Source organism: Nocardia sp. NPDC058244 (assembly GCF_042882065.1).
In the GTDB taxonomy this organism is placed as follows: Bacteria; Actinomycetota; Actinomycetes; order Mycobacteriales; family Mycobacteriaceae; genus Nocardia.
Map to the genome: position 1 here is coordinate 337,387 of NZ_JBHVWX010000005.1, position 109,717 is coordinate 447,103.

General features: G+C 69.0%; 125 protein-coding genes, 4 pseudogenes and 1 riboswitch (2 of these 130 running past the window's edge). Of the genes and pseudogenes, 49 read left to right on the forward strand and 80 right to left on the reverse strand.

The genetic code is table 11. The features are described 5' to 3' along the window. Positions 1-278 carry the end of an SDR family NAD(P)-dependent oxidoreductase gene (locus tag ACFVW6_RS17915; RefSeq protein ID WP_378828828.1) on the forward strand. The gene continues 655 nt to the left of window position 1, outside the view, so 278 of the gene's 933 nt are visible here — the last part of the coding sequence; its start codon lies beyond the left edge, outside the window; it ends in the stop codon at positions 276-278. Positions 279-337: 59 nt separating this feature from the next. After that, positions 338-1,345: a helix-turn-helix transcriptional regulator gene (locus ACFVW6_RS17920; RefSeq protein WP_378828830.1), complete on the forward strand. Its 1,008-nt coding sequence runs from the start codon at positions 338-340 to the stop codon at positions 1,343-1,345. On the opposite strand, the gene ACFVW6_RS17925 is transcribed toward ACFVW6_RS17920, so the two are convergent. After that, positions 1,335-1,778 carry an RDD family protein gene (locus tag ACFVW6_RS17925; RefSeq protein ID WP_378828832.1) on the reverse strand — a complete coding sequence of 148 codons (444 nt, stop codon included), beginning with the start codon at positions 1,776-1,778 and terminating at the stop codon, positions 1,335-1,337. The two genes, ACFVW6_RS17920 and ACFVW6_RS17925, sit on opposite strands and share 11 nt — an antisense overlap. 441 nt (positions 1,779-2,219) lie before the next feature. Between ACFVW6_RS17925 and ACFVW6_RS17930 the strand changes: the two genes are divergently transcribed. Further along, a complete protein-coding gene (locus ACFVW6_RS17930) occupies positions 2,220-2,639 on the forward strand; it encodes a CYTH domain-containing protein (protein WP_378828835.1) in 420 nt (139 codons plus the stop codon). Here ACFVW6_RS17930 and ACFVW6_RS17935 read toward each other — a convergent pair whose 3' ends face one another. Beyond that, on the reverse strand, positions 2,640-3,770 hold the full coding sequence (locus tag ACFVW6_RS17935) for an epoxide hydrolase family protein (RefSeq protein ID WP_378828837.1): 1,131 nt from the start codon (positions 3,768-3,770) through the stop codon (positions 2,640-2,642). It lies immediately after the preceding gene. 63 nt (positions 3,771-3,833) lie between these two features. Between ACFVW6_RS17935 and ACFVW6_RS17940 the strand changes: the two genes are divergently transcribed. Next, positions 3,834-4,796: a helix-turn-helix transcriptional regulator gene (locus ACFVW6_RS17940; protein ID WP_378828841.1), complete on the forward strand. Its 963-nt coding sequence runs from the start codon at positions 3,834-3,836 to the stop codon at positions 4,794-4,796. 799 nt (positions 4,797-5,595) lie between these two features. Next, positions 5,596-6,207: a flavodoxin family protein gene (locus ACFVW6_RS17945; RefSeq protein ID WP_378828843.1), complete on the forward strand. Its 612-nt coding sequence runs from the start codon at positions 5,596-5,598 to the stop codon at positions 6,205-6,207. On the opposite strand, the gene ACFVW6_RS17950 is transcribed toward ACFVW6_RS17945, so the two are convergent. From ACFVW6_RS17950 to ACFVW6_RS17995, 10 genes and pseudogenes are all read right to left on the reverse strand, one after another. After that, a complete protein-coding gene (locus ACFVW6_RS17950) occupies positions 6,192-6,698 on the reverse strand; it encodes a DUF6328 family protein (RefSeq protein ID WP_378828845.1) in 507 nt (168 codons plus the stop codon). The two genes, ACFVW6_RS17945 and ACFVW6_RS17950, sit on opposite strands and share 16 nt — an antisense overlap. A gap of 212 nt (positions 6,699-6,910) precedes the next feature. Beyond that, positions 6,911-8,359 (reverse strand): annotated as a pseudogene (locus ACFVW6_RS17955) (aminotransferase class I/II-fold pyridoxal phosphate-dependent enzyme); the annotation flags it as partial. A gap of 16 nt (positions 8,360-8,375) precedes the next feature. Beyond that, a pseudogene (locus ACFVW6_RS17960) lies at positions 8,376-10,158 on the reverse strand (thiamine pyrophosphate-requiring protein). 109 nt (positions 10,159-10,267) lie between these two features. Further along, complete coding sequence (locus ACFVW6_RS17965) at positions 10,268-12,418, reverse strand: catalase (RefSeq protein WP_378828847.1); 2,151 nt, start codon at positions 12,416-12,418, stop codon at positions 10,268-10,270. Between the two features lie 51 nt (positions 12,419-12,469). After that, the gene (locus ACFVW6_RS17970) at positions 12,470-13,483 is read right to left on the reverse strand and encodes an iron-containing redox enzyme family protein (protein ID WP_378828849.1); all 1,014 of its coding nucleotides are present in this window, start codon (positions 13,481-13,483) and stop codon (positions 12,470-12,472) included. Next, positions 13,480-13,701, reverse strand: coding sequence for a CDGSH iron-sulfur domain-containing protein (locus ACFVW6_RS17975; protein WP_378828851.1), 222 nt, complete (start codon positions 13,699-13,701; stop codon positions 13,480-13,482). Before ACFVW6_RS17975 ends, ACFVW6_RS17970 begins: the two co-directional genes overlap by 4 nt. Then, positions 13,682-14,356, reverse strand: a complete 675-nt coding sequence (locus ACFVW6_RS17980) for a HemK2/MTQ2 family protein methyltransferase (RefSeq protein ID WP_378828853.1) — start codon at positions 14,354-14,356, stop codon at positions 13,682-13,684. Before ACFVW6_RS17980 ends, ACFVW6_RS17975 begins: the two co-directional genes overlap by 20 nt. A 1-nt stretch (position 14,357) precedes the next feature. Next, the gene (locus ACFVW6_RS17985; RefSeq protein WP_378828854.1) at positions 14,358-14,660 is read right to left on the reverse strand and encodes a hypothetical protein; all 303 of its coding nucleotides are present in this window, start codon (positions 14,658-14,660) and stop codon (positions 14,358-14,360) included. A 146-nt stretch (positions 14,661-14,806) separates the two neighbouring features. After that, positions 14,807-15,124: pseudogene (locus ACFVW6_RS17990) on the reverse strand (LLM class flavin-dependent oxidoreductase); the annotation flags it as partial. A gap of 11 nt (positions 15,125-15,135) precedes the next feature. Beyond that, on the reverse strand, positions 15,136-15,453 hold the full coding sequence (locus tag ACFVW6_RS17995; RefSeq protein WP_378828856.1) for a plasmid stabilization protein: 318 nt from the start codon (positions 15,451-15,453) through the stop codon (positions 15,136-15,138). 154 nt (positions 15,454-15,607) lie between these two features. On the opposite strand from ACFVW6_RS17995, the gene ACFVW6_RS18000 reads away from it, so the two are divergent. Continuing rightward, complete coding sequence (locus ACFVW6_RS18000; protein ID WP_378828858.1) at positions 15,608-15,940, forward strand: hypothetical protein; 333 nt, start codon at positions 15,608-15,610, stop codon at positions 15,938-15,940. Positions 15,941-15,953: 13 nt separating this feature from the next. Here ACFVW6_RS18000 and ACFVW6_RS18005 read toward each other — a convergent pair whose 3' ends face one another. Both ACFVW6_RS18005 and ACFVW6_RS18010 read right to left on the reverse strand, forming a co-directional pair. Next, entirely contained in the window at positions 15,954-16,583 is a 630-nt protein-coding gene (locus ACFVW6_RS18005) for a PAS and ANTAR domain-containing protein (protein WP_378828861.1), read from the reverse strand. Positions 16,584-17,147: 564 nt separating this feature from the next. Beyond that, entirely contained in the window at positions 17,148-17,615 is a 468-nt protein-coding gene (locus ACFVW6_RS18010; RefSeq protein WP_378828863.1) for an STAS domain-containing protein, read from the reverse strand. A gap of 178 nt (positions 17,616-17,793) precedes the next feature. Here ACFVW6_RS18010 and ACFVW6_RS18015 point away from each other — a divergent pair, with 178 nt between their 5' ends. Continuing rightward, positions 17,794-18,156, forward strand: coding sequence for a hypothetical protein (locus ACFVW6_RS18015; protein WP_378828865.1), 363 nt, complete (start codon positions 17,794-17,796; stop codon positions 18,154-18,156). Between the two features lie 341 nt (positions 18,157-18,497). Here ACFVW6_RS18015 and ACFVW6_RS18020 read toward each other — a convergent pair whose 3' ends face one another. From ACFVW6_RS18020 to ACFVW6_RS18030, 3 genes are all read right to left on the reverse strand, one after another. Then, positions 18,498-19,862 carry an NtaA/DmoA family FMN-dependent monooxygenase gene (locus ACFVW6_RS18020; protein ID WP_378828867.1) on the reverse strand — a complete coding sequence of 455 codons (1,365 nt, stop codon included), beginning with the start codon at positions 19,860-19,862 and terminating at the stop codon, positions 18,498-18,500. Between the two features lie 10 nt (positions 19,863-19,872). Next, complete coding sequence (locus ACFVW6_RS18025; protein WP_378828871.1) at positions 19,873-21,078, reverse strand: LLM class flavin-dependent oxidoreductase; 1,206 nt, start codon at positions 21,076-21,078, stop codon at positions 19,873-19,875. Between the two features lie 230 nt (positions 21,079-21,308). Next, complete coding sequence (locus tag ACFVW6_RS18030) at positions 21,309-22,106, reverse strand: SDR family NAD(P)-dependent oxidoreductase (protein ID WP_365012331.1); 798 nt, start codon at positions 22,104-22,106, stop codon at positions 21,309-21,311. Positions 22,107-22,309: 203 nt separating this feature from the next. Here ACFVW6_RS18030 and ACFVW6_RS18035 point away from each other — a divergent pair, with 203 nt between their 5' ends. After that, positions 22,310-23,302 carry an AraC family transcriptional regulator ligand-binding domain-containing protein gene (locus ACFVW6_RS18035; protein WP_378828873.1) on the forward strand — a complete coding sequence of 331 codons (993 nt, stop codon included), beginning with the start codon at positions 22,310-22,312 and terminating at the stop codon, positions 23,300-23,302. Here ACFVW6_RS18035 and ACFVW6_RS18040 read toward each other — a convergent pair. Together ACFVW6_RS18040 and ACFVW6_RS18045 are read right to left on the reverse strand one after the other, a co-directional pair. Continuing rightward, entirely contained in the window at positions 23,292-23,477 is a 186-nt protein-coding gene (locus ACFVW6_RS18040) for a hypothetical protein (RefSeq protein WP_355272635.1), read from the reverse strand. The two genes, ACFVW6_RS18035 and ACFVW6_RS18040, sit on opposite strands and share 11 nt — an antisense overlap. Positions 23,478-23,618: 141 nt before the next feature. Then, entirely contained in the window at positions 23,619-24,746 is a 1,128-nt protein-coding gene (locus ACFVW6_RS18045; protein WP_378828876.1) for an NADH:flavin oxidoreductase, read from the reverse strand. Between the two features lie 113 nt (positions 24,747-24,859). Here ACFVW6_RS18045 and ACFVW6_RS18050 point away from each other — a divergent pair, with 113 nt between their 5' ends. Both ACFVW6_RS18050 and ACFVW6_RS18055 read left to right on the forward strand, forming a co-directional pair. Next, complete coding sequence (locus tag ACFVW6_RS18050) at positions 24,860-25,303, forward strand: MarR family winged helix-turn-helix transcriptional regulator (RefSeq protein ID WP_378828878.1); 444 nt, start codon at positions 24,860-24,862, stop codon at positions 25,301-25,303. Positions 25,304-25,563: 260 nt separating this feature from the next. After that, positions 25,564-26,748 (forward strand): alanine--tRNA ligase-related protein, encoded by a 1,185-nt coding sequence (locus ACFVW6_RS18055; RefSeq protein ID WP_378828880.1) that lies wholly within the window; start codon positions 25,564-25,566, stop codon positions 26,746-26,748. A gap of 235 nt (positions 26,749-26,983) precedes the next feature. Here ACFVW6_RS18055 and ACFVW6_RS18060 read toward each other — a convergent pair whose 3' ends face one another. Beyond that, positions 26,984-28,612: an FAD-dependent oxidoreductase gene (locus ACFVW6_RS18060; protein ID WP_378828883.1), complete on the reverse strand. Its 1,629-nt coding sequence runs from the start codon at positions 28,610-28,612 to the stop codon at positions 26,984-26,986. Between the two features lie 160 nt (positions 28,613-28,772). Here ACFVW6_RS18060 and ACFVW6_RS18065 point away from each other — a divergent pair, with 160 nt between their 5' ends. From ACFVW6_RS18065 to ACFVW6_RS18085, 5 genes are all read left to right on the forward strand, one after another. Continuing rightward, positions 28,773-29,042, forward strand: coding sequence for a metal-sensitive transcriptional regulator (locus tag ACFVW6_RS18065; protein ID WP_355272644.1), 270 nt, complete (start codon positions 28,773-28,775; stop codon positions 29,040-29,042). Positions 29,043-29,218: 176 nt separating this feature from the next. After that, complete coding sequence (locus ACFVW6_RS18070; protein WP_378828885.1) at positions 29,219-29,626, forward strand: hypothetical protein; 408 nt, start codon at positions 29,219-29,221, stop codon at positions 29,624-29,626. 166 nt (positions 29,627-29,792) lie between these two features. After that, positions 29,793-30,419: a TetR/AcrR family transcriptional regulator gene (locus ACFVW6_RS18075; protein WP_357346683.1), complete on the forward strand. Its 627-nt coding sequence runs from the start codon at positions 29,793-29,795 to the stop codon at positions 30,417-30,419. 158 nt (positions 30,420-30,577) lie between these two features. Further along, positions 30,578-31,936, forward strand: coding sequence for a flavin monoamine oxidase family protein (locus tag ACFVW6_RS18080; RefSeq protein WP_378828889.1), 1,359 nt, complete (start codon positions 30,578-30,580; stop codon positions 31,934-31,936). 209 nt (positions 31,937-32,145) lie between these two features. Beyond that, on the forward strand, positions 32,146-32,532 hold the full coding sequence (locus ACFVW6_RS18085; protein WP_378829420.1) for a hypothetical protein: 387 nt from the start codon (positions 32,146-32,148) through the stop codon (positions 32,530-32,532). A 7-nt stretch (positions 32,533-32,539) separates the two neighbouring features. On the opposite strand, the gene ACFVW6_RS18090 is transcribed toward ACFVW6_RS18085, so the two are convergent. Next, positions 32,540-32,908 (reverse strand): VOC family protein, encoded by a 369-nt coding sequence (locus ACFVW6_RS18090; RefSeq protein WP_378828891.1) that lies wholly within the window; start codon positions 32,906-32,908, stop codon positions 32,540-32,542. Positions 32,909-32,970: 62 nt separating this feature from the next. Here ACFVW6_RS18090 and ACFVW6_RS18095 point away from each other — a divergent pair, with 62 nt between their 5' ends. From ACFVW6_RS18095 to ACFVW6_RS18115, 5 genes are all read left to right on the forward strand, one after another. Continuing rightward, the gene (locus ACFVW6_RS18095) at positions 32,971-33,417 is read left to right on the forward strand and encodes a MarR family winged helix-turn-helix transcriptional regulator (RefSeq protein ID WP_378828894.1); all 447 of its coding nucleotides are present in this window, start codon (positions 32,971-32,973) and stop codon (positions 33,415-33,417) included. 141 nt (positions 33,418-33,558) lie between these two features. Continuing rightward, a complete protein-coding gene (locus tag ACFVW6_RS18100) occupies positions 33,559-34,923 on the forward strand; it encodes an MFS transporter (protein ID WP_378828896.1) in 1,365 nt (454 codons plus the stop codon). Between the two features lie 46 nt (positions 34,924-34,969). After that, positions 34,970-35,629 carry a response regulator transcription factor gene (locus ACFVW6_RS18105; RefSeq protein ID WP_378828899.1) on the forward strand — a complete coding sequence of 220 codons (660 nt, stop codon included), beginning with the start codon at positions 34,970-34,972 and terminating at the stop codon, positions 35,627-35,629. Positions 35,630-35,645: 16 nt separating this feature from the next. Further along, entirely contained in the window at positions 35,646-37,073 is a 1,428-nt protein-coding gene (locus ACFVW6_RS18110; protein WP_378828902.1) for a sensor histidine kinase, read from the forward strand. Continuing rightward, positions 37,070-37,990 (forward strand): TAXI family TRAP transporter solute-binding subunit, encoded by a 921-nt coding sequence (locus ACFVW6_RS18115; protein WP_378828904.1) that lies wholly within the window; start codon positions 37,070-37,072, stop codon positions 37,988-37,990. Before ACFVW6_RS18110 ends, ACFVW6_RS18115 begins: the two co-directional genes overlap by 4 nt. A gap of 3 nt (positions 37,991-37,993) precedes the next feature. Here the strand turns inward: ACFVW6_RS18115 and ACFVW6_RS18120 are convergent, their stop codons facing one another. Together ACFVW6_RS18120 and ACFVW6_RS18125 are read right to left on the reverse strand one after the other, a co-directional pair. Next, complete coding sequence (locus ACFVW6_RS18120; RefSeq protein ID WP_378828908.1) at positions 37,994-38,929, reverse strand: alpha/beta hydrolase; 936 nt, start codon at positions 38,927-38,929, stop codon at positions 37,994-37,996. Positions 38,930-39,072: 143 nt separating this feature from the next. Continuing rightward, the gene (locus ACFVW6_RS18125) at positions 39,073-39,888 is read right to left on the reverse strand and encodes an N-acyl homoserine lactonase family protein (RefSeq protein WP_378828910.1); all 816 of its coding nucleotides are present in this window, start codon (positions 39,886-39,888) and stop codon (positions 39,073-39,075) included. Between the two features lie 227 nt (positions 39,889-40,115). On the opposite strand from ACFVW6_RS18125, the gene ACFVW6_RS18130 reads away from it, so the two are divergent. From ACFVW6_RS18130 to ACFVW6_RS18160, 7 genes are all read left to right on the forward strand, one after another. Next, entirely contained in the window at positions 40,116-41,237 is a 1,122-nt protein-coding gene (locus ACFVW6_RS18130; protein ID WP_378828912.1) for an NDMA-dependent alcohol dehydrogenase, read from the forward strand. Between the two features lie 76 nt (positions 41,238-41,313). Then, a complete protein-coding gene (locus tag ACFVW6_RS18135) occupies positions 41,314-42,435 on the forward strand; it encodes an NDMA-dependent alcohol dehydrogenase (RefSeq protein WP_378828915.1) in 1,122 nt (373 codons plus the stop codon). A 205-nt stretch (positions 42,436-42,640) separates the two neighbouring features. Next, positions 42,641-43,162, forward strand: coding sequence for an OmpA family protein (locus tag ACFVW6_RS18140; protein WP_355272677.1), 522 nt, complete (start codon positions 42,641-42,643; stop codon positions 43,160-43,162). A gap of 27 nt (positions 43,163-43,189) precedes the next feature. Further along, positions 43,190-44,086, forward strand: a complete 897-nt coding sequence (locus tag ACFVW6_RS18145) for an NAD(P)H-binding protein (protein WP_378828918.1) — start codon at positions 43,190-43,192, stop codon at positions 44,084-44,086. Then, a complete protein-coding gene (locus ACFVW6_RS18150) occupies positions 44,083-44,757 on the forward strand; it encodes a CPBP family intramembrane glutamic endopeptidase (RefSeq protein ID WP_378828920.1) in 675 nt (224 codons plus the stop codon). The genes ACFVW6_RS18145 and ACFVW6_RS18150 overlap by 4 nt, the downstream gene beginning before the upstream one ends. 4 nt (positions 44,758-44,761) lie before the next feature. After that, positions 44,762-45,199 (forward strand): VOC family protein, encoded by a 438-nt coding sequence (locus tag ACFVW6_RS18155; protein WP_378828922.1) that lies wholly within the window; start codon positions 44,762-44,764, stop codon positions 45,197-45,199. Between the two features lie 197 nt (positions 45,200-45,396). Then, complete coding sequence (locus tag ACFVW6_RS18160; protein ID WP_355272687.1) at positions 45,397-45,843, forward strand: NUDIX hydrolase; 447 nt, start codon at positions 45,397-45,399, stop codon at positions 45,841-45,843. A gap of 21 nt (positions 45,844-45,864) precedes the next feature. Here ACFVW6_RS18160 and ACFVW6_RS18165 read toward each other — a convergent pair whose 3' ends face one another. The 20 genes and pseudogenes from ACFVW6_RS18165 to ACFVW6_RS18260 form a co-directional block, all read right to left on the reverse strand. Next, a complete protein-coding gene (locus ACFVW6_RS18165) occupies positions 45,865-46,587 on the reverse strand; it encodes a DUF6390 family protein (protein ID WP_378828925.1) in 723 nt (240 codons plus the stop codon). 29 nt (positions 46,588-46,616) lie between these two features. Beyond that, positions 46,617-47,687: a hydrogenase expression/formation protein HypE gene (gene hypE, locus ACFVW6_RS18170; RefSeq protein ID WP_378828928.1), complete on the reverse strand. Its 1,071-nt coding sequence runs from the start codon at positions 47,685-47,687 to the stop codon at positions 46,617-46,619. After that, positions 47,680-48,792 (reverse strand): hydrogenase formation protein HypD, encoded by a 1,113-nt coding sequence (gene hypD, locus ACFVW6_RS18175; RefSeq protein WP_355272695.1) that lies wholly within the window; start codon positions 48,790-48,792, stop codon positions 47,680-47,682. Before hypD ends, hypE begins: the two co-directional genes overlap by 8 nt. Then, positions 48,789-49,133 (reverse strand): HypC/HybG/HupF family hydrogenase formation chaperone, encoded by a 345-nt coding sequence (locus ACFVW6_RS18180; protein ID WP_355272698.1) that lies wholly within the window; start codon positions 49,131-49,133, stop codon positions 48,789-48,791. The genes hypD and ACFVW6_RS18180 overlap by 4 nt, the downstream gene beginning before the upstream one ends. A 17-nt stretch (positions 49,134-49,150) precedes the next feature. After that, complete coding sequence (gene hypF / locus ACFVW6_RS18185) at positions 49,151-51,418, reverse strand: carbamoyltransferase HypF (RefSeq protein ID WP_378828932.1); 2,268 nt, start codon at positions 51,416-51,418, stop codon at positions 49,151-49,153. After that, positions 51,415-51,657 carry a HypC/HybG/HupF family hydrogenase formation chaperone gene (locus tag ACFVW6_RS18190; RefSeq protein ID WP_355272704.1) on the reverse strand — a complete coding sequence of 81 codons (243 nt, stop codon included), beginning with the start codon at positions 51,655-51,657 and terminating at the stop codon, positions 51,415-51,417. Before ACFVW6_RS18190 ends, hypF begins: the two co-directional genes overlap by 4 nt. Before the next feature lie 3 nt (positions 51,658-51,660). Then, positions 51,661-52,155, reverse strand: a complete 495-nt coding sequence (locus ACFVW6_RS18195; protein ID WP_357346663.1) for a hydrogenase maturation protease — start codon at positions 52,153-52,155, stop codon at positions 51,661-51,663. 1 nt (position 52,156) lies between these two features. Beyond that, positions 52,157-52,276, reverse strand: a complete 120-nt coding sequence (locus ACFVW6_RS18200; protein ID WP_378828935.1) for a DUF6893 family small protein — start codon at positions 52,274-52,276, stop codon at positions 52,157-52,159. 15 nt (positions 52,277-52,291) lie between these two features. Then, positions 52,292-53,626 carry a hypothetical protein gene (locus ACFVW6_RS18205; RefSeq protein WP_378828937.1) on the reverse strand — a complete coding sequence of 445 codons (1,335 nt, stop codon included), beginning with the start codon at positions 53,624-53,626 and terminating at the stop codon, positions 52,292-52,294. After that, positions 53,623-54,270, reverse strand: coding sequence for a DUF6084 family protein (locus ACFVW6_RS18210; RefSeq protein ID WP_378828940.1), 648 nt, complete (start codon positions 54,268-54,270; stop codon positions 53,623-53,625). The genes ACFVW6_RS18205 and ACFVW6_RS18210 overlap by 4 nt, the downstream gene beginning before the upstream one ends. Further along, positions 54,270-54,902 (reverse strand): DUF5947 family protein, encoded by a 633-nt coding sequence (locus ACFVW6_RS18215; protein ID WP_378828942.1) that lies wholly within the window; start codon positions 54,900-54,902, stop codon positions 54,270-54,272. The genes ACFVW6_RS18210 and ACFVW6_RS18215 overlap by 1 nt, the downstream gene beginning before the upstream one ends. After that, positions 54,899-55,831, reverse strand: a complete 933-nt coding sequence (locus ACFVW6_RS18220; RefSeq protein ID WP_378828944.1) for a NifU family protein — start codon at positions 55,829-55,831, stop codon at positions 54,899-54,901. Before ACFVW6_RS18220 ends, ACFVW6_RS18215 begins: the two co-directional genes overlap by 4 nt. 2 nt (positions 55,832-55,833) lie before the next feature. After that, positions 55,834-57,630 carry a nickel-dependent hydrogenase large subunit gene (locus ACFVW6_RS18225; protein WP_378828946.1) on the reverse strand — a complete coding sequence of 599 codons (1,797 nt, stop codon included), beginning with the start codon at positions 57,628-57,630 and terminating at the stop codon, positions 55,834-55,836. A 12-nt stretch (positions 57,631-57,642) separates the two neighbouring features. Continuing rightward, entirely contained in the window at positions 57,643-58,698 is a 1,056-nt protein-coding gene (locus tag ACFVW6_RS18230) for a hydrogenase expression protein HypE (protein WP_355272721.1), read from the reverse strand. Positions 58,699-58,771: 73 nt separating this feature from the next. Continuing rightward, positions 58,772-59,569 (reverse strand): hydrogenase nickel incorporation protein HypB, encoded by a 798-nt coding sequence (gene hypB, locus ACFVW6_RS18235; protein WP_378828949.1) that lies wholly within the window; start codon positions 59,567-59,569, stop codon positions 58,772-58,774. Further along, positions 59,527-59,901 (reverse strand): hydrogenase maturation nickel metallochaperone HypA, encoded by a 375-nt coding sequence (locus ACFVW6_RS18240; RefSeq protein WP_378828951.1) that lies wholly within the window; start codon positions 59,899-59,901, stop codon positions 59,527-59,529. Before ACFVW6_RS18240 ends, hypB begins: the two co-directional genes overlap by 43 nt. Before the next feature lie 77 nt (positions 59,902-59,978). After that, a complete protein-coding gene (locus tag ACFVW6_RS18245) occupies positions 59,979-60,698 on the reverse strand; it encodes an energy-coupling factor ABC transporter ATP-binding protein (RefSeq protein WP_378828954.1) in 720 nt (239 codons plus the stop codon). Continuing rightward, entirely contained in the window at positions 60,695-61,456 is a 762-nt protein-coding gene (gene cbiQ / locus ACFVW6_RS18250; RefSeq protein WP_378828956.1) for a cobalt ECF transporter T component CbiQ, read from the reverse strand. The genes ACFVW6_RS18245 and cbiQ overlap by 4 nt, the downstream gene beginning before the upstream one ends. After that, positions 61,457-61,900, reverse strand: a complete 444-nt coding sequence (locus ACFVW6_RS18255; RefSeq protein ID WP_378829422.1) for a PDGLE domain-containing protein — start codon at positions 61,898-61,900, stop codon at positions 61,457-61,459. Then, positions 61,874-62,554 (reverse strand): annotated as a pseudogene (locus ACFVW6_RS18260) (energy-coupling factor ABC transporter permease); the annotation flags it as partial. The gene ACFVW6_RS18255 and the pseudogene ACFVW6_RS18260, both read right to left, overlap by 27 nt. A 107-nt stretch (positions 62,555-62,661) precedes the next feature. Here ACFVW6_RS18260 and ACFVW6_RS18265 point away from each other — a divergent pair. Continuing rightward, positions 62,662-63,060, forward strand: coding sequence for a low affinity iron permease family protein (locus ACFVW6_RS18265; RefSeq protein WP_378828958.1), 399 nt, complete (start codon positions 62,662-62,664; stop codon positions 63,058-63,060). 149 nt (positions 63,061-63,209) lie between these two features. Here ACFVW6_RS18265 and ACFVW6_RS18270 read toward each other — a convergent pair whose 3' ends face one another. Further along, positions 63,210-63,815: a TetR/AcrR family transcriptional regulator gene (locus tag ACFVW6_RS18270; protein ID WP_378828961.1), complete on the reverse strand. Its 606-nt coding sequence runs from the start codon at positions 63,813-63,815 to the stop codon at positions 63,210-63,212. A 49-nt stretch (positions 63,816-63,864) separates the two neighbouring features. Between ACFVW6_RS18270 and ACFVW6_RS18275 the strand changes: the two genes are divergently transcribed. Further along, on the forward strand, positions 63,865-64,638 hold the full coding sequence (locus ACFVW6_RS18275; RefSeq protein WP_378828963.1) for a nuclear transport factor 2 family protein: 774 nt from the start codon (positions 63,865-63,867) through the stop codon (positions 64,636-64,638). Between the two features lie 93 nt (positions 64,639-64,731). Here ACFVW6_RS18275 and gndA read toward each other — a convergent pair whose 3' ends face one another. After that, positions 64,732-66,177, reverse strand: coding sequence for an NADP-dependent phosphogluconate dehydrogenase (gene gndA, locus ACFVW6_RS18280; RefSeq protein ID WP_378828965.1), 1,446 nt, complete (start codon positions 66,175-66,177; stop codon positions 64,732-64,734). A 166-nt stretch (positions 66,178-66,343) separates the two neighbouring features. Beyond that, a riboswitch (TPP riboswitch) is annotated at positions 66,344-66,440 on the forward strand. Between gndA and ACFVW6_RS18285 the strand changes: the two genes are divergently transcribed. The 4 genes from ACFVW6_RS18285 to ACFVW6_RS18300 all read left to right on the forward strand — a co-directional run bounded on the left by ACFVW6_RS18285 (position 66,431) and on the right by ACFVW6_RS18300 (position 69,782). Next, complete coding sequence (locus ACFVW6_RS18285) at positions 66,431-67,138, forward strand: TenA family protein (RefSeq protein WP_378828967.1); 708 nt, start codon at positions 66,431-66,433, stop codon at positions 67,136-67,138. Its footprint overlaps the riboswitch before it by 10 nt. Next, positions 67,135-68,157 (forward strand): ABC transporter substrate-binding protein, encoded by a 1,023-nt coding sequence (locus ACFVW6_RS18290; protein WP_378828969.1) that lies wholly within the window; start codon positions 67,135-67,137, stop codon positions 68,155-68,157. Before ACFVW6_RS18285 ends, ACFVW6_RS18290 begins: the two co-directional genes overlap by 4 nt. Beyond that, complete coding sequence (locus ACFVW6_RS18295) at positions 68,135-68,986, forward strand: ABC transporter permease (protein WP_357346646.1); 852 nt, start codon at positions 68,135-68,137, stop codon at positions 68,984-68,986. Before ACFVW6_RS18290 ends, ACFVW6_RS18295 begins: the two co-directional genes overlap by 23 nt. Further along, positions 68,979-69,782, forward strand: coding sequence for an ABC transporter ATP-binding protein (locus ACFVW6_RS18300; protein ID WP_378828973.1), 804 nt, complete (start codon positions 68,979-68,981; stop codon positions 69,780-69,782). The genes ACFVW6_RS18295 and ACFVW6_RS18300 overlap by 8 nt, the downstream gene beginning before the upstream one ends. Positions 69,783-69,803: 21 nt before the next feature. On the opposite strand, the gene ACFVW6_RS18305 is transcribed toward ACFVW6_RS18300, so the two are convergent. Beyond that, complete coding sequence (locus tag ACFVW6_RS18305) at positions 69,804-70,286, reverse strand: nuclear transport factor 2 family protein (protein WP_378828975.1); 483 nt, start codon at positions 70,284-70,286, stop codon at positions 69,804-69,806. An 83-nt stretch (positions 70,287-70,369) separates the two neighbouring features. On the opposite strand from ACFVW6_RS18305, the gene ACFVW6_RS18310 reads away from it, so the two are divergent. After that, complete coding sequence (locus tag ACFVW6_RS18310; protein WP_378828977.1) at positions 70,370-70,543, forward strand: hypothetical protein; 174 nt, start codon at positions 70,370-70,372, stop codon at positions 70,541-70,543. A gap of 228 nt (positions 70,544-70,771) precedes the next feature. After that, the gene (locus ACFVW6_RS18315) at positions 70,772-71,263 is read left to right on the forward strand and encodes a beta-class carbonic anhydrase (protein WP_378828980.1); all 492 of its coding nucleotides are present in this window, start codon (positions 70,772-70,774) and stop codon (positions 71,261-71,263) included. 10 nt (positions 71,264-71,273) lie between these two features. Here the strand turns inward: ACFVW6_RS18315 and ACFVW6_RS18320 are convergent, their stop codons facing one another. From ACFVW6_RS18320 to ACFVW6_RS18330, 3 genes are all read right to left on the reverse strand, one after another. Next, positions 71,274-72,263 (reverse strand): hypothetical protein, encoded by a 990-nt coding sequence (locus tag ACFVW6_RS18320; RefSeq protein ID WP_378828982.1) that lies wholly within the window; start codon positions 72,261-72,263, stop codon positions 71,274-71,276. A gap of 30 nt (positions 72,264-72,293) precedes the next feature. Further along, a complete protein-coding gene (locus ACFVW6_RS18325) occupies positions 72,294-72,692 on the reverse strand; it encodes a PPOX class F420-dependent oxidoreductase (protein ID WP_378828984.1) in 399 nt (132 codons plus the stop codon). A gap of 139 nt (positions 72,693-72,831) precedes the next feature. Next, positions 72,832-74,283, reverse strand: a complete 1,452-nt coding sequence (locus ACFVW6_RS18330; protein ID WP_378828986.1) for an FAD/NAD(P)-binding protein — start codon at positions 74,281-74,283, stop codon at positions 72,832-72,834. Between the two features lie 152 nt (positions 74,284-74,435). Between ACFVW6_RS18330 and ACFVW6_RS18335 the strand changes: the two genes are divergently transcribed. Continuing rightward, complete coding sequence (locus ACFVW6_RS18335; RefSeq protein WP_378828988.1) at positions 74,436-75,539, forward strand: LuxR C-terminal-related transcriptional regulator; 1,104 nt, start codon at positions 74,436-74,438, stop codon at positions 75,537-75,539. Positions 75,540-75,562: 23 nt separating this feature from the next. Here ACFVW6_RS18335 and ACFVW6_RS18340 read toward each other — a convergent pair whose 3' ends face one another. Next, positions 75,563-75,943, reverse strand: a complete 381-nt coding sequence (locus ACFVW6_RS18340) for a nuclear transport factor 2 family protein (RefSeq protein WP_378828990.1) — start codon at positions 75,941-75,943, stop codon at positions 75,563-75,565. 86 nt (positions 75,944-76,029) lie between these two features. Between ACFVW6_RS18340 and ACFVW6_RS18345 the strand changes: the two genes are divergently transcribed. Beyond that, entirely contained in the window at positions 76,030-76,839 is an 810-nt protein-coding gene (locus tag ACFVW6_RS18345) for a helix-turn-helix domain-containing protein (RefSeq protein ID WP_378828992.1), read from the forward strand. On the opposite strand, the gene ACFVW6_RS18350 is transcribed toward ACFVW6_RS18345, so the two are convergent. Both ACFVW6_RS18350 and ACFVW6_RS18355 read right to left on the reverse strand, forming a co-directional pair. Continuing rightward, a complete protein-coding gene (locus tag ACFVW6_RS18350) occupies positions 76,803-77,723 on the reverse strand; it encodes an NAD-dependent epimerase/dehydratase family protein (protein ID WP_378828994.1) in 921 nt (306 codons plus the stop codon). The two genes, ACFVW6_RS18345 and ACFVW6_RS18350, sit on opposite strands and share 37 nt — an antisense overlap. Before the next feature lie 202 nt (positions 77,724-77,925). Continuing rightward, positions 77,926-78,426, reverse strand: coding sequence for a hypothetical protein (locus tag ACFVW6_RS18355; protein ID WP_378828997.1), 501 nt, complete (start codon positions 78,424-78,426; stop codon positions 77,926-77,928). Positions 78,427-78,523: 97 nt separating this feature from the next. Between ACFVW6_RS18355 and ACFVW6_RS18360 the strand changes: the two genes are divergently transcribed. After that, positions 78,524-78,889 carry a VOC family protein gene (locus ACFVW6_RS18360; protein ID WP_378828999.1) on the forward strand — a complete coding sequence of 122 codons (366 nt, stop codon included), beginning with the start codon at positions 78,524-78,526 and terminating at the stop codon, positions 78,887-78,889. Positions 78,890-78,989: 100 nt separating this feature from the next. Here ACFVW6_RS18360 and ACFVW6_RS18365 read toward each other — a convergent pair whose 3' ends face one another. The 9 genes from ACFVW6_RS18365 to ACFVW6_RS18405 form a co-directional block, all read right to left on the reverse strand. Further along, positions 78,990-79,901, reverse strand: a complete 912-nt coding sequence (locus ACFVW6_RS18365; protein ID WP_378829001.1) for an acyl-CoA thioesterase — start codon at positions 79,899-79,901, stop codon at positions 78,990-78,992. Between the two features lie 86 nt (positions 79,902-79,987). Next, the gene (locus ACFVW6_RS18370) at positions 79,988-81,067 is read right to left on the reverse strand and encodes an alkaline phosphatase family protein (protein ID WP_378829003.1); all 1,080 of its coding nucleotides are present in this window, start codon (positions 81,065-81,067) and stop codon (positions 79,988-79,990) included. 75 nt (positions 81,068-81,142) lie between these two features. Beyond that, complete coding sequence (locus ACFVW6_RS18375) at positions 81,143-81,529, reverse strand: low affinity iron permease family protein (RefSeq protein WP_378829005.1); 387 nt, start codon at positions 81,527-81,529, stop codon at positions 81,143-81,145. A gap of 128 nt (positions 81,530-81,657) precedes the next feature. Then, complete coding sequence (locus ACFVW6_RS18380; RefSeq protein WP_378829007.1) at positions 81,658-82,512, reverse strand: hypothetical protein; 855 nt, start codon at positions 82,510-82,512, stop codon at positions 81,658-81,660. A gap of 70 nt (positions 82,513-82,582) precedes the next feature. Then, positions 82,583-83,383 (reverse strand): DUF4239 domain-containing protein, encoded by an 801-nt coding sequence (locus ACFVW6_RS18385; protein ID WP_378829009.1) that lies wholly within the window; start codon positions 83,381-83,383, stop codon positions 82,583-82,585. 161 nt (positions 83,384-83,544) lie between these two features. Next, on the reverse strand, positions 83,545-85,632 hold the full coding sequence (locus tag ACFVW6_RS18390; RefSeq protein ID WP_378829011.1) for a xanthine dehydrogenase family protein molybdopterin-binding subunit: 2,088 nt from the start codon (positions 85,630-85,632) through the stop codon (positions 83,545-83,547). Then, positions 85,632-86,621, reverse strand: coding sequence for an FAD binding domain-containing protein (locus tag ACFVW6_RS18395; protein ID WP_378829013.1), 990 nt, complete (start codon positions 86,619-86,621; stop codon positions 85,632-85,634). Before ACFVW6_RS18395 ends, ACFVW6_RS18390 begins: the two co-directional genes overlap by 1 nt. Continuing rightward, positions 86,618-87,118 carry a 2Fe-2S iron-sulfur cluster-binding protein gene (locus ACFVW6_RS18400; RefSeq protein WP_378829015.1) on the reverse strand — a complete coding sequence of 167 codons (501 nt, stop codon included), beginning with the start codon at positions 87,116-87,118 and terminating at the stop codon, positions 86,618-86,620. Before ACFVW6_RS18400 ends, ACFVW6_RS18395 begins: the two co-directional genes overlap by 4 nt. A gap of 124 nt (positions 87,119-87,242) precedes the next feature. After that, on the reverse strand, positions 87,243-88,298 hold the full coding sequence (locus tag ACFVW6_RS18405; protein ID WP_378829018.1) for a mechanosensitive ion channel family protein: 1,056 nt from the start codon (positions 88,296-88,298) through the stop codon (positions 87,243-87,245). A 162-nt stretch (positions 88,299-88,460) separates the two neighbouring features. Here ACFVW6_RS18405 and ACFVW6_RS18410 point away from each other — a divergent pair, with 162 nt between their 5' ends. From ACFVW6_RS18410 to ACFVW6_RS18430, 5 genes are all read left to right on the forward strand, one after another. Then, on the forward strand, positions 88,461-88,859 hold the full coding sequence (locus tag ACFVW6_RS18410; protein WP_378829020.1) for a hypothetical protein: 399 nt from the start codon (positions 88,461-88,463) through the stop codon (positions 88,857-88,859). 141 nt (positions 88,860-89,000) lie between these two features. Continuing rightward, positions 89,001-89,468 (forward strand): SRPBCC family protein, encoded by a 468-nt coding sequence (locus tag ACFVW6_RS18415; RefSeq protein WP_378829022.1) that lies wholly within the window; start codon positions 89,001-89,003, stop codon positions 89,466-89,468. A gap of 94 nt (positions 89,469-89,562) precedes the next feature. Beyond that, positions 89,563-90,093 carry a CinA family protein gene (locus ACFVW6_RS18420; RefSeq protein WP_378829024.1) on the forward strand — a complete coding sequence of 177 codons (531 nt, stop codon included), beginning with the start codon at positions 89,563-89,565 and terminating at the stop codon, positions 90,091-90,093. Between the two features lie 2 nt (positions 90,094-90,095). Beyond that, entirely contained in the window at positions 90,096-90,302 is a 207-nt protein-coding gene (locus tag ACFVW6_RS18425) for a cold-shock protein (protein ID WP_378829026.1), read from the forward strand. Then, a complete protein-coding gene (locus ACFVW6_RS18430; RefSeq protein ID WP_378829028.1) occupies positions 90,283-90,810 on the forward strand; it encodes a flavin reductase family protein in 528 nt (175 codons plus the stop codon). The genes ACFVW6_RS18425 and ACFVW6_RS18430 overlap by 20 nt, the downstream gene beginning before the upstream one ends. Positions 90,811-90,952: 142 nt before the next feature. On the opposite strand, the gene ACFVW6_RS18435 is transcribed toward ACFVW6_RS18430, so the two are convergent. The 3 genes from ACFVW6_RS18435 to ACFVW6_RS18445 form a co-directional block, all read right to left on the reverse strand. After that, positions 90,953-91,078, reverse strand: a complete 126-nt coding sequence (locus tag ACFVW6_RS18435; protein ID WP_378829030.1) for a hypothetical protein — start codon at positions 91,076-91,078, stop codon at positions 90,953-90,955. Positions 91,079-91,178: 100 nt separating this feature from the next. Further along, positions 91,179-91,361 (reverse strand): hypothetical protein, encoded by a 183-nt coding sequence (locus ACFVW6_RS18440; protein ID WP_378829033.1) that lies wholly within the window; start codon positions 91,359-91,361, stop codon positions 91,179-91,181. 109 nt (positions 91,362-91,470) lie between these two features. Further along, positions 91,471-91,644: a hypothetical protein gene (locus ACFVW6_RS18445; protein ID WP_378829035.1), complete on the reverse strand. Its 174-nt coding sequence runs from the start codon at positions 91,642-91,644 to the stop codon at positions 91,471-91,473. Between the two features lie 62 nt (positions 91,645-91,706). Between ACFVW6_RS18445 and ACFVW6_RS18450 the strand changes: the two genes are divergently transcribed. Beyond that, the gene (locus ACFVW6_RS18450; protein ID WP_378829037.1) at positions 91,707-92,081 is read left to right on the forward strand and encodes a VOC family protein; all 375 of its coding nucleotides are present in this window, start codon (positions 91,707-91,709) and stop codon (positions 92,079-92,081) included. Between the two features lie 422 nt (positions 92,082-92,503). Here the strand turns inward: ACFVW6_RS18450 and ACFVW6_RS18455 are convergent, their stop codons facing one another. From ACFVW6_RS18455 to ACFVW6_RS18485, 7 genes are all read right to left on the reverse strand, one after another. Further along, positions 92,504-93,514, reverse strand: a complete 1,011-nt coding sequence (locus ACFVW6_RS18455; protein ID WP_378829039.1) for an isopenicillin N synthase family dioxygenase — start codon at positions 93,512-93,514, stop codon at positions 92,504-92,506. A 117-nt stretch (positions 93,515-93,631) separates the two neighbouring features. Then, entirely contained in the window at positions 93,632-93,844 is a 213-nt protein-coding gene (locus ACFVW6_RS18460; RefSeq protein ID WP_355272810.1) for a helix-turn-helix transcriptional regulator, read from the reverse strand. Between the two features lie 199 nt (positions 93,845-94,043). Continuing rightward, complete coding sequence (locus tag ACFVW6_RS18465) at positions 94,044-95,018, reverse strand: helix-turn-helix transcriptional regulator (RefSeq protein ID WP_378829041.1); 975 nt, start codon at positions 95,016-95,018, stop codon at positions 94,044-94,046. Between the two features lie 174 nt (positions 95,019-95,192). Further along, a complete protein-coding gene (locus tag ACFVW6_RS18470) occupies positions 95,193-95,825 on the reverse strand; it encodes a GNAT family N-acetyltransferase (RefSeq protein WP_378829043.1) in 633 nt (210 codons plus the stop codon). After that, entirely contained in the window at positions 95,822-96,853 is a 1,032-nt protein-coding gene (locus tag ACFVW6_RS18475; protein ID WP_378829045.1) for a ThiF family adenylyltransferase, read from the reverse strand. Before ACFVW6_RS18475 ends, ACFVW6_RS18470 begins: the two co-directional genes overlap by 4 nt. 384 nt (positions 96,854-97,237) lie before the next feature. Then, on the reverse strand, positions 97,238-98,143 hold the full coding sequence (locus ACFVW6_RS18480) for a universal stress protein (protein ID WP_378829048.1): 906 nt from the start codon (positions 98,141-98,143) through the stop codon (positions 97,238-97,240). Between the two features lie 94 nt (positions 98,144-98,237). Continuing rightward, positions 98,238-99,176: a CHAD domain-containing protein gene (locus tag ACFVW6_RS18485; protein WP_378829050.1), complete on the reverse strand. Its 939-nt coding sequence runs from the start codon at positions 99,174-99,176 to the stop codon at positions 98,238-98,240. A 204-nt stretch (positions 99,177-99,380) separates the two neighbouring features. On the opposite strand from ACFVW6_RS18485, the gene ACFVW6_RS18490 reads away from it, so the two are divergent. Then, positions 99,381-100,256: a universal stress protein gene (locus ACFVW6_RS18490; protein WP_378829052.1), complete on the forward strand. Its 876-nt coding sequence runs from the start codon at positions 99,381-99,383 to the stop codon at positions 100,254-100,256. A gap of 22 nt (positions 100,257-100,278) precedes the next feature. Here the strand turns inward: ACFVW6_RS18490 and ACFVW6_RS18495 are convergent, their stop codons facing one another. Both ACFVW6_RS18495 and ACFVW6_RS18500 read right to left on the reverse strand, forming a co-directional pair. Continuing rightward, positions 100,279-101,277, reverse strand: coding sequence for a zinc-binding alcohol dehydrogenase family protein (locus ACFVW6_RS18495; RefSeq protein ID WP_378829054.1), 999 nt, complete (start codon positions 101,275-101,277; stop codon positions 100,279-100,281). 160 nt (positions 101,278-101,437) lie between these two features. After that, positions 101,438-101,809: a DoxX family protein gene (locus tag ACFVW6_RS18500; protein ID WP_378829056.1), complete on the reverse strand. Its 372-nt coding sequence runs from the start codon at positions 101,807-101,809 to the stop codon at positions 101,438-101,440. Between the two features lie 49 nt (positions 101,810-101,858). Between ACFVW6_RS18500 and ACFVW6_RS18505 the strand changes: the two genes are divergently transcribed. Next, positions 101,859-102,236 carry a winged helix-turn-helix transcriptional regulator gene (locus tag ACFVW6_RS18505; protein WP_378829059.1) on the forward strand — a complete coding sequence of 126 codons (378 nt, stop codon included), beginning with the start codon at positions 101,859-101,861 and terminating at the stop codon, positions 102,234-102,236. On the opposite strand, the gene ACFVW6_RS18510 is transcribed toward ACFVW6_RS18505, so the two are convergent. Together ACFVW6_RS18510 and ACFVW6_RS18515 are read right to left on the reverse strand one after the other, a co-directional pair. After that, positions 102,233-102,784: a hypothetical protein gene (locus ACFVW6_RS18510; protein ID WP_387792187.1), complete on the reverse strand. Its 552-nt coding sequence runs from the start codon at positions 102,782-102,784 to the stop codon at positions 102,233-102,235. The two genes, ACFVW6_RS18505 and ACFVW6_RS18510, sit on opposite strands and share 4 nt — an antisense overlap. A 212-nt stretch (positions 102,785-102,996) precedes the next feature. Beyond that, positions 102,997-103,557, reverse strand: coding sequence for a hypothetical protein (locus ACFVW6_RS18515; protein WP_378829063.1), 561 nt, complete (start codon positions 103,555-103,557; stop codon positions 102,997-102,999). Between ACFVW6_RS18515 and ACFVW6_RS18520 the strand changes: the two genes are divergently transcribed. Both ACFVW6_RS18520 and ACFVW6_RS18525 read left to right on the forward strand, forming a co-directional pair. Continuing rightward, positions 103,550-103,726 carry a hypothetical protein gene (locus ACFVW6_RS18520; RefSeq protein WP_355272822.1) on the forward strand — a complete coding sequence of 59 codons (177 nt, stop codon included), beginning with the start codon at positions 103,550-103,552 and terminating at the stop codon, positions 103,724-103,726. The two genes, ACFVW6_RS18515 and ACFVW6_RS18520, sit on opposite strands and share 8 nt — an antisense overlap. A 494-nt stretch (positions 103,727-104,220) precedes the next feature. Continuing rightward, positions 104,221-104,631 carry a MarR family winged helix-turn-helix transcriptional regulator gene (locus ACFVW6_RS18525; RefSeq protein ID WP_378829066.1) on the forward strand — a complete coding sequence of 137 codons (411 nt, stop codon included), beginning with the start codon at positions 104,221-104,223 and terminating at the stop codon, positions 104,629-104,631. Between the two features lie 135 nt (positions 104,632-104,766). On the opposite strand, the gene ACFVW6_RS18530 is transcribed toward ACFVW6_RS18525, so the two are convergent. The 3 genes from ACFVW6_RS18530 to ACFVW6_RS18540 form a co-directional block, all read right to left on the reverse strand. Continuing rightward, positions 104,767-105,546, reverse strand: coding sequence for a hypothetical protein (locus ACFVW6_RS18530; protein WP_378829068.1), 780 nt, complete (start codon positions 105,544-105,546; stop codon positions 104,767-104,769). Positions 105,547-105,620: 74 nt separating this feature from the next. Then, the gene (locus tag ACFVW6_RS18535; protein WP_378829071.1) at positions 105,621-105,917 is read right to left on the reverse strand and encodes a hypothetical protein; all 297 of its coding nucleotides are present in this window, start codon (positions 105,915-105,917) and stop codon (positions 105,621-105,623) included. A 50-nt stretch (positions 105,918-105,967) separates the two neighbouring features. Beyond that, positions 105,968-107,209: an oxygenase MpaB family protein gene (locus ACFVW6_RS18540; protein ID WP_378829073.1), complete on the reverse strand. Its 1,242-nt coding sequence runs from the start codon at positions 107,207-107,209 to the stop codon at positions 105,968-105,970. Positions 107,210-107,662: 453 nt separating this feature from the next. Between ACFVW6_RS18540 and ACFVW6_RS18545 the strand changes: the two genes are divergently transcribed. Next, positions 107,663-108,562 carry an SDR family NAD(P)-dependent oxidoreductase gene (locus ACFVW6_RS18545; RefSeq protein WP_378829075.1) on the forward strand — a complete coding sequence of 300 codons (900 nt, stop codon included), beginning with the start codon at positions 107,663-107,665 and terminating at the stop codon, positions 108,560-108,562. A gap of 53 nt (positions 108,563-108,615) precedes the next feature. Here ACFVW6_RS18545 and ACFVW6_RS18550 read toward each other — a convergent pair whose 3' ends face one another. Next, the gene (locus tag ACFVW6_RS18550; protein ID WP_378829076.1) at positions 108,616-108,900 is read right to left on the reverse strand and encodes a hypothetical protein; all 285 of its coding nucleotides are present in this window, start codon (positions 108,898-108,900) and stop codon (positions 108,616-108,618) included. A 12-nt stretch (positions 108,901-108,912) separates the two neighbouring features. Beyond that, positions 108,913-109,717, reverse strand: the 3' end of a protein-coding gene (locus ACFVW6_RS18555; protein WP_378829078.1) for an acyl-CoA dehydrogenase. The gene runs 1,028 nt beyond the window's last position; 805 of the gene's 1,833 nt are visible here — the last part of the coding sequence; the start codon falls outside the window, past its right edge; it ends in the stop codon at positions 108,913-108,915.

Here is a 109,717-nt window from a genome sequence, read left to right on the forward strand (position 1 = left end):
GCGTGCCGGTCACCTGGCTCGCGCCGCTGCTCACCCAGAAGCCCGAGATGGGCGCCCTGCCCACCCTGCGCGCCGCCACCGATCCGGCCGTCGTCGGCGGCCAGTACTACGGGCCCGGCGGACTGGGTGAGATCCGTGGCTATCCGAAACTGGTCACCTCCAGCGCGGATTCCCACGATCAGGCCGTCCAGCAGCGCCTGTGGAGCGTCTCCGAGGAGCTCACCGGGGTGACGTTTCCCTGCGGTGAGGCAGTGACTCCACTCCGCAGCGATTCCTGAGGTCGTCGAGCCACCAGCTAGGACAAATATCGTCCTAGCTGTGCGGAAGAATGTGCGGGGTGTTGGAAACTTCGGCTCGCCTCCTCGAACTGCTTTCGCTCCTGCAAACACCCCGGGTGTGGACCGGCGCCGACCTGGCCGAGCGCCTCGACGTCGATACCCGAACCGTCCGCCGCGACATCGACAAGCTCCGCAACCTCGGCTATCCCGTCCACGCGGTCTCCGGTGCGGCCGGATATCGCCTGGGCGCTGGAACCAAACTGCCACCGCTGCTCCTGAACGACGAGGAGGCGGTTGCCGTCGTCGTCGGATTGCGCACCGCGGCAAGCGGAACGATCACCGGCATCGAGGAGAGCTCGCTGCGCGCCCTGGCCAAACTGGAGCAGATCCTCCCGGCCCGGTTACGTCACCGAGTCTCGGCGCTCCAGGCGGCGACAGTCAGCATGCCGGCGGGCACGCCGTCGGTGGACGCGGATGTCCTCACCGCGATCGCCGCCGCGATCCGCGACCACGAACAGCTCCGCTTCGACTACCGCACTCATGACGGTGCCGAGATCCGGCGGGCGGCCGAACCGCATCGGCTCGTGCACACCGGACGGCACTGGTATCTGGTCGGCTGGGACGTCGAGAAACAGGACTGGCGCACCTACCGCGTCGACCGCCTCCGCCTCCGCGTCCCCAACGGGCCTCGATTCACCCCGCGCGAGGCACCCGAGGTCGACCTGACCGGCTGGGTGTCCCGCGGGGTCAGCACCGCCCCCTATCGCTACCAGGCGCGCATCACCCTCGAGGTGTCCGCCGCAGTAGCGGCGGACCGAATCCCGCCGACCGTCGGCGTCATCGAGGCGATCGACGACGGACACTGCCTCCTGCACACCGGCTCGAACTCGCTCGATGAAATAGCCGTCTACACCGGACTTTTCGGCTTCGGGTTCCAGGTTCACGAACCGCCCGAACTCATCGACCACCTGCGTGCCCTGGCGGAACGCGTCACCGCGGCCATCACTCCCCGCGACAGCGCCGGCGAACGCGACACACGACCGCACACCGTGGGCATCAATCCTTGACGACTTGGGTACCGCCCGCGAAGTTGTCGTGCCAGCCCTGCTTGGTCGAACTCGAACTCACCGTCACCGCGATACCGATCGCCGCGACGAACCACAGCAGGCCGCCGACCCAGGGAATCAGGTTCAGCAGCATGTACGCGTTGCGCTTGGCGGACTCGGCCAGGTCCGGTTTGCTCGCGCCACCGCCACCGTTGACACGCAACCCGAGGATCTTCTTGCCCGGCGTCGACCCCGTCGCTACTTCGAAGGCCACGAAATACAGGAACCCGAATCCGGCACCCGGCAGGATCGCGATCCAGCTGGGGAGATCGGCGACCCGCTCCAGTATCCAGAACAAGACCGCGCCGATCAGCCCGGCGATGATCCAGTCGATGAACCTAGCTGCGGCCCGACGGCCGATTCCGGCGGGTGTGATGCCGACTGTGTTGGTCATGGTGTCCTCCTCGACGCGATCACACGTCACCGTCCTCGACGCAGAAACCGCCAGTCACGGTGGCACACCGAGTATCTCACCGCTTCGCACGGCAGGGACACGGTCAGGCAGATCGAGACACTCGACCGCAAAGGGACAGCGGTCCCTGATCGGTGGCAGGCTCTGCCGCGCCGGAATGGTCTGCGGAACGCGGGCGAGGCCGGTCAACTGTCGCGCGATTGATCTGTTCTCCGATAGCTTCCCGTTGTGGGTGGCGCTGTTGATATCGAGAGGGCCAGGTCGATCGCCCGTGCCCGGTGAGACGTGGGAAGTGTTGCTCACCTTGAGAACGGATCCGTTCATCGAACGGCCGCACGTCGGGCAACTCCACGACCACACGCACCGCATGGGTGTACTTTTCGCGGCACAGTCCGAACTCCTCGACGAAGGGTCGCGAGCTCGATGAAGCACGAATACGAAGCCACCTTCTTGGCGATCGACGTCGAGGTGATCAGGGCGAAGCTCGGGGCGCTCGGCGCCGCTCAGCGATTCCCTCGAACCCTGTTGACCCGCAAGATCTTCGACGGCGAGACGGTGCCCGAAGGAGCCTGGGTCCGGCTCCGGGACGAAGGCACTCGAACAACATTGACGCTCAAGCGCGTCACCGACTCCACAACCATCGACGGCACCACCGAGGTCGAGACCACAGTCGGCGACCTGGACTCGATGGCCGAGATCCTCGCCGCGATCGGGCTCACAGAGACCCGATATCAGGAGAACTACCGAGAAGAATGGAGCCTCGGCGACGTCGTCTTCGACCTCGACACATGGCCGGGCCTGCCAACGTGGGTTTCTCCCCGGCCCGCCGGCCTAGCGTTGTGATCAGGAAATGCTGCGGAAGAAGGTGCGGATGTCTTCCGCGAGTAGCTCCGGCTCCTCCATCGCGGGGAAATGGCCGCCTTCGGTGAACTCGCTCCAGTGGGTGATCGCCTTCCATGGGTCCACCGCGCGGCGCATGAGCGGGTGGGTGTCGAAGACGGCCCATGCGGACGGCACATCGGCGGCCATGATCCAGTCGAGTCCAGAGTGCTCGCCCTCGTAATAGAACTGGGCGCTGGACGCGCCGCTGCGGGTGAACCAGTACAGGCTGATGTTGGTGAGGAGCTGGTCGCGGTCGACCGGTGGCCGGGAGGCACCGGACCAGGTCGTGAATTTCTCGGCGATCCACGCGAGCTGACCGACCGGTGAGTCGGTGAGCGCCGCGCCGATCGTGTCGGGGCGGTGGTTCTGGATCTCGAGATATCCCCGCTCGGCGGCGACCTCGGCGCGCACCGCCTCGATCTGGGCGATCTCGTCCTCGGACAGACCATCTGGGAGCGGGAGCTTGTCGCCGACGAACGCGAGCAACCGGGAGTCGGCGCCGGTGTGCGTGCCGATGACCCGTTCGGGGTGCAGCGCCGCGAGGCGGCCGATGACGCCCGATCCGATGTCGGTGCCGTGGGCCGCGAACCGCTCGTAGCCCAGCCGCGTCATGATCTCGGCGTAGGCCTCCGTGGTCCGTGCCAGCTCCCAGCCGGTCCCCGACAGCGGGGTGGAGAACCCGAAGCCGGGCAGCGACGGGACGACGAGGTGGAACTCGTCGGTCAACAGCGGGATGAGGCGCTGGTACTCGATGAACGATCCGGGCCAGCCGTGGCTGAGGAGCAGCGGCGTGGCCTGCGGGTTCGCCGATCGCACGTGGACGATGTGGAAGATCTGGCCGTCGACAACCGTCGTGAACTGTTCGTGCTCATCGAGTTTCGCCTCCTGCGCACGCCAGTCGAACCCGTCGCGCCAGTACTCGGCGAGTTCCTTCAGGTACGGCAGCGGGATGCCCCGGCTGAAGTCCGTGCGGTCGTCTCGGCCCGGCACGGGGATCGGCCAGCGCGCGTGGGTCAGCCGGGCGCGAAGGTCCTCGATCTCTGCCTGCGGGATGTCGATGCGGAAGGGGGTGAGTGCGGTGGTCTCGTTCATGACGCCCAGGCTCCCGGGTAATGCGGCAGGATAGCTTCCGCAAGTGCTGGAATGATCGAGAATATGTTGGAAACCTCGGCCCGCCTGCTCGAACTGCTGTCGTTGCTGCAGCTCAAACGGGACTGGACGAGCGCCGAGCTCGCCGGCCGGCTCGCGGTGAGCACGCGGACGGTGCGCGCCGACATCGGCAAGTTGCGGTCGCTCGGCTATCCCGTGGACGCGCGCCCCGGCGTCGCGGGTGGGTACCGGCTGGTCGCCGGGACGGCGATGCCACCGCTGCTGCTCGACGACGACGAGGCCGTCGCCGTCGCGGTCGGACTGGGTGCGGTCGCGACCCAGCGGCTCGGTGTCGAGGAGACATCGCTGACCGCGCTCGCGAAGCTGGAGCAGGTGCTGCCGTCGCGCCTGCGTCGGCGGGTCGAGGCGGTGCGCGAGGCGACGAGCGTCGTTCCAGGAACCGAGCCGCCGCTCGATCTCTCGGTGCTCGCGGCGGTCGCTACCGCGATTCGCGGTCACGAGCGGCTCCGGTTCGGCTACACCAAGCCCGGGGGCAGCGAAAGCGCCCGCCACACCGAGCCACAGCGGCTGGTGAGCTGGGGTTCGCTCTGGTACCTGCTCGCCTGGGATCTCGATCGTGGCGACTGGCGGATCTTTCGGGTCGACCGCATGGTCGCCCACACGCCGACGGGCGCACGATTCCCGCCGCGCGTGATCCCGGCGGACGAGGCCGTCGACTACGTCGTCCGACGCGTCAGCAAGGCCGCCTGGCAGTACCGCGCCCGCGTCCTCGTGCATGCGCCCGCCGCCGAGGTCGCCGCGAAGATCCGGATCCCGGTCGATATCGAGGTGGTCGACGAATCCACCTGCCGGGTCGAGCTGGGTTCCACCGACCCGGACCGGCTCGCGCTGTGGGTCACCCAGCTCGACCTCGATATCGAGGTGATCGACGGCGACGAGCTCGCCGAGGCGTTCGATCGCCTCGCGACGAGGTTCCGCCGCGCGGCGAGCGGCCCACCCGCGAGGTGATCAACCGGCGAGGTCGACGATGCCGCGGACGGCGAACACCGTGCCGAAACCGAACAAGCACCGTCCCGCACGTACTGCGGCGGAGAGCTCATTTCGGGTCGTTGCCGGTCGACTCGGGCTGATCCGGCGGCTTCTCCCCGCGTTTGCGGGTCAACACAACCACTGCGACGACGACTACCAGAGCTGCGATAACCAGGAGTTCCATGCGGCGCGCGTACCCACCGTTGCCGCAGCCAATCGCTGTTTACCGACCCGATTCCGGCTGACCCGCCCGGCCGAGCGGCACGTCGTCGCCGAATTCGGCCACCTTCTCCGGCGGCATCGTCGGCCTGGACGAGACTCGCGGCCGACGAAGGAAGTTACATCTCCGGTGCTCGGCTCGCGGTCACCGGTGGCAGGCCCATCCTGTGATCGCGTAGCGCCTGCCCGGCCGTTTCGAGACCGGAAGTGCGGGCATCACCACCATGTGAGCCTCCGGTGGGCCGGATGCATACGGCACCGACAGCTCACGTATTCGGTAGACGGTGTCGACACCGAGCGACGTTGTCGCGGCCGCTGCGCTCAGCTCGCACCGCGACCAGGTAACCACTCCCAGGAGGCGATCATGACGCCACTCGAACTCACTCAACCCCCGCCGCCGGCACCCTTCCCACCCGGTCCCGACCCCGATCCCCTGCCGCCCGACCCCGGCGACCCGGTACCGTCCCGGCCGCATCCCGGCGAACCGATACCCCCGATCCCCACTCCGGAGCCCACGCTGCCCGACCCGTCGGCGCCGCGATAGCCGAAAGGAACTGCGATGACCGCCAGTTTGCGAGCGCTTGCGCTGGTCTGCACGCTCAAATCCGGACCTGCCCCGTCGAGCAGCGCGCACATCGCCGACCAGGTGCTGGCCGAGCTGGCCATCCTCGGCGTCGACGGCGAATCGGTGCGCATCGCCGATTTCGACGTCCGGGCGGGCGTAAGCGCCGACGAAGGGGACGGCGACGAATGGCCGCAGATCCGCCGCCGCGTCGTCGCGGCCGACATCGTCCTGCTCGCCACCCCCACCTGGCTCGGCCACCCGTCCTCGGTCGCGCAGCGGACCCTGGAGCGGCTCGACGCCGAACTGTCCAGCACCGACGACCTCGGCCGACCCGCCATGTTCGGCAAGGTCGGTATCGCCGCGATCGTCGGCAACGAGGATGGCGCGCACAAGATCGCCGCCGACACCTTCCAAGCACTCGACGACATCGGCTTCACCATCCCCGCCCAGGGCTGCACCTACTGGAACGGCGAGGCGATGGGCAGCGTCGACTACAACGACCTCCCCGACACTCCCGAGGCGGTACGCGCGGCCACCGCCACCATGGCGCGCAACGCTGCCCATCTCGCCGGGCTCCTGCGCGCGCAGAACTACCCGGCCGACTGATCGGTGCCGTCGCGGTGCCTGGCCCGCTCGGCCAGCGGCCGGACCAGCCAGGTGACCAAGAACAGCGCACCGAACAGCGACCCCGCCGTCACCGCCGCGACCGGGCCGACCACCACATCGAACAACAGGACGGCCACGCCGACCAGCGCGATCCCCAGCAGCATCACCCCACCCAACGCGAGCTGGTTGGTGGTGGCCACCAGCCAGTCCTTGCGATGTCGGCGGAACAGCAGGCGGTGGCCCGCGACGGGGGCGACCAGCAGGACCGTGGCACTGATCGACGCCGTCACGATGACCAGGTAGAGCACGCGGGCCGGCGTGCCGATCGCGTCGAACCGGGGCTGGAACGGCAGCACGATCAGGAAGCCGGTCAGCAACTGGACACCGGTCTGCACCACGCGGAGCTCCTGCAGCAACGACGACCAATTCCGGTCGAGCCGTTGTGTTTCGGTCTCGCCGCGCGCACCGTGATTCCAGGAAGTGTCGTCCATCGGATGGTCCTCCTGTCCGCGCGGTCGGATCCGTTCACTCGGGCCATACCCCGTTGACCTGCAAGCAATCACTCGACCCTCTCGTCGGGTCTTTGCCGGTCGAGTCGGGCTGGTCCGGTGGCTTCGCTGTGCGGTCACCAGGTGTTCCACGCATCGCGCGCACCCACACCTGCCGCGGCCGATCGCTGTGCGCCGGCGTGATCAGAGCGGACGACACGAAGGGTATCGAGCTGGGGGTCGGCCGCATCGGGCACGTTCAAGCCCGCCGCGACGCCGGTCCGCAGGTAGTCGACGACCGCCGCGCCGAGGCGTTCGCCCGGGACGACCGCGGGAATGCCGGGCGGATACGGAGTGAGCTGTTCGGCGGCGATCCGGCCCGCGGCCTGTTCGGCCGGAACGGGCTCCGCGGGCGCGAAGAACGCGTCACGCGGCAGCATCACCGTCTCCAGTTCCAGCTCGTCGGGTGCGGGCAGACGGATCCGCGGTGGCTGGGGGTGGTTCAGCCCGGCCCGCCACAGGGCGAGCCCGTCGACGAGCGCGTCGACGGTGGCGGCGTCGTCGGCCGACGACAGGGTGGCCAGGACTCGGCGGTGATCGCTGAGGCCGAGGTCGATTCGGCGGTGCGCGCGTAACCAGTCGGCGGCGACGTAGCCGCTCGCGCCGGTGTCCGCGACGTCGACGAGGACCTGCAGCAGGTCCAGATCGTGCGAGGCCTCGGCCCCGAGCAACTCGTCGCGCATCACGGTGAGCCCGCTGATCTCGGCTAGCTCGGTACGCGCCCGGCGGGCCGAGGTCAGGGCCCGGTCGAGCAGGTCGTGGCCGAATTCGACCATCTGCCTGCGCCATCCGTCCAGCGCGGCGTAGATCAGGACGTTGGGGCTGGTGGTCATCAGCAGGTCGGCGCACGCGCGCAGCCGCACCGGATCGACCAGGTCGCCTTGCAGGTGGAACACCGAACCCTGCTCGAACCCCATGCCCATCTTGTGCACGCTCACCACGCATACATCCGCGCCGACATCCATCGCCCAGGTCGGCAGGTCGGGGTGGAAGGGCAGGTGCGCGCCCCATGCCTCGTCGACGATCAGCGGCTTGCCACGCGCGTGACACACCTGGGCGATGCCCCGGATGTCGGCACAGGTGCCGTACGGGCTGGGGCTGACGATCAACGCGCCCGCCGCGTCGGGATGCTCACGCCAGGTCTGTTCGACCTGCTCGGGTGAGGGTGGATGCGAGAGGTGCCGCTCGGCGTCCCAGCGCGGGGTGATCCAGTGTGGTTGCACGCCGGAGAAGATCAGCCCGGCGACGATGGATTTATGGCTGTCGCGGGCCACCAGCAGACCGCCGTCGCGGCCGCCTGCCACAGCCATCATGGCCGCCTTCACTGACAGCGAGCTCCCGCAGGTGGAGAAGAACGCGGCGTCGGCGCCGACCGCGTCGGCCATGAGTTCCTCGGCCTCGGCCAGCACACCGTGCCTGGCCAGCCGGTCGTCGAGCCCCGGCGAGGCGAGGATGTCGCTGTGGAAGGCATCGGTGCCGAGCGCGGCCAGCACCCGGTCGTCGACCCCGCGACCTTGCCGATGCCCCGGCGGGGTGAAGCCGTAGCGGCCCAGGCCGTGGTAGTCGGCGACGGCGGCGAGCAGCGGGGCGGTGGTGTGGTCCATCGCGAGTACCTCCCTATCAGCGCAGGAACTCCTGCGCTTTGGTTCGCACCCCCTTGGCCATCACACGCCAGGCGTCGGGATCACCGTGTAGCAGTGCCTGCGCGGTGTGGCCGAGCTGTTCGCGGGTGACATGAGGCGGGATGGGCGCGACATCAGGATCGCAGTGCACGTCGAGCAGGACCGGGCCGTCGGCGTGCAACGCCGCGTCCCAGGCCGGACCGAGCCGGGCCGGGTCGACCACGGTTTCGGCGCCCAGGCCGGCTTCCCGGGCGATCGCGGCATAGGAAACATCCGGAAGTTGTTGTGAGTCAGGAAATTTGGGTGCGCCCGACAGCGCACGTAGCTCCCAGGTGACCTGGTTGAGGTCGTTGTTGTGGAACACGCAGACGACCAGGCGCCGATCGGTCCAGCGCGGAGCGTAGCGCCGGATGGTGAGCAGTTCGGCCAGTCCGTTCATCTGCATCGCGCCGTCGCCTGCCAGGGCGATCACGGGCCGATCGGGGTGGGCGAACTTGGCGCCGATCGCGTACGGCACCGCCGACCCCATCGACGCCAGCGTCCCCGACAGCGACGCCCGCATTCCACGGCGCAACTGGAGGCAGCGGGCGTACCAGGTGGTCGACGACCCCGAATCGGCGGTCACGATCGCGCCTTCCGGGAGTCTGCTCGACAGCTCCCACACCACCCGTAGCGGATTGACCGGATCGGCGTCGAGCATGGCCTGGCGGCGCACGGTGTCCCACCAGGCGGCGACATTCGTTTCGATCTGCTGCCGCCAGCCGGGCTCGCGCTGGTCGGAGACCCGCGCGGTGAGTGCCGCGACGGTGCCGGCGGCATCGCCGACCAGGTTGACCTCGGTGGGGTATCGCATGCCGATCCGGGTGCCGTCGCTATCGATCTGCACGGCGCGCGCCGATCCGGGCTCCGGGAGGAACTGGGCGTAGGGGAAGTTCGATCCCACGATCAGCAGGGCGTCGCAGTCACGCATCATCTCGTAGCTCGGTCTGGTGCCGAGCAGGCCGACCGCGCCGGTGACGAAGGGCAGATCGTCGGGCAGCACATCCTTGCCGAGCAGTGCCTTGGCGACGCCGGCGCCCAGCCGATCGGCGAGCGCGACGACCTCGTCGGCCGCCCCGCGTGCGCCCTGGCCGATCAGGATCGCGGGCCGGTGCGCCGAGTCGAGGACGTCGGCGGCTCTGTCGATCAGGTCGTCGTCGGGCAGCAGCCGCGAGGTGGACTCGGGGCTCGGTGGGCTGGAGACCACCTGCCCCGGCGCCGCCTCGGGCGGCCGGAACTGTTCGTGCTGGATGTCGGCCGGGATGATCACCGCGGCGGGCCCGCGCCGGGCCAGTGCCGCCCGGATCGCGCGATCCAGCGCGGCGGGCAGCTGCTCGACGACGTCGACCTCGACCAGATACGCCGAGGCGACGTCCTTGTAGAGGCTCTGCAGGTCGACCTCCTGCTGGTAGTGCCAGCCCACGCGCCGAACGCGCGGTCTGCCCGACCAGCGCCAGTACCGGCACATGGTCGAGTTTCGCGTCGTACAAACCGTTGAGCAGGTGGATGGCCCCGGGACCGGAGGTCGCCGCGCAGACGCCGAGACGGTCGCCGAATTTCGCGTAGCCGGTGGCGGCGAAGGCCGCCATCTCCTCGTGTCTGGTCTGGATGAACGCCGGTGCCTCGGCGCGGCCGAACGCGGCGATCAGGCCGCTGATCCCGTCGCCCGGATAGCCGAATACCTGCTCGACACCCCACTCCCGTAATCGGGCGAGGACGTGGTCGCCTATTTCTGTGCCCATCTGGGCCTCCCGAGATCGGACGGTGGCGGCGACCTGGTCGATCGATCGCCACAGTCGGGTGATGCCCGCGCCGGTGCCGCCGAAACGAGCGCGACGCGGAGCGCACCGGTCAGTCGTGCGGGTCGATCCGAGCCCACGCCCGATGCTCGCCCAGATCGGCCAGCAGGGCTTCGGTGGCCGGGGCCGCCTCGGCCACGGTCACGCCGGGGGCGTCGGGGTCGACACCGGTGCGCGACAGTATCGACGCCGCCGTCCCGACGGCCGCGATCGCCTTGCCGTGGCGCCACATCTCCTCGACGAGCAGGTCGACTCTCGGATCCAACGGGCCTGCCAGCAGGACGGCGCCGTCGAATTCGACCGATCGCATCGTCGCGAACGTGCGCGCCACCCGCACGCCGTCGACGTCACCACCGTGTTCGGCGACCACGAACGGTCTGACCCCGGCCCGGGTGAACGCGGCGCGGACCTCCTCGATCGCGGCGGCGCTGGCCGTATCGTCGACCAGCACGGCGACGGTGCGGCCGTCGACCGGGAACGGGCCGCGCCGCTGCGACAGTGCGGGACTCGGCGGGAGGTCGACCTGGTCGTCGGCGCTCGGTGCGGGGGTATCCAGCCCGAGTTGGGCCGCGACGTAGCCGGCCAGCTCGCCGTCGACGTTCACCAGCAGCTGAAGCCCACGCCGCTGGATGGTGGTGGAGGTGCATTTGCCGAGCTCGAAGGCGAAGGCGTCGGCCAGGTGCCGCCGCTCCCCCGCCGTGAGGCTGCGGTAGAACATCCGCGGCTGCGAGTAGTGGTCGGCGAAGGAGATCGCGCCCGCGGTCGTCGCCGAGGTCCGCAGTTTCGCGGTGGGCGGCGGGATCGGGGTCGGTGACTCGCGGTACGCCCGATCGGCGGAACTCGCCGCGTACGGGCACCCGCCGCCGAGCGAATTCGGTTTGTACGGCGCGATTCCGGGGTGCACCGCATTCTGGTGCATGCCGTCGCGGAACAGATCGTCGACCCCGGTGTGCGGGGTGTTGATCGGCAACTGCGCGAAATTCGGTCCGCCGAGTCTGCTGATCTGGGTGTCGAGGTAGGAGAACAACCGGCCTTGCAGCAGCGGGTCGTCGGTGACTTCGATCCCGGGCACCAGATGACTGGGGCAGAACGCGACCTGTTCGGTCTCGGCGAAGAAGTTCACCGGGTTCGCGGTGAGCCGCAGCGTCCCGATCACCTGCACCGGCGCCACCTCCTCCGGCACGATCTTGGTCGGATCGAGCAGATCGATGCCGTCGAAGAGATGGTCCGGCGTATCGGGGAAGACCTGAACCCCGAAATCCCACTCGGGAGCCGCTCCCGAGGCGATCGCGTCGGCCAGGTCCCTGCGGTGGAAATCGGGATCGAATCCCGCCGTGAGCTGCGTTTCCTCCCACAGCATCGAGTGCACGCCCAGTCGCGGCTTCCAGTGGAACTTCACCAGGCTCGTCGTGCCGTCGGCGGCCACCAGCCGGAACGTGTGGATCCCGAAGCCCTCCATCATTCGCAGCGAGCGCGGCAGCGCCCGGTCGGACATGTTCCAGAAGGCGTGCGCGGTCGCCTCGGTGTGCAGGGTGACGAAGTCCCAGAAGGTGTCGTGCGCGGACTGTGCTTGCGGGATCTCCCGGTCCGGCTGGGGTTTTCCGGCGTGGATGACATCGGGGAACTTGATCGCCTCCTGGATGAAGAACACCGGGATGTTGTTGCCGACCAGGTCGTAGATCCCTTCGTCGGTGTAGAACTTCACCGCGAAACCCCGGGTATCGCGCACCGTGTCGGCCGATCCGCGCGAACCGAGCACCGTGGAGAACCGGACGAATACCGGGGTGCGCACGTCGGCGGCGAGGAACCGGGCGCGGGTCAGCGACTCGGCGGCGCCGTTGGCCACGAACACACCGTGGGCACCGACACCGCGGGCGTGGACGACCCGTTCGGGAATGCGTTCGTGATCGAAGTGGGTGATCTTCTCCCGCAGGTGGATGTCCTGTAGCAGCACCGGTCCGCGCGGTCCTGCTTTCAGCGCGTGGTCGGTATCGGCGACACCGAGGCCCTGGGCGGTCGTCAGGGCACCGCCGTGCTGGGCGCGCACGTCGGCGGCACCGGGGATCGGCACGCCGGTGGGTCCGCGCAGCGCGGGCCCCTGCTGGTCGGCCGCGGGTCCTGGCTCGTCGCACAGCCGGTCCGGGTCCTCGTCCGGTGGGGCCGGTGGACAGGTGTACTCGGCGGGAATGTCCTGCTCGGTCATGGATCGTCCCTTCGTCGACCTCGGGGAAGCTCGATTGCCCTCTCCGGGCGGTTACCGCGTCATCGGCTCGGCAAACAGCGGCGGCGCGACCGGCTCGATCAGCGACGTCGTCCCGTCCCGCCAGCAGCCGAGGACGTGCTCGGCGAAACGGCTCTCCAGCAGGTTCGTCGCCTGGATCCCGAATACGATCGAGGTCGCGGCGGCGGGTTCGGCGTCGAGCAGCCCGGCGATCACGTCGCGGCGCATCACCTGTTCGTGAACGGCGTCGGCCTCGACGTGCTCGCGGTAGAAATGGGCGCACGCGGGATGCGGAAGCAGCGCATCGGCGAGTTCGGCGAAGCGGCGCGACGCCGGTGACGAGGTGATCTCCGCCGTGGCGAAGTGCCCGATCGAGGCCGCGCGCAGGCCGCGGTGCAGGCCGAACAGCGACATCATGTCGACCAGGGCCAGCATCGACGCAGGCACGATGTCGAGGTAGTGCAGGTAGCGCGGGTCGAGCCCAGCGCCGGCCAGCAGGTCGGCGAAGAGCTGGGCGTGGATCCGATCGCCGCGCCCGCCACCGAATTCGTCGAACTCGACGGCGACGAGCGCCGCCTTCGGCTCCCCGCGCAGCCGCGGGATCACCCAGGCATAGGGATCGGCTTCGATATGGTGGTAGATCGAGCGATGGACGAAGTACTCCCGCAGCTGATCGGCGGTGCCGCGCTCCGCGAGGAAACCGGGGATACCCTCGTCGTCGCGCGTCGGTTCGAGCAGGCGATCGAGCTCTCCGCCCACGTCGTCGCCGCCCGCCACCTCGGCGTGCAGGGCCGCGAGGAATCGCTGTTCCAGTACCGCGCGCAAGCCCAGCAGTCCGGGGTCCCATTCCCAGCCGTCGTCGACCCCGGCGAATCCCTGATAGTGCAGTTCGTAGCAGGTGTGCAGGGCCAACTGCAGATCGTCACCGTACGGGTCGGCGTCACCGGCCACCGGTGTCGTGGCACCGGGTGGGCGCGTGAGCACTTCGACGACCGCCGCGGAGAGGTCTCCGCGCGGGGCAGGCAGCGCCCGGCGCGCGACGGTCATCGCGATCGCCCGGATTGCTCGCCGTGGCGCCTGCGCCGGTGGCTGGTGTCGCAGAGCGGATAGGTCGTCGAGCGACGGCACAGGCACAGCGCGACCCGGAAGCGGTCGCAGTGCAGGACCGTTCCGTCCGGGGTAACCAGGTCGACGGGGCCGTCGATGAGGGCGGGGCCGCCCTCGACGAGGACGACGCGACGCAGCTCACCCGCGGTCGGCGACAACGGCGCTGGGTGTTCGGTCGACACGGATCACCACCAATTCCTCGTCGTGTTGTCCCGGCCTGAGGTAGCCGTTGCTTGTCAGCCAGTCGGCGCGGGCCCGCAGGACCGGGCCGAAAGGCACCGTCCCCGAGGTGATCACCCGCGCGTCGGCCCCACCGTCGCGCAACTGCGCCACGCTGCGGTCCGGGTCGCTGATCACCGACTGCACGATCAATCCGACGCCGTGGTCGGTGAGCAGATCGGGCAGCGTCGCGCACAGCCGGTCGAGCACGCTGCGCCCGTCCGGACCGGCGTCCCACGCCAGCGCCGCACCGTGAGCGCGACCCGCGGCGGTCGGCACGTAGGGCGGATTCGCCAGGACGACGTCGAAACGCGGCAGCCGCAGCGCGGTGGTGAAATCACCGTGCAACAGCTCGACCGCGATCCCGCGGAGCCGGCAGTTCAGCCACGTCGAGACCAGCGCGGCCCGCGAGAGGTCGATCGCGGTCAGGCTGTGCGCGCCCGCCGCGGCGGCGGCCAACGTCAGCACGCCGGTGCCCGCGCACGCGTCGAGCACGCGGCCGCCCCGCAGCGCGGGCAGCTCGCGCAGCGCCCGGCACACCAGCCAGCTGTCGACCTGGGGTCGATACACGCCGGGCGCGCGCAAGACGCGCACGTCAGTGCCCCCGCGGATCGGTGAGTTCGAGACCCTCCGCCGCCTTGACCCGTCGATGCTCGAGCACCACCAGCGCGATTCCGCCGACGAGCAGGACCACGCACAACATGGTCGCGATCAACGCCCAGCCGGCGAACCCGTACCCGGCGGCCGTCAGCGCCAAGCCGACCATGACGAGACCGAGCCCGATCAGGATCAGCCCCGGCCAATTCCGGGTGTCCTCGATCGTCTCCCCCGCGTGCGACCGGGTGGTGCGCTGATCATCGGGGAAATGCGATGGATTGCGGGATTCCGGAGTGTTCATCAGGAGCTCCTTTCCGGCGACATCTGATCGGGTGATGCCCGGATCCGATACGCCGAAACAGACACCGACAGCCGATCGACCGAGAGCGCGGCGGGCATCCGCTGTGACCGGTCGCCTCAGTTCTCCCCGCGCAGCAGATCGTTCAGCGCACCGCCCGCCTGCCGATCAGCCCGTACCAGCTCGGGTTTCGATTCGGTGGCGAACAGCGCGTCACCGAGCTCGGCGGCGAGTTCGGCCGCGCGCGGACCACCAGCGGCCACCGCGATCGGCGGCGGGTTCCGGGGCAGGTCGAACACCCGGGCGTCCGACAGCGACAGGTATCGCCCGTCGTAGCTGTGATATCCGCCCCGCCACAGCAACCGGATGATCTCGAGCGCCTCGCGCAACATCTGTTGCCGCACCCGCACCGGCGGGAAGTCCCCGCCGACGACGTGCTCGTTGAGACGTTCGCCAGAGCCGAAACCTTCCCTCCAGGTCAGTGGCGGCCGAGGGCGTGAGCCAACTCCTGCTTGTTCATCTTCGAACGGCCGTCGATATTGCGTCGGCGTGCCTCGGCGTAGAGCTGATCGCGAGTCTTGCCACTCCCCTGCGCCCGCTGCCCACCGCGGCTCTGAGACGAACCCGTGGACTTGCCGCCCGATCCCTTCGTCTCCCCGTGCCGAGACCGCGTCTTGTTGACCGTCGCCGCGGCGATCTCCTCGGCACGCTTCTCGCTTCGACCGCGTTCACGCTCGGAATTCTTGATGTCTTTGTACTGCCGTTCGCGTTTCGCACTCCACGATTGCTGCGGCATGACACACCTCCTGAGGTAGGGGCGAGGTTCTGTCCACCGCCATACCCGAAGATCTGCGCCGGAAACCGACTGTTCCGCCAGATCGTTTGCCACGACACCGTAGGGGTAGTGGCGAAGCGAACGAGATGTCCACCGATCGGAAGGAGCGACGAAGATGACCGACCCCGACCAGACCGACGCGCAGGGCGCCGGCGAAGCCACGGATGACGACGGGTTGCGGGAGGAACCCGAGATCGTGCCCGGCTCCGCACCCCAGGCAGTCGGCTCGGCCCTCGAAGTCGACTCGACGGAGTCCGCACTGAGCGAGCTCAACGACCCGGACGTCGTGCACTTGGACCGTGACCAGGCACGGGATGTGGCGGGGCAAGCGTTCGACAAGACCGAACAGGCCGCCGATCGAACACCGAAGCCCGCGCTGCCGGTGGCTGCGGCGGTGTTGGCCGGGGTCGTTGTCTGGTTGATCGCGCGGAGGCGGCGGCGATCCTGAACTGCCGCGACGCTCAGGTGCCGTCGGCCGGATCGATCCGCTCGTGGCTGGTCAGCAGCAGATGGTCGAACGCGGTGATCGTTTCCGGAGGCGGTGGCGGGACCAGAGCGAGATCGGCGATCACCTGCGCGGCGACGGCACGCAGCTTGAGATTGGCTTCCTGGGAACGCCACACCAGCACCTTGAACGCCTGATCGGCGTCGATGCCGTACATGCGCATCAGCACGCCCTTGGCTTGTTCGATCACCGCCCGGGCGGCGACGACACCGCCGACCACCTCGGTCACCGCCGCGGCACCACCCGCGGCCGCCGCGGCATGGACCGTGTCGGTCAGATCCAGGTAGTAGCCGGTGGTGCCGACAGTCTCGCCGTCGTCGTTGAGGACGCGGTCGGCGACCACCATGACCGCGTGCACCCGCCCGGAGGTATCGATGAACCGGTGACGGCTCGAGAACGGCTCGCCCTCGGTGATGGTGCGGGAGATCAGCTCGGCGACGACATCACGGTCCTCGGGATGTTTGTGCGAGAGCAGCAACTCGGTGGTCGGCTCGACCTCACCCGGGGCGTAGCCGTGCATCCGGAAGACCTCCGGCGACCACTCCCACCGGCGCGTGGTGAACCAGAACGTGAACGTCCCGACCATGGCAGGCCGATACGCGCTGGCGAATCGGTCGTCATCGTCGCCTGGGCGTGCATCCTCGGGGTCGAGTCCAGTCACCACCCCATCATTTCACCGCGACGAGCTCATCTCCGGGCACATTTCCGCTAGCCCGAGCGTTCACCGCCAGCCGCGACGGCGACAACCGGACTTCGACAGTATCGAGTGCGCCGCGTCGGTGCTGGAGCCTGCCAGCTGCGCCCGCCGGTCGGGGTCTTCGCGATGCTCCCACCTTCACGTCGTTCCCGAACAACGAAAGGACATTGTCAGGTCCACTCGAATAGGCACTACCGGCGCCACCCGGTCGCCGGTTCAGCTCGCCGCGCTAGCCGAGGTGCCCGCCGACCGGCGGTACGAGCGGAGCGGTCTGTATCGGTTCCGGCCATGATGTCGTCCCACCAGGCTTGCAGCGGGCTGGGGTCGGGCCAGGACACCGGCGAGGTGTCGACTTCTCGGGGGTCGGTCAGACGGGGGTCGAGATCGTGATACATGAGCTGCTACCTCGAATGCCTTGAACTCGTTCAGGATCCAGTGGCACTTCGATGGGTGTCATCGGGCTCCCGGCACCGGCACGACCACACTGGTCGGTGCGGCGGCGCGGGGCCTGCGCGTGGCCAGGGCTCGAGTCAACGTGGTGTGCACGGTCAGCCACGCGGTCAGACCCGCGAGCGCGATCACGCGGTCGACGACGTTGGGAAACGGGTTGAACACGCTGACCTGCACGCCACGGGCCAGGCTCTGCTGGGCGCGCTCGGCCAGGTCCAAGATCGGTCCACAGCCGATGAACTGGGCCGCACTCAGGTCGACGACGAGGTGGCCGCTGTCGGCGGCCTCGCCGATGGCGGTGTCGAGGATGCGCTGCCACCGGGGCCGAGTGTAGGCGTCGGCATAGCCGAGGACGTGCAGTATCGCGGCGTCGGTGACGTGGTTGAGGTCGGCGTGTAGTCGCTCGCACAGATCGGCGGGTTCGCCTACGGCGGGCGGGAAAAGTTCGTGGTGATCGCTGGGAGGCTTCATCGGAGCCCTCGGCATCCTCGAAGCATCAGCACGCTTCGACACTGCACAGCCGATCCTGGCAGATCAAGACCAGCCGATAACCCATCTCAGCACGGCACCGCGGTCTCCGCCACCTCCGTGACCCAGTTGACGCATCCGAACAGCTGCCGCAACGGCCCGTGATCGGCATTCTGAAGCGGTGGATCGGTTGGATGAGGTGCGGCGAGTCCGGCACCGCCGTGATCATGCTCGATTCCGTATCGAACGCCCCTTCCGTCGCGACCTGCGGGGAACTCCATGTTGCTTCCGGCTACTCCTCGAACCGAAGCGGAAGTATGCCCTGACCTGGGAAGTATGGGATCCCGACGATGGTGAAACCCCGCGCCGGGAACGAGATCGCGAGCAACCGGTGCGGGACTTGATCGCGGCCGAGGTGTCGGAGTTGGGCTGGCGACCGGGGCGTAGCGCCGTGGGTTGGGTGATCACCATGCTCATCGCAACGATCAAGATCCTGATGGCAGTGATCGCGGCGCCGGTGCTCACTTACTACCTCGGCAGATAGCGAAGCGCAGGTGCGGGATGAGCCCGCGAACCGGCCGAGTACATCCGCGACAACGCACCCGCTCGCGGATAACACATCGACGGTGACGAAAGAGGACGCCGGCCGCCGGTACCGCCCCCATTGCCGTCGGCGGCGTAGAGCTCCAAAGTCACCGTGCCTGCTCCTCGCGCGCAGAGCGCGCACGAGAGGCGAAACGAAGCACCGAACCTACGGCCGAAATGTCCTCACCACGGACGATACAACCTGGTGCACCCGATCGGCGCCAGCCCGGGCGGAGGCTTCGATGATCCGTCCGGCATGGTGCGGTAGCCGCCAGGGGTGTCCGGCGGCTACCGCGGGGATCAGGCGTCGGCCGGGGCCGGGGTGGCGTGGACGGCGGGGAGACCGAGGTTGTCGCGCAAGGTCTTTCCCGTGTATTCGGTGCGGAGGGCGCCACGGTCCTGGAGCAGCGGGACCACCCGGTCGACGAACTCGTCGAGGCCGGTCGGGACGAGGTGGGAGCCGAGGATGAAGCCGTCGGAGCCGTCGTTCTGGACGAAACTGTCGATCTTCTCGGCGATTTGGGCGGGGGTGCCGACGATCGGGCCGCGTTCGAACTGGTCGATCACGGTTTCGCGCAGGGACAGTTTCTTGGCTTCGGAGACCTCGCGCAGGCGGCGGACCGTCGCGAAACGGTCCTGGTGCAGGAAGGCGCGGCCCTGGATGATCGGTGCGGCCTCGGGGTCGGGGTCGACGGCCGGGATCGGGCCCTCCGGGTCGTAGCCGGACAGGTCGCGATTCCAGATCTGTTCGAGCAGGATGAGGGCGGTCTGGCCGGTGACCTGCTCGTTGCGGATCGCGTGGTACTTCTCGATCGCCTCGGATTCGGTGTCGCCGAGGACGAAACTCGCCGAGGGCAGGATCTTGATGTCGCCCGGGGCGCGGCCCGCGGCGACCGCTCTGGCCTTGATGTCGCGGTAGAAGTCCGCGGCCTCGGGCAGTTTGCCGTACGGCGAGAAGATGGCGTCGGCGTTGGCGGCGGCGAAATCGCGGCCCTGCGGTGAGACGCCGGCTTGCAGGACCACGGGCCTGCCCTGCGGGCTACGGGGCACGGTGAACCGGCCCGCGATGTCGAACTGGGCGCCGTGGAAGGCGAAGGAGCCGGTGTCGGGTCTGGCCAGGAAGCGGCCGGTCTCCTTGTCGGCGACGATGTCGTCGGCGTTCCACGAATCCCACAGGGCGCGTACGGCGTTCAGGGTCTCCTCGGCCCGCACGTAGCGGTCGGCGGGGTCGAGGAAGCCGCCGCGGCGGAAGTTCTGCCCGGTGAACGCGTCGAAGGAGGTCACTACGTTCCACGCGGCCCGGCCGCCGGACAGGTGATCCAGGCTGGCGAACTGGCGCGCCACTTCGTAGGGCTCGTTGAAGGTCGCGTTGATGGTGCCGGCGAGGCCGAGATGTTCGGTGACTCCGGCGATCGCGGCCAGCACGCCGAAGGTGTCGGGTCGGCCGATGATGTCCTGGTCGAAGATCCGGCCCGCGCGTTCGCGCAGGATGAGGCCCTCGGCGAGGAAGAAGAAGTCGAACTTGCCGCGTTCGGCGGTGCGCGCGGTGTGTTCGAAGGTGCTGAAGTCGATCTGGCTGCCCGCCTCGGGATGCCACCAGGCGGTGTGGTGGTTGACGCCGCCGAGGTAGGCGCCGAGGATGACCTGCTTCCGGGGTGTACTCATCGGGGGGACCTCACACGTTCGCGTAGCGGTTGGGGACGGTGGTCGGCAGGCCGAGCAGCCCGCGCAGGGAGCCGTCGGGGTAGCCTGTGCGGAACAGGCCGCGATGTTGCAGAGCGGGTACGAGCCGCCCCGCGATGGCGTCGAGGTCGTCCACGGCGACACCGGGACGCAGCCGGAAACCGTCGATTCCCTGTCCGGTCCACTCGACGAGCAGGTCGGCGAGGTCTTCCGCGCTGCCGGTGAAAACGGCCGCGTCGGAGGTGAACTCGGTGCCGGCGAGCTCGTCGAGCCCGGCCAGGCGCTGCGCACCGGTGGCGTCGTCGGTGTCGAGGAAGACGACCAGGTCGGCGTACACCCGCAGCGGTTCGCCCACCCGGTTCGCCGCGGCCGCGGCGACCTCCGCGAGGATCGGCGCCGGGCCGTCCGCCCTGGTCGGCGTGACGAACACGAGATCCGCTCCGGCGGCGGCGAACTCGTAGATCCTTCGGCTGTGCGCGAGGGCGGTCACCACCGGTTGTCCCTGCGGCGGCCGCGGGGTGATCGACGGACCGCGGACCCGGAAGAACCTGCCCTCGAAGTCGACGTAGTGCAGTTTGTCGCGGTCGATGAACCGGCGGGTCGCGACATCGCGGATCTCGGCGTCGTCCTCCCAGCTGTCCCACAGCCGCCGGACCACCTCGACCACATCGGTGGCCTCGTCGAACAGTTCGTGCACGTGCGGCGGGTAGGTGCCGGTGGCGATGGCCTCGGCCCGTTCGGCCGCGGTGAGCTCGGGGATCACGCGGCGCCCGAAGTGAGCGGCTTCCTCAGCGGTGCCCGACACCTTGACCTGCCAGCCCGCCCGGCCCCGCGAGGTGTAGTCGAGGGTAGCGAGAGCGGTGGCGACGTGGAACGGTTCGGTGTGGGTGGCGGTGACGGTCGGGATGAGGCCGAGGTGCCGGGTGCGCGGCGCGACCCGGGCGGCGATGAGATGGGCGTCGAGCCGGGCGTGGACCCGGTCGACGGCGTCGGCCGGACCGTCCGGGCCGCTCGGGATGCGCAGGCTGTCCTCGATGGTGACGAAATCGAGCAGCCCGCGTTCGGCGGTGGTGACCAGGTCGGTCCAGTAGCCGGCGTCGAAGAGCTCGGTGGGACGTGAGTTCGGTGCGCGCCAGGCGGCCGGATGCCAGCCCGCGCCGTCGAGCGCGACGCCCAGGTGTAGTGGGTTCGATGCCATCAGCTGCCATTTCTGTCGTTCGGGAACGGTGCCGGGTGCAACGCCCGTTTCCGTTGGACAGGACTGCGGAGCACGGACACCGAGCTCGATGGCGAAGCGAGGCGAGCGCGATCGGTCGCGCTCGCCCCGCCATCACCGCTGGCAGACGGTCATCGGCCCGCACGCGAACGCGCGGTGCGGGTTCCGTGTCAACGTTTGAATTCTGGTTGATCGACCGGAAATGGCCCGGCTCAGTAGAAGATCGGGCCGGGCACGCCGCCGCCCGCCGCGACGGCGTCACCGGTGATGGCGATGCTGCGCGGGGAGGCGAGGAAGGTCACCACATCGGCGACCTCGCTCGCATCGATCACCCGGCGAATCGAGTTCCTGGCCAGCTCGGCCTCCAGGGTCGCGATATCGACGCCGTCCTCGTCGGCCCGGGCGCGGAGCCGGTCGCTGAGCCGTTCGGTGCGGGTGAGTCCGGGGTGCACGACGGTGACGTTGACTCCGTGCGGGCCGAGTTCGTCGGCGAGGTTCTTGGTCAGCGCCGACACGCTGACGTTGCGGATGGTCTGGCCGATCGAATTCGCCTGCCGCGCACCGAGTCCGCTGATATTGATGATGCGCCCCCAGCCCTGTTCGACGAGGTGCGGGGCGACGGCCCGCGCGGTGCGCAGATAGCCGAGCACCTTGATCTCGACCTCCCGGCGCACGATGTCGTCGGTGGTGGCCGAAAGATCCGTGTTGGCGCCCGCGCTCCACGGGGTGGCGGCGGAGTTCACCAGGATGTCGACGCCACCGAGTTCGTCCACCGTCCGCGCGACGAGGTGCTGGACCTGCGCGTCGTCGCCGGTGTCGGTCGGTATCGCGATCACCCGTCGTCCCGATTCCCCGGCGATATCGGCCGCGGCGGCCTCGAGCGGTTCGCGCGAGCGCGCCGCGATCACCACATCGACGCCTTCGGCCGCGAGCCCGCGCGCGATCGCGAGCCCGATTCCCTTGCTCGCGCCGGTGACGATCGCGCGCTTTCCCTGCAGTCTCAGATCCACGCCTCGACGCTATCCAGCGCGCGCCCGCCGGAGAGCGATCCGGCTCGAGCTGATCGCAACCTGGCCCGCCCGCGACCGCCGGTCAGCGTATTGTCCTCCATGGAGAAATCCTGCCCAGCTCGGATTCGCCGAATCGGTCGACGCCGACGGCTGACGTAGCCGCGACCGATCCGCGGATCGGCCTGCCGCCACGAGGAGACGTCATGGCTACCGACCAGAGCTTGCTGCACCGGTTCGTCATCGCGCAGTTCGACGCGGCCGGGCTCGATCGCGCGCAACTGATCCGGGATGCCGGGGTCCCGGATTGGTCCATGACCGGCCAGGACGTGCATCTGCCCAGCGCGGTGTTCTCCCGGCTGTGGGAGATCGGCGAACATCGTCTCGGTCCGGATGTCGCCCTGCAGGTCGCGCGCCGGTACCAGCTGTCGAGCCTGGGCCTCTACGACTACCTGTTCGCCTCCGCGCCGACGCTGGGCGCTGGGCTGGCCACCTGTGGGCCCTACGTCACCGCGGTCACCACCAATCACCGGTTCGACCTGGTCGCCGAGAACGAGGACGAGTCCACCCTCTATCTGGAGATGCTCGACGGCGACGGCCGGGGCAGGGACCACACCCAGCTCTGGGGACTGTCGGCCGTCCTGAGCCGCGCCCGCCGGGTCGTCGACGACCCGCTCAACCCCGTGCGCGTCACGCTGCGCCAGGCCGCTCCCCCGCACATCGACAGCTTCCGGGAAGTGTTCGGTTCCGCCACCGTGGAATTCGACGCGCCCACCGATTCGATCACCTTCCGCGCCGCGGACCTGGATCTCCCACTGACCACCGCCGACCCGGTCCTGGCCGGCGTCCTGCAACCGCTGGCCGCCGCGCTACCACCGCCGCCGACACTGGCCTCGGCCTGGCCCCGCCGGGTGGCCGACGCCCTGGACCAGGCCATCGACGCCGGGGAGGTCTCGTTGCACAGCGTCGCCCGGATCCTCACGATCAGCCCGCGGACGCTGCAGCGACGGCTGACCGAGGCGGGCACGACCTGGCGCGCCGAACTGGACCGAGCCCGCAGCGCCCGATTGGCCGCCACGGGCTCGCTCACCGGCGCCAAGCAGGCCGAACTGCTCGGCTATTCCGACGCGGGCTCCTTACGCCGGGCCGCCCGGCGCTGGTCGACGGCGTCCCCGCCGACCGACAGCGTCACACCCTGAGGTAGGTCGACGCGATCCGCCAGAAGGTCTCCCGCTCCATCAGGTGGAAGTCCCACCCGTCGGTGATGTCCCGGAACGCGGTGACGATGCCGGCGACGTCGAAGTCGTCCCGGGTGGCCGTCCCCTTCGCCTCCAGCGCGGAAATCACGTAGGCGGTGGCACTTTCCTTGGTCACCGACACCACGCTCCCCTCGTTCGCACACTGATCCGTCTGATTCGTAAGTCTCGAATTCCCTCGGGTCCGCGACAAGGACAGAACGCGCCATTCCCGAACCGAACGCGCCAATCTGCGCGTACCGGCGATCGAATGCCTCGGTCAGCTCAGGGTCTTCAGCGCCGCCGCGTCGTAGGGCTTCAGCTCGTCGGTCCGGCCCGCCAGAATCTTGGCCGCCCACTCCGGGTCCTGGAGCAGGGCGCGGCCGACGGCGACCATGTCGAATTCGTCGCGCTCGAAGCGGTCCAGGAGGTTGTCGATAGTGCCGAGCGCGGCGCCCTCGCCGGTGAAGGCGCGCAGGAAGTCGCCGTCGAGGCCGACCGAACCGACGGTGATGGTCGGCCTGCCGGTGAGCTTCTTGGTCCAGCCGGCCAGATTCAGGTCCGAGTCGTCGAACTCCGGGAGCCAGTAGCGGCGGGTGGAGGCGTGGAAGGCGTCGACGCCGGCCGCGGCGAGCGGGGCCAGGATCGCCTCGAGCTCCTGCGGGGTCTCGGCCAGGCGGGCGCCGTAGTCCTGCTGCTTCCACTGCGAGTAGCGGAAGATCACCGGGAACTCGGGCGACACGACCGCGCGCACCGCGGCCACGATCTCGGCGGCGAATCGGGTGCGGGCCACCGGGTCGCCGCCGTAGGCGTCGGCGCGCCGGTTGGTCTGCGCCCACAGGAACTGGTCGAGCAGATAGCCGTGCGCGCCGTGCAGTTCGACGCCGTCGAAGCCGATGCGCTCCGCGGCCGCGGCGGCGTCGGCGAAGGCGGCGACGACATCGTCCAAATCACCCTGGGTCATCGCCTTGCCCGCGCCCTCGGTGCCGTCGGCGCCGATCCCGGAGGGGCCCATGGCCGGGGCGTCGGGGTAGGGCTGTTCGCCCTGGTTGCGCACCATGCCGATGTGCCACAGCTGCGGCACGATCGTGCCGCCCGCCGCGTGCACGTCCGCGGCGACCTTCGCCCACCCCGCCAGCTGCTCTTCGCCGTCGAACCGGGGCACCCGATCGCTCTGCCCGGCCGAATCGTGGCCGACGTAGGTCCCCTCGGTGACGATGAGGCCCACCCCGGCGGCGGCGCGGCGCGCGTAGTAGGACCGCACATCGTCACCGGGCACACCGCCCGGGGAGAACATGCGCGTCATCGGCGCCATCACGATGCGGTTCGGGACGGTCAGGCCGTTCAGGGTGATGGGCCGGGCCAGGACCTCGGCCGTGCGGGCGGCGTCGGAGGCGGTGACGATCACGGGGTGCTCCTCATGTCACTTGACAATGTCGATGGTTGAGAACTTCAAGCAATGCCAGCCACGGTAGAGGTAACTATTTGAGATGGTCAAGTTTCTGGGGATAAACTGACCGCATGACAGCAGCTCCCCGCGTCGACACGACCCAGCTCATGGAGTTGCTCTCGGTGTCGCTCGGCGTCTACTACGGGGACTTCACGGTGGCGGCGGCGAGTGAGAACCTCACCGCGAGCCAGGGCAAGACGCTGACGGTGCTGCGCCGCGGGCCGGTCGCGATGCGCGCCCTGGCCAAGATCCTGTCCTGCGACGCCTCCAACGTCACCGGGATCATCAACCGGCTGGAGAAGCGCAATCTCGTGCGCCGCGAAGCGAGCCCCTCCGACCGGCGCGTCACCTATCTCGTCATCACGCCCGAGGGCGAACAGGTCACCGACGCGATCCGGGCGAAGATGCGGGTCACCCACGCCGGCCTGAACCGGCTCAGCGAGGACGACCGCGACCAGCTGTACGCCCTGCTCGAACGCGCCTTCGTCCACCGCGCCGCCGGTCGGTCCGAGTGAGCGCACCGCGCCATCGGACACCGCGGCCGCCTGCCGAAAATCGGTCGTGCTCCACGGGGCCGCGTTGCTACCGTGCAGACATGAAGGTCGATCCACACTTCGCCGCCGCGGCCGCACGAGCTCTCAGCTCGCCGGTCGCTGCCGCCTGACCCCTTCTCCCTGCCGGCGACCGGAAACGGTCCGCCGGCGCGCGTCGGTCTCGGTGCCCGATCGCCGGGTGTGGTCGCTTCCGGTCGATACCCATCGATGGAGCAACCACCATGATCACCACCGACCAGACCGTCCGCACCTTCCTCGACTTCTTCCGCGAACGCGGGCACGAACTCACGCCGGGCGAATCGCTCGTGCCCTCGCCGGGAGATCCGGTGCTGTTCACCACCTCCGGAATGCACCCGTTGACGCCGTACCTCCTGGGGCGACCCCATCCCCTCGGCCGTCGCCTCACCGGCCTGCAACGCTGCCTGCGCACCACCGACCTCGACGAGGTCGGCGACGACACCCACCTCACCGTCTTCGAGATGCTCGGGTCCTGGTCACTCGGCGACTACGGCGGCCCGCGGAGTCTGCGCTGGGGCCTCGAACTGCTGCGCGACGGATTCGGCATCGATCCCGGCCGCATCCACGGCACCGTCTTCGGCGGCGACGACCAGGTCGGGCCGGACCTCGAATCCTGGCGCACCTGGGACGAATTGGGTCTGCCGGTCGAACCGACCACCGACGAGAACTGGTGGTCCAACGGCCCGACCGGACTCTGCGGACCCGACTCGGAGATCTTCCTCTGGACCGGCGACGAAAACCCGCGGGGCACACCGACCTCCGACGACCGGTGGGTGGAGGTGTGGAATCACGTCATGATGCGCTATCTCCGCCATCCCGACGGCAGCCTCGAACCGCTGCCCAGGCCCAGCATCGACACCGGCCTGGGGCTGGAGAGGCTCCTGCGAATCCTGCAGAACACACCGTCGGTGTTCCAGATCGACGTCTTCCAGCCCTGGCTGACCACCCTGCCCCAGCTCTGGGGGCCACTCGAGGAACCGTCACTGCGAGTGGTGTCGGACCACTTGCGCTCGGGCATCGTCGTCCTGGGCGACGGGGTCACGCCCTCACCGTCCGGCCGCGGTCACATCCTGCGCCGCCTGATCCGCCGCACGCTGACCACGCTGTGGCGCGACGACCCGACCCGCACGCTGTCCGATCTGCCCGTCGAGCTGATCGAGCACACCCTCCACCACTTCCGGCAGTCCGTCGAGCCCCGCGAGGTGCGCACCATCCTCCTCGACGAAGAACGCGGATTCGGGCAGCTACTCCAGCGTGGGCGAAAGGTGTTGTCCCATCACCGATTCACGCGACCACTGACCGACGAGGACTACCACTACCTCCACGACACCCACGGTCTGCCCCGAGAACTCGTGGTCTCCTTGACCGCCGAAGGCGGCCTCGGCTAACGGCGCCGGGCCGCTCGGCGGGACCGGTCAGCTGGACCGGGCGGCCCGGAACCACCGCCGCCGCGCCGGACGCTCGTCCGCGCACGAACAGCGCTGTGCCGCCGGGACGTCGCCGAGCACCTGCTCGACGTGATTACCGCATCCGCTGTAGCCGGGCTTACCGCAGGTGCGACAGGTGATTCGCTGACACATAGGTTGTTCCTTTCGATGGGTGGAGAAGAACTCTCGGCCGGATCTACCGCTGGAGTTCGGCGGTGGCCGCACGCCAGGTTCGATACCCGCCGTCGAGATTGACCGCGTCCCGCCCCAGCTGGGTCAGCAGCCGCGTCGCATTGTTGCCACGCTGCCCGACCTGGCAGAACACCAGGACCGGGCCGTCCGGGATCTCGTCGGCGCGGGCACGCAGGACATCGAGGGGGATATTGCGCGAGCCGGGGATCGACCCCGCGGCGAACTCCTCCGGCGACCGGACGTCCACGACCTGCGCCCCCGTGGCAACCAGGTCGCCGAGGTCGTACCACTGCGCCGTGCGGAGCGCGCCGATGCGCAGGTTGTCGGCGAGGTAGCCGAGCATGTTCACCGGATCCTTCGCGGACCCGTAGGCGGGCGCGTACGCCAACTCCAGATCCATCAGCCGTGATGCCGTGATGCCGCCCGCCATCGCGGTCGCCAGGACGTCGATGCGCTTGTCGACCCCTTCTCCGCCGACCGCTTGGGCGCCAAGGATCCGATCGGATTCCGGGTCGACCAGTAGTTTCACCGACATGGCGCGCGCGTCCGGGTAGTACCCGGCGTGCGAGAGCGGATGCGTGTGCAGCGCCCGGAACGGGCGGCCCGCCGCGCGCAGCCGTTTCTCGCTCCAGCCGGTCATCGCCGCGGTGAGATCGAAGACGCCCACGATCGCGGTCCCCTGGGCCGGGGGATCCACGGCGGGCAGGCCCGCGATGACATCGGCCACCAGCCGACCCTGCCGGTTCGCCGCATTCGCCAAGGGCACCAGGCCGGACTGCCCCGACACCGCGTCCTTCTTCTCCACCACATCGCCGACCGCGTAGATCCCCGGCGCCGAGGCCCGCAACCGCTCGTCGACCACGATGCCGCCGCCCGGACCGATGTCGATCCCGGCGGCCCTGGCGAGACCACTTTCGGGCCGGACCCCGATCGCCATCACGACCAGCTCCGCCGGCACCGCGCGCCCGTCGGACAGCGTCACGGTGTCCGCGTCGATGGCGGTCACCTCCGCGCCCAGCTCCACTTGGATCCCGTGCTTGCGCAGCTCGGCGGCGACCGGCGCGGCCATCTCGACGTCCAGCGGTGCCAGCACCTGCGTGCCCCGTTCGATCACGGTGGTCGCGATCCCCCGGCGCACGAGGTTCTCGGCCAGCTCCACGCCGATGAATCCGGCGCCGACGACCACGGCCGACCGCACGTCGGCCGCTGCCTCGACCATCCGGTCCACGTCCGCGACGTCCCGCAGCACCAGCGCGCGTTCCACACCGGGCACCGGTGGCACCACGGCGGACGCGCCGGTGCTCAACACCAGCTCGTCGAAGGACTCCACGTACTCGCGGCCCGACTCCAGCGTACGAACGGTCACCGTCCGCGCGACCGGGTCCACCGCGACGGCCTCGTGCCGCACGCGCACATCCAGCCGGAATCGCGCCGACAGCGCCTCCGGTGTCTGCAGCAGCAGTGATTCCCGCTTGGGGATCACGCCGCCGACGTAATAGGGCAGGCCACAGTTCGCGAAGGACACGTGATCACCGCGCTCGAGCACCACGATCTCGGCTGATTCGTCCAGCCGACGCAATCGGGTGGCTGCCGACATCCCGCCGGCCACTCCACCGACGATCACCACTCTCATCTTCTGCCTCCCTGCGCTCGTGGCACGGCGGGTGCCGCACTTCCGGTTCTCATACCCCTGGGGGTATATTCGAGGTCGAGAGCCAATATACCCCCAGGGGTATCCAGCGGGACAGTGAGATGCGACTCCCCGACGGTTTCCCCGAGAGAAAGGCACCGCCATGGTCGGCAACGAAGAGACGATCGCCCAGGTCCTCAACCGCCTCCGGCGCGCGAACGGACAGCTCGCCGGGGTCATCTCGATGATCGAGCAGGGTCGCGACTGCAAGGAGGTCGTCACCCAGCTCGCCGCCGTCTCCCGCGCGCTCGATCGCGCCGGATTCAAGATCGTCGCGACCGGCCTCCGGGAATGCCTCACCGGCGACACCGCCGACGGCTCGGAACCGATGACCGAAGCCGAACTGGAAAAGCTCTTCCTCGCACTCGCCTGACCCACCGGCGGTCCTTGACCGGCCCCACCGATCAGCGGAAGCTGAGGGCCGGTATCCACCTCCCGGAAACCGAGACCTGCGCTCGACATCGATGCACCCATCGCGGTGTTCGTCACATCATCGCCGTAGCCGTGGTCCGGAATTCGCCCGCCACGGATTGTCCGGAAGGAGTGGAAATGCACGCAAGCACTGGACGGATCGCCGTCGTCACCGCCGTTGTCACACCCTTTCTCGCGGTCGGAGTGAGCATGGGGGCCGGGACCGCGGCGGCGGCCACACCGCCGACGATTTCGGTCACCCTCGCCGGTGACGACAGCTGGAACATTTCCTGGGACGGATCCCCCGCCGCGAACTGCTCCCTGTTCGTCAACGATGTCGTCAATCCCGACGCCAATCCCGCGCCGGCGGTATTCACGGCCGGCGTGAGCCCCTCGATCGCGGCGGGTTCGTACGCGGTGCGGGTGGAATGCCCGATCATGAGCGGAAACAAGAGCAATACGGTGACCTTCTACACCCCGCGCGGACCGGTGAACGACCTGCGGACCCAGTTCAGCAACGCGACCCAGGGCGCGACCGGAAGCTGATCCCGGAACCACGCGGCGGAACCCCGACGGCCACGACGGGGTTCCGCCCTCGTGCGCATCACCCGCCAGATTCTCGGACGGTTGTCCGACTTTATTCGAGTCGACCCGGGTGACGTATGCGAGAGTTGTGGCGACCTACGTCCGCCCGTGGAGCGAGGAGAGACCCGTGGCCTACGTCAAAGCGTCCGAGCGCGAGGAACAGATCGTCGCGGCGGCGGTCACCGTGCTCAGCAGGGTCGGAGTGCCCGCCACCACGCTGCGCGCGGTCGCCGCCGAGGCAGGGGTCCCGCTCGGCACGCTGCACTACGTCTTTCCCACCAAGGACAAACTGCTACAGGCGGTCATCACCACCGTCATCGGTGACATCTCGCGGACCCTCGGGACCCAGCTCGAAGTCGACAAGGGCGTCGAACACGCCCTGCGCCACGGCGTCACCGGCTTCTGGGAGATCCTGGTCACCGACCGGATCGGCCTGCAGATCATGCAGTACGAACTGATGACCTACTCGCTGCGCACCGATGCCGGCGGCAGCCTGGCCCAGCTGCAATACGAGCGGTACAGCTCGGTCGTCACCGAGTTCTGCGAACGTGCCGCCGAGGCGGCGGGCGAACGCTGCGCGGTCGGCTTCGACACGCTCGGCCGGCTGGCACTGGCCCAGATCGACGGGCTGATCCTGCAGTACGTGTCCAAGCCCGACCCCGACCGCGCCCGGCGCGACCTGAACCGGGCGGTCGACATGCTGGTGCTGTTCGCCGATCCGCAGCCGGTCGCCCGGAGCACCACCCGGCGATGACCTCCCGGCGCCACCACGTCGTGGCCGCCGGATCACCCCTTGCGTCGTCGGTCAGTTCCGCTCTATCGTAATTCGTACGGATGACCGACTTATTCCCCGCAGGCCCGCATCGGAGCGGGCGCTGTGCGGTCGGCACCACGCACCCCTGGAGTGAGACGATGGCCCACCAGAACTCCCCCACCCAGCCCGATAGCGAGGGCGCACCGCGTGCCGCGACAGTCGTCGTGATCGGCGCCGGCATGGCCGGACTGATCGCCGCCCGCGAGTTGCGCCGCCGCGACATCGACGTTCTCGTCCTCGAGTCCGCCGGCCGGCCGGGCGGGCGGGTGCTGGCCGAGACCACCGTGCTCGGCTCGCGGGTCGACCTCGGCGGCCAATGGATCGGCCACGGGCACCACCGCTTGGCGACGCTGGCCGCCGACCTCGATGCCCCGGTCTTCGCGATGCGGACGCCCAGCAGGCCCTCGATCATCGACGGCGACACGGTCGTCTCGAATGCGGGGATGACGGCAGTGGTGGCGAACGCGGTCCTGCTGGTGTGGGAGATCGCCACCCGGGTCGGCGCTCCCCGCTCGTGGCGGACGCGCAGCCTGCGGTCCTGGCTGGACCATGTGCCGAACCGGCGAGCGCGGCGGCTGCTGACCGTGATCACCTCGGTGTCCACCACCGCCGACCTCGACCGGTACTCGATGCACGCGTTTCTCGACATGATCCGCTTCCAGGGCGGATTCCGGACCATGCTGTCCACCGCGGGCGGCGCCCAGGACAGCCTGGTCACCGCCGGGGCCGGGACGCTGGCCGAACGGCTCGCGGCCGAGCTCGGCGACCGGGTGATCCTCGACAGCGCGGTCACCGCGATCCATCGCGACGACGACGGTGTCACGATCCGATCGGCCACCGGCACCTACCGTGCCGCGAAGGTGATCGTCACCGTGCCGCCGCCGACGGCCGCGCGCATCGAACACCAGCCGGCTCTGCCCGCAGCCCGAATCCACCTGCAGGACAACACCTATATGGGCTCGGTGTACAAGGCGATCGCGATCTACGACCAGCCGTTCTGGCGCGACCGCACCGACGCCGAGATGCTGGCGCTCACCGAACCGGGCCTGGCGACCTTCGACACCTCACCGCCTGGCGGTCCCGGTCACCTGTGTGTTCTCGTCGCGGGTCCCGAGGCTCGCGCCCTCGACGAACTCGACAGCGACGCCCGTCGCGCGGCGATCCTCGGCCCGCTGGCCGCCCACCTCGGCCCGGAGATCCTCGCGCCGCACGGCTGGCACGAGAAGTCCTGGCACCGGGACCCGCACGCCGGTGGCGGCTACACGGCCCTGCCGATCATCGGCTCCGACGAGGGCTATCTGCCCATCGACACGACCCCGCTGGGCCATCTGCACTGGGCAGGCTCGGAGACCGCGCGCGAACACGCCGGATACATCGAGGGCGCCATCGAGTCCGGCCAGCGTGCCGCCGCCGAAGTCGCTGCCGCCCTGCGGGATTCGCCGCCCGTGTCGATGTGATGCCGGGATGGCGACGATGTCGCCGCGTCCTTGCGTCGCCCGCTTCGACATCGACCAGCACCCGCCGCGTTCCCGGTCCGCCGGTCGGCACCCCGCACCCCACAGGGCGTGCCGAGACCAGACCCGGGATATAGCGGAGCCGTCCTTTCCCGAGGACACTGTGAACGTAGACGTTCGCTCGTCCAGTGTCGTCACGAGGAGGAATTGCCATGGCAAATTTCGGGCCTTTCGACATCGACCCGGAGGATTTCGAACGTGCGCTCCGTGACACCGGAAACGATATTCGCGACATGCTCGGAAAAGCGGGCGATTATCTGGGTCGCGTCGATCAGGGCGGCATCGGCGCCCTGACATCCTTGTTCGGCCAATTCACTCAGCAGCCACGCCCCGCGGCGCCCGAGGGCGCGACGACCGGTGAGACCGGCAGCGGCGTGTGGGCGGCGTACACCCTCGACGACGACGGCCAGGCCAGGGTCGATCAGGTGTTCCCGAACGAGCTCGAGGCGCTGCGCGCGCATCGCGACAACACCGATGATCGCCGTCGGGTGCGATTTCTGCCGTACGGGGTTCCGGTGAGCGTGCTGGATCTGCCGTAAGTCCCGATCAGGCGCGGTCGTGCAGCGTGATCCGGTAGCCGTCGGGGTCGGCGAAGGTGAATGTCCGGCCGAACGGTCCGTCGATCGGCGCGGAAACGATGGGGTGACCGTCGGCGACGAGCGCGTCGTGGATGGCCTGGACGTCGGTGGCGTGGAGCCAGATCGCGGCACCGATACCCGGCTGAGCGGCGGAGGCGAGATCGGTGCCGGGCACGATGTCACGCAGCGCGAAGGCGATCGGTGTCGTCTCGAAGACGACGGCGTGCGGCGGTCCGGTCTGCGAGCGGACGAGGCCGAGATAGTTCTCGTAGAACGCCTGCGACGCTGCGAGATCGCGTGCTTGGAGCGAGAGGAAATCGGGTCCGGTGACGGGCATGCGCATTCTCCTAGGGTCGTGTCAGCTTTCTGACACGCATCAATCTATGTCAGAATACTGACATGAGTCAAGACGGTGTCGACCTGGAAACGTCGCTCGGCTACCTGCTGAAGGAGGCGTCGAGTGCCCTGCGCGTCGCCATGGAGGAGGTGCTGCGGCCGCTCGGGATGAACGTGACGCACTACTCCTGCCTCGAGCTGCTGGCACAGCGACCGGGTCTGTCGAACTCCGCGCTCGCCCGGGGCGCGTTCGTGACCAGGCAGACCATGAACGTGCTGCTCCACACCCTGGAACGGGACGGCTACGTCACCAGGCCCGCGCAGGCACCGGTCGGGAAGGCGCTGCCGACGCGGCTCACGCCGAGTGGCCGACGCAGCCTCGAGCAGGCGACCGTCGCGGTCCGGTCCGTCGAGCTCAGGATGCTGACCGACCTGACCGAGACCGAGCGGTCGGACGCCTTGCGGATCCTGCGGAGCATGATCCGGTCCCTGCGCAACGACAACGCGTAGCCCGTTCCCGGCACACCCGCCGGAACTGGGATCACCCTAAGGGAGTGTTAGGAACCTCCCGCGCGGCTTCCGTTCGGTCTGTGACTGGCGACACAGTGGTCTCCGACGGCGCAAGGCCGCGCCGATGGAGGAGGGTGCACAGTGACAACACGGGCCGGAGGTGAACGGCGAGTCGTGGCGAACGTGCTGCGTGGCTCGATCGGCAACCTCGTCGAATGGTACGACTGGTACGTCTACGCCGCGTTCAGCGTCTACTTCGCGAAGGCGTTCTTCCCCGACGGCGACCCCACCGCGCAATTGCTCTCCACCGCAGCGGTTTTCGCGGTCGGGTTCATCATGCGCCCGATCGGCGGCTGGGCGCTCGGGCGCTACGCCGACCGGTTCGGCCGCCGCTCGGCGCTGACGCTGTCGGTGACGGTGATGGCCGCGGGCTCGCTGATGATCGCGGTGACACCGGGATTCGGCACCATCGGCATCGCGGCCCCCATCCTGTTGCTCATGGCGCGGCTGCTCCAGGGTCTCTCGGTCGGCGGCGAGTACGCCACCAGCGCCACCTATCTGTCGGAGGTGGCGTCGCCGGGCCGGCGCGGCTTCTACTCCAGCTTCCAGTACGTGACCCTGGTCGCGGGCCAGCTCACCGCCCTCGGCGTGCAGATCATCCTGCAGCAGGTACTCACCTCCGAGCAGATGCACAGCTGGGGCTGGCGCATTCCGTTCCTGATCGGTGCGGGCGGCGCGATCGTGGTGATGCTGCTGCGTCGCGGCATGGACGAATCCGACTCGTTCAAGGCCGTCGCCGGCTCGGCGGAGACCCCGGCGGCCGCGGGCAGCTCGCGCGGGTCGCTGCGGGTGCTGCTGCAGTACCCCAGGGAATGCCTGCTGGTGGTGGGCCTGACCATGGGCGGCACCGTCGCGTTCTACACCTACACGACCTACATGCAGAAGTTCATGATCAACACCTCGGGCATCTCCAAGGACACCGTGGCCTGGATCAACTTCGTCGCGCTGCTGTTCTTCGTGGTGCTGCAGCCGATCGCGGGCGGACTCTCGGACCGGATCGGCCGCCGCAAGTTGCTGATCTTCTTCGGGGTGGCGGGCACGCTGCTGACGGTGCCGATCATGTCGGCTCTCGCCCACACCGCCAACCCGTTCGCGGCCTTCGGCCTGATGATGACCGCGCTGGTGATCGTCACCGGCTACACCTCGATCAACTCGATCGTGAAGGCCGAACTGTTCCCCACCAAGATCCGCGCGCTCGGCGTCGGCCTGCCGTACGCGCTGACCGTCGCGGTGTTCGGCGGCACCGCCGAGATGATCGCCCTGGCGCTGAAGAAGGCCGGGCTCGAGTCGCTGTACTTCTTCTACGTGGCCGGGTGTGTGGCGATCTCGCTGCTCACCTACTACTTCATGCGCGAGACGTCGGCCGAGTCGACCATCGACGCCGAAGCCGCCGTCGAGACCGCGCCGGTCGAGCCGGAGCGGGCGATGGCCACCGTGCGTGGCTGACCGTCCGGCAACCGCGCCGGTCCTGCCCCTGTGGGAGGATCGGCGCGTGCGGCTTGCGGTGGTCGAGGACGACGACGGAGTGGGTGACGCCCTGGTCGAGGCGCTCACCGCGCGCGGCTACCGGGCCGAGCGCCTGCGCCGGGGTGCCGATCTGCTCATCGCCCACCGCGGCTACGACGCGGTCCTGCTCGACCTCGGCCTGCCGGACGCCGACGGGCTGCAGATACTGCGGCAACTGCGCGAGGTCAGCGCGATCCCGGTGCTGATCCTGACCGCCCGCAGCGACGAACGTTCCATCGTGCGCGGCCTGCGCGGCGGCGCCGACGACTACGTGGTGAAACCACCCCGCATCGCCGAGCTGATGGCGCGGCTGGAGACGGTGCTGCGCCGGGCGGCGGCCGTGGCCCAGCACGCCAGGACCGAGGTGGTCACCGGGGATGTCCGGGTGGACCTGCGCGCCCGGGTGGTCGAGGTGGCCGGGACCCCGATCTCGCTCACCCAGAAGGAATTCGAGCTCGTCGAGGCGCTGGTGGAACGGCCCGGCGCCGCCGTGAGCAGGCAGCAGCTGATGGACCGTATCTGGGGCGACGCCTTCGTCGCGGTCTCGCGCTCGCTCGATGTCCACATGACCGGGCTGCGCGCGAAACTGAACCGGCCCGGCCTGATCACCACCATCCGCGGCTACGGCTACCGGTGGGGCGAATGACCCGCCGAGGATACGCATGCGACGTCGGCTGCTGATCGCGCTCACCGTGTTCGCCGCGCTCGCCGTGCTGGCGTTCGCGGTGCCGCTGTCGCTGACCGCGGCCACCAGCCGAACCCAGCAGTTGGTGCTTGGCCGGTCCGGCGACGCCGACCGTTTCGCCACCCTGGCCGACGCGGCCGGGTCGGCGGGCGGGGTTCGGGCACTCGCCGACGAGGTGACCCGCTACCACGAGCTCTACGGGGAGAACGTGCTGGTCGTGGACGCGCGCGGGGCGCCGATCGTCAATGCCGGGGTCGCGGTGGACGACCCGCGGATCCGGGCCGCGGTGGCCGCCGCGCGGCGCAACCAGCGCCCGCAGCAGGTCGATCGGCTGACGCCGTGGAGCGGGCCGGTGATGCTCATCGCGCGTCCCGTGGGCACCGGGGTGCAGGTCAACGGCGCCGTCGTGATCGAGGCGTCGACCGCGGCGGCCCGCTCGGCGATCGCCCGGCTGTGGGCGTTGATCGCGGTCGGCGCGCTGGGCGCGATGGTGGTGTTCGTCCTGTTGGCGCTCGTGCTGAGCCGCTGGGTGCTACGCCCCCTGGCCGCCATGTCCGACGCGGTCGCCGAACTCACCGCGACGCTGCCGAAGCCGCGCGGGCGGGCCCCGATCACCCGGCGATACGGCGGCCCACCCGAGGTCCGTGCCCTCGCCGAGTCCGTCGACGCGATGGCCACCGCCGTCGGCGATTCCGCCGACGCGCAACATCAGCTCGTCGCCGACACCGCCCATGCCATGCGGAACCCGCTCGCCGCTTTGACGATTCGGCTCGACTCGCTCGAAGCCGCCGTCCCCGCCACCGCGTCGGCGACCTTCCGTGCCGCCACCACCGAGGTGGAACGGCTGACCGCGCTCCTGGACGACCTGCTCCAGCTGGCCGTCGCCGAAGCGCCCGCGTCCTTCGGGACCGCGGCCTCCGCCGAGGAGCACTGCGATCCGGCGCAGGTCGCGGCCGACCGCGTCGACGCGTGGGCCTCGGCGTTCGACGACGCGGGCATCCGGCTGACGGCGACACCCACCGGCCACTCCCCCGTGCCGGGCGACCGCAACGAGCGCCCGACGGCCGCCATCAGCGCGGCCGCCCTCGCCCAGATTCTCGATGTGGCCCTGAGCAATTCGTGCCGATACGCCGGATCCGGCGCGCACACGGCCGTCGGCGTCTCGGCCGGACCGGACTGGGTGACGGTGCGCGTCGCCGACGACGGAACCGGCGTCCCGCCCGACGAACTCGACCGGCTCACCGCCCGGTTCTTCCGCGGTTCGACCGCGGCCGCCGGTGGCACCGGTCTGGGACTGTCGATCGCCAACGCGCTGACCAAGGCCCGGGGCGGCACCTTGACGATCGAGGCGGTACACCCACACGGTCTCGCCGTCGCGATCCGCGTCCCGGCGGCGGCGCGATGAACGGCAGGCCGATCAGCCGTCGCCGGCTGCTGGCACTGGCCGCGCTGGCGTCGGCGGGCGTGGTCGGCTGCGCCACGAACGACCCCGCGACGATCCGGCTCGCCTCCGGCGAAGACGGCGGCTTCTACTTCGCCTTCGCCCGGCTGCTGGCCACCGCCGCCGCCAGAAACACCGACGACCTCCGCATCGAACCGGTGGAAACCGCCGGCTCCCAACAGAATCTGCGCATGGTCGCCGACGGCGAGGTCGACACCGCGCTCGCACTGGCCGACTCGGCGAGCGACTTCGGTGGCCGCGTGCTGGCGCTGGGCCGGGTCTACGAGAACTACTTGCAATTGGCTGTCCGCGCCGACGGCCCGATCACCCAGGTCACCGACCTGCGCGGGCGCCGGGTCAACCTCGGCGCGGAGGGTTCGGGCGCCGCGGTCACCGGTGAGCGCCTGCTGCGCACGGCCGGTGTCGACCCCGCCGATGTCGCGGTCGAGCACCGTCCCCTGCGCGAGGCCGCCCAGGCGCTGACTGACGGCGCCATCGACGCCCTGTTGTGGGCCGGTGGCGTGCCGACCGCCGCGCTCACCGTCCCCGACCCGATGCGACTGCTCGACCTCGGTGGCCTGGCCGCTCCCCTGCGGGAGCAGTACGGCCCGGTCTACGACCGCGTCGCCATCCCGGCCGACGCCTACCCGGGCAGCCCCGCGGTGCACACGATCGGCGTCGCCAACCTCCTGCTCGCCACCGCGGACCTGCCCGACGACACCGCCGCCGCCATCGTCGACCTGCTGGTCCACCACGCTGACGCGCTCGTCCCCGCCGAGGCCGCCGGCGCCCAGTTCCTCGACGGCCGCTTCCTCATCGGCACCGGGACCATTCCCCTGCATCCCGGCGCCGCCGCCGCGTACCGCCGTTGGCACGGATGACGATCAGACCAGGTGCTTGCGGTAGAACGGCACCAGGCTCGCCAGCGCTTCCCCGGTCGGGCCCGGCTGGTCGTACAGGTCGTAGTGCGAGGCACCCTCGACCACGACGAGCTGCTTGTCCTTCGACGCGGCGCGACCGTAGAGCTCCATGCTCAGCCGCTGCGAGGCGAAGGCACCCACCTTGTCGCCGATGACGACGCACAGCGGCTGGGTCAGGAACACCTCCACGCGGTCGTAGGCGTCCCAGTCGGCCAGCGCGGCCTGACGAGCGAAGTTGAAGCTGGTCTTGCCGCCGGGGGTCTGGCCACGATCGGTCTTGTAGTACTCGGTGGCCTCGACGATGTCGATGTCGGTGACACCGGCCTGTTTCGCCGCCTCGACCGACGGCGGCAGCAGATCATTGATCACCTGCGCCTGTCCGCGCGCCTCCGCGGTGCGTTGCGCGGCGATGGCCTCGAGCATGCCCAGCGCGTTGTACTCCGAGAAGCCTTCTCGCATCAACCGGCCGACATTGCTGCCGACGACAGTGCCCAGCGCCTTGATCCGGCGGTCGATCTTGGTGGCCGCCACCGCGTACCCCGCGCCACCGCAGATCGCGAGCACACCGATCTTGTCCGCGTCCACATACGGCAGGGTGACCAGGTGATCGATCACGAAGCTGAAGTCGCTGGTCCGGAAGCCGGGATCCTCGACCGAGCGCGGATCGCCACCGCTGTCACCCTGGAAGCTCGCGTCGAACGCCGCCACCACGAAACCAGCTTCGGCCAGCGCCTTGCCGTAGATATTGCCCGACGTCTGCGCCTTGCAACTGCCGGTCGGATGGCCGGAGACGATGGTGGGATACACCTTCGACTCGTCGAACCCCGGCGGGAAGTAGATGTCGGTCGCGATATCCCAGGCCCAGCCCCTGACCCGCACAGTGGTGATGTTGTCTGCCATGACCTGCTCTCCCATTCGTCGGCTATCTCTTGGCTACGACACGAATCTATGACCGCGTCGACGGCCGAAGAAGGGCGGAACAGTGCATAGGAACGTTCGTTCCCAGTCGGGACCGGTGCCACCGATCCCGACCGCTCCCCGGCCTAGCCCGCGGCCGCTAGTTCAGCCGCGCTGGTGATCTCGGCGCCGCCCGCCCGCAAACTCTCCCAGTCCTGCGTGTCGTGACTGATCCAGACGGTGGTGCCAGGCTGGGTGCCGAGCAGTTTGAGCTTCTGCAGCGCGCTGTGCTTGTGCAGGCTGTCGACGTCGAAGGGCATGCCGATGGTGAGGTCCACGCTGGCCCGCTGGTGGGCGGCGTCGCTGGTGAGCACGAGGGTGCTCTCGTCCGGCAGGCGCAACTTCAGCCCGAGGGTGCCGGGGGTGTGGCCGGGCAGCGACAGCAGGACGACGCTGCCGTCGCCGAACATGTCGTGGTCATAGCCCGCCGGGACCTCGTTCCAGCTGATCCTGCCCGCGGCTTCGATGTCCTCGGCGCGGAAGAACGGTGCGTCCAGGGTGCGCGGAGTCCGCGCGTAGCGCAGTTCGCCCGCCCCGATGAAGCCCTGCGCGTGCGGGAACAGATCAAGCCCGCCGGTGTGGTCGAAGTGCATGTGCGAGAGCACGATCCGACGGACGTCGGTGGTCTTGTAGCCGAGGGCTTCGATCTGGCGGTCCAACCGGTAGGACTCGGGGAACTCGATCTGGAACGCGGCCGCCATGTCGCCGTAGGCGGCGGCCGGATCACCGGCGCCCGCCAGGCTGGTGTCGAACAGCATCAGCCCTTCGTCGTGCTCGATCAGGAAGGCGGGCGACGGGATCGTGTCGCTCTCCCCGCCGGTACCGAGCATCAGGATGCCGCAGTCGACGGTGAGTCGTGGGGCATCGAGCGCCCAGACCCGGCGAACGGTATCGATGGCCATGAATTCTCCTCGAATTTCAACGAGCACACCACGCCGTGCGCAATGTGATCCCTTTCACAGACAATTCGGAGACTATCGGCCGAAATGTCACCCACCAAGTGAAGTATTTCGAATACGCGCTTCACGAATCGGAAATTGACCTCGGCGGATTCCGGTGCGAGCATCGCAGTGTCAGGCGTCACACCGGGTCACGCCAACGATCCGGCACGTTTCCGAGGGAGTAATCGATGTTGACACGGGGCGCAGTGCTGCGCGAATCACCGGGAACCTACGAAATTGTCGAAATGGAACTCGACGATCCGCGGACCGGTGAAATCCGGGTCAGGATGGTGGCCAGCGGGCTGTGCCATTCCGACGATCATTTCGCCACGGGTGACCAGACCCCCGGAATTCTGCCCCTCACGGGCGGCCACGAGGGCGCGGGCATCGTGGAAGCGGTCGGGCCCGGCACGACCGGCTTCGCCGAGGGCGACCACGTGGTGTTCTCGTTCCTGCCGGTCTGCGGCCGCTGCCGCTGGTGCGCGAAGGGTCTGCAGAACCTCTGCGATCTCGGCGCGTTCCTGGCCACCGGCGCCCGCTTCGACGACCCCACCTCGTTCCGGCTCTCGCTCGACGGCGCGCCGGTCGGGCAGCTCGCCGGGCTGGGCACGTTCTGCGAGTACGTCACCGTCTCGGTGTCCTCCGCCATCCGCATCGATCCCTCGATCCCCCTCGATGTCGCGGTCCTCGCCGGCTGCGGTGTCGGTACCGGCTGGGGCGCGGCCGTCAACTCCGCCCAGGTGCGGCCCGGCGACGTCACGATCGTGATGGGGATCGGCGGGATCGGCATCAACGCGGTCCAGGGTGCCGCGCACGCGGGCGCCGGCGCGGTGATCGCCGTCGATCCCGTCGCGTTCAAGCGCGACTCGGCCCTGAAACTTGGTGCCACGCACGCGGTTTCCACCATCGAGGAAGCCGAAGAACTCGCCCGCTCGATGACGAACGGGCAGGGCGCGGACTCGGCGATCGTCACTGTCGGCGTGACCACGGGCAAGCACATCGGTCAGGCGCTGCAAGCGGTCCGCAAGGCGGGCACCTGCGTCGCCGTCGGCCTGGGCGACTCCTTCGTCAAGGACGGCGATATCGACCTGCACCAGCTCATCCTGTTCCAGAAGCGGTTGCAGGGCTCGCTGTTCGGCGCCTGCGCGCCGACCGCCGACATTCCCGCCCAGCTGGCGATGTACCAGCAGGGCAGCTTGAAACTCGACGAACTCGTCACCACCCGCTACCCGCTCGAGGACATCAACCAGGGCTTCGAGGACATGAAGGCCGGCCGCAACCTGCGCGGCGTCATCGTCCACCAGCACTGACGTTCCCGCAACGTCGAGCCGTACGGGGACGAGCCGCCCTGTCACATCTCCATGAGCAACAGTGAGGAAGCACGACATGAAGACGACTGCCGCGATTCTGTGGGAGGCCCCCGGCGCCTGGGACGTGCGGACAGTGGATCTGGACGAGCCCGGCGAGGGCGAGGTGCTGGTCAAGGTGATGGCCTCGGGTCTGTGCCATTCCGACGACCATTTCGCCAAGGGCGACATGCGATTCCACTCCTACCCGGCGTGCGGCGGTCACGAAGGTGCGGGCATTGTGGAGGCCGTCGGGCCTGGCGTGACCCGGGTACGGCCCGGTGATCACGTGGTGACCTCGTTCATCGCCGCCTGTGGACACTGCCGGATGTGCGTGAACGGGCACCAGAACCTGTGCGACGCAGGCCATCTCATCACCGTCGGCACGCGCCCCGACGGCACCTTCCGCATGCACGCGGACGGGCGCGGCGTCGCGCAGAACGCGTGTCTGTCCACGTTCTCGGAGTGGACGACCGTCCCGCAGGAGTGCGTGGTCGTGATCCCCGACGACATCCCGTTCCGGACCGCCGCCATCGTCGGCTGCGCGGTGCCGACCGGGTGGGGGTCGTCGACCCGCGCCGCCGGTATCGATGTGGGCGATGTGGTGGTCGTGGCCGGAACCGGCGGAATCGGGATGAGCGCCGTCCAGGGCGCGGCCTTCCGGGGCGCGGGCCGGGTGATCGCGGTGGATCCGGTGCCGATGAAGCGCGACTTGTCGCTCACCCTCGGCGCCACCGACGCGGTCGAGACGATCGAGGAGGCCGGGGAGCTGGCGCGCGCCGCCACCAACGGCCAGGGCGCGGACTCGGTCGTGGTCTGCATCGGTGTCCCCACCCAGGAGCAGCTGAAGCAGTCCTACGACGCGCTGGGCAAGCGGGGCACCCTCGTGGTGACCAGCGCGGCGCCGCACACGCTGACGGAGATGTCGGTGCCGGTACTCGACCTGACCATGAGCGAGAAGCGCATCCAGGGCGCGCTGTACGGGATGGCGGGGCCGCGGAACGAGGTGCCGATGCTGCTCGAGCTGTACCGGCGCGGTGCGCTGCGGCTCGACGAGATGGTCACCACCGTCTATCAGCTCGAGCAGGTCGACGAGGCGTACGAGGACATGCACGCGGGCCGCAATATCCGCGGCGTCATCGACTTCGCCGGCAGGCACTGAGACCGCGTCCGCTGGGTTCACCCGATTCGGGTGAGGCGCGCGGACGGCGGGCGGCGCACGATTCGCCTATGGGATCGACTCCAGTTCTGGGCTCGGTGCTGTCGGTCGACGCAGCGGGCGCGAGAGCGACGACGATCTCGACGACATGGGACCGACCGAGCTGTGTACGACCCGCTGTCCGACCTTCACAGACCAGGAGATGCCAGTGAAACTCACGAGCAGTGTCTACGGGATAGCGTCGATCGCGGCGGTCGTGCTGATGACCGCCGCGTGCAACTCCGACGACACCGCGTCCACGACGACCGCCTCGACACCGCCGGCCAACACCCTGCAGAGCAGCATCGTCGCCACGGCGTCCTCGGCGGTCAGCTCCGTGCGCGACAACGTGCAGCAGACGGTGCAGGACGCGATCAACAAAATCCTGGTCGCCGCCCCGATCTCCTTCGACCCGGGCAGTTCGGACCTCGGCACGACCGACACCGTCACCCTCAAAGCGGTCGCGGCTGCCCTGCAGGGCAACGACACCAAGATCGAGGTCACCACCTACGCCCAGGATTCGAATGTGGCCACGGCCAAGACCCTGGCCGAGGCCCGCGGTGACAATATCGCGGCCGAGCTCGAGGCCGACGGCATCGACAAGTCGCGCATCACGGTGAAGTCCGACGCGAATCCGTCCGACCCGCAGGTCGATCCCGATCAGGCCAAGATCACGGTGGTCGACGGATAGGCCGGACGGCACCGACACGGAGCGGATGTGGACGTTCTCGTAGCCGGTTCGACCGGGTTCATCGGACGGCGGCTCTGCCCGGTTCTGCAGGAGTCGGGCCACACCGTGCGGGCGATGACCCGGCATCCGGGCAACTATCGCGGGGCGGGCACCCCGGTCGGCGCCGACGTCGCCGACCGGGAGTCGCTGTATCCCGCGCTGCGTGACTGCGACTGCGCCTACTACCTCGTGCACTCGCTGACCGAGGCGGACTTCGCACGGCGCGACGCGGCGGCGGCGCGCAACTTCGGGCAGGCGGCCGCCGCGGCCGGCCTCGAGCGCGTCATCTACCTCGGCGGGCTGGGAGACGACGCCGATCGTCTCTCGGCGCATCTGCAGAGCCGCAGGCAGGTCGAAACGCTGCTCGGCGAGGCCGGTGTCCCGGTCACGACATTGCGTGCCGGGATCATCGTCGGGCACGGCGGCATCTCCTGGGAGATCACCCGGCAGCTGGTCGAGCACCTGCCCGCGATGATCACCCCGCGCTGGGTCCGCACCCGCACCCAGCCGATCGCCGTCGACGACGTGATCCGCTACCTGGCGGGCGTGCTCGACGAGCCACGGACGACCGGCCACACCTATGAGATCGGCGGACCGGACGTGCTCGCCTATCTCGACATGCTGCGGCGCGTGGCCCGGATCCAGGGTCGGCCGACACCGATCGTGCCCGTTCCCCTCCTCTCCCCGCGACTGTCGTCGCTGTGGCTCGCGCTGGTCACCGATGTCGATGTGCAGACCGGCCGCTCGCTCATCGACTCGATGGTCAACGAGGTCGTCGTCCACGACACCACCATCCGCGATCTCCTGCCGTTCGACACGATCGGCTACGACGAGGCGGTCCTGCGAGCGCTCGGCGAGCGCGTCGGGCTGCGGCACGACGCATGAGGACCGGCTCGTGGCCGCGGAGGAGACGGCCGAGGCGGGGCGAGCGACGGCCAGGAGAGGTCGCCGTCGTCGGCCTGACCGGCGCGGCGCTGCTCGGCGCCTCGCTGGCCGCACCGCCGGCGAGTGCCCGCTTCTACGGCCTCACCCTCGCCACGGCGGCCACCCTGACCTTCGGTGGCCTGGCTACCACCCCGCCGCCGGTGCGACCGCGCGACCGGCGGGTCCTCGTGCCCGCGATCACCGGCATCGCGGCCTTCGGTGCGTTCTACGGGTGCGCCCTGATCGTGCGACGAATCCCGGTGCTGCGCAGCGCGATCACCGAGCTCCTGCGTTACGCCGATCGTGGCAGGACGCCGGCGGTGCTGCTGACCGCGCTGGCCAACGGCGCGGCCGAGGAGGTCTTCTTCCGCGGTGCGGTCTACCACGCCGCGCCCCGCCGGCCGGTCGCCGTATCCACCGGCGCCTACGTTCTCAACACGACCGCGACGCGCAATCCGGCGCTGGTGCTGGCCGCGGCGGTCATGGGCACTCTGTTCGGCCTGCAGCGGCGGCACACGGGCGGGATCGAGGCCTCCCTGATCACGCACCTGACGTGGTCGACGCTGATGCTGCACTTCCTGCCACCGCTGTTCCTCGACGACCACCGCCCGACCCCGGAGTCCCTAGGATGACCGCATGCCAGTCACGATGAACAATGTCGGCATCGTCGTCGAGGATCTTTCGGCGGCGATCGAGTTCTTCACCGAACTCGGCCTAGAACTCGAAGGCCGCGCCATGGTGGCGGGCGAGTGGGCCGGACGCGTGACCGGCCTCGGCGACCAGCGGGTCGAGATCGCCATGATGCGCACGCCGGACGGGCACAGCAGGCTCGAGCTGTCGCGCTTCCTCGTGCCGCAGGTGCTCGACGGTCCCCGGGAGGCCCCGGTGAACACGTTGGGCTACCTCCGCGTCATGTTCACCGTCGACGACATCGACGACACGCTCGCTCGCCTGGGCAGATACGGCGCGCAACTCGTCAGCAGCGAGGTGGTGCGCTACGAGGACGTCTACCGCCTCTGCTACATCCGTGGCCCCGAGGGCCTGCTCATCGGGCTCGCCGAAGAACTCCGGTGACGCGGGACCGGAGAGGGCTCGTCCGCGGGATCTCATCCGGGCCGGATCGGGTGCGTGGGCTCGGTCACGGCTTCGCAATCTTGCGTCCTGATTCGCCCACGACCGTAGTGCCCGAGACGTACGGTAATCACCGACCACCGTCGTCGAATCCGGCCGCGGTGGTGAACGGTGGCGGAGTCGAAAGTTGGTGAGTACTAGTGGTATCCGAGTCGGAGTTCGAAGAACTGTCGCGTCGAGCCGAGGTCGACGGTACCGCACCGCGAGTCGGTGCGATCATCGATCGCGGCGGACAGGTACTCCTACTCGCGCGCCACGACACCGGCCCGATCAAGGCCACGCTGAAGCTTCCCGGCACCACCGTGCTGCCGCGCGAGCCCCTCGCCGACGCGGTCGTCCGGGGCGTGTACGAGGAAACGGGCCTGACCGTCACCGGGATTCGGCACCACGTCGGGGATTTCGACTACCTGTCCCCCGATGCGCACCCGGTGCGCCGCCTGCATTTCGCGGTGGATGTCGCGGCGACCGATCCGATCCGCCTCACCGTCCACGCCCGGTACGTCTGGGCGCCACTCGACGGCGAGCTCCTGGTGACCTCCTCCATTCGCCGCATCCTCGAGACCTACCGGACTCTCGTTCATCCCTGAGGCCGGACGCGCCGAGGACGATTAGCGCCGAGCGGTTCGCGCGGTGCCGGTCAACCGGCGGTTGGTCACCCGCAGCTGCCGTGCGGTGCTAGTGACCAACGCGCGCGTCTGCCCGGAATCGAGACGGCCACAGACACGCCCCCAGTGGACGGCGACCTGATCACCGACAGCCACGTCGGTCGCGAGGTGCTCGTCGTCCACTTCGGCGCGCTGGAGCGCCGGGACGGACAGCCGCAGCAGCGAACCGTCCAGGACCAGCCGCTGACAGCGGACAGCGACCGTGCTTCCGTCGCGGGCGGTCACGGTGCCCCAGGTGATGCGGCAGCTGTCCAGGATGCGGATCGGGTGTTCGTCGGCGCCGCGCCCGAGCAGCCGGGTCCAGGGGTACACGCCGAAGACGTGGAAGCCGTGGTTGGCGGCGGCTTCCGCGGCGAGGTCGGCGTTCAGGTACGACCAGTAGTGCCCGGCCATCGGCGCGATGATCGCGAGCAGTTCGGTGGTGAAGGCGTCGGCGTCGAGGTCGGCGCCGATCCCGCCACCGAGCCAGTAGGACTCGACGAGGCGCTGGTCGAGGGGATCGCTGATGCCGGTCAGTCTCGACATGGCCCGCAGGTAGGGCCAGGCGCCGGAGAACTGCCGGGCCAGGACGCGGATGTCGGCGGCGGAGCCGTGGTGCAGCGCCCGCGCGTCGGCGGGACCGCAGTAGCCGAGCCGGTTGGGCGCGTAGGCGTAGCGGGCGAACATCCCGGTCCCGTCGATGATCGCGCCTCCCGTCAGCAGATCCGTGGCAGTTGTTCTCCGGCGGGCAGATCCACCACCCTGGTCCCGCCCAGGGCGGTGCGGGCGACCACCATGCCCGGATGGTCCTCGACGCACACCCCGATGGCTTCGGCGCGAGCGCCCAGCGGGTGCGCGCGCAGGGCCGCGAGCACCCGGTCGGCGTCTTCGGGGGCGACGAAGGCGATCAGCTTGCCCTCGTTGGCGACATACATCGGATCGAGGCCGAGCAGGCCGCACGCGTCCCGGACCGCGTCGGGCACGGGCAACTTCCGTTCATCCAGCGCCACACCGACTTTCGCGACGCCCGCGATCTCGTTGAGTGTCGCCGCGACTCCGCCGCGGGTCGGGTCGCGCAGCACGTGCACATCGGCGCCGGTGGCCAGCATCGCGGCGACCAGGCCGTTGAGCGGCGCGGTGTCGCTGCAGACGGTGGTGCCGAATTCGAGGCCTTCACGGCAGCTCATCACCGCGACGCCGTGCACTCCGATGTCACCGCTGACGAGCACGACGTCACCGGGGCGGGCGCGCTGCGGACGGATGTCGACACCCTCGTCGACGATGCCGATGCCCGCGGTGTTGATGAAGATCCCGTCGCCATGGCCGGAGTCGACCACCTTGGTGTCACCGGTGACCAGCGTGACCCCGGCCGCCAGCGCGGCGGTGCCGACGGCCTCGGCCACCCGGGCGATCTCGGCGAGCGCGGTGCCTTCCTCGAGGATGAACGCCGTGGACAGCACCATCGGCCGCGCGCCCGCCATGGCCAGGTCGTTGACGGTGCCGTTGACGGCCAGGTCACCGATCGACCCGCCGGGGAACACCAGTGGTTTCACGACGAAGGAGTCCGTCGAGAACGCCAGGCGCGTCCCACCGAGGGTGAGCACCGCAGAATCGCCCATCCCGGCGTCGGCGGCGGCGCCGAACGCGGGCAGGAACAGGTGCTCGATCAGCTCACCCGACATCGCTCCCCCGCCACCGTGGCCCATCACGATGGTCGGCGAGTCGCGCAGCGGCATGGGACACACCCAGCTGTCCATGTCGAGCGCGGCCGCGTTGTCCTCACGCATGAGCCACCTCCGCGGGCAGGTCGAGGCGCCGGTACAGGTAGTAGGCCGCGCAGGCGCCTTCGGAGGAGACCATGGTGGCCCCCAACGGGTTCCGCGGGGTGCACTGCTTGCCGAACGCGGCGCACTCGTGCGGCTTGATCAGCCCCTGCAGCACCTCGCCGGAGCGGCAGATCGAGGATTCGGCGGTGTGCAGGTCGGTGACCGCGAACCGGTCCTCGGCGTCGTAGGCGCGGTAGCGTTCGGAGAGGCGCCAGCCGCTGTCGGGGATCACGCCGATGCCGCGCCAGGCGCGGTCGGTGACCTCGAAGACATCGGCGAGCATCGTCTTCGCGGCCGGGTTGCCTTCGGCGCGGACCGCGCGGGGATAGGCGTTCTCGAGTTCGTGCCTGCCGTTCTCGAGCTGGGTGACGGTGCGCCGGATGCCTTCCAGGATGTCGAGCGGCTCGAAGCCGGTGACCACCATCGGTACCCCGTACTTGTCGGCCAGCGGCGGGTATTCCTCGGTGCCCATCACGCTGCAGACGTGTCCGGCGGCCAGGAAGCCCTGCACCCGGCAGCTCGGCGATTCCATGATCGCGGCGATGGCGGGCGGGACGAGCACGTGCGAGACCAGCAGCGAGAAGTTCTCGATGCCGAGCTTCTTGGCCTGGTAGACGGTCATCGCGTTGGCGGGCGCGGTGGTCTCGAAGCCGATGCCGAAGAACACCACCTGCCGGTCCGGGTTCTGCCGGGCGATGGTCAGCGCGTCCAGGGGCGAGTACACCACGCGGACGTCACCGCCTTCGCTCTTGACCCGGAACAGGTCACGTTCGCTGCCCGGCACCCGCAGCATGTCACCGAAGGAGCAGAAGATCACCCCGGGCTGGGCGGCGATCTCGAGCGCCTTGTCGATCACCTCGAGCGGGGTGACGCACACGGGGCAGCCGGGGCCGTGGATCATCTCGATCTCGTTCGGCAGCAGCTGGTCGATGCCGTGGCGGATGATCGAATGGGTCTGTCCGCCACAGACTTCCATGATGGCCCACCGCTGGGAGGTGGCCGCGCGGATCTGGTCGAGCAAGTTCTTCGCCAGGTCGGGGTTGCTGAATTCGTCGAGATACTTCATGACGTCACCTCCGTGTCGTCGCCGGCGCCGGCGTCGGTCGCTGCCGGTTCTGCCGTGGGATCGGGGAGCCCGGATTGTTTGGCGGCGAGGGCGAACCCGTCGCCGAACTCCTCGTTGAGCACACCGAGGTGCTCGAATTCGGCCAGTGTGCGCAACGCCGATTCCTCGTCGAGGCGCTGGATGGCGAAGCCGACGTGGACCACCACGTAATCGCCGATCGCCGCGTCCGGAATGTATTCCAGGCACACGTCTTTGTGCACGCCGCCGAAGTCGACGACCGACATCATGGTGCCGTCGCGTTCGTGCAGGCTGAGCACCTTTCCCGGGACTGCCAGGCACATCGCTGCTCTCCTTTCGCTCAACCCGCACCGGCGGCGAGTAGTTGCCCGAACGCGAGACCACCGTCGTTGGGCGGCAGTCGGCGATGGGTGATGACGTGGAATCCGTTGTCGCGCAACACAGCGCGTGCTGCCGAGAGCAGCAGCGCGTTCTGGAACACCCCACCCGAGAGCGCGACGGTCGTCGGGCGTGGTGCGAAATCGCGGGCGAGGTCGAGCACCAGCGCGGCCACGGCCAGGTGGAAGCGCGCGGCAATCACGGCGGCCGGGACGCCGTGCGCGGCGTCGGTGACCACGGCGGCCACGACCGGGCCCGGGTCGATCACGGCCGGGTCGGCGCTGTGATCGAGGCCGAACCGGTAGGCGCGGGCGCCGGGATCGACGGCCCGCGCGAGGGCCTCCAGTTCGATCGCGGCCTGGGCCTCATAGTCGACGGTGTGGCGGACCCCGGCCAGCGAGGACACGGCGTCGAAGAGCCGTCCCATGCTCGAGGTCGGGGTGCAGCCGAAGCCGGAACCGAACTGGTGTGCCAGCACGGCTCGTTCGTCGGCGGGGCAGGCGGCGACCGAGGCGATCGTGTCCGACCAGTCCAGGCCCGCCGACCACAGGTGCGCCAGCGCCATCCGGTAGGGCCTGCGCACGCTGACGTCCCCGCCCGCCAGCGGCACGTACTTCAGGTGCGCGAGCCGCCGGTAGCCCTTGTAGCCGGCGGACAGGACCTCGCCGCCCCAGATCGCGCCGTCGGGTCCGAATCCGGTGCCGTCGAACGCGATCCCGGTGACCGTGTCCGTCGCGCCGAGTCCGTGTTCACCCATGACCGCGGCGATGTGCGCGTGATGATGCTGCACGGTGTGCACCGGACGGCCGTCGGCGTGGGTGCGCGCCCAGGCGGTGGATCGGTAGCGCGGGTGCGCGTCGGCGACGAGCTGGGTGGGGTGGACCCCGGTCAGTTCGGCGAGGTGTTCGGCGGCGAAGCCGAAGGCGCGCAGGGTGGCCAGGTCGTCCATGTCGCCGATGTGCTGGCTGAGCCACGCGTAGCGGCCCTCGCCCACCGCGCAGGTGTTCTTCAGGTCAGCGCCGACGGCGAGCGTCGGCGGCACCGGGACGGGCAGGGTCAGCGGGAGCGGGGCGTAGCCACGCGAGCGGCGCAGGGGCAGTTCGGCGCCGTCGACGACACGCACCACCGAGTCGTCGCACGGGGTGAGGATGCGGCGATCGTGGGCGAGCCAGCCGTCGGCGAGGCCGGCGAGGCGGGTGCGGGCGTCGGCGTCGTCGAAGCAGATCGGTTCGCCACCGAGATTGCCCGAGGTCATCACCAGGACCCGCGGGCCGGGCAGGTCGCCGGGGAGCCCGAACAGCAGCAGGTGTAGTGGCGTGTAGGCCAGCAGCACGCCCAGGTCGGGGTTGCGTGGCGCGATCGAGGGGGCGAGCGCGTCGCCGCGACGCGGCAGCAGCACGATCGGCCGTTGCGGGCCGCCCAGCAGTGCGGCGGCGTTGTCGTCGACCTCGGCGATCGTGCGCGCGGTGGCCAGGTCGGCGACCATGACGGCGAAAGGTTTGTCGCCGCGCCGTTTCCGGCGGCGCAGGGTCGCCACGGCGGACTCGTCGGCGGCGTCACAGGCGAGGTGGTAGCCGCCGATGCCCTTCACGGCGAGGATTCCCCCCTCGCGCAAAAGGTTTCGGGCCGACTCCACCGGGTCACCCGGCCCGGACCAGGTCAGCCGGGGGCCGCAGTCGGGGCAGGCGATGGGCTGGGCGTGGAAGCGCCGGTCGGCCGGGTCGGCGTACTCGGCGGCGCAGCGCGGGCACATCGGGAAGTCGGCCATCGACGTGCTCGGCCGATCGTAGGGCAGTGCGGCGATGATGGTGAATCGCGGACCGCAGTTGGTGCAGTTGATGAACGGGTGCCGATAGCGGCGGTCGGCGGGATCGGTGAGTTCGGCGGCGCAGTCGGCGCAGATCGCGACGTCGGGTGAGGCCAGGGTGCGGCCGCCGCCGTCGCGAGTGGTGTCGGCGATGCGGAATCCGGTGCCGCCGAGGAGCGCGACGGTGCGCTGCTCGACCGCTTCCACGACCGCCAGCGGCGGCGGACGCTCGCGCAGCCGCCGCGCGAACTCGTCCAGATCGGCGGGCGCGCCTTCGATCTCGACGATCACCCCCGAGCTGTCGTTGGACACCGATCCGGCCAGCGACAGTTCGGCGGCGGTGGTGTAGACGAAGGGCCGGAAGCCGACGCCCTGCACCACCCCGCGAACCACGAGGCGACGGCGTTGCCGGTCGGCGGTCATGGCTGCTCGCCTCGGCCGAGCAGATTCAGCCCAGCCAGCGCGGTGGCGGCACCGGCCTCGTCGGTCTTCTCGACCGCCAGCCCCATGTGGATGATCACCCAGTCGCCGGGGTGCACCGGATCCTCGTCCAGCAGACCGATATTGACCTTGCGGTCCTCACCGGACACCGTGACCAGGGCGAGCTGCCCGTGATAGCCGTCGAGGATCTCCACGACCTGTCCGGGGATGCCGAGGCACATGGTTCATCCCTCCGATCGGTTCGGGTCGGGTACCCGCGCGGCCGAGGCCAGTCGGGTGAGTACCTCGGCCACCGCGACAACGGCCGGGTCGACCGCCGCGAGGACCGGTGCGGACAGTCCGATGCCCTCCGCCACCGAGTGGACCTGACAGCCGACGACGACGGTCGGCGGCAGGGTCCCGCCGAGCGCGCGCACGCTCGCGAACACGGCGTCGGGGTTCATGGCGTGCGCGTCGAGCTGCGCGGCGCCGGTGGCGTCGGGTTCGGCGTGGAAGACCGACAGCGCGCCGGGGGTGCCGCGGTCGGGGATCGCGTCGACGAGGACCAGCGCGTCCCAGGGGTCGAGCAGGTCGTAGGCCAGGTGCATGCCGCGGATGCCGTAGTCGACGACGCGCACGTCCGCACCGTGCGGCGGGAGCCGTCGCACCACTTCGGGCCCGAAACCGTCGTCGCCGAGGAAGATGTTCCCGATCCCGGCGACGAGCACCCGCGCCGTCATCTCACATCCGGCGCATCTTCAGGTAGCGCTGCAGGTCCGGGATCGACCGGACACCGAGGACCGCGGCGACGGTCGCCACCACCGCGGCACACGCCACCGCGATCATTCCTATCGTGGCCATGATTGACCTCTTCTCTCATTCTCGTCGGCTGTCGAGTGGTTCGATCTCCTCCGGGGCGAAATACAGGTAGCGGCCGTACCATTCGTGCAGTTCGGCGGCGGGGTCGTCCTCGATGACCACGCCGACATGCGCCTGCCCGTCGACATCGGCGTGCACCGTGACGACCCGGGCGATCCGGCCGTCGTAGAACAGGTCGTGCGCGTCGGCGCGCCGCGACGGATGCAGGCGGACCCTGGTGCCGCTGCGCACCCGGACCGCACCGACCATGACCGCGTCGGACTCGGGCCGAACGGCGTTGTCGGCCGCCGGGTCCCACCAGTCGACACCGTCGGGCACCTCGGGGATCAGCGCGGCGGCGTCGGCGTGGGGATCGCGCAGCACCCCGTGCAGCTGCTGGAGGGCCTCCGGGGTCATGGCGTCGCAGCGGTCGATGATCTCGGCGGCCCGCCGGTCGGTCGCGCGGGCGGCGGCTTTCTCCTGATCGGTCATGGTCATCACCCGCAGGGTCAGGATCTCGTCGATCTCGGTGGAGTCGAACAGCGGTCCTTCGCTCTGCTCGGCGATCTCGGGGTGGTCGTAGAGGATGATCGGGGAGATCAGCACGATGCTGTGGTCGCCGGGCGGCCCGGCCAGCACCGGGAAGCAGCGGTGCTGGGCACAGCGGGCCACGGCGGCCTCGGCGTCGGGTGGGGGTTCGAGCAGCGAGACGAACGAGCCGTCGTCGACCTCGGCGATGACGTGCGCGCCGATGAGGGAGCGGGCCATCGCTGCGGGCTGGTCGGCCGCCGGGGCACCGATATTGCGCAGGGTCACGCTCAGCCGCGTCCAGCGCCCGTCGGGTTCCACCGCCACCCGCAGCTCACCGTCGAGGTGCTCGCGGGTGCGGACCAACCGGCCTGCCGGTGTCCCGTCGGGTCCCGGGATCGCCTCGACGTCGGTTCCACCCGGAATCGACAGGCGTGCCGTCGAATCGGCCGGGCGCAGCGGCCCGATCCGCTGCTCGCATTCGACCGCCTCGTCCCAGCTGATCCACGATCGCCCGCCGATCGCCAGCTCAGCGACCGGGACTCCCCCGGCATCCTCGACCGCGCGGCGCTGCAATTGCAGGAACCGGACGGTCAGGGTGATCGAAGTGCGCGCACCGGCGTCGAGCAGGCACTGGGCCGACAGCTCCGCTTCCTCCCCCAGCCCCGCCGCGGCCGCACCGACCGGGCCGAGCACGCCGAACTGCCAGCGCGACTGGTTCTTCGCCGAGTTCGCCCGGTACGGGTACAGCAGGTAGCCCTCGTAGAGCACCGCGTCGGCGACCGCGCGTGCCCTGGCTCGTGATCTCGTCGGGTCGGCACTCATGAGGTGTCCTCGGCGGTGTCGAGCAGCCGGGCGACCGCATCGTCGAAGCCGAGCAGTCCGTGCTCGGACTTGTAGGCGACGATCGCGTCGAGGGTGTCGCGGCGCAGCCGCAGCCAGCCCGAGTTCGGGAAGTGGGCGGCCATCAGGTCGTCCCACACCGAGACCGGCATCTCGAACTTGTCCTCGCGGTCCCACGGGATCTGCTGGATCGCGAAACCGGTGGCGCCGCGGATGAACACGGTGCCGCTGAACAGGAAGATCAGCGGCACGGTCCCCTCGCGCAGCGCGTGCAGATACTTGGTGCCGCTCACTTCGAAGTCGTAGGTGCACGGCATCGGCAGGTCGACCTGGGCACCGCCGTGGAATCCGGGAACCATGGTGGCGCAGTGCATCCAGAGGAAGGAACGCTGGGTGTCGCGCCAGCGTTCGCGCGGCCCGAACAGGTCGATCATGCCCGCGCTCTCCTCGTCGGTGTAGCCGCGCCGGTGCGGTTCGATCCGCACCTGCGCGCGCAAGGCGATGGCGTGCACCGGCTCCTCGCCGAGCGCGGCGATCCCGACGCGCGCGGTCAGGGTCGGCGTCGCGGCGTAGGGCTCGGGCGCGATACCGAGGACCGCGAAGGTCGTCGAGTAGGCCGGGCACATCACACACCCCCCGGCCGGGCCCGCGCCGACACCGTGGCGAAGAACTCGTCGAGGTACCGGTGCACGTCCTGGCCGCCGTCGAACCCGCGCCACAGCAACCGCATCCGGCCGACGAACTCGTAGCAGGCGTCGATCGGCAGCAGCAGACAGACGGCCTCGGCGGTGCCGCGCTCGGGGACCCGGATCATCAGCGCCTCGACATCCGGGACGGCCACATCGATCTCCGGGTGCCGGTCGAGCAGGGTGCGCCACTCGTCGAGGGGCAGTTCGGATTCGGTGGCGCCCGTCGGTCCCGGATAGAACGCGACGGTGCGGCCCAGCGCGGAATTGTCGAAGAAGAACGCCAGGCCCACCGGGATCTCGAGCGCGTCCCACTCGCCGTGGCCGAGGGCGAACTCCGGGAAGCTCAGGTACCGGTCGGGCACCGCCCGGTACCGCAGGGCGGCGTTCTGATCGGTGAACAGCAGGTAGCACCCCCGGCACACGCACAGCAGCTGGCGCCCTTCGACATTCACCACGTGCTGGTGCTCGGCGGTGAGGGACTCCGCGCACATCTCGCACCGCTCGCCCGCCGCGACGGCGGGCTTGCGGTCGACGGTGAGGCGCCGCAGCACCCCCAGCGGAGAACTCACCCGGCCACCCCCACCGGAACGGCCACCGACAGCTCGCCGGCGCGCACCAGCAGCGGCAGCGGTTCGAGATGGCCGTCGCCGTCCACCCTGGCACCGGCGTGGACGGCGTCGTAGTGCGCTCGGCAGGTCGGACAGCGCAGGACCGCGTCCCCGACCGGGAATCCGACCCGCCGCTGCAGCGCGGCGCCGGCCAGGGAGTGGTCACACGCCGGACAGTGATCGCGGTAGACGAACAGGTCGTCGCCGACCCGGCAGGCGAGCACCGCGTACCCACCGATGGCGAAGCCACCGACCTCGCCGGCGCCCAGCTCCCCCAGCTCGGGGACCGCGATCCAGCTCCCGTGCTGCTCGGCCACCGGATGATGCTCGGCATGCACCCGGGCGAACAGCGAGTCGGCCGAGATCAGGGCATCGGTCGACTCCGGTTGCGCGGCAGCGACTTCGATCGATTCGATCTCCGGCGCCGCGGCGCGCACCGCGTCCTCCACGGCCAGTTCCAGGGTCACCGAGGACGACGGGCAGGTCCGGCAGCTTCCGGACAGTTCCAGGCGCACGACGCCGTCGACGACGCCGAGCAGCTCGACATCGCCACCGTGAGACCCCAGGTACGGGCGCACACTGTCGAGGGCCGCGCGGACCCGGGTGTGCACATCGTGCGGATGCAGGCCGTGCACCAGCAGCAGGCTCGCGACGAGGTCGTCGGCGGCGAGCCGGTCGCGCATGTCGTCGTCGACGACCGCGAGCACCCGGGCCAGCCCCTCGCCGTAGAGATCGGAGACCTCGCGCACCAGTTGCTCGGCGCGCTCACGGGCGACGACCCCACCCGCCGAACTGGCGTCGAGCAGGGTCTCGATCCGCTCGCCTGCGCCGCGCCATCGGTCTCGGTCGATCGCTGCCTCGTCGTGCTCCCCCTGCCGATCCGGCGTCACCGTTACTCCCCGGTGAGAGTCTGGGTGGGCGAGTGGAGTTTCTCCAGCGTCTTGCCGTTGCCGAGGTACATGTGCACCCCGCACGGCAGGCACGGATCGAAGCTGCGCACGGTGCGCATGATGTCGATGCCCTTGAAGTTCTCGCGGTCGTTCTCCTCGAAGATCGGCTGGCCCTGCACCGCGTCCTCGTACGGGCCCGGCGTGCCGAAGCTGTCGCGGGGGTTGGCATTCCACGGCGTCGGCGGATACGGGTGATAGTTGGCGATCTTGCCGTCCTTGATCACCATGTGATGCGACAGCACCCCGCGCACCGCCTCGGTGAATCCGCAGCCGATTCCCTCGTCCGGCACCTCGAAGTGCTCCCACGTCTTGGTCCGCCCCGCCCGGATCTCCACGAGCGCCTGCTCCGCGAAATGCAGCGCACAGGCCGCGGCGTAGGCCTGGAAGTAGGTGCGGGCGCGATCGCGTTCGATGGTGTTGCTGCCGAACGCGGGGATCGTCCATTCGAGGCTGACCGGTCCCTTCAACGCGGTCTTGGGCAGGTTGATCTGCACACTGTGCCCGGTCGACTTCACATAGCCGATATCGACCAGCCCGGCCAGCGCCGTCGACCACAATCTGGCCAGCGGTCCGCCACCGGTGTCGAGCGCCAGATGGTCGGTGCCGTCGAACCAGCGCGGCGACATCACCCAGCTGTACTTGTCGTCCATGTCGCGCTTCTGCGGCTTGGGATTGGTGTGCTGGTTCCAGGGGTGCCGCCGGTCGACCGGATTACCGAGCGGGTCGGTCTTCACGAACATCTCCTGATCGGTCCAGTCGTCGTAATACGAACTGCCCAACAGGATTCGGATGCCGAGATTGATGTCGACCAGGGAGGTGGTCACCAGTTTCCCGTCGACGACCACACCGGGGGTGACGAACATCCGCCGACCCCACTCCTCCATGTCCTTGTACGCGAAATTGCACACCTCCGGGTCCTGGAAGGACCCCCAGCAGCCCAGCAGGGTGCGCCGCAAGCCGACCTGTTCGTACCCGGGTAGCGCCTCGTAGAAGAAATCGAAGAGGTCGTCGTGCATCGGCACGACCTTCTTCATGAATTCGACGTAGCGCATCAGGCGCGTCATGTAGTCGGTCATCAATTGGATCGTCGCGACGGTGCCGACGCCGCCGGGGTACAGCGTCGACGGGTGCACGTGTCTGCCTTCCATCAGGCAGAACATCTCGCGGGTGTAGCGGCTCACCTGCAGCGCTTCCCGATAGAACTCGCCGGTGAACGGATTCAGCGCGCGCATGATGTCGGCGACCGTGCGGTAGCCGTGCTCGGCCGAATGCGGGGCCGGGGTCTTCTCGGCCTGGGCGAGGACGCCGGGATTGGTCTCGGCGACCATCTTCTCGCAGAAATCCACGCCGACCAGATTCTCCTGGAAGATGTTGTGGTCGAACATGTATTCCGCGGCCTCACCGAGATTGACGATCCACTCGCCCAGGTGCGGCGGCTTCACCCCGTAGGCCATGTTCTGGGTGTAGCACGAGCAGGTGGCGTGATTGTCGCCGCAGATGCCGCAGATGCGGCTGGTGATGAAGTGCGCGTCGCGCGGATCCTTGCCCCGCATGAAGATCGAGTAGCCGCGGAAGATAGATGAGGTGCTGTGACACTCGACCACTTCCCGGTTCTCGAAATCGATCTTGGTATAGATTCCCAGGCTGCCGACGATGCGGGTGATCGGGTCCCAGGCCATCTCGACGAGACTGTCCGGTTCGATCTTCTTGTGCGACGGCTCGGGGATGATGGCAGTCATTCCAATCGCCTCCTACCAGGTGCGGGTGGCGCCGGATTCCAGCTTCTCGCCCTTGTGCCGCCAGCGCGGCTCCTTGTCGACCGTGCGTCCGGTGATGTGGCGCAGGCTGCGGATCACCGACCCGTACAGCCCTGATGCCGTCGAGGAGATCTTCCCGCCCGGCGGCTCGTCCATGAACGGCATGAATTTGTCCGGGAATCCCGGCATGGTGCAGCCGATGCAGATGCCACCCACATTCGGGCAGCCACCGACGCCGTTGATCCAGCCCCGCTTGGGGACGTTGCATTTGACCACCGGGCCCCAACAGCCCAGTTTCACAATGCATTTCGGTGAGCCGTATTCGTCGGCGAAGTCGCCTTCCTCGTAGTAGCCCGCCCGATCGCAGCCTTCGTGGACGGTGGCGCCGAACAGCCATTTCGGCCGCAGCGCCTCGTCGAGGGGAATCATCGGCGCCTGTCCGGTGGCCATGTAGAGCAGATAGGTCAGCGTTTCGGACATGTTGTCCGGGTGGGCCGGGCAACCCGGCACGCACACGATCGGGATTCCCGCCTTGGATTTCCAGTCCCAGCCGAGGTAATCGGGCACACCCATCGCGCCGGTGGGATTCCCCGCCATGGCGTGGATGCCGCCGTAGGTGGCACAGGTACCGACCGCGACCACCGCGGTGGCCTTCGGGGCCAGCCGGTCGAGCCATTCGCTGGTCGTCATGGGCTGACCGGTCGCGGGATCGTTGCCGAAGCCGCACCAGTAGCCCTCCTCGTGGAGTTGTTCGTTCGGAATGGAGCCCTCCACGACCAGCACGAACGGTTCGAGTTCACCGCGGTCGGCTTTGAAGAACCATTCGAGGAAATCGTCGGCACCACCGGTGGGACCGCATTCGAAATCGATCAACGGCCAGTGCACCGCGATCTGCGGGAGCCCGGGAAGAGCGCCGAGGGCGATCTCCTCGATACTGGGCTGGGTCGCGGCGGTCAGCGCGACCGAATCACCGTCACAACTGAGGCCTGCGTTGATCCACAGCACGTGGATGAGGGCCTGTTCTGCTTTGATTGCTTCCTGGGTGGGCATGGGCTGTGCCACTTTCTGAAGCGGGGCATCGCAGGCTCGTGGTGGCCCACGATGTGATCCTGATCACGTCAGTCTATGTCTCCCGTGAGTGATCCTCAATAGTTGCCGAGCGCTGCCGCCGCAGCCACTCGTACCACTGCGTCATGCCGGAACCGCTGGTCACCGACAGTGGCAGGATCTGCGCGTGCGGGTTGATCGCGGTCGCGTATTCCCGGCATCTGTCCAGGTCGAAGTCGACATACGGCAGGAGATCGATCTTGTTGACCAGGACCAGCGATGCCGCCGCGAACATGTGCGGGTACTTCAGCGGCTTGTCGGTGCCCTCGGTCACCGAGATCACCACGACTTTGCCGCGCTCGCCGAGGTCGAACAACGCCGGGCACACCAGGTTGCCGACGTTCTCGACGAACAGCAGGGTGCCGGGCGCGGGGTCCAGCGTCTCGAGCGCGCGGTAGGTCATCTCGGCGTCGAGGTGACAGCCGGCGCCGGTGTTGATCTGCACCACCCGGCAGCCCGTCGCCCCGATCCGCTCGGCGTCGAGCAGGGTCGCCTGGTCACCCTCGATCACCGCGATCGGCATCTCGGTGAACTCGCGGATCGTGCGTTCGAGCAGCGTGGTCTTGCCCGCGCCGGGTGAGCTGGTCATGTTCAGCGCCAGGATGTCGCGGGCGGTGAGCCAGTCCCGGTTGCGCTCGGCCAGGAGGTCGTTCTTGGCCAGGACCTTCTGCTCGAGGGTGATGGTCTCGGTCACCGGCAGGTGCACGTGATCACCGCCGTGACCATGACTGTGCCCGTGGTGCTCGTGCTCGTGCTCGTGCGGGAGGGTGATCACCGCGGCGTCGTCGTCGCCACATCCACAGGTTGCGCACATTCTCGGCTCACTTCCATCGACCGGATTCGGAGTTCGTGCCCGGCGCTGATCGCCACATCGGCGCTGCCGCATTCGCACAGGACGATCGGTTCGAGCACGGTGAACTCGGCGCCGCAGCGTCGGCAGGCCGCACGGCCGGGCACCACGTCGATCTCGAGGCGCCCGCCCTCGGCGAGAGTTCCCTCGGCGGCGAGTTCGAAGCAGAACTGCATCGCCTCCGGGACGACCGCGCACAGCGCGCCGACCTCCAGGAGCACGCTGTGCACCCGTGCTCCCGCCGCGTGTTCGCAGACGGCGTCGATGACACTCTGGGTGATCGCCATTTCGTGCATCGCAGTCTCGGCTCGTCGAGGGAGAACCCACTGCTGAGGCTACTCCTCGGCAACCCGCCGACGCGATGGCCGAATGTTCAGCTGAGGCGGTGCGCGGCGAGCAGGGCGGCATCGCCGAGGATGTCGGCGGTGGGGCCGTTGGCGACGACCTCGCCGCCGTCGAGGATGACGACCCGGTCGCAGATCCGTTGCGCGTAGGGCAGATCATGGGTCACCACGAGCATGGTGGTCGGCAGCGACAGCAGGATCTCGGCCAGCTCGCGGCGGGCCACCGGATCGAGGTTGGCGGCGGGCTCGTCGAGCACGAGAACCTCGGGCCGGCACGACAGCACCGTCGCCAGTGCGGCCCGACGGCGTTCCCCGAGCGACAGGTGCGCCGGTGACCGCCCGGCCCGATCCGTCATCCCCACCGCGGCGAGCGCCTCGCGGACGCGATCGGCGAGAGCCTCGCCGCGGACGCCGAAGTTGGCGGGACCGAACGCGACGTCCTGTTCGACGGTCGGCATGAACAGCTGGTCGTCGGGGTCCTGGAACACCACCCCGACCCGTTCCCGGATCTCGCGCACACTGTCGCGGTCCAGCCGCAGACCGCCGATGTGCACCTGTCCCGAGGTGGCGGTGAGCACCCCGTTCAGGTGCAGCATCAAGGTGGACTTGCCCGCCCCGTTGGGCCCGAGGACGGCTACCCGCTCCCCCTGCGCGATCTGCAGGTTCACCCCGTTCAGCGCGCCGGTCCCGTCGGGATAGGCGAAGGTCAGGTCGACCACGCGCACCGCGGGTGTCGTCGGTTCGGTCACCGCACCATCCAAGCACCGGCGCAGACGACGATCGCGGCGGCCGCGGGCAGGCAGCCGAGCAGCCACTGCCTGCCGGTGGCGTGCGGGGTGCCGACATCGGGCACGGCGCCGTCGAACCCACGCGACAGCATCGCCAGGTGGACCCGCTCGCCGCGTTCGTAGGACCGCAGGAACAGGGTGCCCGCACCGCGCGCCGTTGCTCCGGCATGGCGCAGGGTGCGCGGATCGTCGCCGCGCGAGATCCGCGCCAGCCGCATCCGCGCCGCCTCGGCGACCAGCACGTCGACATAGCGCAGCATCAGCACCACGATCATGACGATCGTGCCCGGCACCCGCAGCCGCGTCAGCCCTTCGGGCAGGGCACGCACGCTCGTCGTCGCGGCCAGGGTCAGTGAGATGCCCACGCCGATCGTGCCTTTCGCGATGATGCCCCACGCGGCGTACAGGCCGGTCACCGACAGCGACAGTCCGAGAACCTCGGTGCGGGGTTCCCCGGCGGCGAAGGGCAGCAGGACCGCCAGCACGACGAAGGGCAGCTCGATGAGCAGCCGAGGCGCGATCCAGCGCAGCGGGATTCCCCACCACCGCCACAGCGCGACCAGGCCCACGGCATAACAGCCGAACGGCCACAACAACTCCCGCGGGGTCGCCACGACCGCGAACACCGCGACCACCGCGCAGACGATCTTCACCTCGGCCGGCGCACGATGCGCGGGCGAGTTCCCCGCCAGATACAGCCGGTGGACCGGGCCGCTCACCTACTCCGGCTCCGCGTCCGACAGCGCCGCGGCCTCATCGGCACGATCCGCCGGGCGCGTCCCGTGCCGCCCGATCCGGATCGTGCGGACCACCGCGAACAGCACGGCGAAGGCCGCCGCGACGCCGACGATGCCCGCCAGACCGGCCAGATCACTGTTGCCGTCGATCGCGTAGTCGGCCAGCGGTGAACCGGCGAACCGGTGTTCCTCGGCGCTCTGGGCGATGCACTCACCCCGCAGCTCCTCGCCACCGTCCACCTCGACCGTGGTGCACCCACGCTGGGTGGTGGCGTCGAGCCCGTCCGGATGGGAACTCGCGGCGTAGGACAGCACGCCCGCGACGAGTACGGCAGCCGCGGCGAACGCCCACAGGAATCCGGTGAACGACAGCCGCGCGCGAGCGGGAGACGCCGTGGCGGACACCGGTTCCGCCGCGCGGAGCACGTAGACCAGGTCGGGCCGCGCGTTGAACACCGCCACCACCGTGATCGCGGTGATGATGCCCTCGCCGATCCCGATCAGCGCGTGCGTGACGAACATGTAGCCCGCGACGGCGCCGACCGTGGAGCCCGCGGCACCACCGATCGCGTATTCGACGACGAAACCCATGGCGGCACAGAGGGTTCCGATGAGCGCGGCGACGAAGGCCACGATGCCGATGCCGGTGTCGGCGCGCCGGCGCAGCAGTGACACCCCGGCGCGGGCGACCAGATATCCCACGCCGACACCGATGAGGGCCATATTGGTGATGTTCGTACCGAGTGCGGTCAGCCCACCGTCGGCGAACAGCAATGCCTGGACGACCAGCACGATCGCCACGCACAACGCCCCGAGGTAGGGCCCGACCAGGATGGCGGCCAGCGCCCCGCCCAGCAGGTGCCCGCTCACGCCGGGCAGGATCGGGAAATTCACCATCTGCACCGCGAAGATGAACGCGGCGACGAGTCCGGCCATCGGCGCCGCTCGCTCATCCAGCTCGGCCCGTGCTCGCCAGCCCGCGAACCCGAGCCCCACTGCCGCGATCCCCACGAAGATCAGCGACGTCGGCGCATCGACGATCCCGTCGCTCATGTGCATTGCCACGGTATTGCCGTTCACCTGTCAGAACACTACGCCATTTATCTGTCTATGTGAACAGATAAAGGGATGTCCGGGCACGACATCGGCTGGATGCCACCCGGGTTGGACGCGACTAGAATCCGATGATGGAGCGTCGCAGCACAGCCGCGCGCAGCCGCGGCGGAGGTGATCACCGCTCGCCCTTCGACCGGTTCGTCGAGCATGCCGAACTGCGGGTGAGCCAGGCTCCGTTCTTCTTCCTCTGCGTCGGAATCGTCGCCGCGTGGCTGATCAGCTTGCCGTGGTGGACGGATCTCAAGACCTGGCAGGTCGCTATCCACACCGTCGCGAGCGTCTTCACGCTGCTACTGGTAGTCCTTCTCGAGAACGCGGGCCGCCGCGCGAGCGAGGCCGCGCAGGAGAAACTCAATGTCATCGCCGAGGCACTGGCCACGCTCATGACCTCGTCGGCGTCCACCGATCCCGAACTCCGCGCGGCGGCGGAACGGCTGCGAGAGTCGGTCGGACTCGAGGAGCGCCACTGACCCGACGGTGGCGACGCCGAGCAAGCGGGCCGACGCACTACCGGCGTTGACAGGTAGCGAACCCGACAGATGCGGGAATGTGATGGCGGCCGTGACTCAGTCCGACCGGTCGAGCAATGGCGGACCCGGCGAGTCACGAGCCCGCCTCGTCATCGACGACTCGGTCCTGCCGGGCTGATCTCGCTCAGGAGTTGCGTCGCGACCGCCGTCACGTGGGTGGCGAAGGCGTCTCGGTCGGTACCGAGACTGCCTTCCGTCCACTCGACGAACAGCGAGATCAGGGCGCCGAAGAGGGCGGAGAAGCGCATCCGCACACCGGGATCGTCCGGCGAGCCGGTGACGCGATCGCCGAGGACGGCCAGTGTGATCGCTGGAATGGTCTCGCGCACATAGCCCCGCAGCCGCGCGTCCGCCACCGGCTCGATCAGCAGAATGCGACAGATCCGTGGATCGGCCTCCATGAGGCGGGCCGCGGCCTCGAACACGGCGTGCAGATCGCCGGATGCCGCCGCCGGCGCGACGGCTTCCTCCAAGCGGGACAGCGCCGCCTGGTACACCGCGTGCAAAAGCCCCTCCGTATCGGCGAAGCTCTCGTAGAAGAACCGCTGACTCAACCCCGCCGTACGGCACACCGAGCGCATCCCCAGGGCGGAAACACCTTGCGTGCCAACCATATCGACACCGACATCGATCAGGCGCGCCCGCCGGTCGGCAGCGCGGCCCTCGGCGGTCTGCCCGCCGTAGCTCCTTGACACGGCACCACTTTACAAGAACCATTTCCCATCAGGAAGCAGGTGCTTCCGGATGGAGAAAGCGATGTTCACCGACGAACAGTTCCAGCTGTCACTGCGACAGCCACGCCTGGCGCAACCGATCCCGGCGGTGCTGACCAACCGCGCCGAGCCGGTCGCCGTCCTCGACGAAGCCGCGCTGACCGCCATGACCCGCACATGGTTCGACGACTACGAGAGGAAGATCGAGTTCTACGCCGGGCACGGCCTCGATATCGCCTGGACCCTCGACTGGGCGAAGAAGTACTGGTGGAGCTGGCAGACCCGGGACATGAGCTACAACCACGAGCTCTACACCGACGACCTGCGCTACAAGGACGTGACGACACTCGGCGCGACCATGGTGGGACTCGACGAATTCGTGGCCTACAACTTCGCCTTCTTCGACGCCATCCCCGACTGGCGCTACGACCCGATACCCGGCCAGTGCTACATCGACCTGTCCCCGACCGGCGAGGTCCGAATGGTGGTGCGCTACTACGGAAGTGGCCACATCGTCGGGCCATTGAAGCTGCACCCCTACGGTGCGGACGCCACCGCGATCCCGGGCAACGGCGCGTTCATCCAATGCACCGCCGTCGACCGCTATCACTTCAACGCCGAGCACCTGATGTATGAGGGCGAAACGCTCTACGACCTGCTCGACGGCGTACAGCTGGCCGGCATCGTGCCGGGCCCGTCCACCACCGCGTTCCGGTGGCTCCTGCGCGGGGCGGGTCTGGCCACCCGGGCCATCACCCGGCTCCGCCCTCCCGCCACGCTGCCTCGCTCGACCGCTCCCCGCTGACCGCCGCCCGACCTCTCCAGAGACGAACCCCCTCCGACCCGAGCCGGAGGGGGTTCGTCGGGATTCGACCGCCAGCAGTCCCGTGCGCGGAGATCAGCCCGCGGTGACTTCGCTGCGGTCACCGCTCCACAGGGTGTGGAACTTGCCCTCGGCGTCGACGCGCTCGTAGGTGTGCGCGCCGAAGAAGTCGCGCTGGCCCTGGGTCAGGGCGGCGGGCAGCCGCTCGGCGCGCAGCGCGTCGTAGTAGGACAGCGAGGACGCGAACGCCGGGACCGGGATGCCGAGCAGGGTGGCGGTGGACACCACGCGCCGCCAGCTGTCGATCGCCGTCTCGATCGCCTCGCGGAAATACGGGGCCAGGATCAGGCTCGGCAGCGCGGGGTCCTGCTCGTAGGCTTCCTTGATCCGGTTCAGGAACCGGGCCCGGATGATGCAGCCACCGCGCCAGATCGTCGCCATGTCGCCCGGGCGCAGATCCCAGCCGTATTCGGCGCTACCCGCGGCGATCTGGTCGAAGCCCTGTGCGTAGGCGACGACCTTGGACGCGTAGAGCGCCTGCCGGATGTCCTCGGTGAACTGCTCGACATCGGTCGGCTTGGCGGCGAGCGTGCCCGCGGCGAGACCCACCGCGGCCTTGCGCTGCGCACGGGAACCCGACAGCGCCCTGGCGAAGACGGCCTCCGCGATGCCGGTCACCGGCACACCGAGATCCAGCGCGGACTTGACCGTCCAGCGGCCGGTGCCCTTCTGCTCGGCCGCGTCGACGATGACGTCGACCAGCGGCCTGCCGGTCTTCGCGTCGACCTGCGCGAGCACCTCGGCGGTGATCTCCACCAGGTAGCTCTCCAGGTCGCCGGAGTTCCACTGCGTGAACACGTCCGCGATCTGCTTGGCGTCGAAACCGAGCGCGTCCCGGAACAGGTGGTAGGCCTCGCCGATCAGCTGCATGTCGGCGTACTCGATGCCGTTGTGCACCATCTTGACGAAGTGGCCGGAACCGTCGGGGCCGATGTGGGTGCAGCACGGGGTGCCGTCGACCTGCGCCGCGATCGACTCCAGCAACGGGCCGAGCGACTCGTAGGACTCCTTGGGCCCGCCGGGCATGATCGCGGGGCCGTTGAGCGCGCCCTCCTCGCCACCGGAGATACCGGCGCCGACGAAGTTCAGGCCACGCTCGCGCAGGGCGGCCTCGCGCCGGATGGTGTCGGTGTAGAGGGCGTTGCCGCCGTCGATGATGATGTCGCCCGGCTCCATCGCGGCAGCCAGTTCCTCGATGACGGTGTCGGTCGCGTCGCCTGCCTTGACCATGATCAGCACGCGCCGCGGCTTCTCCAGCGCCGCGACGAACTCCTCGACGGTCTCGGTGCGGACGAAATCGCCGTCACCGCCGTGCTCGGCCAGCAGCGCGTCGGTCTTTGCCACGGAACGGTTGTGCAGTGCCACGGTGTAGCCGTGCTTGGCGAAGTTGCGGGCAATATTGCTGCCCATCACGGCCAGGCCGGTCACACCGATGTGTGCACGCGCGGTCGAGGTCGACATTGATCAGCTCTCTTCGTTCGGCGGTTCGATGGGCGCGGGAAGACGGACTTCTTGGCAGCGAAGTTACCGGGTGCCGGTCCGCCGCCGAACACCTACCACCGTGACCGGGGCTCCGGGCGGAACCCGGCACGGCCCGCGTGTCGGAGGTCGCTGCTAGTCTCGATCGAGTTCCGACACGGGGTGCCTCGCGACCGCGAGGCTGAGAACAGACCCGCTGAACCTGTTCAGGTAATGCTGACGAAGGGATGTCACGGTGTTGCGCGCCCACACCACGAATACCGACTTGTTCACCGATCACCTCTGGGACCGGACCAAGGTCCTGCGCACGGCGATCGATGAGCTGGAGTTCCTGCGCCACCTCGGCGAGGGCACCTTGCCGCTCGAGGTGTTCCGCACCTACATCGAGCAGGATTCGCTGTACCTCACCGGGTACTCGAAGGCGCTGGCGCTGCTCGCGGCCAAGTCGCCGGACCCGCAGACCGCGGCCTTCTGGGCGACCTCGTCCGCGAACGCCGCCGCCGTCGAATCGGCCATGCACGAACAGCTGCTCACCGGTGGCGTGCTGCCCCCGCGCCAGGGTGAACCGGAGCCTTCGCAGACCTGCCTGGCCTACGTCTCCTACCTGATCGCGGCCGCCGCGACCGAGTCCTACGCCGTCGCCGCGGCGGCGGCACTGCCCTGCTTCTGGATCTACGCCGAAGTGGGACGCGACCTGGCCGAGAGCGCCGCGAAGGTGATCGCCGCGGACCCCGCGCACCCGTACGCCCAGTGGGTCACCACCTACGGCGCGGCGGAGTTCCAGCAGTCCGCGGCCACGGCGCGCGCACTGGTCGACGCCGCCGCCGAGTCGGCGAGCGAACAGGAGCGGGCGGCGATGGAGCAGGCGTTCGTCGTCGCGACGCGCTACGAATTGCTGTTCTGGGACACCGCCCTGCATCCGCAGCCCTGGCCCGCCGCATGACCGGGCGTCTGCGCCGCGCGCTCGCGGTCCTGGCCACCACCGTCGCGACCCTGTCGCTGCTCACCGCCTGCGGTTCGGGTGGCAGCTCGGACAACACCATCCGGTTCGCGCTGGACTGGACGCCGAACACCAACCACGTCGGGCTCTATGTCGCGTTGCAGCGCGGCTACTTCACCGACGCCGGCCTGGATGTGCAGGTCCTGCCGTACAACAACACCTCCGTCGACACGGTGATCGACGCGGGCAACGCGGAATTCGGGATCAGCACGCACAACTCGTCGACCTTCGCCCGCGCGTCGGGCGCACGGGTGAAGTCGGTCCTCGCCCCGCTGCAGCACTGGGCGACGGGCATCGGCGTGCGCGCCGATCGCGCCGACCTCGCGAGCCCGAAGAATCTCGACGGCAAGACCTACGCCGGTTTCGGCGATCCGGGCGAGAAGGAAGCGCTCCAGCAGGTCATCCGCAACGACGGTGGCACCGGCGATTTCACCTCGGTGATGCTGGGTTCGTCGGCCTACGAAGCGGTCTACTCCGGCAAGGCCGACTTCACCGTCTCGTATCTGGCGTGGGAAGGGATCGAGGCCGAACACCACGGCACCCCGATGCGCTACTTCCGTTACACCGACTTCGGTTTCCCGGACGCCTACGCGATCGTGGTCGACGCCAACGAGGGCTGGCTGGCCCAGAACCCGGACCGCGCCGCGAAATTCGTGCAGGCGCTGCAGCGCGGCTACCAGTTCGCCGCGGACAACCCGGACGCGGCGGCCCAGGATCTCATCGACGCCAATCCGGGTGCGTTCACCGACGAGAAGCTGGTCTTCGAGAGCCAGCGCATGCTGGCCGAGCAGTTCATGAAGAACGCCGCGGGCAAGGTCGGCACCCAGACGGTGGAGCAGTGGACGGCGAATTCCGGCTTCCTGTACCGGGGCGGCCTGCTGACCGGACCCGACGGAAAGCCGCTGACCACCGAACCCGACTGGTCGACCTACTTCACCAATGAGTACCTCGCCACCCCGTGAGCGGTCCGTAGCCGTGCCGCCGCCGGTCCCCGCCGGTGGTGACGGCGGCACGGCTCGCTGGGCCGGAATCCGGTGGGCGGTGCCGTCGTTGGTGACGGTGGTGGTCTTGGTCGCGCTCTGGCAGGTCTACGTCACGAGCAGCGGTGTCCGTCCGCAGGTGCTGCCCTCTCCCCTGCGGGTCGTCCAGCAGGGGTGGGCACACCGCGACGAGATCGCCACCCACGCGGCCGCCACCCTGCAGGTGACGCTGGTCGGGTTCGCGGTGTCGCTGACGCTGGCCTGGGTGCTGGCGGTGATCGTGGACTTCTCGCCCTGGCTGCGGCGCGCGCTGGTGCCGCTGTTCGTCGCGTCGCAGACCGTGCCGATCGTCGCGATCGCACCGCTGATGATCATCTGGTTCGGCTTCGGCCTGCTGCCGAAGATCCTGGTGGTCGCGCTGGTCACCTTCTTCCCCATGGCCATCGGCCTGATCGAGGGATTCGCCGCGGCCGACCGTGAGGCGGGCGCGCTGCTGCGCAGCATGGGCGCCTCGCGGCTGCAGGAGTTCCGCTATGTGCGGCTGCCGTCCGCGCTGCCGCGGTTCTTCACGGCGCTGCGGATCGCGATCACCTACGCGGTCGTCGGCGCGGTGTTCGCCGAGTATGTCGGTGCGAGCGCCGGTCTCGGCATCTACATGAGCCTGCAGAAGAATTCGTTCCGCACCGACCTGGTCCTGGCGGCGGTGCTGGTCACGGCGCTGCTGAGCATCACGCTCTACCTGTCGACGTTCGCGATCGAACGCCTCGTCGCACCGTGGGCACGCGCGCAGAACAGGAGCCGACGTGACTGACGCCGGGGACGACCGGATCGTCGTCGACCATCTCACCAAGTCGTTTCCGCAGGGTCGGCGCAGCCCGGATCTCGAGGTACTGGGCGGGGTGTCGTTCACGGTGCGCTCGGGCGAGTTCGTCTCGGTCATCGGGCCGAGCGGGTGTGGCAAGAGCACGGTGTTCAACATGCTGGCCGGACTGGAGTCCCCCGACTCCGGCAGTGTCGGCTTCCGCGCCGCCGACGGCGAGGACACCGCGTCGCACTGCGCCTACATGCCGCAAAAGGACCTGCTGTTCCCCTGGCGCACCGTCCTCGACAACACCATCCTCGGCTTGCGCGTCCAGGGTGTCCCGACAGCAGAGGCGCGGCGCCGTGCCCGCGAGCTGTTCCCCGTCTTCGGCCTGTCCGGTTTCGAGGACGCCCGCCCGTTCCAGCTGTCGGGCGGGATGCGCCAGCGGGCGGCGCTGCTGCGGACCGTGGTCCAGGATCGCGAACTGCTGCTGCTCGACGAACCCTTCGGCGCGCTCGATTCCCTGACCCGCACCGAGATGCAGTCGTGGTTGCAGGAGGTCTGGCAGCGCTACCGCTGGATGGTCCTGATGATCACCCACGATGTCCGTGAGGCGGTGTACCTGTCCGACCGGGTGATCGTCCTGTCGGCGCGCCCGGCCACCGTGCGTCACGAAGTCCGCGTCGACCTGCCGCGGCCGCGCGGCTTGTCCACGATCACCGCCCCCGAATTCGTCGCGCTGGAGGAGGAACTCCTGACGATCCTGCACGAGGAGTCACGCCGGGCGTTCACCGACCAGCGCTAGCTCGAACCGACGCCGAGCGGGTCAGTGCTCGAGCGAAGGATCCCAGCGGTTGGCCAGCAGCTTGAAGCTCGGGAGATCCGCCAGCGAGGTCAACGCCTCGTAGATGCGCTCGTATCGGGTCGAGGCGATCCGCCACACCCCGTCCGAGTCGCGCCGATAGGTGTCGGAATAGTATCCGCCACCACGGATCTGCACTTTCGCGCCCGGGACGAGCACCGTGTCCTCGAACGCCCAGGAGCCCGTCGCGGTATCGCCGTCGACGTCGATCTCGGGATGGTTGGCGATGTGGACTGTGACGATCGCGGGTCCGAGGTTCCCGCTCATGTACGCCACGACGTCGGCCCGGGAGTCGAAGTGCAGCGGCTCGGCCATGGCCTGGGTGCCGTAGCGCGCGGAGATGTCCGTGGCGAGGCAGTCCGCGAACTCGTCCCACAGCTTGAGGTCGAGCGTGCGGAAGTAGCGGTGCTTGAGACGCTTGATCTCCTCGATCGCGACAAGGTCCATGGCCGGATTCTAGAACGCGTTCTAGGTTTGAGCGGGCGTTCGGCCGAGGTTCGGCCGGCCTCGTTCTCGCCGGTCTGCTGACCGTGGGCACCGCCTCCCTCGAGCTCGCCGACCGCTCGGTCCGCGACGCGACCGTCGCCGACCTCTACCTCCGGGACGCGGACCCGTCGCTCGACGCCATCGCCGGGCAGTTCGCCGCGCTGTGGAATCCGAATCTGCCGATGAGCGCGAGACCTACTCCGCGATGCTGCCGGTGAAGATCGGGAACGTCGTCGCGCAGTGGACGATATGGCCGTCCCGACGCGATATCACGACGGACTGACCGGCGGATCGAGTGAGCGCGAACCGCGCGCTCCTACTCTGTCGCACCGGCGCGAACGACCCTTCTCCTCGGTGTGCGCGAATCTCTGGCCGCCGTCCCGGCCGGCACGAACGATGGATGCGGAGATTCGTATGTCGCCACCCATCGACCGGAGGACGCCGCCATGACCGTCACAGACGAATACCTCACCAACAACGCCGCCTACGCGGCGCAGTTCAGCGGCCCGCTGCCCCTGCCGCCCAGTAAGCACGTCGCCGTGGTGGCGTGCATGGACGCCCGCCTCGACGTCTACCGCATCCTGGGCCTGCAGGACGGGGAAGCCCACGTCATCCGCAATGCCGGCGGCGTGGTCACCGACGACGAGATCCGCTCGCTGGCCATCAGCCAGCGGCTGCTCGGCACCACGGAGATCATCCTGATCCACCACACCGACTGCGGCATGCTCACCTTCACCGACGACGATTTCAAACGCGCCATCCAGGACGAGATCGGCATCAAGCCGACCTGGTCCGCCGAGGCCTTCGGCGATCTCGACGAGGACGTCCGCAATTCGCTGCGCCGTATCGACCGCAGCCCCTTCATCACGCGCACCACCTCCCTGCGCGGCTTCGTCTTCGACGTCGCGACGGGGAAATTGAACGAAGTGCTCGACTGACCCGCTGCCGCTATCTGAAGATGCTCATGAAAATGATGTTCGCGACAATGCTGGATTGACTCCAGGTGTTCCCGAGGCCGTCGTCCCGGTAGGCATAGACGAACGCCCCGACATTGAACGTGTACGTGTTTCCCGGACGCATCGTCCAGGACACCTCGATGGTGGCGCCGGGGCCGAATCCGTTGCTGCTGTAGACGTCGGTCTCGTTCTGGCTGACCCGCTTGCGCCAGCGCTTGTCGACGGCGGAGGTGACGAAGTTGCCGTTCTCGAACACCGTGAGATCGGTGCCGCCCTCGGCGATGGCGGAGCCGCCGAGTCCGCAGCCGACGGAGTAGTGGTCGTCGGTGGTCCGGTACGAGCGGCCCGTCACGGCCACCTCGTGATCGGTGTGCAGCGTGACACCGTACCCGGCCCGCGCGTACACGAACTCCTCGGCGCCGCCGATCTTCGGCCCCGCGCGGCCGTCGATGGCCACACGTCCGTTGTCGCGATCGACCACGAGCTTGAACGGCCTGCCGCCCGCCGGGTCGTGCCATGCCCATTCGAAGTGGTACGGGATCGCGAAGATCTCGGTGCCTGCCCGGATGTCGAGCGTTGCCGTCGCGTCCGGGTGGATCCCGTGCGGTGCGGTGTCGCGCGGGTGTACCAGGTCCTCGTCGAACGGTACCGGAGTATCGTCCGCTTTTCGCAGCGTGTCCGCCGTATCGGGATCCTGTCGTGCCAGACGGATCAGGGGCGCGTAGAGCGCCTGGGTGATCGCGTTCCGCTCGGCGGCGTCGGCGCGCCTGCGCGCGGTCTCCGCGGACGAATGTTCGATCATGCTGTCGATCGACTTCTCGACGAAACGACGGTGCTCGGCGGGGAAACCCGGCGAATAACGGATCTGCGGCGAGCCATAGTCGGTGCGGGGAGCCGGTGTCGTGGTCGATGTCATGAGCGCACCTCCAAAGATGATGTTGTGCTCTCGACCAGCCTGCGCCCGCGAACTCACGCCTGTCACGCGTAGTCGACTACGCCCACGCAGCCGGGATCAGCCGCGCGGTGAGATCTCGATCCCGATCGAGGCGCTCTGTCGGCGGGTGATCCAGGTCCCGAACTCGCTCAACGGGCCGAGGAGCCAGTACTTGCGGTTCATGATCTTGCGGACTCGTGACGTGTCCTCGGCCTCGAGCACCCGTGCGGTGCCCGCGACGACGGGCGAGCCGGGATCGATCGTGCCCCGCAGGTTGCACGGCTGCACCGTGACCTCCGGATTGCGGCGGATCCGCTTGACCTTGTACGCGTCGACCCCCGACAGGAAGTAGAGCTTGCCGTCGGCGGGGGCGATCCAGACCGGAAGGGAGACCGGGGTGCCGTCCTTGCGGTAGCTCGTGAACGACACGTAGGTCGACGCGCCGACCGTCTCCCACGCCGATGCGCTCGCCGTCACGACATCGCACCGAACGTCGTGGTCTCGATCATCGAAATCTCCCTTGCCTTTCGGACACTGTCGCAGTCGCAGGCGATACATTACCCACGAAAGTAAGCGGCATCCACATCGGCGGAGCGTGGGGTTCCCCGCCCATTCTTCACGCGTCGAACAACCCTCCGGCCAGTCCGGCCGCCTCGGCCGCGAGACCGGGCGGGTTGGTGGCGATGAACAGGGAATCGGCCGCGAGATTGCCGAGCACATGCCAGTTGCGATCCGGCGTCCCGCCGACCACCGAACGCCGGGTCACCGGCTCCACCCGGAGGCCGCCCGACGGGTGTGGCTCGGCCGCACCCGCCGTGAGCAGCGCGCCGATCAGCGACTCGGTGTCCGGGGGCGTCGTGTAGGCGGGCGGGTTGACCGCGTTGACCACGGTGTCCGCGGACCAGCTCCGGCCGTCGTGCACGGTGAACCCGCCGCCGGGCCGCGCCTCGATCTTGCTGACACCCGCCCGCAGCCGCAGCCTGCCGGAATCCAGCAGCCGCAGCACGATGCGGGCGTTGTGCGGCACCATGGGCGAGCTCAGGCTGTTGATGGTGCGGAAGTGCTCGGTACGCAGCATCGCTCGGTCCCCGTCCGCCAGCATTGGCCACGCGAGGGGGCCGACAGTGCGGATGACCATCGCCAGCAGACGCCGCCCGTGATGCGGCGAATCGACCGCGTCGAGCTGGCGGCGCAGGCGCGTCACCGGATCCTCGGCGTCGCGGATCTCGGTGGCCAGGGTCTCGAAATCCTGTCCCAGTGCGGCGAGTTCGGCGCGCAGGAGCGAAACCAGCTGGGCGAAGGAGAGTTCGCCGTGCTCGGCGGCCAGTGCGCGCACCGCCGCCGGGGTCATGTGGACGGGGTCCAGCCGGACCGGACGCTGCTGCACGAACGGGAGTTGCCCGCTGCGGGAAACCAGGGTGATCGGGCCGGTGTGCCCGTTGGCCGCCAGCGTGACGGCGACATCCACCGCGGTCAGACCGCTGCCGATGACGGCGACATGATGGTCCGCGGGCAGTCCGGTCACGGTCCGGGCGAGCGGATAGGGCTCGTCGACATAGCCGGGTGCACCGGTGAGCCCGTAGTGGTCGCGTGGGCGGCCGCTGCCGACCGCCAGGACGGCCCGGTCCACCGGGACACGATCGCCGCCGGCGGTGTGCAGGACCGCCTGGCCGTCGCGGGAGAATCCGGTGACCGTCGAGCGCACCACGCGGACCCGACAGCCGACCCGACCCAGCCGCGAGATCGCCTCGCGTGCAGTGTCTTCCAGGTACTCGCCGTAGACAGCGCGCGGCACGAGCGGTTGCCCCAGCCGCTCGTCGAGATAGTCGGTGACGTCGCGATCGGCCAGCCAGCGCTGGTAGTGCCCGGCGTCGCCCGCCCGCACCGACATGATCGGCGGCGGCGCGTTCACCCGCACGGTGTCGAGGTCGGGCTGGTACGGGCGGCCACGCCAGAGCGCGGGCGCGCCGTCGAAGACGGTGACGCCACTCGGGTGGTGGTCGGCATCGGCCAGCGCGTCGAGCAGTGCGACGGCGGCCGCGCCCGCTCCGATGATTCCGATGTGCATGGGGCTCCTTCGTTTTCGTGTGTGCCGGAACCAGCGTCGCGAAGTCGCGCGGCACGGAACATCCCGCGATCGAGGGGTTCGCACCGGGCGCCGTGGGCACCCCCTCAGTTGTGGGGTGGCCGACGCTCGACCGGCCGTCGAAGATGACACCTATGACCGCGACGACCGCACTCGACGCACTACTCGCAGGCATCGCCACCGCGCCCGACGCGCACGCGCTGTTCGCCGACACCTCAGCCCGCCTGCGGCGCTTCACGCCCTTCGACGCCGCGGTGTGGGTGGCCACCGACCCGGTCAACGGGCTCACCACGGCACCGGCGCGGGTGGAGAACCTGCACGAGGGCGGCTGCGGAATCTATTGGGAGTCGGAGTTCTTCGCCGAACACGTGAATCTGTTCCGCGACCTGGCACTGGCGAAGGTCCCGGTCGCCGGGCTGCGCGAGGTGACCGGCGACCGGCCCGCCTCGAGTTCGCTGTACCGCGGCTTCATGCGCCCGCGCGGGTTCGACGACGAGTTGCGCGCGGTGTTCCGGATCGGCGGGCAGCCGTGGGGACAGCTGAGCCTGTTCCGCGAGCGGGGCAGGCCACCATTCCGGGCCGAGGACATCGCCGGGGTCCACGCGATCTGCGCGCCGATGGCCCAGCGCTTGCGCGCCTTCGCCCGGCCCCGCGCGACACCGCCGTCCGCGCTCGCCGCCGCCCCCGGGCTACTGCTGTTCGGTGCGGGCGGGGAACTGCTGTCCCTCAACGACGAGGCCCGCGCGCTGCTGGCCGAGATGCCGCCCGGCCCCAGCACCGAGACCCCGCTCGGCATCGATCTGCCGCTGCCCGTCTGGATCCTCAGCACAGCTGGCCGCGCCCGGCTCACCGGCGTGGCGTCGCGGATCCGGGTGCGCACCACCGCGGGCCGCTGGCTGGTGTGCCACGCCACCTGCCTGCGCGACGCCGAAGGCCGTTCGGGCACCACCGCCCTGGTGATCGAGCAGGCCGAGCCCGCGGAGGTGGCCGAGCTGATCGTGGCAGCCTACGAGCTCACGCCGCGAGAACTCCAGGTCACCGAACTCGTCGCGCACGGTCTGCCCACCGCAGAGATCGCCACGCGATTGTTCCTGTCCCCGCACACCGTGCGCGACCATCTGAAGTCGATCTTCGACAAGGTCGGTGTCACCAGCCGAGGCGAGCTGGTCGCCCGGCTCTTCACCGAACACCGCGCGCCGCTCGCGGCCACGGTCCGCGTCCTCGATGTCGCGAGCTAGCACGCTTGTCCCGCCGGCGGTCCTCAGAACATGCCGTGCGGGGTGCTCGCCGGTTCGGGGACCGGCTGCACCACATCCCAGTGTTCGGTGATCCGGCCGTCCACCAGCCGCCAGACATCGATGACGGCCGATCCGCGGCCGCCGCCCGCGTCGATCATGTGATAGTGCACGACCGCGTAGTCGTCATCGGCGATGACGCGTTTGATGTCGAGGCGTGTGCGTGCGACCGGCGCGGTCGCGATGAACGCGAGGAAGGCGTCGCGCCCGGAGGGATTGCCGGGGCTGTGCTCGACGAAGTTTTCGTGCAGGAGCTCACGCAGGACGCCGATATTTCCTCGGGTGAACTCCGCCAACCCGTGCACGATCAGTTCCCGGTTACGGTGCGCCACAGTGTCTGATGTCATGGTGGCACTGTGGCACCCGCGTCGTCGCGGAGGCGATTACCAGCCGGGTAATGGTGCGGCGCAGTTCCGGCCGCGATACTCGGGTGATGAACAGTCCGGTCGGTGAGCTCCTCCGTGCGTGGCGGATGCGAAGTGGGCTCAGCCAACTCGCGCTCTCCGCGCAGTCGGGCATCTCCACCCGGCACATCAGCTTTGTCGAGACCGGCCGGACGGTGCCCAGCACCGCCATGATCGAGCGACTCGCCGACAATCTGAATATTCCACTGCGCGAACGCAATCAGCTGCACCTGGCGGCCCGTGCGCTGCCGATCCATCCGCAGCGCACCCTCGACGACCCGGATCTCGCGGCGGCGACAGCGGCGGTCCGCCGGGTCGTCGCCTGCCACGCGCCGTACCCCGCCGTCGCCGTGGACGCGCGGTGGAATCTGCTGTTCGCCAACGACGCGGCCGAGATCTTCTTCGACGGCGCGTCACCCGAGCTCCTGACCCCGCCGGTGAACATGATGCGCCTCGGTCTCCACCCCGACGGGTTCGGGGCACGTCTGACCAACCACGCCCAGGTCAGCGCCTACCTGCTCCCCCGGCTGGCCCGGCAGGCTGAAAAGAGCGGCGATCCCGGTCTCGTCGCGCTGCACACCGAACTCCGCGCGTTCGCTCCCGCCGACGACAGCCCGGTCGACCCCGCCGATGTCGCCCTGCCGATCCGGCTGGTGCACAGCGACACCGAACTGTCCTTCTTCAACACGATCACGACCTTCGGTGCCGCCTTCGACATCACCCTCGCGGAGATCGCCGTCGAGTCCTATTTCCCCGCCGATTCCCAGACCGCCGAGTATCTCCGCCGCCGGGCACTCTCGACTCAATCCGCCTTGATGGCGGCCACCCCCTCGGCGTAGGTCGTCACAGGGAACTCGGGAAACGCCCGTTTGAACTTGTCCGAGACGAAGAGATTGTTCGCCTCGTAGCGCGGCAGCAGTTCCCACAATTCGCGCACGCCCTGATTGAACAGGCGAGCGACGAAGAACGCGGGCCGCTTCATCACCGAGTAATCGATGTCGCGACCCCATGACGCGGAGGCCAGCTCGATCAGTCCCCGGTACGTCACCCGATCGTCGTCGCACGGCAGATGCCAGGTCTGCCCGTACGCCGACGGCGTGTTGCCGATCAGGGCCATGGCGCGGCTGGCGTCCGGCGTCCAGATCAGAGTCCGCAGCGTGTCGTCACGCAACGGAATGCGTGGCCGTTTGCCCACCGCGATCGGCTCGAACACCAACGCATTGGTGAAGCTCTGCGTCTTGCCCGGCCCGTAGAACTCCGGTGCGCGACAGATGACCGCCTCGACCCGACCCGCGGCCATGGCGTCCAGCAGCATCGTCGCCATCGCCGCCCGGGTGCGCGCCTTGCTCCCGGCCGGGGCGAATCGCGTCTGCTCGGTCTGCGGGTCGCCGTTCATCGGATACATGTAGGTGTTGTCGAAGAACACGAGCTTGGCACCGTATTTCTCGCACGCCGCGATGGTGTTCGCCATCATCACCGGGAGCTGATCCGCCCACAGCTTCGCGTCCGGCGGCAGGCCGACGGTCAGGTACACGATCTCGCTGCCCGCGACCGCCACCGCGGTCTGCTCGGCGTCCATCAGGTCCGCCGTGACCAGTTCGTCGGTGTCGTGCAGCCGCCGGGGGTTGCGGCTGACCAGCCTGATGTCCTCGGTGAACCGCCGATGGAGCTCGTGCGCGAGCTCGGTCCCGATCTGTCCGTTTGCTCCGAGAATCGTCTGCACGGGAGGAAACCTTTCGATTGCCGACTGTTGACCGGCTTCCACGATAGCAGCAATGTAAGCGTCGTTAACATCAGGCTCGTCACACTTCGGACGTGGTCACCCACACCGGCACCGAGGAGGAGTTGATCGTCACGCGCGAGCAGCGAACACGCGAACGCGTCACCTCAGACGGGTCTAGCCACGAAAATCATTGGCGCACAGGCTAATCGAGGACGACGTTGAGCACGATGATGATCAGCCCGAGGGTGGTGTTGGCGATACCGACCCCACAGGCGCCCCACTTGGAATAGCCACCCACGCGGGCCGCCACCACACCCCAGCCGAACAGGATCGCGGCATTGATGCCCAGTGCCAGCGTCGTGTAGCCGGGTGTCACCGACCCGTCGGGATGGACGATGTCGTCGCTCCACCCCGCGAGATGCGCGATCAACAGCACGATCAGCGTCGGCACGCAGGCGATGACCAGCGGTATCCCCGTCAGCATGTTGCGCCCGAGATCGGTCCAGAACCCCGACGACGCCCCCGCCTTGTGCGTCGACACGTGCTGGCCGTAGCTGCGCGTGATCGCCGCGATGGCCACGCTCACCACAACCCACTCCGCCGCATACCTCGGCGTCTGATCGGCCGGAACAGCCGCCAGCATGACACTGGCGAGCACCGTGCCCACCACCCCGCCATAGAGGTCGTTCACCTGTAGCTGCATATTCGCCGATGATAGGCGAGCGGCCCTCCCCTGCAGCATTGTGCGCGCGCCGATTCGAAGCGACGACGACCCGAGAGGCCACCTCTAGGGTGAGCTCATGGCGTCGGTCAAGCAGATCCAGGTCACCTTCGACTGCGCGGAACCCGAGCGCGTCGCCCGTTTCTGGTCCGAAGTACTGGGGTACGAGCACCGGGGCTCCTCGTGTGCCGATCCCTCGGGCGTGGGTCCGCGCTTGCACTTCCAGCGTGTGCCCGAGGGAAAGGTCGTGAAGAACCGGGTCCATATCGACGTGCGGGTCGGTACCGGGCTCGTGGGTGACGAGCGCGTGGCAGCGCTCGAATCCGAATGCACGCGACTGGTCGCCCTCGGCGCGGTACGCGTACGTCTGCTGCGCGCCGACGGAGTCAACGAGTCGTGCCTGGTGATGCAGGACATCGAGGGCAACGAGTTCTGCCTCGACTGATCTCCCGAGAAAGGGCGCCTTCTCCCGGACCCGCCTGCGGTCGGCCCGTTGATCCAGCGGTTTCCGAAAGGATGCCCCGGGTCCCGCCGCTCAGCGAGGTCTATTCGTACGCGCGCATCAGGCCCTGCGCGTCTACGGAGGCCACCAATTCCCCTGTCCGCGTGAAAATCTGGATGCGTGCGTACATGCGGCCCGCACCCGCGAAAGGGCTTTCGCAGCGCAGTAGCAGCCAGTCGTGCACCGTGAACGGCCGGTGGAAGGTGATGGTCTGGGTGAGCATGGCCGACTTCCCGCGGCCGCCGCGGCGCGCGATCTCGGCCTGCGGGTAGGGGCGCGTGGCGACCGGGCCGAGGAAGCCCTCGCTGCCGTGGGCCAACAGCGCCCGCGAGAACACCGGCAGATCGGGTGCCTTGTCGCAGCGCATCCACACATCCAGCGACGGTGGGCCCGCGAGGTCGAGCGCCAGCGCGTCGGCTCCGCCGGGTGTCCTGACCTCCCACGGCAGCAGGGCACACGGCAGGTCGGCGCAGTCGTCCGGACCGGGAACCTCGGGTGGAAGCGCGGCATGGTGTGCCAGGAAGTCCGGCTCGTCGACGCTGAGCATGGCCAGCACTCGAGCGTGCTCACGCCCGTCCTGCCGGAATGACACCTGCGCGGTGGCCAGCGACCGCCCCGACTGAACGACCTCGACGTCCACGTCGACCTCCCGATCGGCGTACCCACCGCGCGGGAACACGCCGTGCAGCGACTGCACCGCCATGTGCGGCACCGTGCGCTCGGCCGCGACCACCGCCTGGGCCAGCGTCTGACTGCCCAGCGTCGTCGGCAGCGTCGACGTCACATTCCTGGCCCGGAACCGTCCGGGCGCGACCTCGGCGAGATCCAGCACGTCGAGGAGGTCGGCCAGGTCGACGACCGGCCAATTATCTGTTCCACCAGCCACAGCGGAATGCTCGCATACGCCGCGGCCGCCGGCGTAGTCGCGGTGCGCGGTGAGTGGGACGCTTCCCACCGGGGCACCTCGTCGACGGCCGACAGATGGTGCGAGGTGGCGGACGGCCCTGGGCTCCAGGGCCGGGTTCCGCTACCTCGACTGGATCACCTGTCGGAGGAACCGCTCGCCGAGCCACTGCCCAGCAGACACAGCGGGTTCGCCACCATCGCCGCCTGTGCCGAACCCGAGGACGAACCGGTGATGCCGGAATCGACCGGCGGTGTATTCGGCACCGGTGCCGCCGGGTTCCCCGAGCCGCCGGCCAGCATCGACTCGCCGTCGAGGTTCGCCGGAGCCGCGACATCGAGCAGGTCCAGCACGGTCGGCGTGATGTCGGCGAGGGTGTACCCGTTGTTCTGCGCGCCCGCCGCGAAACCCGCCCCGCGGGCGATCACGAAGCTGGCCGTCTCGTAGGCGCTCTGGCCGCCGTGGCCGCCGTCCGGCTTGTGCCCGTGGTCGGTCGTGACCAGGATCGTCCACCGCTCGTTCGAGTGCGCGGCCGCCCGCGCGTCCACCGCGGCGGTGATCTTTCCGACCAGACCGTCCACGCGGGCGATGGCATCGCGATACGCCTGCGGCCAGACTCCGCGCAGCGTGTGTCCCACGATGTCGACCTGGTCGAGGTGGGTGAACAGCAGGTCGGTCCCGTCCTCGGTGATGGCCGAGACGACCCCCGCGGCCGCATTGTCATCGGCGGTGGTCTCACAGGCGCCCGCGCCGGTGGGGTCGATCTGGGTGACGGTGACCTGATCGGCCTGCGGACTGCCGGTGCGCGCGATCATGCCGATCGTGTCCCACGTGCCGATGGACGCCGTCGACAAGGCCGGACGCTCCCGCTCCACCTGCGTGAACACGGTCGGGTACTGCGCGAAAGGTCCGGCATTGCAGGTGGATCCGTTGTCCTGGATGCCGTGCTTGGTATCCCACACGCCGGTTAGCGCCGTCGCCCACGAGACGCACGACATCGTGGTGTGCGGGGCGATGGAGGTGCGGGCCAGGGTGCCCTGCGCGGCGAGGCGGTCGAGATTCGGGGCATCGGCCGCGGACACCTCGCTCCACAGCGTGCCATCGATGCCGATGACCACGACCTTGTTCACGATCGGAGCCGCCGGAGCCGGAGCCGCGACGGCGAGTGGGGCGGCGGCCAGAACTGCGGCCGCGAGGATGCGGTGAGTGCGAGACATGCGCGGCACCGTAGTCGGTGAGCCGCCCCGGCACCCAGCAAATTGGACAATTGACCGATAGAGAGTGTGCTTCCCTCAGGGGCTATCGTCGGTCTCGCGCTCCACGCTGTCGTCGGCCGTGATGAGCCGGTCGTGCAGTTCCTCCTGCTCGTGCACCTGCTGGTCCTCGAGGTCGAGGAAGTCCGCGCGCGCACCGCTGGTGGCGCGTACGAGTTCGTCGAGCTTGATGAGCACCGCGTGATTGGCGCGATTGGTGGTGTGCTGCAACAGGAAGAGCATCACGACACTGGTCAGACCCGCGCCGGTGTACACGGTGGTCTGCCACCAGCTCGGGAAGTGGGTGCAGGCGCCGACGACTACCGTGGCGATCGCCGCGACCAACACGAGGATCCAGGCCCAGCGGGTCCCCGCCCAATGCGTCGCGGCATCGGGAATGGTCGTGGCGAAACGGCGGGCGTCCACGCGATCACCTCGGGCGCTGTCGGCGAATTCCTCGGGCCCTGCCACCAGACGTTGAGCGGTCGTGGCCTCGCCGCGCATATACCCGATTCCGCGGACCCCAACCGGAGCCGGGCAGAAAGCCCCCGACCTCAGCGACCGCGCAGGCGAGCACGCGCGCCCGCGATGATCGTAATGATCATGACCGTCATCACCTGCAGTGCAGTGAGCGGCGGTGAAGCGGGTGGCTGAACCGGTGCGGCGTATTCGACCGAGGACGGCGGCGGTACCGGCAGCGGCGGGGCAGCCGCGGGGATCGATGGGATCGGCTCGGGCAGTCGCACGGGGACGGGCACGACGGCCGGCGCCGCCGGTGCCGGTGGAATGGCCAGGGGGATCCCGAGCTCCGGCAGGTGCGGGGCCGGTAGCAACAGCGCGCAGGTCAGCAGGGCACTCCCCGCCGCGGCGCTGCCGACCGCCACGCTGCCCACACCGGCCGAGCCCGTGCCGGCACTGCCGCTGGAACCGACGCCGACCAGGCTCGAGCCCATGCCGCTTCCGGTGACGATGCCGGACCCCAGCGCGGCGCTGCCGACTGCCGCGCTGCCGACACAGGCGGGAAGCACATAGGCGGGGTCGAGGTACAGCAGACCGCCGAGAGTGTCCGGGGCGGCGATCGGAGTCGCGTCAGGCGCGGGTCCGCCGGCGGTCGGATCGAGCATCACGCCGGAATCGGGTCCGCCGGCCGTGCTCGGACCGAGCCCGAGGGCGCGCCCGGCCGCCGGGCTCGGGATCACTCCCCCCGAGCTGCCGGTCGGCGCCGCGGACCAGCCCGGTTTCGCCGCGCTGCCGAGACCCAACTCCTGCCCGCCGGACTGTCCGTCATCCGGCGCGGCCGCGGTGCCCGGAGCCGCACTGCCGCTGATGATCTGATCGATCGTCGGCATTCCGGGAGCAGCCGCGGCGAGCGGGGCGGGCACGGCCAACAGCGCCGTAGCCGCCCCCACTGCCGCGAATCCTCGTACTGCTCTTCCTATTCCGTCCACCATGCCTCCGAGGGATCGCTGTTTGCCGCGGTCATCGAGGAAGATCGCCGCCGGACGGTTCCGCGGCGAGATCCTGGAAGCGGGTGAGGGCGAGCTCGTAGGCGTCCTTGGCGACGTGAGTACCGCCGGCGAACGGCCGATCCAGTTGGTAGACAGCCAGAATGACCGCACCGATCACGAGTCCGAACAACGCGGTCATCAGGATGCTGCGTTTGGTGACCACGACACCGGAGAAGACGGTGCCGAACAACAGCATGGCCGTGGCGAACCACAGGGCGACGTAGAGGAATCCGGGCAACCGGTACCCGGCGTCCAGCCCACGATCGAAGCGGGCCTCGGTGATCGCCGCGACGGCAGCGGCGGTCTCGTCCTGGTCCGCCTTCGCGTCCACGGTGGCGGCGGGCACCGAATTCACCGTCTCCCGCAGTTCATCCAGCGTCGCCTGGGTAGACGGGCTCAGTCGGCGCTGTTCGTCCATGACCTGCCACTCTTCGTCGATCACCTGCCGGGTGTAGGCGGTCACCAGGGCGCGGACCTTCTCGCGATCCGCCTCGGGCATGTCGCTCGCGGCCTCATACACGTTCACCAGGGCTTTGCCCTCCGAGACGGTGTGCGCGTGCGAGGTGTCGTACTGCTGCCACAGGATCACCACGACGAACGCCACGATGGCGGCGAAGAACATGTTGACCATGTCCAGCATCATCGAGCCGGCGCCGGAATCGTCGTCGTGGCGCCACGAGGCAGGCCGCACCCGATCTCCCAGCACGAAGATTCCCACCGCGACGCCGACGAACAGCGCCAATACCGCCGGCTGCAACAGAATTCCTGGCATTCCGCGACTCCGTTCGTGCCGGGGGTGGAAGCGATCACAGAGTTATTCGCGGTGGTCCCCCGGATGGATTGCACTCCGAATCCCTTCCACGCCACGGGTTTACAACCGAGCGGTCGCTTTCGAGCTCCCGTTCCGGCGTGCGACTCCCCGGCCTGGCGTCGTCAGACCGAACCGAGCAGGTCTTCGATGCGGATCGGCAGGTGGCGCACGCGCACGCCGGTGGCGTGGTAGATCGCGTTGCCGACCGCGGCGGCCGAGCCGACGATGCCGATCTCGCCGATTCCCTTGCTGCCCATGGGGTTGACGTGCGGATCGTGTTCCTCGATCCAGCTCACGTCGATATCGCCGACGTCGGCGTTGACCGGGAGGTGGTATGCGGCGAGGTCGTGGTTGATCACCTGGCCGAAACGCTCGTCGAACTGGCTCTGTTCGAGCAGCGCCATCGACAGGCCCATGGTGATGCCGCCGAGGAATTGGGAACGCGCGGTCCGGGGATTGATGATGCGGCCGACGGCGAAGACCCCGACCGCCCGCGGCACCCGGATCTCGGCGGTGTCGATGTCGACCCGCACCTCGACGAAGTGCGCGCCGAACGCGTGGGTCGAATAGTTCTCGCGCGCAGGGTCCGCGGGTGCTGCCAGGGTGAGCTCGTCGCCGGCGGCGGGTGCGTGACCATACCGGTCACGGAAGGCCCGCGCCGCCGCCACCACGGCCGACCCCCAGGACGCCATGCCGCTCGAGCCGCCGGCGACGGTCCCGATGGGCAGACACGAATCGCCGATCCGCAGCTCGACATGGTGCGGGTCGACCCCGAGGGCGTCGGCGGCGATCTGGCCGAGGGTCGTCCAGGTGCCGGTGCCGAGATCCATCGCGTCGATGGCCACTTCGTAGCGCTCGCCGTCGTACCGCACCCGGGCGCTGTTGCCCGCGGACACGTCGGCTGGATAGGTCGCCGCCGCGACTCCCCACCCGACCAGCCAGCGCCCCTCCCGCCGGGCGCGCGGTGCCGGATCGCGTGCGGCCCAGCCGAATCGCTCGGCGCCCACCCGCAGACACTCCACGAGACCGCGGCTGGAGAACGGGCGCCCCGACTCCGGATCCACCTCCGGTTCGTTGTGGACGCGCACCGCGATCGGGTCCATACCGAGGGCGACCGCGAGTTCGTCGATCGCGGTCTCGGCCGCGTACATCCCCGGGCAGTGTCCCGGTGCGCGCATCCACGACGAGACGGGGACGTCCAAGGCCGCGAGTCGATGGGAGGTGGACCGGTCGGTCGCCGAGTACATGATCCGGGAGGCGATCGCGGACTGCTCGGCGAATTCCTTGACCGTGGAGGTCTGTTCGATCACGTCGTGGGCGATCGCGGTCAGGGTGCCGTCGCGGTGCGCACCGAGCCTGACCCGCTGGATGGTGGGCGTGCGGTAGCCGGTGAGGGTGTACAGCTGCTGCCGGGTGAGCGGCAGTTTCACCGGCCGGCCGGGGACCAGCTTCGCCGCCATCGCCGCGAGCACGATATTGGCGTGCGGTTCCCCTTTGGAGCCGAAACCACCGCCGACGTACGGTGCGACGACCCGCACCCGCTCGGGGTCGAGCCCGAACAACGACGCGATCGTGGACCGCACCACGTGCGGGCCCTGGGTGGCGTCGAACAGCACCAGCGCGTCGCCGGTCCACTGCGCGATGGTGGCGTGCGGCTCCATCGCGTTGTTGTGGACCATCGAGGTCGTATAGGTCCGGTCGATCACGACCGGCGCCCGGGTGAGCGCGGCGTCGACATCACCGATCGCGGTGTCGGTGGCGAAACCGCCGCTGACGTCGTCGGGAGCGTAGAGATCGGGGCGGTCGCCGCTCAGCACGACGTCGGCAGGACTCTCGTCGTAGGTCACCCGCACCCGGTCGGCGGCATCGCGGGCCACCTCGGGGCTGGTCGCGATCACCGCGCCGATCAGCCTGCCGCGGAAGGGGATGTCGTCGTCCTGCAGGATGAACAGCTCGTTGTCGTCGTCGTGGGCCAGCGATGGGGCGTTGTGCCGGGTGAGCACGGCCACGACGCCGTCGATCCGCTCGGCCGCGCTGGTGTCGATCTCCCGCACGCGACCACGGATGATCGTGGCCTGGATCGCGTACGCGTGCAGCGGGTCCTGCTGGGGATGTTCCAGCGCGTAGGGCGCGAGACCGCGCAGTTTGGCCGGTCCGTCGATCCGGGTGGGCGAGGTGCCGATCGCGCGTGGGCGCAGCGGCTCGCTCATCACGCCTCCCGTTCGGTCAGCTCGCGCAGCGTCGCGACGAGGACAGCGCGGGTCAGCGGGACCTTGAAAGCGTTCTGGCGCTGCGGTCTCGCCGCGGCGAGTTCGGCGTCCGCGGCGGCGGCGAAGTTCCGCTCGGTGGGGGCGGCGCCGCGCAGTACGGCTTCGGCGGCGCGAGCCCGCCACGGTTTGGGCGCGACCCCGCCGAACGCGATCCGCGCCTCTCGCACGACACCGTCGGCGAGATCGAGCGCCGCCGCCACCGATACCACCGCGAAGGTGAAGGAGGCGCGATCGCGCACCTTGCGGTAGGCGGACCTGGTGGCCATGGGCAGCGGTGGCAGGTCGACCGCGGTGATCAGGTCGCCGTGGTCGAGCACGGTGTCGCGGTCGGGGGCGTCGCCGGGCAGCCGGTGCAGGTCGTCGACGGGGATCGCCCGTTCGCCGTGCGTGCCCAGTACGCGGACCACCGCGTCCACTGCGACCAGTGCCACCGCCATGTCCGAGGGGTGGGTGGCGGTGCAGTCGCCGGATGCGCCGAGGATGGCGTGTTCCCGGTCGAATCCGCCGATCGCCGAGCAACCGGTGCCCGGCACGCGTTTGTTGCACGGCGTGGTCGGATCCTGGAAGTACGCGCATCGGGTGCGCTGCAGCAGATTGCCGCCGGTGGTGGCCAGATTACGCAGCTGGGCCGAGGCGCCCGCCAGCAGCGCCGCCGACAACAGCGGATAGCGGGTGCGGATGACGGGGTGGGCGGCCAGATCGGCGTTGCGCACGGCCGCGCCGATGCGCACACCGCCGTCCGGACGCTCGGTCACCTCGTCGAACGGCAACCTGCTGACGTCGACCAGCAGGCCGGGCGCGGCGATGCCGAGCCGGAGGTGATCGACGAGATTGGTTCCCGCGCCGAGGAAGACGGCGTCGGGCCGGGCGGCCACCGCGGCCACCGCCCGGGCGGCGTCGTCGGCGCGCTCGTAGTCGAACTCCCTCATCGTCCGGCCTCCAGGATCGCCGCGACGATGTTCGGGTACGCCCCACAGCGGCACAGATTGCCGCTCATCCGCTCCCGGACCTCGTCGGCGGTCAGCGCGATCTCGGCGCGCGGGTCGCTCACCCGGCTCGGCCTGCCTGCCCGCAGCTCGTCGAGCATGCCGACCGCCGAGCAGATCTGCCCCGGCGTGCAGAACCCGCACTGGAAACCGTCGTGGTCGAGGAAGGCCTGCTGGATGGGATGCAGCTGGTCACCGTCGGCCAGGCCGTCGGCGGTGACGATCGTCGCGCCGTCGTGGGCGACGGCCAGGGCCAGACACAGGATCGCCCGGCGGCCGTCCAGCAGGACGGTGCACGAGCCGCACTGCCCGTGATCGCAGCCCTTCTTCGGCGTCGTCACGCCCAGCTGTTCGCGCAGCACGTCCAGCAGCGTGGCGCGGGTGTCGACCGACACCGTCCGGACCGTTCCGTCGACGGTCACACTGATCTGCGCGCGCATCGAAGATGCCTCTCGCCGGTGGGACACCGATTCCACATCGACCAACGCAGCCGGCCTCGGCCGACCACCCGTTGCTGCTCGTCACTGTGCTCACACCCGCAGACCACGCTACCAACCTTCGGCGCTAGGCCGCCGCCGCGCCGTCACCTGCCGGGATGATCGAGGTCGGGATCTTGGGCAGGGCGTTCGGGTGACGTCTGCCGAGCCAGTCCAGGAGTTCCTCGCGGACCGCGCACCGCAGGGTCCACGCGTCGTCGGCGTCGGCGGTCGACATCGCCGCCCGCACCACGATGTTCGTCGGCGTGCTGTCGGTGACCAGCAGGCTCCAGCTGCGCCCGTCCCATTCCGGGCGGTCACGCAGGTAGTCGTGCAAATGCTCCCGCAGCAGCGGCACCGGTGTGCTGTGGTCCAGGTGCAGCAGTACCGTGCCGGTGACCTCCGGGCCGCCGCGTGACCAGTTCTCATACGGCTTGCTGTTGAAGTAGGAGACCGGCATCGTCAGCCTGCGGTCGTCCCAGATCCGCACCGTCAGGAAGGCCAGGGTGATCTCCTCCACGGTCCCCCACTCCCCTTCCACCACCACGGTGTCGCCGATCTTCACCGAATCCCCGAAGGCGATCTGCAGTCCGGCCATGAGATTGCTCAGCGTCGACTGCGCGGCGACACCGGCGATGATGCCGATCACCCCGGCCGAGGCCAATAGCGAAGTGCCCAGCGTGCGCAGCCCCGGGAACAACAACAGAATCGCCACCGCCGCGGTCGTCACCACCAGCACCGAGGTGACGACGCGACGCACGAGACCCAGCTGGGTGCGCAATTGCCGCACCCGCGAGATCTCGCTGGTGCATTCGGCGTAGCGGCGCAACATGTTCTCCGCGACCGCGTCGGCGACGCGGGCCATCAGCCACGCCGCGGCGAGAATCGCCGCCGCGGCCAGGATATTGCGGATCACGGCGTCGTGGCGCACGTCCAGCGCCGCCAGCGGATAGCTGGCGCGCAGGACCAGCACGCCGAGCAGTACCTGCAGCGGAAGTCGCGTACGTCGCAGCAGCAGCGGCAGATGCGTGCCCGGCCTGCGCCGCGCGCCGTAGCGCAGCAGCCGGTCGATCACCAGCCCCGCCGACACCGTGATCGCCACCGTCGCGAACACGACGATCATCGGCCGAACAATGTCCTCCACGAGATCGAACTCCTCTCGTCGTCAACTCGGTCCGTCTGTCGCCGGATACCCACTCCGCCGCGCCGGCGACATGAAGATCCTGTTGCCCGGTCTGATTGACCCCGGCGATCGGGGGCAAGCGACTCGATGAACAGCTACCGAGCTGTCGATCGGAGGAAGCCCATGACCCGCCACCACCGCCCGATCCGCGTCGGAGTGCTCATCGCCTTCGCCGCGGCGGCCCTGCTCGGCTGCGCCACCACGACCGAACCCCGGGGGCCGGGGCAGGATCCCGGTCCCACCGAAGCACCGGTGATCGGGGCGGAGGCGAGCACACAGCTGTGTGAGGCCCTGCGCGCCGATGTCGGGAACTGGCAGTCGCAGGGCACCGCGGTGGCCCGCACGACGTTCAACGGCGCCGTGCACAACTGGGCGTTGCGCAACGGCGCGATCAACATCTCCGTCGCCCGCCATCGCGAGGTCGTCGACGCGGTGACCATCGAGCAATGCCCGGACGTGCGCGATCAGGTGATCCAGGCACTCGACGTCCCCGATCTCGCCTCCGGCCTGGCCGGTTTCTGACCGAGTTCGCCACTGCTGTTTGCCCTTTCGGACCCCGGGTATGGCCCGTGATGTACGAGCCGGCGAGCGTTCGAAGGCCCGCCGGCTGTGACCGAAGCCGGCCCGCGGCGGTCACGCCGACGGGCTGGGGAAGGAGTACTCGTGAGCACGGTAGCCGCAACTGTCGATGTGGATGTCCCGATCCGTACCGCCTACAACCAGTGGACGCAGTTCGAGACGTTCCCGTATTTCATGGAGGGCGTGGAGCAGGTCAGCCAGCTCGACGACCGGCACACCCACTGGCGGATCCACGTCGGTCCGTCGACGCGGGAGTTCGACGCCACCATCACCGAACAGCACCCCGACGAGCGCGTCGCCTGGAGATCCGACAGCGGACCCGACCACGCCGGAGTCATCACCTTCCATCGCCTCGACGACACCCACACCCGGATCACCGCCCAGATGGAGGTCGACCCGGACGGCTTCGTCGAAACCGCCGCCGACAAACTCGGTGTGCTGAAGCACCGCGTGAACGGTGACATGAAGCGCTTCAAGCAGTTCATCGAGAGCGAGGGACTCGAGACCGGCGCCTGGCGCGGCGACATCCCCCGTCCCGACGCGGGGATCTGAGTCGGCCCAGGGAGGATGCCCCGCGCTCGTGTCGAGTGCGGGGCGTTCGCGATGCGCCACCCGGACGCGGGCCCGCTCGATCATCGAGGAGACCATGAACGCGATCGCCGATCAGCTCGCCGACCTCGCCGAGAGACACGGCCTGACGGTTGCCGTCGCCGAGTCGTTGACAGCGGGGAATCTCGCCGCCGCCCTCGGCGCCGCGCCGGATTCGGCGGTGTGGTTTCGCGGCGGCGTCATCGCCTATGCCACCGAGGTCAAACGGCACGTGCTCGACGTTCCGGACGTTCCCGTCGTCTCCGAGACCGCGGCGATGGCCATGGCCGAGGGGGTGCGAGCCCTGATGGATGCCGATATCGCCGTCGCCACCACCGGTGTCGGCGGGCCGGGACCCCAGGATGGGGAACCCGCCGGATCGGTGTGGTTCTGCGTCGTTTCCCGCCGTGACGTGCGCACGAGCCACCGCCGATTCGACGGAGACCCGTCGGAGGTCCTCGTTCGGTCGGTGCGGTACGCGCTCGAGTTGCTGCTGTCGATGGCGGAGCGGGAAGGCCGCGCCGCTGTTTACGAATCCCGTGGGGGGACATCCTCCGAGCAAGAGGTATCGACCGAGGAGAGCGGGTAGCAATGGCTCAGGGCACTGTGAAGTGGTTCAACGCGGAGAAGGGTTTCGGCTTCATCCGACCCGACGAGGGCAGCGCCGACGTCTTCGTCCATTTCTCCGAGATCCGGGGCAACGGATTCCGGACGCTCGCCGACAACCAGAAGGTCGAGTTCGAGGTGGGCCACAGCGATCGGGGGCTGCAGGCGACCGATGTTCGCGCCGTCGACTGACTCCGACGACGACTCGACCTGCCGGTCCTTCGACGCGGTGATCGCCGCGGCCGACGCTCCGGTCTGGGTGATCACCACCGTCGCGCGCGGCCGCCGTGCTGGTTGTCTCGTCGGCTTCGCCACGCAGGTCGGTATCAGCCCACGCCGATTCCTGGCCGCGTTGTCGAAGAACAACCACACCGGTGTCATCGCGGGCGGTGCGACGCATCTCGCGGTGCACCTGCTCACCGCGGACCGTTTCAAGGTGGCCAGGCTGTTCGCCACCACCTCCGGCGACCGGACCGACAAGTTCGCTCGATGCGACTGGGTCATCGGACCACACCAACTGCCCGTTCTCACCGCGGCGGCGGGCTGGTTCACTGCCCGCATCGTCGAGCGGATCAACCTCGGGGACCACGTCGGACTGGTCCTCGATCCGGACACCGCCACCGCGCCGCCGGCGACCTCCGTGGCCGCTGCTTTGCACAACAGCGCGGTAGCCGACCTGACTGCCGGTCACCGGCCCTGACCGGCTCAGCGGGTCGCCGGCCTGGTGACGGTGCTCGGGTGGGCGCCGTTCATGTGAGTCCTCGAGACTGCTTGTCTCCCTGTGCGAATGCCGCGCGGAGAGGTCCGATGCCAGGCGACGGGAACCGGCGTGCCGAGCCGGGCTAGCGGATCGGTGTGCGTGCCGGGGTGTGCGTGTGGGCGACCATCGCGTCGACGACGTAGGCGTGGACCGGCAGCCATGCGGTGAGACCGGCGATGGAGATGATGCGGTCGACCACCGAGGGCACCGGGTTGACCGTTGTGGCCGACGACCTGCACCCACACAGTGCACGCCGTCCACGATTTCGATCAGGATCCGGGTCTTCGAGACTTCAGCGGTGCCGTGAACTATCTGTCGTGTTTGCCGACCAGACGTCGGGCCGGGCCGAGAGTTTTCATGGTGAACACCATCGCTGCGCCCAGGCCGGTCGCGCCGGCAAGTGCCAGCGGCAGTGACGATTTCAGTGTCACCAGCCCGAAGAGGAAGAACACGCAGGTGGCCACCATGATGATGGTGTTGGCCAGATCCATGCTCGGCGTAGTCGTTGTGCGATTACGTGAGTTGGTCATAGCAAGAGGGTTGACCACCACGGCCGTTGCCAAACCGTGACAGTGCAATCGACCACAATTCGACATCCGGTCAACGCGGTCTCGTACCGGATTCATCGACTGCTCGATGCAACTCGGCGAATCGCCGCTCCCGCGTGCCGATCGCCTCGATGACCGGCAATGCCCACTTCGTCGACAGCGTCGCGAAGATTCGACGCGCGACCGCCGCCGCCTGCACCTGCTGCTCGGCTTCACCGACGGCCATGGAACCTCTCACCTGGAAGTGCGTACTTACCGTCGACAATCATCGTCGGTACCGTCGCGCAGGTGAAGATCCTCGAGACCTACGCACGCCTGTTCGTCGCCGATCTCGACCGAGCGCTGCCCGTGTACGAAAAGCTCGCCGGGACACCAGCAGACCTCCGCTTCCGTTTCGAGCACGCCGAAATCGCCGCCGTCGGGGATTTCCTCGTCATCGCCGGTCCGGAAGAATCGATCAGTGCCTACCGCACCACCATCGGACCTGTGATCGTGGACGATCTCGACGCAGCCCAGCAGTTCGTCACCGAGATCGGCGGCGACATCACCAGCGGGCCGATCGTTTCACCGACAGGCCGGGTGGTCTACGCGCGCCACCCGGACGGTACGCATGTCGAATACGTGGAATGGTCGGCCGACATTCGATCGCGCGTACTCGGCTGACAACGGTGGGGCGCTCCCGATCGCCCGACCGACATCGGTCAGATCAGTCTCCGCCCGTGCCCGCAGGAAACATCGTGCAGTGCTTCAGAATCCCTGCGTGGAAGGCAAACGCTCACGCAGTCAGTGGGCCGTGAGGTCGGCAATCAAGTCGTCGACGACCGACAGCCGCGCCAGGCCCGGGGTGACTCGGCTGTCGCACTGCTGGTTGGGGTCGCCGCGCCAGGTCGGCGGCGAATTCGACACGGCGAGAGTCGATCACGGCCCCACCGATGACCGTGCTGTGGCCGGACAGGGCGAGCGAGATCACGGCGGGTGTCCAGGTCACGCAGGGCGAAGGCGTCGTCGAGTGTGTACGAGGTGGTCCGGTAGATCGGGGCGGGCGCCCGCGTGCACCTACCGGGTGTCGGAGGACCAGCGCTCGCTCATTCGCGGCGCCGTTCGGCGAGCACGTCGGACCACCAGCGTTGCGCGACCGCCGGATGGGATCGCAGCCAGCCGACCAGCGCGTTCTCCCCGAATGCCGCCAGCAGCGGGTTGTCGGCGTCCTGGCTGACGCCGCGGGCCAGGGCCGCGAGATCGGCGGGCAGGTCGAGCGGTTCGACGATCGCGTCGAGGCGGGGGCCGAGAAAGAACGGCACCGAGTATCGGTCGACTCCGGCGGGCGGGCTGACCACGCGGTGCCGGGTGGCCGTGAGATAGCCCCGGGTGGCGATCTCGAGCATCTCGCCGATGTTGACGACGAAACTGCCCGGCACCGGCACCACGTCGATCCAGCCCGCGGGCCCCTGCACCTGCAGCCCGCCGACCTCGTCCTGTTGCAGCAGCGCCAGATACCCGTAGTCCTTGTGGGCGCCGACGCCCTGGTCGTCGCCGGTGGTGTCCCGGCCCGGGTAGTGGATGATCTTGAGGTGGGTCGAGGCCTCCTCGTCGAACCACCGGTCGAAGTAGCCCTCGTCCTGCCCGAGCGCGACGGCCAGGGCGCGCAGCACTTCCCGGCTGACCCGCAACGCCTCGGCCTGCCACGCCAGGGTGACCGCACGCAGGCGCGGCACCGCGACCGGCCACTGGTTCGGCCCGATCAGCCGCTCCCAGGCCGGTCCCCCGGCCGGCCGCGCGGCCCGCTCGGGGCCGATGTCGATCTGTTCCCGCCGGTCCGGTGCGCCCGCCGTGTATTCGTGCCCGGTGCTGGTGTAACCCCGGAACTGCGGCGAGTGGATGTTGGCGATCTCCCGCCGCTGCTCGACCGGCAGGGCGAAGAACTCCCGCGCGACCGCGAACACTCCGTCGGTGAGCACCGGATCGACACCGTGTCCGACCACGTAGAAGAACCCGATCTCGTTCGCTGCCCGGCGCAGCTCATCGAGAAAGAGGGCGCGATCGGTGTCCGGGCCACGGAACCGCGAGATGTCCACGAGCGGCAGACTGGAGGTCACGAATCCCGAGTCTAGGCCGGACACCGCCCCTGACAAGGCCTTTCGTTCACCGTGAACCCAACACGCGGTCCTTTCCGCGCGCCGGGATTCGACCCCGCCGTCGCGCCTCGGCGCGGATCAGCACGACACCGTATCGCCGGACGAGCTGTCCAGGCGCACCCCCAGAACCCTCTTCAACTCGCCGACACTGTCGGCGCTGGGTGTCACCACATCGCGCTCCCACCGGCTGATCTGGTTGCCGTCCCTGATCCCGATCCAGTCGGCCAGTTCCGCCTGCGTGAACCCGGAGGCCATCCTCGCCGCCCGAATCGCTTTACCGATCGTGGACATGGTCTCCCCTCTCTCTCGATGCCCTCGGCGGACCGCATCGGCGGCGGGTGTCCGTCGGCGAACACTCGCACTCCTGAAGCGGTCTCGCGCAGCCACATTCGAACGATAAGGGCGAATCCACTGTCGAAAGAGACTGTGACTGCACGGCAACTGACTGTGCACGCACAAACTCGAGCGCCCGCCGCGCACCAGACGTCGGCTATTCCGATGGGGTGTCCGCGGCGGTGGCGCTGCGGCGCCAGTCACGCGGCGTCATCCCGAATGTTTCGCGGAATCGGCGGGCGAAGTGGGCGGGGTCGCGAAAGCCCACGGCGCCGGCCACCGCGGCGATGGATCGGTGCGCGTAACCGCGGTCGATCAGCATGTCGCGGGCCCGGACCAGGCGTTGTTCGATGATCCACTGCTCGAGGCTGATTCCCGACTGGGCGCACACCTTGTACAGGTGCCGGACGGAGATATTGTTGGCGGCGGCGATCCCGGGGATCTTCAAGGTCGAATCGGACAGGTGGGTCCGCACATACCCGAGAATCTGCTCGATCAGCAGCTGGTCCGGGATGGCGGCGCCGTCACCCGGACCGCGGCCTGCCGCCGAGATCAACAGCGCCCGAACCATTTCCAGGCACGACTCGCCCACCGAGGCGGCGGCCGGATCGGCCTCGAGCTGGTCGGCGACCCGGACGAGATGCTCGATCTGCGCCGTGACCATCGGGTACAGCGGCGACGCCGCCAGCCGCCCGTGCGCCGCGGCGACCGTTTCCACCGAGATGCCGAGGCGCTGCCGGGACAGCTGCAAACACAACGTGCCGCCGAGGCCGTACCAGCCGGAGGCGAAGGTGGTGGCCAGGTCGATCACTTCGCAGGCGCCGGGTTCGATCAGCGTTTGCGCGCCGAATTGTTCGTGCCTGCGGAGCTGTCCGCTCTGCACGGTCACCGTCAAAGTGTCGCTGGGCGTGGATCGCTCGTGTCGGCTCGTTCGGCGGACCTGGTGACCGGAGACCTCCGAGCGGGTGAGCGCGATCGGACCCAGCATCCACGATTGGTGCCGGCTGACCACCTCCGCCGGCGCGTCCCACATCTGCAGGTTCGCCCCGAGATCGGCTTCCTGCAGGATGGCGGTGACCGCCTCCCGCCGGTCCGCCGGAGCGAAATAGTCGGAGTCGATCAGCACTGCCATGGACGATCTCCACTTCGGATTCTCGCCGGGCGGTGGAGGCCCTCCCGTCACCGGCCGTTACGCGTCTCGGGTGGTGGCACATCGGACCGAGGCGATTGCCCGCGGCCTGTAGTCGGCGATGTTATCGCGCAATGACGCGCCCGGAGCCCGATTCGGCAGGGTTCCACCCCGGCTTCACCGACCTGCGACCGCGTGTCCCCTTGCCGCGGTTGACCGTAATGCCAGGATTCGACGTTCGGCGGGTGTCGCTGTCGCCGCCCATTCCGGCCGCACGGCCGCATAGGTGCACACGTCACGCCATCGGCCCTGGGTTCGGTAGAGCTGTCGCAGCCGCGCTTCCGGTGTCAAGCCCACTCCCGACATCACCTGGTCCATCACCGGGTGATCGTGCCGGTGCCCCGCCCAGACCCGGTGGATCCCGAGCGGCCCGAAGGCGAAGGCCGCCATGAGCCGTCCCGCCTCGATGCCACCCGCCCGCAGCGCACCTTCGGGGATCACCACCAGCCCGCCGATCATCGCGTTGCTGCCGAAGTCCTCGACCAACAGGCCGATGGTGCCGACCATGGTGTCCGCGTCGGGTGCCGTGATCGCCAGGGTGTACTTGCGCCGCGGGGTCTCCCCGCGCGAGCGCAGCGCGGCGTCGAACGACGCGGCCGCCGCCGGGACACCCATACTGTCGGTGCCCATATATCGGGTCAGGTTCGGGTCGGTGAAGATCCGCTGATAGACGCTCAGGTCACCGGCACGCAGATCCCGCAGCCGCAGCCGCGGGCCGGCCAGTTCCACGTCGCGCAGGTCGATCGTCAACGGACTTCCTCCATCACGCGCGCGAATTCCGGAGCCGTCCACGGGCTCACCGCGGGGATGAGCTCGTCGAGGTCGATATAGGTTCGCCCCGACGGGACGTGCTCGCCGAGCAGGATCCGGCGCGCCGTATCGGCCACCAGCGCGCCGCCGAGCATCACGCCGGAGGCGAGTTGCGGCCAGCTGGACAGGCTCCGGCCGATCTCACCGACGGCGGCACGCATCGTCGGACTCAGCCGCGGCTCGTCGACCACGGTCAGCAGCAGCGACAGTTGTTCACCCCGAGTCATTCTCGCGACATCGGACGCGGTCGACCCACCGGTGCGGCCGTGGAACAGCGGGCGATGGGGTTCGAGATCGAAGCGTTCCACGTCCAACAGGCCACGATCGTTGGTGTCCATCAATACCGGCACGGCGCGGTGCCGCGCGTATTCACGGGCAGCGACTTTCGCCCACACGGTGTCGCATTCCTCCACCAACAGATCCAGCGGCCCGGTGCCTTCCACGCCGTCGAAGAACGGTCCGATCGATTCCTCGGTCAGCCCGTCCGGGAACACCTCGATGTCGAGATACGGGTCGATCTCGAACATCTGACGCGCCGCCAGTACCGCCTTGTGCACCCCGAGATCATCGACACCGGCCCGCAGCCGGTTCAGATTCGACAGCCCGACGGTGTCGAAGTCGGCCAACCGGAACGATCCGCCGACCCCTTCCATCGCCAGCGTCACCGCCGCGCTGTTCCCCACCGACAGCCCGACGACACCGATCCGCCGCTCGCGCAGCTCTCGCTGCTGCGCGCGGTCGATCTTGTTGCGATTCCGGTCGGTGCGCACACGCCGGAATTCGTCGCGCGGCAGCACATGCACCAGCCGACCGTGCCACGGATAGAACACCCAGATTCCCCACCGCCACAACGGCGTTCCGCCACAGATCCGCTGACGGGCCGCCGCCAGCGAGTCCGCCGAATGCGCGACGGCGGGGTCCTCGCAGCGGATCAGTTCATCGAGCTGATCTTCGATCGTGTCGTGCACGGCACCGACCGAACTCGACGCCGCCAACGCTGCCAGGTCTCGCAGTCCCTCCGGACTCGACGCATCGAGCAGCACCGGGCGGGAATGCGATGTTGCGGCGCCGGGCGTGAGAACCGCCGGGCGCGGAACCGAGGTGTACCGAACCATGTGCGCGCGAACCTCCGACCCTCGTGAGACGAACGGACACCCGCTCGCCCCTGTCGACCAGGACGCGCAAACAATACATACAGCACACTTTCAGCTAACACATCTTCGGTCCACCGGCATGGCGCGGCAAAACCCCGCCCAAACTGGAACTATGACCAAGATAGCTGCCGCGACGGGCGAACCCTTTGCGCCGCTGATGGTCGGTCTCGCGATAATCCCGCAAGCATCGATTCGGATCTAGTGTCGGGCGCGGACGACAATCGTCGGGGTCTCCACCGAGTGCAGCAGCGCGCTGCTGGTGGAGCCGAGCAGCATGCTGGAGAAGCCACCGCGGCCGTGGCTGCCCACGACCACCAGTTGCGCCGAAGCCGCCTCGTCGACCAGCGAGCGCACGGGACGATCGGCGACCACGATCCGCCGCACCGGCACATCCGGGTAACGTTCGGCGTAGCCGGCGAGGGTTTCGGCGAGGTCCGCCTCGGCCGACTGCCTGCCGACTTCCCATCCGAACGCGGGCAGATCCAGATCGCTGGAGTCGCTGAACGCGTGAAGCGCGACCAGTGCGACCTTGCGGCGCGCCGCCTCGTCGAACGCGAGCTCGACCGCCGGCACACTGTTGGCGGTGCCGTCCACGCCGACCAGCACCGGCAGCGCGGCGGAGACCGGATCGATCGCCGCGATGCCGTGGATGACGGCCACCGGGCAGTGCGCGTGCTGAGCCGCCGCGCGACCGACCGACCCGAGCAGTCCGCGCTGAAGGGCACCGAGGCCACGACTGCCGACCACCAGGATCTCCGCCGACATCGAACGGTCGATCAGCAGCGGCGCCGCCAGTTCGAACGCGACCTCGGTGGTGATCGCGAGGTCCGCGTCGGGGACCGCGGCGCGGGCGACCCGCTCGGCTTCACCGACCACTCGCTCGGCGTCGGCCCGCAGCCATTCGAGGTCGGCCTCCCCCAGCGACATGCCGGGTCCGAACCCGGTCTGCAGTGCCCCCGAGGTCAGGATGTGCAGTGGCAGGTGATGCAGCGCCGCCTCCGCTGCCGCCCACACGGCGGCCTGATAGGAGGTCGCCGACCCGTCGACCGCGGCCAGCACGGGCCGGGCACGATGGTCGGTGGACCGTGGCTTCTCGTCGGTCATCGTCATTCCTTTCGTCGTCGGGTCGACCCGACCGCGCCGGTTCGCTGTCGAGCCAGGTCCGAACAAGGTCCGGGCGCAGGGGACGACGTCGGCGTCAGTGGGTCGCGGCGGGCACGTCGGCCATCACCCGCACCGTGCGCAGCGCTCGCCAGTACAGGTCGGGCAGGGCCGCCGCGCACTCCGCGGTGCGGTCGATCTCGCGCTGCAGCAACAACCCGTAGGTGAAAGTCGGCTCCCCCGCGTTCTCCGCTTCTCTGGTGAGCTGGACCAGGTGATGCTTGGCGACCACCGCGTCCTGATGGTCACCGAGCAGGTCCTGGACGGCGATCAGCCCGTCGGCGGCCTGCGTACTGCGCGTCGGGTCGAGATCGTGCACGGATTCCAGGTAATAGCGGGTGCGCCGGATGGCTTTGCGCAGTGCGTGCATCGCCGCGTCGGCGGCATCCTCGTCCCTGGCCGATTCGATCGCCCGCATCCGCAGCCGGACCCGCTCCAGCAGGGCCGCCAGCACCCCGGGATTGTCCGGATCATCGATCCCCGGCACCGCGCCCGCCCGCAGCAATCTCTCCGCCGCGGCCAGGTCCTCGATCATGGTCGGGAAGCGGGGCGACGCGAGGAGGTCGCGGGCGGCCGTCCAGGCCGGCTTCGTCCGCGTATCGAAGTACTCCGTCATTCTCGCCCGCACCGGGCCGCGCAGGTAGCGCGGCCGCAGCACGTCCACCGCGGCGCGCAGGCGCGCGGACTGGGTCCGCAGTTCGTGCGCGGCGCCCACGCTGATGCCGAACCAGCGCAGCTCCTCGATCAGCCTGCGGACTTCGGACCGGTGGCGGACGGCGGGCCGGTGCGCGCCGAGCGCGCCGCGCGCACGCCGCGCGGCGATCACCAGCTCGACGACGGCGTCGGGGTCGTCGGGGTCGATCGTGATCTGCCCGTTCATGATCGATTCCCGCTGTGTGTGCAGGTACTGCGCCAGCAGCCGACTCACCCGCGATTGTTCCGACGCGCCGTCGGCGGCTCGGGTCTCGGTGCTCATCGTCGAACCTGCCTCGAAGTACGGAGTGGATACCTGTCTCCACTCTTCACCCCTCCGGTTCCTCCCCCCAGTGCCGTTCGCCCCGTAGATCCACGACCTCGGTAGCCGACCGCCACGACCAAGGACCCACCGGCGTGGGTCCTGTGACCCTGCCGCCCGGCGGTGCACTCGGCGCACAGTGGCAGAAACGGAAAGGAACAGGTCATGACCATTCCCGCAAGCCCGAAGCAGCCGGTCGTCGTCGGTGCCGACGGCTCGGAACAGTCCCGCCAGGCGCTGCACTGGGCCGCCTACTACGCCGCACACCACCGCGTGCCGTTGCGGATCGTCTACGCGGCCGACGTCCCGGTCGACTACGGGCCGGGCGTGACGGGCCCGCTCTACGACCTCGACGCGCTGCGCAAGCACGGCGAGTCCGTCGTGGCCGGCGCCCTCGCGGAGGCAGCCGACATCGCCGCACCGATCGCGGATATCACGATCTCCACCGAGATCGTGTTGGCCTCGGCCGTCACAGTGCTCCGGCGACACAGCGACTCCGCGCGCCTGGTGGTCGTCGGAAGCCGAGGGCTCGGCGCCTTTCGCCGCACCTTGCTCGGATCGGTCAGCACTTCGATCGCCCGGCACGCTCGATGCCCGGTCGCCGTGATCCCGGAATCGGCGGCGCCGGTGGACGGTCCCGTCGTAGTCGGTGTCGACGGGTCACCGTGCAGCGTCGACGCGGTAGCGATCGCGTTCGACGAGGCAGCACGCCGCAATGTCCGCCTGGTCGCCGTGCACGCCTGGTCGGAGTTCTACCGGTACGACGCACGCTCGACGATGCAGGCCGCGGCCGAAGCGGTGCTCGCGGAAAACCTCGCGGGATACGCGGAGAAATACCCCGAGGTAGTGGTCGAACGGTTGGTTGTCGAGGATCGCCCGGCCCGAGCGATACTCGCGGCAGGCGCCGGCGCCGGGCTGATCGTCGTCGGCAGCCACGGCCGTGGCGGGTTCGCCGGAATGAGCCTCGGTTCGGTTGCCCAGACCGTGCTGCACGGCGCCGAAGAACCGCTGATCATCGCCCGCCTCAACGATCACCGCTGATCGGTGTGCTCGACGGATCCGATCACGGCACCAAGACCGCCGCACCGTCGAAACGGCCGAGGGACAGATCGCTCAACGCGCGGTCGGCGTGATCGAGTGCGTAGCGGTGCGTCGTCACGACCAGCCGACGTTCCTGCGCCAGCGTGAGGAACTCCGCGGCCTGCGCCCGGGTGTTCGAGGTGACGGAGCGAATCTGGCGCTCCCGGAACAGATGTCGCTGATAGTTCAGCGGCGGCACATCGGTGAGGTGGATGCCGGCCACGGCCAGCGTGCCACCGGCATCCAGTGCCGCCATCGCGGGCAGCACGAGGTCGCCCACCGGGGCGAACAGAATCGCCGCATCCAGCGGCTCGGGCGGCGCGGCCGCGGCGCCCTGCACCGAATCCACCCCCAGGCTCAGCGCCAGTTCCCGGGCCGCCGCGTCCCTGGTCATCACATGCACCCGCGCGCTCCGGGCGAGCGCGACCTGCGCGGTGAGATGCGCGCTGCCGCCGAAGCCGTAGATGCCGAGCACTCCCCCTGCCGGGACTTCGGCCCGCACCAGCGCGTGGTAGCCGATGATGCCGGCGCACAGCAGCGGCGCCAGTTCGTCGTCGCGGTAGCCCGTCGGCAAGGACAGCGCGAAATCGACCGGGACGGTGACGAATTCGGCATATCCACCGTCGGCGTCCCAGCCGGTGTAGAGCGACCGCGGACACAGGTTCTCCGCACCACGCAGGCAGTACCGGCACCGGCCGCAGGTCGACCGCAGCCAGGGAACGCCGACTCGGTCTCCGACCGCGAAGCTCGTCCCGCCGTCCGGGACCGACACGACCTCGGCGACCACCTCGTGTCCCGGTGTCACGTGCCGTCGATGCACCGGCAAGTCGCCTTCGACGACGTGCAGATCGGTCCGGCACACCCCGCACGCCAGCACCCGCACCAGCAGTTCACCGGCGGCCGGGACCGGAATCGGTTCGTGTCCGAGTCGCAAGGGCGCCGAACCGACCGGACCGGGGTGTTCCACTCGCCATGCACGCATGATCTCGCCGCTCCCTCGATCTGCCGAGCCTGCTGGTATCCAGCCTGGCACGCCACACACGACCGCGTGTGGAGCCGCGCAGGGAAGTCACCCATTCCTCGGCGCACCCCCTCGTCCACCCGCAGGAGGTCCGCTGCTGCCGGACCGGACGCAGACACAGTCACAGGGTTGCCGAACATGCCGCGGCGAGAACGACGGCGACGGCGGTGAGGACGGTCGCGGGGAGAGCTCCCCGGTAGTCACCGACGCGCAAGTGCGCGGCGACGGCACCGAGGAAATACAGCACCAAGCCGACGGCAGCGGCGACGCCGACAGGCCACCACCAGAATCCGACAACGAGACCACCGGCCCCGGCGATCTGGGCGATGCCGAGGAACGGCAACACGCGGTACGGCAGACCGAGAGTGGACATCTGATCGACGAGTCGCCGAGGCCGAGTGAATTTGGCTCCGGCGGAAGCCAGGAGCACCACCGCCATCAGGGTAGCGACGACGGCGTAGACGATGAACAGGGGGAAACTTTCGTGCAGCATGCGTTCGAAGGTAGGGACCCGATAGGTACCAATAGGTACCCTTCGGCTGATGAGCCTCCGCCCCGGAACCGTGTTCCTCGCAGACTGCCCCGCCCGCATGGCCATCGAGATCATCGCCAGCAAGTGGGCCGTGGTCACGCTCTTCGCGCTGAGCGACGGCCCCCTGCGCCACGGCGAGCTGGCCGCACTGATCGGCGGCGTCTCACGCAAGGTGCTGACGCAGACCCTGCGCCGCCTCCAGGTCAACGGGCTCGTCGAACGGCGCGCGTACGCCGAAGCGCCGCCGCGCGTGGAGTACGGCCTGACCGAACTCGGGCGCACCCTGGAGGAGCCCATCAGACAGCTCACCGAGTGGGCGAGAACCAACGGCGAAGCGGTCGTCGCCTTCCACGAGGCGACCGCGAGCGTCGACGAGACGGTCGGCTAGCTCGGGCGGGAGTAGATGTAGATGACGGCGAATCGTGCGTCACGAGCGATCGTGATCTCGGGGTAGTCGTTCACCAGATTGCCGTAGGGCGTGCTGGCGAACAGCTCGATCGCGTTCGCGCAGTCGAACTTCCAGTCGTTGTCGCCGGTCCTCGTGCCCGGCCCGAAACCGACCTGCCGCGTCAGCTCGGCACAGGTCACCGGGCGCAGCGGCTGGTGGTAGGTCGGATCCGGGAATATCGATCGGTAGTTCGGAAATCGTTCCGCCGGCGCGATATAGCTGCCGACATAGCCGCACATCCCGGCCAGCGGCGGACAGCCGAAGCGGCGCATCCGGACCAATTCGAACAAGTAGGGTATCCGTATCCCACGCCGTTCCATGAGCCGTTGCGACTCCGCGGCGGTCAGGTCGGTGTCCAGCCGCGGGCTGACGACCGTGTAGGCACAGCCCCACAGCAGAGCCCCGCACGTCACGAGCGCCAGGACCGGCCAGAACCACCGACGAGGCGGGCGTCGAGACGCACCCTCGGCTCTCGTCACCGGATCCATGGCCGGGAAGGCGTCGGGACGCTCGGTCATCAGCAAGGCCTCCGGTTCGGTAGCGGCACTTCGGGATCCGCGACAGTCGCGCCTCGGCGGCCTGGCACCTACGCCGACCGCTGCGATCCTACCGGTCCGGCCCCGGCGAACAATTCGAAAGCTTTCCGGAATTAACTATTCAGAGTAAATATCTAATTGCAAATAATAATAATTCCGACATGTTAGGATTCTCGATTTCGACCACAGAAAGAGCACGGCGGGCTATATTTTTTGAACACCCAATTGCGGCCCGACAACCCGTCACACCGCTGCTCGATATTTCTGGAGATCGCCATGAGCTCGACCTCTTCCCTCTTTCGCGCCGGATTTCTCGCTCCGGTGGCCGTCGCCACCGTATTCTGCTTGGCCGCACCGGTGAATGCCGCCCCGGTCAGCGTGAATTGGAGCTGCCGCGGCACCATCTTCGGCATCGGCCAGACCTCGAGCATGAACACGTCGGTGACCGGCACGGCGCCGGGCTCGGCGGCGTCGGGTTCCGCGGTGGCCATCACGATCACGCCGGGCGCCTCGTCGGTTCCCAGTTCGGCGTCCGGCTTCACCGTGAACAACATCAGCAACCTGAAGATGACCATTCCGACGCCCGCGAATTCGACATTGGTCTCGGCGACCGCCTCCGGGGGTACCGTGGCCGGCTCGGTCTCGACGTCGGGCGGGAATGTCGTGCTGACCGTGCCGGGTCCGATCGCGGGCGGCACCAGTTTCACTCCGCCCGCGGTGACCATCAACGTCACCGCGGGCGCCGCGGGAACGCCGATCACCAGTAAGTACGCGGGGACCAGCTACACCAGTCCCGGCATGACGATGACGACCAACGTCTCCTTCGTCGGCAACGTCGCGACGGCGTGCTACCCGAACCCGTCCCCGACCCTCACCACCACCAATGTGACCTGAGCCCGCGCATGAACGCAGGCGTCGGCACGTCCGGCCTGCGGCGAACACCTCCGGACCGGGTCGCGCGAGTGACCCGGTCCGACCTCGCCCGACCCGTGCCCGGCGCCTCCGGATTCCGATAGTGATTGCCCCACTTCGTGTTTGGTGCATTGTGACCACTTCGACCGAATATTTCGATGCGCGGGTTCACGTCCGCGACCATGTCGTACAGTGCATGTCCGGCACCGCCACGAACGCTCCGACGGCCGGAGCAAGTGCCGCTTTTCGTGATGTTCGTCAGCCACGGGTCCGAGCTGCCGGTCGATCGATTGACAGGAGCCACCATGCCCGATTTCACACCCCGACATCCCCGGCCGGCATCGGGCGCCCGGCGATCGAGCACACTCTGATCGCCGATGGGAAAGCCTGTGTGCCAGACAACAAGCGAACCCGCCAGGATCCCGGCCGAGCTCACCCGAGCGCTGGATTTCTACCACGGATCCGTCGAGGACCTGATGCGCGAGGTGATCAGAGTTCTCGGCGTGAACGAGACCGATAGGCGCGCCCTGGAGATCGTGCTGTTGGAAGACGAGAAGTCCACAACGCCCGGCATGCTGGCCGAACGGCTCGGACTCACCTCCGCCGGTGTCACGATCATGCTCAACCGGCTGGAGAAGCAAGGCTATATCGCCCGCTCGCTGCACCCGACCGATCGTCGTCGCGTGATCGTGATGGCCACCGAACTCGCGGCCCATCGCGTACAGGAACTCGTCGTTCCGATGATCGTCGAGAGCTACAAGATGCTGCTGAGCTATTACGACACCGCCGAACTCGAAACAATCGCCGACTTTCTCACCCGCGCCGGCGAGTTGCAGCGAATTCACCGGCAACGGCTGCGCGAGGTCGATCCCTATTCGAATCCCTGACACTCACCCACGCCGACCACGATAATCACGGTCGGCACAGTTCCGCGGAGAAAGCAGGAGCTGGATGCCCCACGTCGACAACACCGAAGAACCGGTGACGGAGCCGGACCGCGAACCGACAGTTCTCCAGCGATATCACCGACCCGCCACGACATCAGCAGCCGACCGTTTTCGTCGACAACTGACGCGCGCGGGCGTGGCGGCGGCATTGGTCGCCACCGCGATCGGGACGACGCTCGCCGTCCGGGCGGACTCGGACGCGCCGCTCCGGGCGAACGAGGCGACGACCTTCTCGTGCGCACCGGCCGTAGGACTGTCCGCTTCCACGGTGACCCCGCCCGATACCACCGTGGCCGGAAGTGCGGCCGCCGCGCCGCCCCCGAGCGCGGCCGACGACCTCCCGAGCGAGGACGTCACCCCGGGCGACATCGGCGGCGACACACCGACCACCGATCCCGCCCCGACAAGCGCGGAGAGTTCGACGGAAACACCGACGGTCGCACCGACCGGGACCGCCCCGGAAAACTCGACCGTGATCTCCGTGAGTGCGAGTTTCTCCGCCACGGCGAGCATTTCGCTCGAGAGCACATCCACTACGCAGGAACCGGGCACGGTAACGACGACCTCGACGTCCACGGTGACTGTCCCCCTGACAACGACGGACACGGTCACCCCTGGTCTGAGCACGGTGACGACCGATCCATCGACCAGCACCGCGACGCCGACCACCACGAAACCCACGCCGACCGGCACCACGACGACCACGGTCCCGGCCGGTTCGACCACGACGTCCGCGTCGCCGACGTTCTCCACCCCGCCACCGGCAACCACATCGGCACAGCCCTCGACGACGACCGTGCCACGACTGTCGCCGAAGACGCCACCTCCGACGACATCGCGCTCGATTCCGTCCATCGCGCGCCCACCGGCCCGGTCGCCCCAGACGGGATAGACGACTCGTCGACCCGGCGGTGGATTCCGACGTGCCCTCAGTACCGGGTGGGACTGCAGGGATTGGACGACCCCGCGCCGACGACCAGGTCGCACACACCTCCGGTGACCATCTGGATCGGGGTGATCGCCATCAGCACGACGAGTCCGATGAGATCACCCCGCTGAGCGAGTTCGACCGCGGATTGCGCTGCCCTGGAGGCAGAGTCGACGACCGACGAACCGGTGCCCGCGTCCGCGACGAGACCGGTCGGTTGCGCTGCCGCGTTCGGTGCGGCGCCGACAACGGCTGCCGAGGTGAGAGCGGCAGCGGCGAGAAGGAGCGATGGACGCATCGTGCGTCTCCTTTACTTCGAGGGAGGGGAACAGCGGGACAGGACACAAGTCAGCGGTGCGGCCTGCTCATGTCGCGGTTCATCGTCGGGATCTCGATGCTGATCGGCATGCGCAGTTCGGCCAGGTAGATCAGGGCCGCCTTGCGCAGGAACTCGTCGAGCAGCCAGTACGGATCGCCGATCGGCGGGACCACGGTGAGCAGGCCCTCGCGCACCCCGATGAACGGCCCCCAGCTGACCCGCAGCAACGGATCCCAGACGGGTTCGCGCGGGATGGCCAGGCCGTCGGCGATGGTGTCACCGAGCAGGAAGCGGGTGAACGCGCCGAGGATCGGTTTGCTCAGGATGGCGAAGTCGATGTTGGCGCCCAGTCCCAGCAGCCGGTCGGCGAGTTTGACGCCTTCGGGCGTCACCGCGAGGATCGGGTCGAGAACCTGCGCGGCTTGACCGTTCGCCTCCGGCCAGGAGTTCGGGATGTACTCGTCCCTGACACCGAGCAGGTGCGCGGCCACCTGCCAGGAGTGCAGGAAGCCCTCGGACTCGCTCGCCGGCATCGGCACGTTCCACGAGAGCAGGTATTTCATCACCGTGGTGGCCAGGCTGTGCCAGGTGACCATGATGTCGTTCTGGCTGATCGGGACGTCTTCGTCGGCGGAGTGCACCCAGTGCGGCGATTGCGGCAGCAGGTGCCGCACCGCGGCGTGCACCAGCCGGGTCTTGACGCACGTGACGATCATTTCCCCATCGGGGGCATACGAATTCGCGGTGCCGATGTCGTAGCCGAGCTTGGCGGTCTTGGTGATGCGGTCCTTGAGATCGTGCCCGCCCTTGGAGTAGTAGACCGCCTTGGCCTCCTTGGGAATGACGGTGCTCATCATGCCGCTGGCGAATCCGTACAGCACCCCGAGGTAGAGGCCCCGCTTCTTGTTGAACTGGATCGCCGCGTCGAGCTTGCCGGGGTCGGTCCAGGGTGGCAGCCTGCGCGCGTCCTCCATGAAATCCCGGAGGTCGGCGGGCAAGCCGGCCGGTAGTGGTTGTCCGTTGGTCTTCCAGGTCCGGAGCAGTTCGTTGACGCGGGGGACGTCGCCCCGCTCGATCAGACCGGGGACCAGGGCATCGGCTTCGGGATCCCACACCGTCATCGGATCCGCGCCGGAGCCGGAGCCCGCGATGGATCCTCCCGGTGACCAGCTCCACGGCTCCGCGCGTGTGGGCGTGGCCAGAGCGAAGGCGCCCGCCACCCCCAGCATCCCGCCGAATTTCATTGCATCGCGCCTGTTCAGTGCATCCATGGCGCCACTCCTCATTGAGTATCAAGCAACCCGACCGTCGTAGCACGATGAGCTTCAACCCATCGATTCTGACGGAATGAATATTAACTTAACACTGCGGAGAGCGGCGGGGCACGATTCCGGGTCACGCCCTTCAACAGGCAAACTCTTGCCATGCATCCAGGTGACAATCGGAGATTTTCTGGCGAAACGCCCATCAGCCCGTTCGCCCATCATTGCGCAACCATCGCGAGTTGCCGAAACGCAGAGTAACTTACAACGCCTCGCGTCCCGGTTCACACGCTAGCGCTGCTGGGCGCGCTCTCCCCTCCGGCTCGCACTGCCGCCGATTTCACCCTCTTGCGCGACCGACACCTGGTCGACATATACTATTAAATATATTTAACTCGGTGGGTTGCCTCTGCGTCCCATCGACCTGTCGTCCATGCCACGCATGGAGGGAAGTGAGAGACCATGTTGCGTTTCGACGGGAAGGTCGCCATAGTCACGGGCGGCGGCCGGGGACTCGGCCGCTCGCACGCGTTGCTGCTGGCTTCGCGAGGAGCATCGGTGGTAGTCAACGACTTCGGATCCTCCGCCGCGGGCAACGGGTCCGACACCTCCCCGGCCGACGACGTGGTCGCCGAGATCATCGCGGCGGGCGGCAAGGCCGTCGCGAACTACGACAGCGTGTCGACCGGTGCCGAGGCGATCGTGCAGACCGCGATCGACGCCTTCGGCCGTCTCGACATCCTCGTCAACAACGCCGGCATCAATCACATGACGCCCTTCGGCCCGGAGGCGATCGAGGGCATCCGCCAGCACATGGAGGTCAACTTCCTCGGGACCGCCGCCGTGACGGCCGCCGCCTGGCCCCATCTCATCGCTTCCGGCGCCGGGCGGGTCGTCAACACCGCGTCGCCGACGCTGGTCGGCTTCGAACAGCAGAGCGCGTACGTCGCGTCCAAGGGCGCCGTCTTCTCCTTCACCCGCACCCTCGCCATGGAAGCGCTCAAAGTCGGCATCCGGGTGAACGCGATCGCCCCCACCGCCTACACCCGCATGGCGGCGGAGGCGGAGATCCCCGACGACCTCAAGAAGATGCTCGAGAAGACGATGACCACCGCGATGGTCTCCCCGACCGTCGCCTACCTCGCGCACGAGGACTGTTCCATCACCGGCGAGACCCTGCTCAGCCAGGGTGGCCTGATGCAGCGCTTCGCGCTCACGATGAACGCCGGGTACACCGACACCGAGGCCACCCCGGAGGACATCCAGGCGAACCTCGAGGCGATCCTCGACGACGCGAGCAGCAAGCCGGTCGGCATCATCGGCACGGCCAACGAGGGTTCGCTGCTCGATCTGTTCGACTGAGCGCTCACTGCGCGCAGGTGCGTATGCCGGTGTCGGCATACGCACCGAAGGGATCAGCGGGTCGACCGCGGCCGCGCGTCGGCGAGTACCTCGGGCGGACGGGATTCGTCGGGCTCGAAGTACTCGTCCAGCAGAGCCCGTGCGGCGTACACCACGGGCTCACCTCGACCGGGCCCCGCGTCGTCGAGGATCTCGCGCACCCTGGCCCGGAATTGCCCGCGCGAGAGGGCGAAAGCGCTGCGGATCGCCTCGTTCGATGGTCCGCCGAGGGGTTGCAGCCGCAGGGCGAAGTCGATGATCGCTTCGTCCTCGGGGCACAGGATCGAGTAGCCGCTCATCGGTTCCGGTCCTCAGAAGGCGGCTTCGTCGAGGTCCATCACCGACAGGTCCAGCTCGGCCAGGACGGTGCGGGTCGCGGTGAGGCGGGGCAGCACGTTGCGGGCGAAGAACGAGGCAACGGCGAGCTTTCCGCGATAGAAGGCGACATCACGATCTGTCGCGCCGGTGGTGAGCGCGGCGTCGGCGACGGTGGCCTGCACCAGCAGCCGCCAGCCGATCAGCAGGTCACCGACGGCCAGCAGGAAACGCACCGAGCCGAGCCCCACCTTGTACAGTTCGCGCGGGTCCTGCGCGGCGGCCATCGTGTAGCCGATGAGCGTGGCCGCCATGGCCTGGACGTCGGCCAGCGCGGTGGCCAGCAGTTCCAGATCCGATTTCACGGCCTCACAGCCGGAGTTCACGGTGCGGTCGATCTGCTCGGCGAGGTGCCCCAGCGCGGCACCCTGTCCGCGAACGATCTTGCGGAAGAAGAAGTCCAGGGCCTGGATGGCGGTGGTGCCCTCGTACAGCGAGTCGATCTTGGCGTCCCGGATGTACTGCTCGATCGGGTAGTCCTGCAGGTATCCGGATCCGCCGAAGGTCTGCAGTGATTCGGTCAGCAGCTCGTACGCGCGTTCCGAACCCACACCCTTGACGATCGGCAGCAGCAGATCGTCGACCTGATGGGCCATGCGCGGGTCGGCACCGGAGACCGCGCGGGCGACGACGGCATCCTGGTGGGCGGCGGTGTAGAGGTAGACCGCGCGCAGACCCTCGGCGTAGGCCTTCTGCAGCATCAGGCTGCGTCGCACGTCGGGGTGGGCGATGATCGGTACC

Bases quoted from the DNA above. Each gene is read 5' to 3' on its own strand.
- ACFVW6_RS18330 (WP_378828986.1), bottom strand. From the start codon at position 74,283: ATGCACATCGGAATCATCGGAGCGGGCGCGGCCGCCGTCGCACTGCTC.
- ACFVW6_RS18430 (WP_378829028.1), top strand. From the start codon at position 90,283: ATGTTCGCGCCGTCGACTGACTCCGACGACGACTCGACCTGCCGGTCC.
- ACFVW6_RS18155 (WP_378828922.1), top strand. From the start codon at position 44,762: ATGCCAGTCACGATGAACAATGTCGGCATCGTCGTCGAGGATCTTTCG.
- ACFVW6_RS18240 (WP_378828951.1), bottom strand. From the start codon at position 59,901: ATGCACGAAATGGCGATCACCCAGAGTGTCATCGACGCCGTCTGCGAA.
- hypB (WP_378828949.1), bottom strand. From the start codon at position 59,569: ATGTGCGCAACCTGTGGATGTGGCGACGACGACGCCGCGGTGATCACC.
- ACFVW6_RS18485 (WP_378829050.1), bottom strand. From the start codon at position 99,176: ATGAGCACCGAGACCCGAGCCGCCGACGGCGCGTCGGAACAATCGCGG.
- ACFVW6_RS18025 (WP_378828871.1), bottom strand. From the start codon at position 21,078: ATGGCATCGAACCCACTACACCTGGGCGTCGCGCTCGACGGCGCGGGC.
- ACFVW6_RS18360 (WP_378828999.1), top strand. From the start codon at position 78,524: ATGGCGTCGGTCAAGCAGATCCAGGTCACCTTCGACTGCGCGGAACCC.
- ACFVW6_RS17945 (WP_378828843.1), top strand. From the start codon at position 5,596: ATGACCGCCAGTTTGCGAGCGCTTGCGCTGGTCTGCACGCTCAAATCC.
- ACFVW6_RS18460 (WP_355272810.1), bottom strand. From the start codon at position 93,844: ATGTCCACGATCGGTAAAGCGATTCGGGCGGCGAGGATGGCCTCCGGG.
- ACFVW6_RS18385 (WP_378829009.1), bottom strand. From the start codon at position 83,383: ATGCCAGGAATTCTGTTGCAGCCGGCGGTATTGGCGCTGTTCGTCGGC.
- ACFVW6_RS18315 (WP_378828980.1), top strand. From the start codon at position 70,772: ATGACCGTCACAGACGAATACCTCACCAACAACGCCGCCTACGCGGCG.
- ACFVW6_RS18150 (WP_378828920.1), top strand. From the start codon at position 44,083: ATGAGGACCGGCTCGTGGCCGCGGAGGAGACGGCCGAGGCGGGGCGAG.
- ACFVW6_RS18510 (WP_387792187.1), bottom strand. From the start codon at position 102,784: ATGGATCCGGTGACGAGAGCCGAGGGTGCGTCTCGACGCCCGCCTCGT.
- ACFVW6_RS18050 (WP_378828878.1), top strand. From the start codon at position 24,860: ATGACAGCAGCTCCCCGCGTCGACACGACCCAGCTCATGGAGTTGCTC.
- ACFVW6_RS18070 (WP_378828885.1), top strand. From the start codon at position 29,219: ATGCACGCAAGCACTGGACGGATCGCCGTCGTCACCGCCGTTGTCACA.
- ACFVW6_RS18065 (WP_355272644.1), top strand. From the start codon at position 28,773: ATGGTCGGCAACGAAGAGACGATCGCCCAGGTCCTCAACCGCCTCCGG.
- ACFVW6_RS18340 (WP_378828990.1), bottom strand. From the start codon at position 75,943: ATGACATCAGACACTGTGGCGCACCGTAACCGGGAACTGATCGTGCAC.
- ACFVW6_RS17950 (WP_378828845.1), bottom strand. From the start codon at position 6,698: ATGGACGACACTTCCTGGAATCACGGTGCGCGCGGCGAGACCGAAACA.
- ACFVW6_RS18445 (WP_378829035.1), bottom strand. From the start codon at position 91,644: ATGGCCGTCGGTGAAGCCGAGCAGCAGGTGCAGGCGGCGGCGGTCGCG.
- ACFVW6_RS18440 (WP_378829033.1), bottom strand. From the start codon at position 91,361: ATGGATCTGGCCAACACCATCATCATGGTGGCCACCTGCGTGTTCTTC.
- ACFVW6_RS18200 (WP_378828935.1), bottom strand. From the start codon at position 52,276: ATGGCCACGATAGGAATGATCGCGGTGGCGTGTGCCGCGGTGGTGGCG.
- ACFVW6_RS18535 (WP_378829071.1), bottom strand. From the start codon at position 105,917: ATGCGTCCATCGCTCCTTCTCGCCGCTGCCGCTCTCACCTCGGCAGCC.
- ACFVW6_RS17935 (WP_378828837.1), bottom strand. From the start codon at position 3,770: ATGAACGAGACCACCGCACTCACCCCCTTCCGCATCGACATCCCGCAG.
- ACFVW6_RS18525 (WP_378829066.1), top strand. From the start codon at position 104,221: ATGCGCGAGGTGATCAGAGTTCTCGGCGTGAACGAGACCGATAGGCGC.
- ACFVW6_RS18290 (WP_378828969.1), top strand. From the start codon at position 67,135: ATGACCGGGCGTCTGCGCCGCGCGCTCGCGGTCCTGGCCACCACCGTC.
- ACFVW6_RS18545 (WP_378829075.1), top strand. From the start codon at position 107,663: ATGTTGCGTTTCGACGGGAAGGTCGCCATAGTCACGGGCGGCGGCCGG.
- ACFVW6_RS18305 (WP_378828975.1), bottom strand. From the start codon at position 70,286: ATGGACCTTGTCGCGATCGAGGAGATCAAGCGTCTCAAGCACCGCTAC.
- ACFVW6_RS18010 (WP_378828863.1), bottom strand. From the start codon at position 17,615: ATGAAGCCTCCCAGCGATCACCACGAACTTTTCCCGCCCGCCGTAGGC.
- ACFVW6_RS18495 (WP_378829054.1), bottom strand. From the start codon at position 101,277: ATGCGTGCATGGCGAGTGGAACACCCCGGTCCGGTCGGTTCGGCGCCC.
- ACFVW6_RS18465 (WP_378829041.1), bottom strand. From the start codon at position 95,018: ATGGCAGTGCTGATCGACTCCGACTATTTCGCTCCGGCGGACCGGCGG.
- ACFVW6_RS17970 (WP_378828849.1), bottom strand. From the start codon at position 13,483: ATGACCGTCGCGCGCCGGGCGCTGCCTGCCCCGCGCGGAGACCTCTCC.
- ACFVW6_RS18275 (WP_378828963.1), top strand. From the start codon at position 63,865: ATGGAGAAAGCGATGTTCACCGACGAACAGTTCCAGCTGTCACTGCGA.
- ACFVW6_RS18425 (WP_378829026.1), top strand. From the start codon at position 90,096: ATGGCTCAGGGCACTGTGAAGTGGTTCAACGCGGAGAAGGGTTTCGGC.
- ACFVW6_RS18370 (WP_378829003.1), bottom strand. From the start codon at position 81,067: ATGTCTCGCACTCACCGCATCCTCGCGGCCGCAGTTCTGGCCGCCGCC.
- ACFVW6_RS18060 (WP_378828883.1), bottom strand. From the start codon at position 28,612: ATGAGAGTGGTGATCGTCGGTGGAGTGGCCGGCGGGATGTCGGCAGCC.
- ACFVW6_RS18390 (WP_378829011.1), bottom strand. From the start codon at position 85,632: ATGAGCGAGCCGCTGCGCCCACGCGCGATCGGCACCTCGCCCACCCGG.
- ACFVW6_RS18035 (WP_378828873.1), top strand. From the start codon at position 22,310: ATGGCTACCGACCAGAGCTTGCTGCACCGGTTCGTCATCGCGCAGTTC.
- ACFVW6_RS18095 (WP_378828894.1), top strand. From the start codon at position 32,971: ATGAGTCAAGACGGTGTCGACCTGGAAACGTCGCTCGGCTACCTGCTG.
- ACFVW6_RS18205 (WP_378828937.1), bottom strand. From the start codon at position 53,626: ATGAGTGCCGACCCGACGAGATCACGAGCCAGGGCACGCGCGGTCGCC.
- ACFVW6_RS18135 (WP_378828915.1), top strand. From the start codon at position 41,314: ATGAAGACGACTGCCGCGATTCTGTGGGAGGCCCCCGGCGCCTGGGAC.
- ACFVW6_RS18355 (WP_378828997.1), bottom strand. From the start codon at position 78,426: ATGCAGCTACAGGTGAACGACCTCTATGGCGGGGTGGTGGGCACGGTG.
- ACFVW6_RS18080 (WP_378828889.1), top strand. From the start codon at position 30,578: ATGGCCCACCAGAACTCCCCCACCCAGCCCGATAGCGAGGGCGCACCG.
- ACFVW6_RS18130 (WP_378828912.1), top strand. From the start codon at position 40,116: ATGTTGACACGGGGCGCAGTGCTGCGCGAATCACCGGGAACCTACGAA.
- ACFVW6_RS17940 (WP_378828841.1), top strand. From the start codon at position 3,834: ATGTTGGAAACCTCGGCCCGCCTGCTCGAACTGCTGTCGTTGCTGCAG.
- ACFVW6_RS18540 (WP_378829073.1), bottom strand. From the start codon at position 107,209: ATGGATGCACTGAACAGGCGCGATGCAATGAAATTCGGCGGGATGCTG.
- ACFVW6_RS18180 (WP_355272698.1), bottom strand. From the start codon at position 49,133: ATGTGCCTGGCAGTCCCGGGAAAGGTGCTCAGCCTGCACGAACGCGAC.
- ACFVW6_RS17930 (WP_378828835.1), top strand. From the start codon at position 2,220: ATGAAGCACGAATACGAAGCCACCTTCTTGGCGATCGACGTCGAGGTG.
- ACFVW6_RS18395 (WP_378829013.1), bottom strand. From the start codon at position 86,621: ATGAGGGAGTTCGACTACGAGCGCGCCGACGACGCCGCCCGGGCGGTG.
- ACFVW6_RS18210 (WP_378828940.1), bottom strand. From the start codon at position 54,270: ATGTGCCCGGCCTACTCGACGACCTTCGCGGTCCTCGGTATCGCGCCC.
- ACFVW6_RS18085 (WP_378829420.1), top strand. From the start codon at position 32,146: ATGGCAAATTTCGGGCCTTTCGACATCGACCCGGAGGATTTCGAACGT.
- hypF (WP_378828932.1), bottom strand. From the start codon at position 51,418: ATGACCGCCGACCGGCAACGCCGTCGCCTCGTGGTTCGCGGGGTGGTG.
- ACFVW6_RS18165 (WP_378828925.1), bottom strand. From the start codon at position 46,587: ATGTTCGCCCGCTACGCCTACGCGCCCAACCGGCTCGGCTACTGCGGT.
- ACFVW6_RS18335 (WP_378828988.1), top strand. From the start codon at position 74,436: ATGACCGCGACGACCGCACTCGACGCACTACTCGCAGGCATCGCCACC.
- ACFVW6_RS18505 (WP_378829059.1), top strand. From the start codon at position 101,859: ATGAGCCTCCGCCCCGGAACCGTGTTCCTCGCAGACTGCCCCGCCCGC.
- ACFVW6_RS18090 (WP_378828891.1), bottom strand. From the start codon at position 32,908: ATGCCCGTCACCGGACCCGATTTCCTCTCGCTCCAAGCACGCGATCTC.
- ACFVW6_RS17985 (WP_378828854.1), bottom strand. From the start codon at position 14,660: ATGAACACTCCGGAATCCCGCAATCCATCGCATTTCCCCGATGATCAG.
- ACFVW6_RS18115 (WP_378828904.1), top strand. From the start codon at position 37,070: ATGAACGGCAGGCCGATCAGCCGTCGCCGGCTGCTGGCACTGGCCGCG.
- ACFVW6_RS18420 (WP_378829024.1), top strand. From the start codon at position 89,563: ATGAACGCGATCGCCGATCAGCTCGCCGACCTCGCCGAGAGACACGGC.
- ACFVW6_RS18110 (WP_378828902.1), top strand. From the start codon at position 35,646: ATGCGACGTCGGCTGCTGATCGCGCTCACCGTGTTCGCCGCGCTCGCC.
- ACFVW6_RS18120 (WP_378828908.1), bottom strand. From the start codon at position 38,929: ATGGCAGACAACATCACCACTGTGCGGGTCAGGGGCTGGGCCTGGGAT.
- ACFVW6_RS18265 (WP_378828958.1), top strand. From the start codon at position 62,662: ATGGAGCGTCGCAGCACAGCCGCGCGCAGCCGCGGCGGAGGTGATCAC.
- ACFVW6_RS18500 (WP_378829056.1), bottom strand. From the start codon at position 101,809: ATGCTGCACGAAAGTTTCCCCCTGTTCATCGTCTACGCCGTCGTCGCT.
- ACFVW6_RS18400 (WP_378829015.1), bottom strand. From the start codon at position 87,118: ATGCGCGCGCAGATCAGTGTGACCGTCGACGGAACGGTCCGGACGGTG.
- ACFVW6_RS18225 (WP_378828946.1), bottom strand. From the start codon at position 57,630: ATGACTGCCATCATCCCCGAGCCGTCGCACAAGAAGATCGAACCGGAC.
- ACFVW6_RS18550 (WP_378829076.1), bottom strand. From the start codon at position 108,900: ATGAGCGGCTACTCGATCCTGTGCCCCGAGGACGAAGCGATCATCGAC.
- ACFVW6_RS18005 (WP_378828861.1), bottom strand. From the start codon at position 16,583: ATGGTCGGGACGTTCACGTTCTGGTTCACCACGCGCCGGTGGGAGTGG.
- ACFVW6_RS17925 (WP_378828832.1), bottom strand. From the start codon at position 1,778: ATGACCAACACAGTCGGCATCACACCCGCCGGAATCGGCCGTCGGGCC.
- ACFVW6_RS18000 (WP_378828858.1), top strand. From the start codon at position 15,608: ATGACCGACCCCGACCAGACCGACGCGCAGGGCGCCGGCGAAGCCACG.
- ACFVW6_RS18480 (WP_378829048.1), bottom strand. From the start codon at position 98,143: ATGACCGACGAGAAGCCACGGTCCACCGACCATCGTGCCCGGCCCGTG.
- ACFVW6_RS18195 (WP_357346663.1), bottom strand. From the start codon at position 52,155: ATGACGGCGCGGGTGCTCGTCGCCGGGATCGGGAACATCTTCCTCGGC.
- ACFVW6_RS18020 (WP_378828867.1), bottom strand. From the start codon at position 19,862: ATGAGTACACCCCGGAAGCAGGTCATCCTCGGCGCCTACCTCGGCGGC.
- ACFVW6_RS18055 (WP_378828880.1), top strand. From the start codon at position 25,564: ATGATCACCACCGACCAGACCGTCCGCACCTTCCTCGACTTCTTCCGC.
- ACFVW6_RS17965 (WP_378828847.1), bottom strand. From the start codon at position 12,418: ATGACCGAGCAGGACATTCCCGCCGAGTACACCTGTCCACCGGCCCCA.
- ACFVW6_RS18490 (WP_378829052.1), top strand. From the start codon at position 99,381: ATGACCATTCCCGCAAGCCCGAAGCAGCCGGTCGTCGTCGGTGCCGAC.
- gndA (WP_378828965.1), bottom strand. From the start codon at position 66,177: ATGTCGACCTCGACCGCGCGTGCACACATCGGTGTGACCGGCCTGGCC.
- ACFVW6_RS18295 (WP_357346646.1), top strand. From the start codon at position 68,135: ATGAGTACCTCGCCACCCCGTGAGCGGTCCGTAGCCGTGCCGCCGCCG.
- ACFVW6_RS18345 (WP_378828992.1), top strand. From the start codon at position 76,030: ATGAACAGTCCGGTCGGTGAGCTCCTCCGTGCGTGGCGGATGCGAAGT.
- ACFVW6_RS18190 (WP_355272704.1), bottom strand. From the start codon at position 51,657: ATGTGCCTCGGCATCCCCGGACAGGTCGTGGAGATCCTCGACGGCTAT.
- ACFVW6_RS18125 (WP_378828910.1), bottom strand. From the start codon at position 39,888: ATGGCCATCGATACCGTTCGCCGGGTCTGGGCGCTCGATGCCCCACGA.
- ACFVW6_RS17995 (WP_378828856.1), bottom strand. From the start codon at position 15,453: ATGCCGCAGCAATCGTGGAGTGCGAAACGCGAACGGCAGTACAAAGAC.
- ACFVW6_RS18410 (WP_378829020.1), top strand. From the start codon at position 88,461: ATGACCCGCCACCACCGCCCGATCCGCGTCGGAGTGCTCATCGCCTTC.
- hypE (WP_378828928.1), bottom strand. From the start codon at position 47,687: ATGCGTGAGGACAACGCGGCCGCGCTCGACATGGACAGCTGGGTGTGT.
- ACFVW6_RS18230 (WP_355272721.1), bottom strand. From the start codon at position 58,698: ATGCCCACCCAGGAAGCAATCAAAGCAGAACAGGCCCTCATCCACGTG.
- hypD (WP_355272695.1), bottom strand. From the start codon at position 48,792: ATGAAGTATCTCGACGAATTCAGCAACCCCGACCTGGCGAAGAACTTG.
- ACFVW6_RS18515 (WP_378829063.1), bottom strand. From the start codon at position 103,557: ATGGTCACCGCGGGCGGAGTGAAACTGGTGCCGCCCGCGATCGGACCC.
- ACFVW6_RS18530 (WP_378829068.1), bottom strand. From the start codon at position 105,546: ATGGACGGAATCGAGCGCGATGTCGTCGGAGGTGGCGTCTTCGGCGAC.